The following is a 115,343-nucleotide window of genomic DNA, read 5'->3' as shown; positions in this document are numbered from 1 at the left end:
GAAATTATCCAGCTGTTCGCGCACCGAGCGGCGCATCACTTTCCCCAATTGGGACGTGGGAAGCGCGTCAAAAAGAGCGATGGAGGAGGGCATCGCGTAATGGGCGAGCCTACCCTCCGCCCAGCGGCGCACCGCTGCCAGATCAACCGTTGATCCCGGCTCTAAAACAAGAGCCGCCACCACCGATTCGCCACGCTCCGCAGCGGGAATCCCCACAACGGCCACATCGCGCACCTCCGGCATCCCGCGCAGAACCTCTTCCACCTCGGAAGGGTAAATATTGAAACCGGAAGAATTAATCATTTCCTTTGCGCGATCCGCCATAACAACGAAAGGCCCATCCCAGCGCCCCAGGTCACCGGTGCGCAGCCAATCCTCGAACATCGCCTGCGCCGTTTCCTCCGGCTCGCCCAGGTAACCAGCGAAAACCTGCGGGCCGCGCACCAAAATCTCACCCACATCCACGGCGTCCTCCGCCAAATTATCGGGATTGGCGATACGCACCTCGGTGCCGGGGAAAGGAACGCCCAAAGTGGACGGGCGCCGATCCGGACTCATCGGAGACCCGGAAACCACCGGAGAAGATTCGGTCATCCCGTATCCCTCAATGAGGAAGCCTCCGGTGCGTTCCTCCCAGCGGCGCGCCACCTCATCCGGCAGCGCCATTGCGCCGGACACCCCGAAACGAATCGAGGACAGGTCAATAGTTTCCCCGGCGGCTTCCCGCCTCTCCACCTCGGCAAGGATACGAGAAAACATGGGAGTCACCCCGGGCAGTACCGTTATGGGGCGGCGCTTCTGAGCAGCCAAGAGAGACGGAATATCAAAATTCGGCAAGAAAATAGCGGTAGCCGCCAGATCCAGGGCGCACATCATCATGAGGGTGAAACCGAAGGCATGGAAGAGGGGAAGCACCCCGGCAATCACCTCGTGATGATCAGCCTCAAAAGGCACCCAAGCAATAATCTGCTTACGATTAGACACCAAATTCCGGTGGGTGAGCATAACCGCTTTCGGCTTTCCCGTTGTACCCCCGGTGAACATATAGACAGCGACGTCGTCCGCTTGCGGTTTACGGAACGTTGCAAGATCCATCGGGGCCGCCTTCCGCCACTCCCGATCAAAAGAAGCGACATGAGGGGGAACCTCCCCGCGCAAACGAGCGCGCTGGGTGCGGGCCTGGGCCACCGGAAGCTTGAGAAGCATCCGCGATGTCAGTGGCAAATCACGGGAAAGATCAACCGCGAAATAATGGCGCGGGTCATCGGCGGCCGGTGCCATCGTGGCAATGGTCTTCTCCCACGCGATAACAACCCGCGCATCAACCATCGCGATCTGGCGGTGCAATTCGGGTTGCGGGGCCAGCGGATTCATCTCCGCCACGGTTGCCCCCGTCAGGATCGCACCCCACAGGGCATACATATGTTGCGGGCAATTCGGCAAAGCCAGGGCTACGGTATCCCCGCGCTGCACCCCTAAATTACGCAGCAGCGTAGCAACCTTGCGGGCACGCTCAACGAGTTCGCGATAACTCGTCGTCGCACCGAGGAAATCCAAGGCCACCCGATGGGGGTACCGGTCAGCAGCGCGCAGGAGCGACTCTTCTAAAGTCTCCTCATCCACCGTGATATCGGAAGGCACCCACTCCGGGTAAATATCCAGCCAAGGTTTCACGGTCATTCCTACTCCTTCACCCACCCGAACGGCAGCCTCACAGCATTGACTAATCAATCATAGTGGTAACAATTGGGAGCTGCGGTTCACGTCCGGCAAACCGCAGCCTACGAACCCACGCGCGGCGAACCCCGTCCGGCGAACCTAAGCCCGCCAGCGCTCCACGGTGCAGCTAGACACCTGTATCCGCCGCGCTCGCGGTGAGTCCGGCGGGGAGCTCCCCTTCGAAAACCACAGAAAGAAGCTGGGTGGGGCGCGTCATCGCCACGTAAATATTGCCCGGCCCTTCGGCTAAAATCTCAGCCGGTTCCAGCAGAACAACAGCGTCAAATTCCAAGCCCTTGGATTGGACCGCCGTGAGAACCTGGATACGCGCCGTGACATCGCGCCCCGTTACATCCACAGTCCATTCACCCAGCTCCGGAGCCGCGCCGATAGCCGCCGCCACCTGCGCGACCCGAGCTTCCGGCACAATAACCCCGAGGGTACCGGCTTGCCCGTAGCGGGTATCCAAGCGCTGGCACACCTGCGCCGTCGCCGCAATAGCGCCCGCCCCAAGGGTTCCCGGCGCGCAACGTTCAGCAATCTCCACGGCACCGCCCTCGGTGCGCGCCGCACGCACGGGGCGCACCGCCACCCCGGCGGCGCGCTGCACCGCACCGGCAGTATCCAAAATAACGGCCGGTGTTCGGTAGGAAACCGTGAGTTCTTCTACCCGTACCCGATCAGCCAGGCGGCCCAGCAGCCCTTCCCAGCCGGCGTGCGGGGAACCGTCGGGGCGTTGGTCCAGGTCACCGACCACCGTCATGGAACGCGAGGGATTGCGCCGAATGAGCATCTCCCACTGCATGGGGGAGAGCTCCTGCGCCTCATCAACCACCACGTGCCCGTACGTCCAGGTACGATCCGCGGCGGCCCGCTCGGCCAGCGAACTTCCGTCCCCGCGCCCGCCCATGCGTTCGGCTAGCAGCTCCGCGCTCACTATCCCGCCGCCCACGCCCAGGGCCTCCATCGTTTCCCCGGCGTAGCTAAGCCGATTGCGCTCGGCCGCATCGCGAGCCGCCCGCGCATGGCGCTCCGCATCGGTGGCAAAAGGCCCGAGGACCTCAGCGAATTCATCAATGAGGGCAATATCCGCGATAGTAATACCGTGCCCGGCCGGACGAGCGAGCGCGGCTCGCTCGGCAGCGCTCAGCTCGGGGGCTACCTCGGCAAGTAGATGCGGCTTGGTGAGCAGGCGCTCGAGCAGCGCCACCGCGGAGGACGGCATCCAACGCAAATTAATCTCCCGGCGCGCGTCAATACTTTCCGCCACGTCCGCAATAATCCACGGGTTTTCCGAAAGATCAACGTCCTGGCCCTCGGCCACCTGGCGGGCTAATACATCCACGAGGTATTTCGCGTAGGTATCGCGGGCCTCATTATGGCGCTTACCGGTGCGGCGGGCCCGCCGCTGCGCATTCTCCACATCCTGCGGGGTCAACCGCACATCAACCCCGCTGATGCGCATCCGCACGGGGCGGCGTAGCGGGCGCTCCAGGAGGGTGCGCACCGCCCGCGGGGCAATGGTGCGCCACACCAGGCGCCCTTTGATCTCCGCGGCCGGGGCAGTGTCGACGGCGCTGACCGTCACGCCGGGCACCAGCCCGGCAATCGTCGTCGACACCACATCTGATTCGCCCAGCGAAGGCAACACCTGATCGATATAGCGCAAAAAGACCGGCGAGGGGCCCACAATGAGCACGCCGGAACGCGCCAGGCGCTCGCGGTGGGTGTAGAGAAGATAGGCCGCGCGGTGGAGGGCCACCGCCGTTTTCCCGGTGCCCGGCCCGCCCTGAACCACGAGCACATTATTGGAATCGGCGCGAATAATACGGTCCTGTTCGGCCTGAATCGTCGCGACGATATCGTTCATTTTCCCGTCGCGCGCCGCATTCATCGCCGCCATGAGCGCGCCCTCACCCGTCAAATTGAGATCCGAGGAGGCCTGCGAAGAATCAAGAAGTTCATCTTCCACGCCGGTCACGGTGCGCAGGCGCGTCTGAATATGGCGCCGGCGCCGCACCTTCCCCGGATGGGCCGCCGTGGCCCGATAAAACGGTTCGGATTGCGGGGCGCGCCAATCCAGAAGCAGGATATCCCCGGCCTCGTCCTTCAAGCCGATACGCCCGATGTGATCCGTTTCGCCTTCGCGGGTGTCGAGCCGCCCAAGAACCAAGCGGTTTTCCACCCGCCGCAATCGGGTGAGATTATCTTCGTAATGGGTGGCGAAGGAATCGCGCTCGGTCATTTCACCGGCGCTTTCCTGACCGCTCTGACTGCGAACCGCGGCCAGGCGCTGGGCGTAAGCCTCGCGCTGGCGGTCAAGGGCACGGTACGCAGTGTCCACGAAAAGCTGTTCTTCCCGTATCGCGTCCTCGCGCGCACTGTGAGGATCGTTAACCACGAGCGGCTCCTCCTGATGACCGAAAATTATCGGGTGGCGTCCTGCAAAAAAGTAACAATCAATTATTACGGAAAACACCGGGGCGCGCTATAGTGCGGTGACGGGAACGACAGTGATCAGCCGGTGGCGAATACCGGAACCGTGTGTGCTTGCGTCTCGTTGTAGAGATTGCCGTTATGGAGGTACGACGGCGCCCAGCGTACTTGGCCAGGCCGGTAGTCTAGGCTGGAGGGGAAGCTAGCGAGCTGGAGAGGGAGGAGGATCACGGTGAACTATTTCGTTTACCCCTGCGAGGGGAAACATGAAGATTCCTGGGCAAACGGGGAACGTTTCGAGAGCGTCGTCGTTCATCTCACCGATCCCATCAATGACATCGGTTCGGTTTCTGAACTTATTGCCTCCCAGCTCTACACCCTGGATCTCAGCCCGGTGGCCGATATTAATGTGGACGGGCTGGTCGATTACCGGGCGCAGCGCCCGCGGGTGCACTACCTCAACGGTGCGCTGGAAGATATTGCTATCCCCGCGCTCGGGCTCTTCCACGCCAAGGATATTGAAGGTACCTCTTTTTTGCTGCTGCTCGGTACTGAACCTGATTTTTGCTGGCAGGGTCTCAATTCGGAGCTCATGGCGGTATTCGCGCAACTGGGGGTGAAACGGCTCTACCGGGCCGGATCGGTTGCCGGTGCGCTGCCCCATACCCGCCAGCCGGATATGCTCATCCGTACGCGCAATGCCGATCCGGTGGCTCCCGCACTGGAAGCCGATGTGTGGTACCCGGCTTCTTTCTCTGATTTTTTGGAATACAGCCTCGGGCAAATGGGCGTGGCGACCTTCTCGGTGACGGTGCGGGTGCCCATGTATATTGCCGGGCACCATTACGCGGCCGGGGCGGCCAGCGCGCTGTCCATGCTCGCAAAAACGGCCGGGCTGAGCTTGCCCCTGGGAGATCTGGAAGCCAGTGCTGCCGAAGAATCGGAGCAGCTCGCCCAGCTCACCGAGCATAATGAGCAGCTCGCGGAGATCGTGGCGGCCTTGGAACACGAATATGATCGCGCGGAAGGGCACCCCGGGCTTATCCAGGCTCCGCAGCATACCCTTACCGTTCCTAGCGCTGATGAAATCGGGCGCGCCGCGGAAAGTTTCCTCGCCCGAGTGGATGCCTCGATGGTCAAGCGTAAGGAGCACGCGGATAACGAGCAGGCGCAGCTGACGGAGCGCCTGGAAAATATGCGGGCCGCCTGGCAGCACGCTAGCAGTGGGCACCAGCCCGGCAGTGAGGCGTATACCGGAGGCGAGGCTCAAACAGGAGCTGAGGCGCAGACTGAGGGTGAGACGCGCAGCGGAGCCGAGCCGGACGCCCACGGTGAGGACGGCGGGGAGCAGGCGCCGCAGCGCCCGCGCGGCCGGCACGCCGCGGATTAGGCATTCGCGGGCACGTAGCCAATATCGGCATCGCTCTCGAGGATGGCGCCGCGAGCCCGGCGCCGTAAATCCGCCCGACCCACCATGCGCGCGGGGAGCGGGAGACGACGCACCAGTCTCTCGATCTGCGCGAAAGCAAATTCCCGCTGGGAGGCAGCCAGCACAATATTGCCGAAACGGCGCCCGCGTAGCACCGCCGGATCCATAATTGCCAGCACGTGCTCGAAATTCTCGAGGAGAGCCCGTGACTCATTCGCGAAGCGGGTCAGGCCGGTGGAGGCCACCGAGTTGAGGAGATACACGCCCTCCGGTTGCAAAACCTGGGCGACCCGCGCAGCGGCGTCGCCGGTACGTAAATGGGACGGGACGTCGCGGTCAGCGAAAGCATCCCGCACCACCACATCCCACCGCGCCGCCGTGGTATCCAAGGTGACACGCGCATCCTGCACCCGGATACGCAAACGCGGAGACGGGGGCAGATCGAACCATTCACGCACGTAGGTGGCAAGTTTGCCGTCAATTTCCGCAGCGAGCTGGCGCGAACCGGGGCGGGCAGCATCCAGGGCACGCGGGAAAGCACATCCGGCCGCACCCAGGTGGAGCACGCGCAGCGGCTCGCGCTTGGGGTACATGGCCTCGAGAATGCACCTAAACTGTTGCATATACTCGAATTCCAGATAGGTGGGATCGTCAAGATCCAGGGCGGAAGATTCCACCCCGTCCAGGTAGAGCGTCACGAGGGAGGGGCGATCCGAGCGCCGATCCAGTTCGGCGAGGGCATAATCAGTTCGCACGGGTTCTGTAGGCACACTCACAGTTCCAGCCTAATGGAGAGCGCGCCTTCGCGAGGGGAACTCAGAAAACGAAACCACGCGCAAAATTGGAGCGAGAGGGAACGGAGGGCTCATGTCACGCGCACCGCGATCCCGCGCCGCCCGCCATTCCTGGGGCGATGACGATTCGGGCACACCCATCCTCCATATTGATATGGATGCCTTTTTCGTATCCGTGGAGCTCCTCGACCACCCGGAGCTGCGCGGGCGCCCCGTCGCGGTGGGTGGTCAGGAACGGGGCGTCGTGGCGGCGGCGTCCTACGAGGCGCGCGCCTTCGGGGTGAATTCCGCGATGCCGGTGGGGCAGGCGCGGCGGCGCTGCCCGAATCTCATTATGCTCACCCCGCGCCTGGAGCTTTACCGGGATGTTTCAGAAAAAATCATGGCGATTTTGCGGGAGGTCACCCCGCTGGTGGAGCAGCTTTCCGTGGACGAAGCTTTTCTGGACGTCGGGGGAGCGCGCCGGCTCTTTGGCTCACCTGTGCATATCGGCCAGCAGCTGCGCGCTCGCATCCGCGCCGAGGTTGGCGTGCCGGCCTCCGTGGGGATCGCGGCGACCAAACACGTAGCCAAAATTGCCTCCGCGCACGCCAAACCGGATGGGCTTCTCCTCATTCCCGCCGCGGCCACCCTCGAATTTTTGCACGACTTACCCGCCGGAGCGCTTTGGGGCGTGGGCGGGCGCACCGAAGAACGGTTGCGTTTGCACGGGATCGAAACGGTGGGCGACGTCGCCGCTGCCGGCCCGGACCAGCTCCGCCGCCTCCTTGGCACCGCTGCGGGAGATCACCTCTTCCAGCTGGCCAGCGGCGTCGACCCGCGCCCCGTCACCCCGAACCGCGAGGAAAAATCCATCGGACGCGAAGAAACTTTTTTCGATCCTCTGGCTGACCGGGACGAATTGCACCGTATTCTGCTTTTCCAGGCGCATGACACCGCCGCCCGGCTGCGTGCAAAAGGCCTGGTGGGGCGCACCGTCGCCCTTAAGGTGCGCTTCCCTGATTTCACCACCATCACCCGCTCGGCAACACTGCCGCAAGCCACCCAGGTTGCCGCCGAGATCTACGAACGCGCTCGCGAGCTTCTGGACGGGGTGGAGATTACCGCCGCCGGCTTGCGGCTCCTGGGCTTGCGCGTGGAGAACCTGAGCGAGCAAGGCGGCTACCAGCAGCTCGCTTTCGATGACGATCCACGCCGCGGGGAAGCTGAGAGCGCCATGGATGCGGTGCGCTCGCGATTCGGAGCCGGGGCGCTCGGCCCGGCAAGTCTCTTGCAGTCCCCGGGAACGGGGCACCGGGACGGTGCGCGACGGCGGGGCTGAACGTGCCGGAACGGTGCGCGGCGGCGCGGCGCCGGGAAGCTCCGCTCCGGGCGGACGCACGGGGCACCGGGACGGTGTATCGTGACACAACATATCGTGACGCTGGCGCGCCGCGCACGGTAGACTGGCAGCAGTACATTAACAAGGAGGCACAGTGGCCCTATCGGACTACGAGAAGAAGATGCTCGCGGAGCTGGAAGCGCAGCTCACCAACGAGGATCCCAGCTTCGCACGTAATATGAAGCCCGCTGCGCCGGAAGTGGAAGCCATCAGTCGGCAACTGTCCGTGCGCAATCTCGTACTGGGGATTCTCGGGCTGGTCGCCGGCATCGCCATTCTTATCGGGGGAATTTCCGCACCGAAGATGTGGTGGCTCGGTTTGCTCGGCGTCATTATTATGTTCGCCTCGGTGTGGTACGCGCTCGCGGGCGTGCACACAGAGAAAGTGGCGGTGCCCGCAGGAGGCGGCGGGGCGCCAACGTCGTCCGGGCCGGGCGGTGTATCGTCCTTTATGCGGCGCCAGCAAGAAATCTGGGAAAAGCGCCGCCGCGGTGAGCACTAGAATCTCTGTGGTTTCGGCCTAGCCGGCCGGTAACTCAAACTCAGCACCCATAACGGTGAGAGGATAGCGATCCTCTCACCGTTTTTCTTTTTCTTTTTAGGTACGACGGCGCCGCCGGGCAGGGGCGCGCCGGGCCATCCACGGTGCTCCACGAAGCGAGCCAACCGCCCCACGCACTCCAGGCGCCACCGTTCCTGCGCCCTACACCACGGATTACTCACCACTGATCACCCCACCACACTCCACCAGCGCTCCACTCGTTTTTCCGTGTTCTGGCGCGCTTTTCTAGAAATCACTAGCGCGACATACCCCCGCCGTGGCAAACTGGTGGAGGAAAGTGGAGTAAAGTGGAGGCAAGCGCCACGAGAGGGGGTGCGGTAGATGTTCCTCGGCACGTATGAGCCCAAATTGGACGACAAAGGCCGAATCATCCTGCCCGCCAAATTTCGTGACCAGCTCCAGGGCGGGCTGGTGATGACGCGCGGTCAGGAACACTGCATCTACGTTTTTCCGCTCGCGGATTTTGTGGAATTGCAGCAAACCCTGGCTAAAGCCCCCTTGACGTCCAAAGAGGCGCGGTCGTACACCCGCGTGCTGCTCTCCGGCGCCGTGGATGACATCCCTGATAAGCAGGGGCGGATCACCATCCCGGCAATGCTGCGCAGCTACGCGAGTCTGGATCGCAACCTCGCGGTTATCGGCACGGGCAACCGGGTCGAAATCTGGGATAGCGCCGCGTGGGCGGCCTACCTGGAGGATCAAGAATCGGCTTTTGCCGATAGGGAGGAAGAGGTCATTCCCGGCCTCTTCTAGGAATCGCGTGATCGCGGTGGCGGTCTTTCGCGAGAGCTCTGAGGCACTTCCCCAGCTTCAGATCGCTCGCGGGGGATCACTATCGCGGGCGCCGCAATGAGAAGGGCACAGGATGGAGACAGCACGCACCCCGGGCGCGCCGCGCGCCGCTGGGAACGCGCTGCATGCACCGGTGCTCGTGGACACCTGCATCGAACTCCTCGCACCCGCCTTCCAGGTTCCCGCTCCCGTCCTCATTGACTGCACCCTCGGGATGGGTGGGCACACCGAAGCTTTCCTCGAGCGTTTCGAGAACCTCACCGTCATCGGAATCGACCGCGACCCGGCGGCCATCGCCTTGGCGGGGGAGCGCCTGGCCCGTTTCGGTAAGCGGTTCCGCCCCGTCCAAACCACGTACGACGACGTGGCCACGGCAGCGGGTAATCGCCCCGTGGATGGAATCCTCATGGATTTGGGAGTGTCCTCCCTGCAATTGGACGAAACCGAGCGCGGGTTCTCCTACGCCCATGATGCCCCGCTCGATATGCGTATGAACGCCCAGGTCGGGCGCACCGCCGCGGATATCCTCGCGAGCGCATCGGTGCGGGAGCTCACTCGGATTCTGCGCGAGTACGGGGAGGAAAAATTCGCCCACCGTATCGCCACCGCCATTGTGGAACGGCGCGCCAGTGCCCCGCTCGCCCGTACCGGAGAACTGGTGGAGATCGTGCGCTCCTCGATTCCCGCCCCGGCGCGGCGCACCGGTGGGAATCCCGCCAAGCGCACCTTCCAAGCGCTACGCATCGCGGTGAATGACGAACTCGGAACGCTCGAACGGGCCCTGCCGGCAGCCCTCGCCACGTTGCGGGTGGGTGGGCGCATCGTCGTCGAAGCGTACCAGTCCCTCGAGGACCGCTTGGTGAAACGGGCCTTCGCCGCCGGCGCCACCTCCCGAGCCCCCAGGGGCTTGCCCGTTGAACTTGAAGAACATAAACCCTGGCTGGAACTCCTCACCCGAGGAGCTATTCAAGCCGATGAAGAAGAAATCACCCGCAATTCTCGTTCCGCCTCCGTTCGCTTACGCGCGGCCGAGAAAATTCGCCCCGGAGGTCAGCTATGAGCGCACAGCCCCACGTTGTTGCAGCGCCGCGTACCCGTCCCGTCATCTCGGGGCGTCCCGAGCTGACACTCATCCCCACTCCTGCGGCACACCGTGGCTTCCTCGGCACCGTGATCATCTGCCTAGCGCTCTTCTTCGGCGCGTTTGCCACAGTTTTCGCGCTTAATACGCGTATGGTAGGCACGGCGTACGAAATCCGCTCCGTCAAGCAGGAGCTGGCGGTCGCGCAATCGGTGGAGTCCACCCTCACGGATGAAGTGGTGGGGGCATCCACTCCGCAAGGCCTTAAGGAACGCGCGCAGGCCCTCGGCCTCGTCCCCGCCACGGACGTTCAGCATATGGACCTGGGGTCCGCTACAATTCTTGCTCCGATTCCGGGGGAGTGACACGAAGGACAAGCGCATGAAGGAACTAGCTCGCCGCTGGAAGGCCGCGCAGCCGCACGTACGGCGCGTGCGCACCATGGCGATTATCTTCTTCTTCGCGCTGGGGATCCTTGGGGTACGGCTCATCGACCTGCAATTTATTCGCGCCGATGCCCTGGCTGCCTCGGCGGATGCTTTCCGCACCCGTACCTACACCCTGCAGGCCAAACGGGGCGATATTGTGGATGCCAACGGGGCGGTTCTCGCCACCTCCGTGGAGCGCTATAACGTGGGCGTCAATCAGAATCTCATCGGCTCCTATCGGCACTACCAAACCGATGACAACGGCGACTACGTCCTGGATGCCAATGACCAGCTCATCGTGGAGGGCACCGGGGCGGCAGAAGCAGCGAAAGTGCTCGCCCCCCTGCTCGGCGTAGATCGCGCGGAACTGGGAGGCACCCTCCTAGGCGGTGAGAAAAAATCCACCTTCGTGTATATTGCCCGGGATATTTCCCCCGAAAAATGGCGGGAAATCAACGCGTTGGGAATTCCGGGGATCGAACCCGAGCAGTTCATGAAACGCGAGTACCCCAATGGTTCGGTGGCCGGAAATGTGCTCGGTTACGTGGGGGAGACCGCGGATAATCCGGTGCCCACCGGCCAGGCGGGGATTGAGCGCACCTTCAATGACGCGCTTTCTGGCACCGATGGGCGCCTGACGGTGCAAACCGCCGGAGGCGGCGCCGTCGTACCGAATGGGAAAACCGAACGCGTGGATCCGGTCAATGGTGCGAGTGTGAAACTCACCATCGACCGCGATCTGCAAAACGCCCTCATGGAGTCTCTCGATGCTTCAGTGGATGCCAATGCCGCGGATTGGGGTGCCGCCGTTGTTATCGAAGTGGGGACGGGGCGGGTGCTAGCCCTGGCCGATTCCCACGCACCTGATCCTTCGCGTCTCCAGGAAGCGAATCCGGATTCCTGGGGTTCGCGCGCCGTGCAGGCGCCGGTCGAGCCGGGCTCCTCCGGTAAGCTCCCCACCTTCACGGCGGCTATCGATACCGGCACCGTCACCCCGCTCACTCAGTTCACGGTGCCGGACACCATCACCATGCCCAATGGCGAAAGCATTTCCGATAACGACCCGCATCCCACCCAGGGGATGACGGTGGCGGGGATTCTGGCCCAGTCCTATAACACCGGGCTCGTCCAGATCGGTGACACCGTGGACGATAACGTGCGCTATGACTATATGCGCAGCTACGGGCTGGGAAGCCCCACGGGGATTGAATTACCGGCCGAATCGAGCGGCATTCTGCGCCCGCCGGAGCAGTGGGGCCAGCGCGACCGCTACACCACTATGTTCGGGCAGGGCTGGGCGGCCACTACCGTGCAACTCGCGCAGATCGGGGCCACCATCGCCAACGGGGGAGTCTATATCCCGCTCCATGTGGTGGACTCCACCACCGATGCCAGCGGGCGCACCACTCCCACCGTTCCCGGGGAAAGCCACCGCGTCATGAGCGAGGAATCCTCACGCACCATGATGAATATGATGCAGGCGGTCACCAATAACCAATCCACCGGATGGCGCGGGAAAGTCCCCGGCTACAACGTGGCCGGAAAAACTGGCACCGCCCAGGTTCCGGACGCCAACGGAAACCTCACCCGCCGCGTGGGTACCTTTATTGCGGCCATCCCGGCCGAAGACCCGCAGATCGCGGTGGCGATAGCGGTCTACGGCGGGGCCGGGGCCGGGTACGGTGGGGATACGGCGGTGCCCGTTTTCGCGAACTTCGCGCCCTTCGCGATGCGGCACCTGGGTGTCCCGCCCAGCACGGTCCCCCTCTTCAAATATCCGTGGTTCTCATCGGAGGTAGGCAACTAGTGAGTGACGAATTCCCTCTTCCGCAGGTGCGTCCGGTGGCGCTGCGCGAGGTTTCCGAACTTCCCGAGGTGGATGGTGCCGGTTGCGAGGCCTCGCAGACCACCGTGACTTCCGTGACCGCCGATTCGCGCGCGGTGCATGAGGGGGCGCTTTTCGCGGCGCTGCCCGGCGCTCACGCCCACGGGGCGCGCTTTGCCCCCCAGGCGGCGCAACGGGGCGCACGCGCCATCCTCACCGACGCCGCCGGGGCTGCTCTTATCGCGCAGGCCGGGGTGGAGCTTCCGCTCCTCGTGGTGGAGGACCCGGCCGCGCACCTGGGTGCCATTGCGGCCCGCGTCTACGGGGAACCCGCCGAATGCTTGCGCAGTTTCGCGGTGACCGGCACCAATGGAAAAACGACGACGACGTACCTCCTGGACGGCCTGCTTACCGCGCTGGATCGCACCACCGGGCTGGTGGGAACCGTGGAAACAAAAATTGCGGACCTGTGCGCCCCGGCGCATCTGACCACGCCCATGCCCGCGGATCTGCAAGCGCTGCTCGCCCTCCTGGTGGAACGGGGCGGGACGGATGTATCCATGGAAGTATCCTCCCACGCGCTGGCGCAGCACCGTACCAGCCCCGTGGTCTTCAGCGTGGCTGGATTTACTAATCTCACCCGGGACCACCTCGATTACCACCGCACCATGGAGAACTACTACCAGGCCAAGCGCAGCCTTTTCACCCCGGAGTGCTCACGGCGGGCGGTTATTACCGTTGATGATGAGTGGGGCAGGCGCCTGGCTGGGGAAACCGAGGTGCCCACCGTAGCCCTCGCCGTGTTCTCTCAGCTTGGGGGGAGGAGTGGGTATCAGGTGCGGAATATCGAGCACGGCCCCGTCACCTCCTTCATCCTGGCTCATAGCGACGGCTGGGAGACGACGGTGCGCACCGGCCTGCCCGGAGATTTCAATATTGCCAATACGGCGCTCGCCGTGGCCATGGTGCTGGAAAGCGGGGCGGACCGCGGTGCGGTTGGCGCCGTAGTAGGCGCCGGGCTCACACCGCAAGTCCCCGGTCGTATGGAAGTGGTGGGTAGCGCGCCGCGCGTCGTCGTTGATTTTGCGCATAATACCGCGGCACTGCGCCTGGCGATCAATGCGCTGCGCCCCACCACCAGCGGTCAGCTCATCGTGGTGACCGGAAGCGCCGGGGAGCGCGATGTGGACAAGCGCCCCGAGATGGGGCGGGCGGTCGCCGAACTGGCCGACGTCGTCTACATCACGGACGACGATCCGCACGAAGAAGATCCCGCACCGATTCGCGCCGCACTCCTGGACGGGGCCCGCAGCGCGCACAGCCCCGCCCGCATCGTGGACATCGCTGATCGCGCCACCGCTATGCGCACCGCCATCCGGGAGGCGGCACCGGAGGATACCGTGCTGCTGGCCGGGCGTGGGCACGAAACTTATCAACCGGTGGCCGGGGGGCGTAACATTCCGCTGGACGACCGCGAGGTAGCGCGGGCGGCGCTCGCTGAGCGCGCTAGCTCCGTTGGCCAGGGCGATTGTTCCGGCCGCACTAACCGGGTTGCCCTCGACAAAGACACGCAAGAAGAGAAAGACACGCAATGATTTCCATGTCCTCCGCGGAGGTTATCGCCGCCGTCGGCGGGACCGCGCTCGCACCGTTGTGCGATACCGAGGTCACCGCGGCGGTTATCGATACCCGCGCCATCACGCCCGGCGCGCTTTTTGCCGCCGTGAAAGGCGCGCGCGTGGACGCGAATACCCTGAGCGGCCAGGCGCGCGCAGCAGGGGCCAGCCTCATTCTCACCGAAGATGGCCAGGCCGCCCGCGCCGGCGGCGCCGAAGCTGAGCGCATTATCGTGGTCGATGATATTCCCGCTGCGCTCGGACGCCTGGCCCGGCACAACCTTGAGCTGGCCCGCCACCTCAACCCCGACTTGCGGGTTATTGCGGTGACCGGGAGCGTTGGGAAAACCACCACCAAGGATCTTCTCGCCGCCATATGCCGGGAACGGGGGGATGTGGTTGCTCCGCCCGGATCGCTCAATAACGAAATCGGCTTACCGCTCACGGTGCTCCGTGTGGGCGAGAACACCGCCACCCTGGTGGCGGAAATGGGCGCCGACCATATCGGCAACCTCGCCTACCTCACCTCTATCGCACCCCCGGATATCGCCGTGGTGCTGGTGGTGGCCCGCGCGCACCTGGGCGAATTTGGCGGCATCGAGAACGTGGCGCGCGCCAAGGCAGAACTCGTGGAAGGCCTGCGCGAGGACGGCATCGCCATCCTCAACGCCGATGATCCGCGAGTGGCGGCCATGGCCGGGCAGGTCGCCAGCGGCCGGGTACGCACTTTCGGGCGCGTGAACCCGGCGGACGTGACGGCAAGCGACATCACCCTCGGAAGCGACGGTCGGGCCAGTTTCACGCTCCATATGAACGACGGCGCAGCTAGCCCCGCGCCATCCGCCCCGTACACGTTGCCCGCGCCGTCCGCACCGTCGGAACTGTCTGCGCCGTCCGCACCGTGCACCTCAACTATCAACCTCGGACTCGTGGGAGAACACCAGGTCATGAACGCGCTCGCGGCGGCCACCGCCGCGGCCGCCGCCGGGGTCAGCCTGCCCGCCATCGTGGCGGGGCTATCCAGCGGGCCCGCCAGCGCCCACCGTATGGATGTATTCCGCCGCGGCTCCACCCTCATCATCGACGACTCCTACAATGCCAACCCGGACTCTATGCGCGCCGGCATCACCGCGCTCGGGCAACTCGGAAGCGGGCGCAAAGCCGCAATTCTCGGCGATATGCTCGAACTCGGCGATGCTTCACGGGAAGAACACCTCGCCCTCCTCCCGGCCCTGGAAGCCGCCGGGGTGAGCCTCCTCATCGCGGTGGGCCCCCAGATGGCGGCACTCGCGGAGGCAGCCCGTGATGCCGGTATCACCGCCCGCGCGGTCGGCGCGTGGGAAGAAGCCGAGGCGGCGCTCTCCGATATGCTCAATGAGGATGGGGCACTCCTCATCAAAGGTTCGCACGGTTCGGGCGTGTGGCATATCGCCACCCGTCTCAAGGGGGAATAGTGCTCGCGCTTATTATCGCTTTTGCGGTCTCGCTTCTCGTCACGCTATTCGGGACCCCTCTTCTCATCCGCTTCCTCGTGCGCAAACAATTCGGCCAATTCATCCGCCAGGACGGCCCCACCTCGCACCTCGTCAAGCGCGGCACCCCCACCATGGGAGGCCTGGCCATCGTGGCGGCGGTTGTTATCGGTTACCTGGTGGGCAATATCGGAGCGGGGCGCAGCCCGGGAATGTCCGGAATCCTCCTCCTCGGCCTCATGATCGGCATGGCGGGCGTAGGCTTCGCCGATGATTTCACCAAGATTTCCCGCAAACAAAGCCTGGGGCTCACCCCCTGGGCGAAAATCGCGGGCCTGGGGATTGTCGGCGTGGCCTTCGCGGTGCTTTCCCTCATGTTCGCGGATGAAAACAACCGAACCCCGGCATCGATGCGCATTTCCCACGTGCGCGATACCGGCCTGAGTCTCGCCTTCGCCGGTACCGCCGTCGGCATTATCCTCTTCATTATCTGGGCGAATTTCCTTATCACCGCCTGGTCCAATGCCGTCAATCTCACCGATGGCCTGGACGGCCTATCCACCGGTGCCTCCATCATCGCTTTCGGGGTCTACACCCTCATCACCATGTGGCAAAGCAACCACCCCTGCTACGGGCTCGTGGACGCCGCCCCCGGGTGCTACCCCATCCGCGACCCGCGCGATCTCAATATCATCGCGGTGGCCCTCGTCGGAGCGCTTATCGGATTCCTCTGGTGGAACACTTCACCGGCCCAAATTTTCATGGGGGATACCGGTTCCCTCGCCCTGGGCGGTGTCTTCGCGGGAATGTCCATCTACACCCACACCGAATTCCTCGCCGTGCTCATTGGTGGGCTCTACCTGCTAGAAGTCATCTCCGACGTAGTCCAAGTGGGCGTCTTCAAAATGACACGAAAACGGGTATTCCGCATGGCACCCATCCACCACCATTTCGAACTCAAAGGGTGGAACGAAGTCACGGTTGTGGTGCGCTTCTGGGTGATCCAAGCCCTGTGCGGCTTTATCGCCCTGGGTATTTTTTACGCTGAGTGGTTGATGCAAAGATGAGTGAGTGGCAACATCCGGGCGCGGCGGAACTGGCAGGGCGCCGTATCGCCGTCGTCGGTTTAGGGAAATCAGGGCGGGCCTGCGCGCGGGCACTGACCGAGCTCACCGAGGCGCGTGTGAGCGTATGGGACGCCGATATTACTAAGCTCGGGGCGGTCACCGCGCTCCCCGTGGATACCGGCGGGAGCGACCCGACCCCGGCCGAACTGGCGCGCAAAGTGCTGGCGTGGCGGCCCGACGTCATTATCCCCGCCCCCGCCATACCCGAAATCGGCCCGCTTTTTACTACGTCCGCCGACCACGGCATCGAATTGTGGTCTGAAATTGAACTAGCCTGGCGCCTGCGCACCCATGACGGTGCGGGGCACGCCGCCCCGTGGCTCGCCGTCACCGGTACCAATGGCAAAACCACCACGGTAACCATGGCGGCCCATATTTTGCGCGCCGCGCACCTAGGGGCCGAACCCATCGGGAACGTCGGCAATCCCGCTGTCGCAGCCGTGAGCGCCACCGGCCCGGATACTCCGCGTGCCTTCGCGCTGGAGCTTTCTTCCTTCCAGCTGCGCACCACCCACACCATGGAGCCGGCCGCCAGCATCTGCCTCAATATCGCCGACGACCATCTCGAATGGCACGGCAGCCGCGCCGCCTACGCCGCCGCGAAAGCCCGTATTTACGAACATGTGCGCACCGCCGCGGTCTACCCGGTGGGCGATAGCACCGTCCAGAGCATGGTCGATGGCGCGGACGTGCGCGAAGGTGCGCGCGCCATTGGCATCACCACCGGCATTCCCGCCGTCGGGCAGATCGGCATCGTGGACGGCCTCATCGTGGACCGTGCCTACGGAAAGCAACGGTGGACTAGCGCCGTGGAGATCGCTTCGTTGAACGACGTCGCCCAGCTGGCTCCCACCACCGCGGCGCTGCCGCGCCACCTCATCTGGGACGCCCTGGCCGCCGTGGCCCTCACCCGGGCCATTGATATTCCCGCGGAGGTGGTGCGCGCCGGCCTCCAGCATATGCGCCCGGGCCACCACCGCATTGAGACGGTGAGCGAACGCGCCGGGGTGCGCTACGTGGACGATTCCAAAGCCACCAATGCCCACGCCGCCCTCGCCTCCGTCTCCGCGCTGGCGGAGGGTACCTGCGTGTGGATTGTGGGTGGGCAACCCAAGGGTGCCCGCTTTGAATCCCTTGTGGCACAGGTCCGGGACAGGCTGCGCGCCGTCGTTGTTATTGGCGTGAATCAAGAACCTTGGCACGCGGCCCTGGACGGCGCTAACCTCCCCGTCACGTATATCGATCCGGCGGCCTCCGAACCTATGGCGCGCGCGGTGCTGGCTGCCTCGCGCTACGCACAGACGGGGGATACCGTCATGCTGGCTCCCGCCAGTGCCTCCATGGACCAATTCACCTCCTACGCGGATCGCGGTGATCGTTTCGCCGCCGCGGTGCGCGCCCTGCCCGCACCGTCGGAAGGCAGTGCTGTAACGGGGGACGGTGCCCCGGCAGCGGGCAGCACTTCGGCGGGGGACGGTGCCCCGACGGAGGAGACGGTGCAGGATAACGGTGCAGCGGATAGCGCCACGGAGGCGCGTCATGCGTGAGCGAACTGAGAAGCCGCAGGCACCGAGCGTCCCGGAGGAACGCGTGCGCAACGTCATGCACCGTTCCATCCTCCTCCTCGTGGTGGCCACCGCGATTCTCACTCTCCTCGGGCTCCTCATGGTGTTTTCCGCCATCACCCCCGGGGCGGTACGCGCCGAATACGAAGACGGCCCCAACCTGTTCCGCTCCGCTTACCTCCAGATGGCCTACGCCGCCATCGGCACCGTTTTGGCGGTGATCTGCGCGCGTATTCCCCTCGCTGTTTTCCAGCGCCTGTGGGGCCTGGCCCTCGGCTTCGGGATCCTTTTGCAGCTCCTCGTGCTCAGCCCGCTGGGTGCCTCTGTTGCCGGTAACCGCAACTGGATTGCCTTCGGCCCCATCCGGCTCCAGCCCTCCGAATTCCTCAAACTCGCCATGGTGGTGGCCCTGGCCGCGGTGCTCGGGCGCATGGTGCAAGGCGCCCACTTCCAGCTCTCCGATTGGAGTGGCCCCATTGGCATCACCGGCGCGTCTATCGGTGCGGTGCTCGTGGGTGGCGATATGGGAACCGCCCTCATTTTCCTTCTCATCGGCGTGGGAATGTTCTGGATGGCCGGCTTCCCGGGGCGCTATTTCCTTATCAGCGGGGCGCTGGGCTTCTTCCTCGTCGTCGTGCTTATTTTCTCTAGCCGGTCGCGCATCACCCGCATCCAAGACTTCTTCCAAAATCTCTTCACGCTTCCCACCGGGCAAACACCCTCCCAGGCTGATTACGCGCTCTGGGCTTTCGGCTCCGGGGGGCCGGGCGGCTCCGGTCTGGGCACCGGAATTGAAAAATGGCCTGGGAACCTCGCCGAAGCACATACTGACTTCATCTTCGCGGTGGTGGGAGAAGAACTCGGTTTCTTCGGATGCGCCGTCGTCATTGTGTTGCTCGGCACCATCGGCTACGCCCTTCTCACCATCTGCATGTACCACCCGCACCGTTTCGGCCGTTTCGTGGCCGGAGGAGCCACCCTATGGCTATGCGGACAGGCTGTGGCAAATATGTTCGTCGTTACCGGCCTGCTGCCCGTTTTCGGAGTGCCGCTGCCCTTCATGAGCCAGGGCGGCTCCTCCGTGATCTCCTGCCTCATGGCGGTGGGAGTTTGCGTGGCGGCAGCTCTGGCGGTCCCGGGAGTGAAAGAATCATTCCGGCGCTCCAGCTCACTCGCGGGCCGGGTGCGCGCAGTTATCAGGAGGACTTCGTGACACTAGTGCTCGCCGGCGGAGGAACCGCCGGGCACGTCAATCCGCTACTGGCCACCGCCCACGAACTCGCCGGGCGCGGGCACCGTATCCTCGTGGTCGGCACCGCCACCGGCATGGAAAAGGACCTCGTTCCCGCCAGCGGCTTCGATTTCGCCACCGTGGAACGCGCACCGTTCCCGCGCCGTCCCGATAAGGACGCGCTACGTTTCCCCGTGGCTTTCCCGCGGGCGATACGTCAAGCTCGCCGTATCCTCACCGCGGCCGGAGCCGAGCTGGCAGTTGGTTTCGGAGGTTTCGCCTCCACCCCCGTCTACGCCGCGGCCCGCCGGGCCGGCATCCCGGTAGTGGTGCACGAACAAAATGCGCTACCGGGCCTGGCCAACAAACTCGGGGCACGGGGCGCGGCCGCTGTCGCCCTCACCTTCCCCTCCACGCCGCTGCGCGCCGCGCGCGGCATCACCCGCACCGTCGGGCTGCCGCTACGCCCCGCCATCGCAGCCCTGGCCAGTGCCGATAGGGCAGCAGCACGCACCGCCGCCGCGGCGCGCCTCGGCCTGGATCCGGGGCTACCCACCCTCGTTGTCACCGGGGGTTCCCTGGGCGCCGCGCACCTCAATGACGTGATGACCGCCGCCGCGCCCCGCTTTGCTGCCGCCGGCGTGCAGGTACTCCACCTCACCGGGCGGGGTAAAGCCGCAGCGGCCCAGCGCACCGCAGCCACCATCCCCAGCTACCACGTGCTCGACTACCTGGAAGAAATGGAACTCGCCTACGCGGTGGCCGATACCGTGGTGTGCCGCGCCGGGGCCGGCACCGTCGCGGAAGTCTCCGCCTTGGGTATCCCCGCCGTCTTCGTTCCGCTCCCCATCGGCAACGGGGAACAGGCGCGCAACGCCGCGGATGTCGTAGCTGCCGGCGGGGCGCTGCTCATCCCGAATGCCCAGTTCACTGCCGATTCGGTGAGCACCGTGCTGGACATCGTCACCGATGCATCCACCCGCACCCGCATGGCCCAGGCCTCGCGCGCCATCTGTCCGGCCGACGGCGCAGCCCGGCTCGCCGATCTTATCGAGGAGGTTCTCAGGTGACCCATATCCATCTCATCGGCATCGGCGGGGCAGGCATGAGCGTGATCGCCGATCTGCTCCACGCCGAAGGCTGGACCGTGACCGGGTCCGATGCCCGCGCCTCGGCCACCACGCAGCGCCTGGCGGATTCCGGCATCACCCTGTGGATCGGAACGGAACCGGAGCGCCTCAGCGCCGATACCCTCGTGGCGATCTCTTCCGCCATCCGGGAAGATAACCCCGAGCTCGCCCGGGCCCGCCAGCTCGGTGCCCGCGTCATCCACCGCTCCCAAGCTCTCGCCCTCGCGAGCGGGGATCGCGATTTTGTGGCGGTGGCCGGTGCGCACGGGAAAACCACCACGTCGGCGATGCTCGCGGTGGCACTGGAGGAGGCCGGCCAGGCGCCGTCCTGGGCGATTGGCGGGAGCGTGCGCGGGCACGGCTCCGGAGGCCACCTGGGCACCGGGAAGGTCCTCGTTGCCGAAGCCGATGAATCCGATGCTTCCTTCCTCAACTACCAGCCCCGTATCGCCCTGGTCACCAACGTCGAACCCGATCACCTCGACCATTACGGCAGCCGGGAAGCTTTCGAAGAAGCCTTCGCGGAATTCGCGCGTTGCATCGTCCCCGGCGGGCTCCTCATCGTGTGCGGCGACGACGCCGGTGCGCACCGCTTAGGCGCTCAAGCGGTAAGCGAAGGTATCCGGGTGGTCAGCTACGGGCGTGGCGCCGCGCTCCCTGGCGTGGAAGCTCACGTGGCCCTCGAGGACGGGGCGTTACGGTGCGGGGAAAGCTGCGCGCCGCTCTCCCTCCAGGTTCCCGGATCCCATAACGAACTCAACGCGGCCGGAGCGGCCGCCGCCGGTATAGAACTGGGCGTGAGCCTGGCGGATATGGCCCGCGGGCTGGCGGCTTTTACCGGAACGGGGCGGCGTTTTGAGCTGCGTGGCGAGGCTGGGGGAGTGCGCCTCTTTGATGACTACGCCCACCATCCCACCGAAGTGGAAGCCACCTTACGCGCCGCCCGCGCCGAGGCCGGGCAGGGCAGCGTGCGAGTTCTTTTCCAACCGCACCTGTATTCACGCACCCGCAATTTCGCGGATCGTTTCGCTACCGCTCTCGAACTGGCGGATACCGCCATTGTTACCGCCGTATACGGGGCCCGTGAAACGCCTTTCGACGGCATCGAGGGCGATATGATCACTTCCCGCATGGGAGGCGCCGGGCATTTTATTGCCGATAAACATGAGGCCGCGCGGGCGCTCGCAGCGAGCGCGAAGCCGGGGGATCTGCTCCTCACCATGGGTGCTGGCGATGTCACCGCACTGGGGCCCGAGATCCTGGCGGCACTGGAGGAGGGGACGGCGCGGTGAAAGAACCATCCCGGCGCCGCTCCGCGCGCGATATCAATCCGCACGCGGAGATCACCTACGTTCCCACCGCCGCCACCGCCCCGGTGGTGTACGACGACGGCGACGCCCCGCTAGCCGACCTAGGGAGCACCACCACGGTATCCCTGGACGAGCGCCTCGAAGAAAAAGCTTCAGAGAAACGCCGGGTACGCTGGCGGCGCCTCGGGGTGGTTGGTGCGGTACTCGCCGCGCTTGCCGCCCTGGCCTGGGTGATTTTCTTTAGCCCGCTGCTGGCCTTGCGGGCCAGCGATATTACCGTTTCGGGTATCCCCGCGAACGCGGCGGTGACGGCGGAAGACGTCACCGCCGCCCTCGCCGAACGCTCGGGAATCCCGCTTCCACGCCTGGATACCGAAGCTCTCGCCACTGACCTGAGCACCCAATTCCCACCCATTAAAGAAGCGCAGCTGCGCCGCAGCTACCTCCACGGACTCGAGGTCACCCTCACCGTGCGTGAACCGGTGGCCTGCCTGGTGGGCAAAGGAGGATGCTCCGCCATGGATCGGGACGGCGTGAGCTTCCCGGTTCTCCCCGAGGTGGAAGCCAGTCTCCCGCGCGTGAGCCTGAGTCCCGGGCCGGCCACTCGCTCCGAGGATGGTAGTGACGGCCCTGGTATCCGCATCGCCCTTGATGTGCTGGCCAGTCTCAAGGACGATGTGAGGGCTCAGGTAGCCGGGGTATCGGTGAGCGATAGCGGGCGGGTCGGACTCGATCTCAACTCCGGGCAGAAAGTGATCTGGGGGGATGCTCAGCGCTTCGATCTGAAAGCGGCAGCACTGGCCACCGTGATTACCGTTCCTGGCCAGGTGTACGACGTGTCAGAGCCCACCGCCGTCGTCGTTCATTAATCCTGAACCACTCGGCTACCGCACCGTTCCACGGCGCCATCGCACCGTTCCATACGAATCGCGCACCGTTCCAGGCTATTCCCGCACCGTAGTGCCCCACTGCAGTATCGTTCCACCCGATTTCGACCCAGCAGAGCAAACCACTTCGCAACACACCAGCGCGGGGAATTGCACCGTTGTCATTCACCTACTATCTTTTCCGCGAAGTCAGGAACGAAAAACCTCAAGTTTTACTTGAGGTTCGGGAGGAAAACTCATGGCCGTAGTCAATAACGCCGCCAATATCAAAGTCATCGGGGTCGGCGGGGGCGGTGTCAACGCTGTTGACCGTATGATTCAAGACGGACTTGCCGGTGTGGAATTTATTGCCGTTAACACCGACGGGCAGTCCCTGGTGAAATCCGAAGCGGAAACCAAACTCGATATTGGTCGCGAGGTTTCTAAGGGCCTGGGAGCGGGTGCGGATCCCTCGGTGGGTAAGCGCGCCGCGGAAGAAAACGTGGAAGTTATCCAAAGCGCCCTCGAAGGCGCGGATATGGTGTTCGTCACTGCTGGTGAAGGCGGAGGGACCGGCACCGGTGCCGCCCCCGTGGTTGCCAAGGTGGCTCGGGATTTGGGAGCGCTGACTGTCGGCGTCGTGACCCGTCCCTTTGAATTTGAAGGTGCCCAGCGTGCCAATAACGCCTCCATGGGTATTGCGGAACTGCGTCAAGCGGTGGATACCCTCATTGTTATCCCCAATGATCGCCTCCTGGAGATCGCCGAAGAAGACCTCACCATTATTGAGGCCTACCACCTCGCCGATGAGGTGCTGCGCTCGGGCGTCAAGGGAATTTCGGATCTTATTACCATTCCGGGTCTGGTTAACCTCGACTTCGCGGACGTCAAGGCCATTATGAAGGACGCGGGCACCGCCCTCATGGGTATTGGCTCGGCCTCCGGGGAAGATCGGGCGGTGCGCGCCACCGAAAGCGCCATCTCCTCCCCGTTGCTGGAAGCCTCCATCGACGGTGCACACGGCGTACTTATTTCCTTCCTGGCCGGTGCGGACTTCGGTATGAAGGAGCTTGCCTCCGCTTCCAAGATGGTCAAGGAAGCGGTGGATCCGAACGCGAATATTATCGTTGGCCAGATTATCGATGAATCCCTTGGCGACGAGGTGCGCGTGACGGTGATTGCCGCGGGCTTCGACGAGGCACGTGACCACCTTTTGCAGATGGATGGCGTGCCCGCCGGGCACGATACCGTGGAACCCATCGAAGATCTGGCCCCGGTCGAACCCGAACCAGAAGTCGAAGCCGTGGCGAGCCCGGCCCACCCGGTGGCCAGCCCCACCTATACGCCGGCCCAGCCCGAAGCGCAGCCGGCTGCGCAGCGCCCGGGAACTCACCGCGCCATCCCGCCGCGGGTGGAAGAACCCCAGCGCTCCGATCTGGATATCCCCTCCTTCCTCTTCGAGGAAAACTAGGAAAACCGCGGAAAATCAAGGGAAACCCCGGAAAAGCTCGAAAACTCAGGGAAACATAGGACATAGGAAACTCAGGCATCAATGACTCGTAGCGCGCTGGTGGAGTGGGTAGCGGATATCTCCGTGCCCGGTGGCCGCATCCGGGCGGGATTCACATCCCGCGCCGGTGGGGTATCCCGCGCTCCTTTTGCGGGCCTCAATGTGGCCCACCACGTCGGGGATGACCCCGCCACCGTGGAGCGTAACCGAGCTCTGCTCGCAGCGCAGATCGGGCAGCGCCCCGTCTATATGGACCAGGTGCACGGGGACCACCTTGAAGATGCCGGCGTTCTGACTTCCGCCGGCACCTTCGTGGCCCCCGACACCGACGGCCTCCTCATTGACATCCCGCTTAGCTCGGGCGCCGCACCGGTACCGAGGGGTGCTGCCGCGGTGGTCATGGTGGCCGATTGCCTCCCGCTGCTCCTAGTGGCGCAGGATCGCCGGGCCGGGGCGGCCGTTCACGTGGGCCGGCGCGGGTTGGAGGCCGGTATCGGGCCGGCTGCGGCACGTGCCCTGGGGCCGGAGCACCTCATCGCCTACCTTGGCCCGTCCATCTGCGGGCGCTGCTACGAAGTGCCCGAGGAGCTCCGGGCTAGCGTCGCGGCGCGCATCCCCGAGGCTGCCGGGCGCACCGCCTGGGGCACGCCCTCCCTCGATATTGCGGCCGGGCTCACCGCTCAGCTGCGCGCCGTCGGTGTGTCTGAGATCCACGTCAGTCCTCGGTGCACCCGCGAAGATCCAGATTTTTATTCTTACCGACGTGCATCGCGCACCGGCCGCTTCGCCGGCGTGCTCGCGGTGGACTGCAACGCCCCAGCGGCGCGCCGTGCTGACAAGGCCGGGCGCGTCGCCTAACGTAAAACGAGAACAGCGAGAAGGGTTGGCTGCTATGGGAATGTTCCAGCGTTTTGTCTCCAAGGCAACGCTTAACGACGACGAGTACCTGGATTACCAGGACGATGCCGATTACTACGAAGATGATTACGAGGCCGAAGCGGAAAGCCCCGTCAGCGAAATTCACGCTGTGGAGCAGCCGGTCGATATCGCCCGCATCATCACCGCTAAGCCGCGTTCCTTCACCGAGGTGCGGGGCTTCGCCGAACAATTCCGCGACGGCCTGCCCGTCATTATCAACCTGGCGGAAGCCGACGACGTTGCACGCAATCGCATTGTCGATTTCGCCACCGGGATCTGCTTCGGGCTACACGGGGATCTCAATAAGATTTCCGCGGACGTGCTGCTCATGACCCCGCGCACCGTCCGCATGGAAAACCAGCGCCCGGAGTCGCGTGATTCGTTCTAATGGCAGTACTTGGAATCATTCTTTCCACCCTCATCAGCATCTATCTTCTGGTGCTGCTCGCGCGGGTGATTATTGATCTGGTGACCATTGCGGCGCGTGATTGGCGCCCCAGTGGCGCCCTTCTCGTTATCGTTAATATCGTCTACGCACTCACGGACCCGATTCTCAATATGGTGCGCAAAATCATCCCGCCCCTGCGGCTGGGAGGCATCGCGATTGACATCGGTTTCATCGTTGTTTTTATCGTGCTTCAAATCCTCAATGGGATAATTTTACGTATCTTTGTCTCGTAGTTCGCCCAGATGAGGTAGGCTTTATCCGAGAGCCGTGTGCTCATAACACAGCCACGTGCTCTTAACACAGTTTCGTTACACTACTTGAGGTGAGAAATGGCAATGCTCACGGCACAGGATGTCATGGATGTCCGCTTTAAGCGCCCGGAAACCGCGGAGACCGGTTACGACGAGGTACAGGTCGACGAATTCCTTGACGCGATCTACGAAACCATCGTCGATTTGTCGAAGCAGCTCCAGGAAGCGGAGAATCGCGCCACCGTCGCCGAAGCGCGCGTGACCGAACTCCAGAACGGTTCGGGTGAAGAACCCGCAGCGCCGGACCAGGCCACAACCACCGCGTCCTTCGCTCAACCCACCGGCACCGTTGGGGAACAGGCCGCCGCCGTGCTTCAGATGGCGCAGCAGACCTACGAAGAACTCGTGGCCCGCGGTGAAACCGAGAAGGCTCAGAAGATCCAGGATGCGGAAACCCGCAGTGCCAAGATCATCGAGGATGCCGAAGCTCAGTCCAACCGCACCCTGGCCCAGCTGGAGCAGGAACGCGGCCTGGTGGAGCGCAAGATCTCCGAGCTGCGTGACTTCGAGCGTGATTACCGCACGCGCCTGCACAGCTACCTGGAGACGCTGCTCGCCAACGTCGATTCTGGCGCGCAGGAACCCGAAGCTCGTAACTAGTGCGTATGGTGAGGCGAAGCACCTCGTGGTTCCTCATCCTCGTGGGGGCGCTGGCCGTGGTGGCCATCGACCAACTCACGAAGCAGTGGGCCATCGCTAACCTCAGCCAAACGGAGCGCATCGCCATTGTGGGGGATGCCCTCGGGCTGCACCTGGTCTTCAACCCGGGTGCAGCATTCTCACTGGGGGCAAATTCCACCCGCGCCATTACCTCCATCGCGCTTGTCGTGGTGCTCGCGGTTTTCCCCGTCCTCGCGGCACGGGTACGCCACCGCTGGATCGGCGTGGGCCTGGCTCTCATGTGGGGCGGCGCGGCCGGCAACCTCATCGACCGGATCTTCTTTGAGCCGGGTGGTTTCGCCGGGCACGTGGTCGATTTCATCGCCTACTTCGACTGGTTCGTGGGAAACGTGGCCGATATTGCGCTGGTGGCCGGGGCCGTGATCATGATCGCTGTCGCGTTTTTTATGAACGACGGCGCAGCTCGGGCCAGCGCGGACTCCGGCTCCGTATCCGCATCAGCCTCCATGCCAGCACCTGGCAAGTCGGAGCGAGGCGAGTAGCATGTGGCGGACCTACCCGGTCACGGAAGAATTTAATGAGGCCCGTATCGACGCGGCGATCGCGCGCCTGACCGGCCTCTCGCGCGCGGAAGTGCAACGCCTTATCGATGCCGGGGATGTTCTTCTGGACGGCAACCCGGTAGCGAAATCCGTCCGGCTGCGCGCGCCGAGCATCCTGGAAATCAATATTCCTACCCCGCGCACCGTTGCCCCGCGCGGGGGAGATGTCACCATCCCCATCCTCTACGAAGATGCCGATCTGGTGGTGGTGGATAAACCGGCCGGCCTGGCGGCCCATCCCTCCCTCAATTTCACCGGCCCGGATGTGCTGGGCGCCCTCATGAACGCCGGGGTGCAGCTCTCCGCCTACGGACCGGCCGAACGCAAGGGTATTGTGCATCGCCTAGATGTGGGCACCTCAGGGTGCATGGTGGTGGCGAAATCAGAACGCGCCTATGTGCTGCTCAAGGATGAGTTCCGCAACCGCGTTCCCGAAAAGATCTATCACGCCCTCGTGCAGGGGCATCCCGACCCGCTCTCCGGCACCGTGGATGCCCCCATCGGGCGCGATCCGCGCCACCAGTGGAAAATGGGGGTGCGGGCGGATGGGCGCCATTCCATCACCCACTATGACACCCTCGAAGCGATGGCCGGCGGCAGTCTTCTCCAGGTTCACTTGGAAACCGGACGCACCCACCAGATCCGGGTGCACATGTCCGCCCTCGGCCACCCCTGCGTGGGGGACGCCACCTACGGGGCTGACCCGGGCCTGAGTGAAACCCTGGGGCTCACCCGCCAGTGGCTGCACGCCACCCGCCTCGGCTTTGAGCACCCCGATGGCAGCTGGCGCGAATTCGAGGCACCCTACCCGGAGGACCTCGCCACCGCTCTCGAGCGCATGCGCGCGGGAGTTTTTTCATGACGACGGCGCACGACGGCGCACCGCTGGACGGTGCGCCGCGCCCCACCACCCCGCCGCCTGCCGCGCCAGATACCACCGCGCCGCACCGCGGCGCCACCCAGCTGCGTTGGCTCGAGGGAGACCTGGAGCGGGCTCGCGCCCTCCGTATTGAGGTTTTCTGCGGGGAACAAGGCGTACTGCTGGAAGAAGAACTCGACGATATCGACGAACGCGCCCACCACGTCGTCGTCGAAAATAATGCTGGTGAAGCATTAGGTGCCGCGCGGGTCTACGCAACCACCGAAGGTGTCGTACACCTGGGGCGCGTCTGCGTGCGCCGTTCCGCCCGCGGGCTAGGCGTGGGGCGCTTCCTGTGCGAGGCCGCAGCCGAGGTAGCGCTGCGCGAATTTGGACACGCCGGGCAGGTGCGGATCATCCTCGACGCCCAGGAGGACAAAATCGGCTTCTACCGGGCCCTCGGCTACGAACTCACCGCTCGCGCACCCTTCCTGGACGCGCGCATCTGGCACCGGGAAATGGCGCGGGTAGTGAGCGCTGGATAGACTAGGCCCCATGGCCGCTCCCTCAGATTTCGTTCACCTCCACACCCATACCGAATACTCCCTGCTGGACGGGGCGGCGAAAATTAAGCCGCTGGTGGCGCAGGCCGTCGCCCAAAAGCAAAGCGCCCTGGCCATCACCGACCACGGCTACTGCTTCGGCGCCTACGAGTTTTACCGGGCCTGCAAGGACGCCGGCATCAAACCGATTATCGGGGTGGAAGCCTATATGACCCCGGGGACCTCGCGATACTCGAGCAACCGGGTGCTGTGGGGGGATGAATCACAGCGCAGCGATGACGTCTCGGCGCGCGGGGCCTATACCCATATGACTTTGCTCGCCACCAATAACACCGGGATGCATAACCTCTTCCGGCTCGATTCGCGCGCCTCGCTGGAAGGCCAGATGGGCAAATGGCCCCGCATGGATATCGAGCTCCTTGAGGAACTGCACGAAGGCCTTATCGGCACCGCCGGCTGCCCCTCCGGGGAGGTACAAACCCGGTTGCGGCTGGGCCAGCACGCCGAAGCCCTCGAGGCCGCCGGGCGCATGCAGGAGATCTTCGGTAAAGAGAACTACTTCGTGGAAATCATGGACCACGATAATGAGATCGAGCGGCGCACCCGCAATGACCTGCTTGACCTCGCCAAGAAAATCAATGCGCCGCTGCTGGCCACCAATGATTCGCATTACGTGCGCGCGGAGGACCATTCCGTCCAGGACGCCATGCTCTGCATTAATTCCGGTTCCACCCTCCAGGATCCCAACCGTTTCAAATTCGACGGGCACGGCTACCACCTGCGTTCCACCGAGGAAATGTACAAGCTCTTCGGGGATCTGCCCGGGGCGATGGAAAACACCCTGCTGGTGGCCGAACGCTGCAATATTTCCTTCACTACCGCCGCTGAAGGCGCCAATTACATGCCGGTCTTCCCGGTGCCCGACGGGGAGGACATCACCTCCTGGTTCATTAAGGAAGTCGAACGCGGCCTGCATTCGCGCTACGGGGAATATATTCCCGATCACGTGCGCCAGCGTGCCAATTACGAAGTGGAAGTCATTGTGCAGATGGGCTTCCCCGGTTACTTCCTGGTGGTTTCCGATTACATTCTGTGGGCCAAACGCAATGGCATCCGGGTGGGGCCGGGGCGTGGCTCCGGGGCCGGCTCCATGGTGGCCTACGCGCTGCATATCACCGAACTTGACCCCATCGAACACGGCCTCCTCTTTGAACGTTTCCTCAACCCGGAACGCGTATCCATGCCCGATATTGACGTGGACTTCGATGAACGCCGCCGCGGGGAAGTTATCGCCTACGTGGAAGATAAATACGGGCATGACAAAGTCTCCCAGGTGGTCACATTCGGCACTATTAAAACGAAGCAGGCCCTCAAGGATGCGTCCCGGGTGCTTGGCTACCCCTTCGAAATGGGCGAACGCCTCACCAAGGCCCTCCCGCCCTCGGTCATGGGCAAGGACATCCCGCTTTCTGGCGTGTTCGATGAGAAGAATTCCCGCTATATGGAAGCCGGGGAATTCCGCGATATGGTCTCCACCGACGTGGATGCCAAACGCGTTTTCGACCTGGCCCAGGGCATCGAAGGCCTCACCCGCCAGTGGGGCGTGCATGCCTGCGCCATCCTCATGTCCTCCGTGCCCCTCACGGACGTGATCCCGGTGATGAAACGCCCGGCCGACGGCGCGGTCATCACCCAATTCGAATACCCCGAATGCGAGGACCTCGGCATCCTCAAAATGGACTTCCTGGGGCTCTCCAACCTCACCACCATTGAGGACGCCCTGGAAAATATCGTGGCGAATAATAAAGATCCCCTCGATATTGATAATGTTCCCCTCGATGATGAGCGCACCTTCGAGTTGCTCCAGCATGCCGATACCCTCGGTATTTTCCAGCTGGATGGTTCGGGCATGCGCACCCTGCTCAAGCAGATGAAACCCACCAACTTCGAGGACATTTCCGCCGTGTCCGCGCTCTATCGCCCCGGCCCCATGGGGATGAATTCCCACACCAATTACGCGCTGCGGAAGAACGGGCTGCAGAAAATCGAGGCGATCCACCCCGAGCTGGAGGAGATCCTCGAACCGATTCTGGCCCCCACCTACGGCCTGATCGTCTATCAGGAACAGATCATGCAGATCGCCCGGACGGTGGCCGGCTTCACCATGGGCCAGGCAGATTCGCTGCGTAAAGCCATGGGCAAGAAGAAAAAAGACGTCATGGATAAGATGTACGTCGATTTCGAATCCGGGATGGTGGCCCAGGGCTTTAGCAAGGACGCGGTGAAAACCCTGTGGGGCACCATGGAGCCCTTCGCGTCCTACGCCTTCAATAAGTCCCATTCGGCCTGCTACGGCGTGATTTCCTACTGGACGGCCTACCTGAAAGCCCACTACCCGGTGGAATACATGGCGGCCCTCCTCACCTCCCGCAAAGACAATAAAGACAAAATGGCGGTCTACCTCGGGGAAGCCCGCCGCATGGGCATCAAGGTTTTGGTGCCCGACGTGAACGAATCCCTGGCGAATTTCTCCGCAGTGGGGGAGGAGATCCGCTTTGGCCTGTCCGCGGTGCGTAACGTTGGCGCGAAAGTCGTGGACGGCATTATTAGCGCCCGTGAAGAGAAGGGCGCTTTCACCTCCTTCCAGGACTTCCTCGATAAGGTCCCCCTCGAGGTCCTCAATAAGCGCAGCGTGGAATGCCTCGTGCGTGCCGGGGCTTTCGACTCGATGGGCTACACCCGCCGCGCCTTGCTCTCCAAAGTCGCCGAGGCGGTAGACGCCGTCGTCGCCCTAAAGAAAAATGAAGCGGTGGGGCAATTCGATTTGTTCGGCGGTTCGGAAATCGCCGGCGGGGTAGAGGTCGATATCCCCGAGCTGCCCGAATGGGATAAACGCGAAAAGCTCAACCTCGAGCGCGATATGCTCGGCCTGTATGTATCCGACCACCCGCTTTCGGGCATGGAACATATTCTGGACCGTGCGGCAGATACCACGGTGGTGCGTCTTTTGGACGACGACGCCGCAACGGACGGGCGGACTGTGACATTAGCCGGACTCGTCACAGCTGTCCAGCCGCGCATCTCCAAGAAAAACGGGAAGATGTGGGCGACGATCGTCCTGGAAGATATGACGGGCAGTACCGAAATTAACTTCTTCCCGGCCACCTACCAGACCGTGGCTGGGCTGCTCGCCCCGGACCAGGTAGCGATTATTACGGCGCGCGTCTCGGATCGGGATGGCAATATTCAGCTCTCCGCCCAGGATATGAAAATCCCCAGCGGTGACCTGCTCCCGGATTCGCCCGTGGATGTGCAGCTTGCTGAACGTATCTGCACTCGCGATCTGCTCGGGCAGCTGAGCGATTTGCTGCGCACCTACCCGGGTAGCGCCCCGGTGCGGCTCCATATCCAGCGCCCCGGGCGTACCTCGGTGGTGCAGGTGGGCCAGGAATTTTACGTCAAACCCGAAGCGCGTTTCTTCTCTGATCTCAAGGTGCTCCTTGGGCGCAACTGCGTGGTGTCGTAGCGTCGCGGCGGCGTTGCGAGGCGGGGTGCAGCGGCTACGCGCGGTCGGCGGGCCCGGCCGCCGCGACGCGCCACCGGGCGCGTTGGGTAGACTGGGCGGGTGAAGAAAACTTTGACTCGTATGGCGGCGCTGCTTAGCTGCACGGCGCTGCTGGGATCCACCGCCCTGCTGGCCGGGTGCCAGTCCTCCTCTACTTCGCCCGCGGATAGTGCTTCAAGCTCCGGGGCCGCATCGAGCGCGGATACCGCGCGCATTGGCGTGACGGCATCCTTCACCCCGATCCGGTGGCTTGCCGAACAGATCGGCGGGGACTACGTGACGGTCACCTCCGCCACCCCCACCAATGTGGAACCCCATGATTACGAGTTTTCCCCCAAGCAGGTCGCGGAGCTGGAAAGCACGGATGTTATCTTCTACGTCTCCGGATTCCAGCCCTCTCTCGACGCGGCTATTTCCACCATCGGGGCCGGTAACGCCGTGAACCTGGCCGATGCCGCGAAGCTGGTCCACCACCGCGGTCTGGCCGATAATCACGGGGATGAAGCTACCGAAGCCGGGCGCGTCCTCGACCCGCATTTCTGGCTTGATCCGGTGCGTATGCAAGATGTAGCCGAAGCGATCACCGCTTCGCTCTCCTCTATGGATCCGGAACATCGCGGTGATTTCGAGGCGAATTTCGCGCGCCTCAAGCAAGAGCTCACCGATCTGAATTCGCGCTACACTACCGGCCTGGCCCAGTGCGCCACCACCACGGTGGTGTCCTCCCACGCGGCTTTCGGTTACCTGACCGACCGTTACAACCTGGTCCAGGTGGGGATCGCCGGGATTGACCCCGATCAAGATCCCTCCCCGCTCGATATCTCCGAAGTGAAACGCATTATGGCAGAAACCGGGACCCGCACCATCTTCGCGGAAGCCAATAGCCCGGCGAAAACCGCGGAGGCTATCGCGGCGGAAACCGGTGCGCAGCTTTCCTCGCTGAGCACCGCGGAAGCCGATCCGGAGGGCGCGGGCTACCTGGCCATTATGGATAGCAACCTCGCCCACCTGCGTGAGGGATTGCAGTGCCAGTAAGCCCGGCCCCGGCACCGGGTACGGGCGCAGCACCCGGAACGTCTCCGGCACCGGCTAGGGGCGCGATACCGGCGCAGCCCGCGGTTTCCCCGGCCCTCCTCGCCCGCGATTTGTGCATTACCCTGGGCGGGCGCGAAATCGTGCATTCGGCTCACCTGGAGATCGCGGCCGGGGAGTCGGTGGGGATTTTCGGGCCCAACGGCTCGGGCAAATCCACCCTTGTCAAAGGGCTTCTCGGCGTCGTACCCCATACCGGAACCGCGCAGATTTTCGGGGTGGATACCGCGCGCCCCCGCCAGGTGCCCTGGCACCGAGTGGGCTACGTGCCCCAGTCGATGGTGCATGCCGGCAACCTGCCTGCCACCGCCCTGGAAGTGGTGCGCTCCGGTTTGCTTTCCGGGCGCCACCTCTTCGCGGATAAAGGGAAAGCGGCCCGCGCCGCCGCCTACGAGGCCCTCGCGGCGGTGGGTTTGGAAAGCCGTGCCCAGGACCCGGTGCGGGTCTTTTCCGGTGGACAGCAGCACCGCGTCATGATTGCCCGCGCGCTGGTGCGCCGCCCCGATCTGCTGGTTCTTGACGAACCGCTAGCCGGGATCGATGCCCGCGCCCGTGCCGATCTGGCCGAAATCCTCACCCGCCTGCACGGCTCGGGCCTCACCCTCGTCATGGTGCTCCACGAACGCGGGGAACTCGCCCACCTGGTGGGTCGCGATATTCAAGTATCCGATGGCTACGTGCACGGGGGAGTGGCGCAATGATCGCAGATATTCTTTCCTCGCCCCTCATGATGCGCTCGCTGCTGGTGGCGGTGCTCGTGGGGCTGGCCGCGCCGATCGTGGGCAGCTACCTCGTCCAACGCGGCATGGCCCTCATGGGCGACGGCATCGGCCACGTGGCCCTCACCGGGGTGGCGCTCGGCTGGCTGACGGGCACCTGGTTGCACGGGCAACCCGAACGTTTCGCGGTACCCGGCGCCCTTATTATTGCGGTGCTCGGCGCGCTCATTATCGAATGGGTGCGTTCCTCGGGAATCACCTCGGGAGATACCGCGCTCGCGATTCTGTTTTACGGCGGCATTGCGTGCGGGGTACTGCTTATTTCCCTCGCGGGTGGTACGACGGCGAACCTCAACTACTACCTCTTTGGCTCGGTTACCACGGTCACGGGGCAGGACGTGTGGTACACCGTGGCCCTCACCGTGGTTATCCTCGCGGTGGGTATCGGGCTGCGCGGCCCGCTCTTCTCCGTGACGAACGATGAAGACTTCGCGCGGGCCTCGGGCCTGCCGGTACGGGCTTTTAACATCCTCATCGCGGTCACGGCGGCCCTCACGGTGGCGGTCTCCATGCGGGTGGTGGGCATTCTGCTGGTCTCGGCCATGATGATCGTGCCGGTGGCCACCGCCCAGCTGGTGTGCTCCTCCCTGGCGCACACCCAGCGCCTGGCCATGGGGCTCGGATGCGGGGCCGCACTTGTCGGATTGGTCATTACCCGCTATGTTTCTGCCTCTCCCGGGGCTATGATCGCGGTGATTCTCATTGCCGGGTACGCAGTTGTGGCAATCATGTCCACACTGGTACGGCGCAACCACAGGAGGGTTCATGAACGCGTCTAAACCGCGAGTAACTGCCCAGCGGATCGCCATTTCGAAGATGGTGGAGACGATCCCGGAATTCGTTTCCGCCCAGGAGCTCCACGAAAAACTTTCCCGGGAAGGCCGGCGCATCGGCCTGGCCACCGTGTACCGCACCTTGCAGGCGATGGCGGACGAAGGGATTCTCGACACCATGCAGGAGGGCACCGAAACCCTCTACCGCTATTGCGAAACCGAAGAACACCACCATCACCTCATGTGCCGGCGCTGCGGGAAAACCGTGGAAATCGCCCTGGAAGGGGCCGAAGATTGGGTGCGTTCCATCGCCACCGCGAACGGCTTCTCGGATGTGGATCACACCCTTGAACTCATCGGGGTCTGCGCCGATTGCGCCGGGCAGCATAACGGCCGGAACCGGGAAGGAATGGGCCGCTAAGCATGGATTCCTTCTCATTCCTGGCCGGGCGCTCCTTCGCCTTTGTTTACCTTTTCCTTTTCCTCGTGGTGTCCTTGCGTTCCAGCGCTACTTTCTGGCTGGGGCGCTATGCCGCTTACCTGGTGGCCCGGCAGCGCGAACCGCGCAATCGCCTCGCCCACCGGGCCTGGGCCTGGGCGCATGACGAGCGCGTGATCGCGGCCTCGCAGCGGGTGGCACGGCGCGGCTGGCCCCTCGTTACTCTCTGCTTCTTCACCATCGGGGTGCAAACCGTCATCCTTATCGGTGCTGGGCTCACCCGCATGAGCGGCTGGCGTTTCACCCTGGCCGCGCTGCCCGGCTGGCTGGGCTGGGCGGCGATCTACTCGACGGTTGGCATGCTCGCCCTGCGAGCGGTCTGGGCCGCTATTTTCGGTAACCCGTGGGGAATTGCCGCAGTGGTGGTACTGGGCGTCGTCGTCGCATATTTCCTTTTCGTTTTCCGCACCGGCCGGGACCGCGCGGAAACGGGCGCGGCGGTAGACTAGACGGGCCACGCATCATCCGGATGCGCGCAATAGAAAGGAACAACGTTGGCTAAGCCTGCTCCCTCCCGTCTCGATAACGTTATTTCTTTGGCCAAGCGCCGCGGTTTCGTCTTCCCCGCCGGGGAAATATACGGCGGTACCCGTTCGGCCTGGGATTACGGCCCGCTGGGAACCGAGCTGAAAGAAAATATTAAGCGCCAGTGGTGGCGTTACATGGTGCAAAGTCGCGATAACGTTGTGGGTATCGACTCCTCCATTATTTTGCCGCGGGAGGTGTGGGTTGCTTCCGGGCACGTCGGCGTGTTCAACGATCCGCTTATCGAATGCCTCAACTGCCACAAGCGCCTGCGCATGGACCAGCTCCAGGAAGCGCTGGCCGCCAAGAAGCATATTGACGACCCGGATTCCATTCCCACCGCGGAGCTGGGTTGCCCGCATTGCGGCGTGAAGGGCCAATGGACCGAGCCGCGCGATTTTAATATGATGCTGAAAACCACCCTCGGCCCGGTGGAAGACGAATCCGGCCTGCACTACCTGCGCCCGGAAACCGCCCAGGGTATTTTCGTGAATTTCGCGAATGTGCAAACCACCTCGCGCAAGAAGCCGCCCTTCGGCATCGGCCAGATCGGCAAGTCGTTCCGCAACGAAATCACCCCCGGAAACTTCATTTTCCGCACCCGCGAATTCGAGCAGATGGAACTGGAGTTCTTCGTCAAGCCGGGGGAGGATGAAGAATGGCACCAGTACTGGATTGACCAGCGCCTGGACTGGTACAAGGACCTGGGCATCAACCCGGAGCACCTGCGCCTGTACGAACATCCCAAGGAAAAGCTGTCCCACTACTCTAAGCGCACCGTGGATATCGAGTACAAATTCGGTTTCCAGGGTTCGGATTGGGGCGAACTGGAAGGCATCGCCAACCGTACCGATTTCGACCTCACCACCCATATCAAGCATTCGGGCAAGGACCTGTCCTACTTCGACCAGGCCAGCGGGGAGCGCTACGTTCCCTACGTGATTGAGCCCTCGGCCGGGCTGACCCGCTCGCTCATGGCATTCCTCGTGGATGCTTACGTGGAGGATGAAGCCCCCAATACCAAGGGCGGGGTGGATAAGCGCACCGTGCTGCGCTTGGATCCGCGCCTGGCACCCGTCAAGGCCGCGGTGCTCCCGCTCTCGCGTAACGAGAAGCTCACGCCCCTGGCGGCGGATCTTGCCGCGCGCTTGCGGGCCTCGTGGAATGTTGATTTCGACGACGCAGGAGCGGTCGGGCGCCGCTACCGCCGCCAGGATGAAATTGGCACCCCGTACTGCGTGACCGTGGACTTCGACACCCTCGAAGATCAGGCGGTGACGGTCCGCGACCGCGACACCATGGAGCAGGTCCGGATCCCGCTGGAGAAAGTGGAGGGCTTCCTGGCCCAGAAACTGGTGGGCTGCTAGGACTGTGAGTGCGGCCCGCGGCTGGCGTTTCGCTGTGCGCGGCCGCCGGCTGCCGAGTTGCTAGAGGCTCGCTACCCGCACGCGCAAGGCACCGCGCGGCTGGGCGAGGGCAACCACATCGCCGTCGCTCAGCGCGCTGCCGCGCCGGGTTTCTACCTGGCCGTTCACGCTAATATCGCCCGCTTCAATAAGCTCGCGGGCTTCGGCACCGGAGGCGGCCAGCGATGCTAATTTCACAAACTGGCCGAGCTTAATCGGCAAACGAACCTCAATGCTGGGGATATCGGCTTCGGTCACGATGGTCCTTTCACGGGGGCGGAGTGCTGCCTTCTACTTTAGCGCGGCGCTGCTAGCATAATAACCATGCCCGCGGCCGGGCGCGGAGGGAGAACACGTATGGATGCACTGCCGGTGATCTTCGGTAATGAGGTGGAAGCCTATAGTTTCGCGCGGCTGTTCCACGAGACCTACGGGGTGACCTCGCTCGTCGTCGCCGAATACCCGCGGGGGCATATTAATAATTCCTCCATTCTCTCGGTGCGCTACTGCGAACGCCATATTATGGAGGACGAAGAAAAATTCGTGGCGCTGCTCAATTCCCTGGCCGCGGAGTTCGCGGATCGCCGCCTCATCTGCCTGGTCAATGTTGATGAGGGCGTGGATGTTATTGTGCGCAACCGGCACCGCCTCGCCTCCAACTGGTTCTTCCCTTTCGCCGCGCCGGATGTCGTGGACCTCGCGAATTCGAAAGAGGCGATGGCGCAGGTGTACGAAAAGGTGGGGGAGGCGGCCCCGCGGCGCGCCGTCGTACATCTTTCCCAACCCGAGACCTGGGACGCGGCGCTCGCCACGCTGCCCTTCCCCATTGTCGTCAAACCCGCGCGCGCGGATAACCCCACCTCGCTGTACGCGACGGGCCTGAAAAAGGTGGAGGTATTCGACGACGCCGCAGCGGCCCGCGCGAAATTTGCCACGCTTGCCGGCCGCCAGGTCGATATTGACCTTATCGCCCAGGAACTCATTCCGGGGGATGATACTACCCAGTGGGTTGTCAATGGGTATATCGATTCGCGCGGGCACCTGAGCGCTATTGGCTCGGGGAGGGTGCTGCTCGGGCTGCATGAGCCTTCGCTCATCGGCAATGCCGGGATTATCCTCACCGATCCGGAGGGGTTCCTCACCGACCGCGCCGAGCGGATCGTGCGCGAGGTGGGCCTGCGGGGCTTCTTCTCCATGGACGTGAAAATTGATCCGCGTACCGGCCGGGCCTATTGGCTGGATCTCAATCCGCGGGCCGGGCGCGGGCACTACTACCTCAAGGTGGGCGGGGTGAATCTGGCGCGCGCCCTGGTTGCGGATATGGCCGGGGAAACCGCACCGCTTCAGCGGGTCAATCGCGCCGGCATTTTCGCGATTATTCCCGCCTGGCTGGCGGGGCGCCGCTACTTGCGCGATCCGCAGCTGGCCGAGCAGGTGCGGCGGGTGCGGAGGCGCGGCCCGGTGGTCAACCCGATCGCCTATAGCAAGGACCGCCACCCCAAGCGCACCCTGTTCCGGATGCTCTCCGATATTCGTGCGGTGCAGAAAATGCGGCGCTTCTATCCGCATCCCACCGAATCTGGATTCTAAGGCTAAGCTCGAAGCATGCGTTTCTTCCCCCCGCGCCGCCCTAGCGGACGGCATTTTGTGGCCGACGACCGTGCGGATGCCCTCCCGGATCTAGCGGAATCCGCCGGCGCAGGCCCCGAGCCCGAAACCTTCGCCAGCTCGAGTGAAAAAAGCGCGAGCGAGAATACCGCGAGCGAAAAAAGCGCGAGCGCCGCGCGGGCCTCCATCATTATGTTCTTCGGCACGCTCGTCTCGCGTATCCTCGGCCTGGTGCGCTCCCCGATTCTCCTCGGCGCGGTGGTGGGCCTGACCTCGCCGGCCGGCAACGCTTTCGGGATCGCCAATAAACTCCCCAATCTTATTTACATGATTATTGTGGGAGGCCTGGTCAATGCGGTGCTGGTGCCGGCCATTGTGCGGGCCACCAAACGGGGGGAAAAAGAAGGCGCCGCCTTTATTAACAAGCTCCTCACCGTGGCGATTGTGGGCCTGGGCGCGGTGACCGTGCTCATTACCCTGGCCGCGCCCGCCGTGGTCAAGGTCATGGCCGCCACCATGTCCGAGGACTGGTATCGCCTCACGGTGGCCTGGGCCTACTGGTGCCTGCCCCAAATTTTCTTCTACGGCATGTACACCGTGATCGGGCAGATCCTCAACGCCCGCGAAAACTTCGGGCCCTATATGTGGGCGCCGGCTCTCAATAACGTGGTGGCGGTGCTCGGGATGCTCGCCATCCTCGCTCTTTTCGGCTCGGCCACCCCGGAAGACGCCCTGGAAGCGGGGCGCTGGACGGCCTCGCGGGTGGGCTGGCTCGGCGGTATTTCCACCCTGGGGATCGTCGCCCAAGCCCTCATCCTCATCTGGCCGCTGCGCCGCCTGGGCATTCATTTCCGTTTCGATTTCCGGTGGCGCAATTCCGGGTTGGGGGCGGCCGGCCGGGCTTCCTGGTGGATGCTCCTCATGATGATCACCTCCATTATTCCGACGGCGCTCATCTCCAATGCCGCCGCCGGGGCCTCTGACCGGGCCATTCGCATGGGGATGAACTCCGAGTACGTGGCGGGCAATTTCGCCTACGATACCGCCTACACGATCTACTCCCTACCCACCTCACTCTTCGTGGTTTCCATTGCCACCGCGGTCTTCACCCGCATCTCGCGGGCCGCGGCAGACGGCGACCGGGACCGGATGCGCCGCGACGTGTCCCGCACCCTGCGCATCGTCTCCACCATCATGTTCCTGGCCGCCATCGGCCTCATGGTTTTCGCGGTCCCCGTTTCCCGCCTCTTCGCCATCACGTCGAGCGCGGAACAGGCCGTCACCCTCGGGAAAGTGGTGGCCTCCATGGCCCTCGGGCTCTTCGGCATCGGTGCGGTGAGCGTGCTCGACCGCGTCTACTACGCCTTCGAGGACACCCGCGGCGCCTTCCTCATCAGTTTGCCGTTCCAGGGAGCCTCCTGCGTGCTCACGGTTTTCTGCGCGCTACTCCCGCCCCAGCACGTGGTGTGGGCGGTGGGTATTGTGGGCTCACTCGCCAATATTTTTGCGGTCATCGTGATGCTGTGGCACCTCTCGCCGCGGATGGGTGGGGTCGACGGCGCAGTCCTGGCTTCCTTCCATATCAAACTCTTGGGGATTTCCGGCTTGGCAGCCGCGGCCGGCTACGGGGCGGCCCGCCTGGTGGGCCCCGTCTTTAGCCCCATGAGCCCCGTGCAAGCACTCCTGGCCCTCATCGTGGGGGGAAGCGTCATGGTGCTGGTGTACGTGGGTGGCATGAAGCTGGCAAAAATGGAAGAAATCGACGTGCTTTTCCGCCCCGTGGGTAGGATCCTGGCCCGCCTACGCCGCCGCTAATCGGCTTGGTGGCAGCTAGCCGGGCTGCGCCGGCGGCGCAGCCCCGTCGTCGTACCCGGTGCGGCGCGGTAGCGTGCCGAAACCGCTAGATCAAAGCTCCCGTGAGCTTGGCTTCTAGGCGCAAGGCCAGCGCGAAAGTGCCGATGAATTCCTCCACGTTCCCGTTGAGCTTGCGTTTGTACTCGAGGACCGGGTAATCGGGGCCGGTGGCGTCGAAAATACCGGAAATCCCGAGGGTGTTGTAGGTGGAAATATCGTGGGCGGCCGCCCAGCGCAGCAGGGTCGATTCCACCGGGTAATCACGGTTATAGGTGGTGAAATCCTTGTTGAAGCCGCGGAGCAGCTGCACCAGCTCATCACCCCAGCGGAGAGCCAGAACCCCGGCAAAAGGCACATTATTGCCGTAACGCTGCGCCAAATCGCGGGCCTCGGTTTCCTGCTTGAGGAGGGAAGCACGCTGGCTGCCGAGCTCTTTGAGGGCGCCCTCCTTTTTGCGGGTGCGCGGCTCGGTGGAATTCTGCGCGATCTGCTCATCGAGGCGGGCGATATTCACGGTGATCTCCTCCAGGTAGGTGGCCGGATGCGCGTAGGCAATCGCGAGGAAAGCGCGCTCGGGGCCCAGCTTCTCCATCATCCCGGTATACAGCTGCGCGGAATAATCAGAGATTTCAGCCATCTCGGTGCGTTCGCGCGAGGATTCGTAAAGCTGGTGGAAGGTATCCCACAGTTCAACACCGCCAGTATGTACCTCCACGCCGTAGCGCCCCACGTGCTTGACCTGGCGGCGCATTGTTTTCGTGAGGGAATCAGCGATCTCCTCGAAACTCTTCCCGGCAATATCTTTCGTATAAATAAAATGAATATCGGCCGGGTCATTGGGGTCCACGGGAATATGCTGGAACCCGGCCGCGCGCAGCTGCTCGGTCACCCGCGCCCCCAGGGGCGAATCCGCAACTTTTTCGATGTCCGCATAGAAAGCGGCGGGCACATTAGGGGTGATGCGTAGCGCAATCACCCGCTTCTTGGTGGCAAGATACGCGGCGAGCTGCGCGAAAAAGAACTCCACCAGCTCGCCGTCCTCCCAATCCAGGGTAGGGCCATTGGTAATAATGGCACGAGTAAAAAGCTTTTTCCACGGCTGGTAGGTAATAAGGGCGACGCCGCGCACCTGCGCGCCATCACGCACCCCCACATAATCAACGGCATCGCCCTGCTCGGTGCGCCACTGGCCGTATTCGGGAAGCTGGGCGAGGAAAAGCCGCGGGCTGTGGCGGGTTGCGGAAACGTATTCCTCGGCGGTCAAGGTGGTGAAATGCATGCATACAGTCTAGCGAGTGCGTATCGCGGCGGCGGGAGGAAACACCTGTTCCCAGGTGTGGTGGTACGGCGCGGGCGCCCCGTCCCGCCGCGCTGTCTACCGCCGTGCGCACCGTACCCGCGCCGCCACGCCTCGTGGCACCAGGGCGCGCGCTTCTCCCGCGGGCGGCGGCGGGCCGGTAGCCTGAAGGCGTGCATCATCATTCAGATATTGAGGTCCCGGCGCGAGTGCGCCGCAAGGTCGGGCGCCTACTTGCCGCTATTGTTGTTCCCCTCGCGCTTCTCACCGCGATTGCGCTGGTGGTGCTGTGGCCGCGCGGGGAGTCCCCGGTGGGCTCTATCCCGCTGAATTCCCCGGGCGTGCAGATGGTGAGCGGGCCGATTACCTCGGTCGGGCAGACGGATGCCCAGGGTCAGACCCCGGTGGAGATGGAGGTTGAGGGCGTGCCGGTTCCTGTGCATGTCCCCGCCGAGGTGGTGGCCTCCGGGCTGGAAGTGGGCGACGTAATCGAAGCCCGTTTCAACCCGGCTATGGTCACCTCGGGCACCGCCCATATTTTTGTTGATTTTGAACGTGGGATGCCCCTGGCGCTGCTCGCCGGGCTGTACGTGCTGGTCATTGTGGCGGTGGCACGCTGGAAGGGGCTGGCGGCGCTCGCGGGCCTGGGGGTGTCCCTCCTGGTGGTTGGCTTCTTTATTATTCCGGCGCTGGCCGGCGGCGGGAATGCTTTCGCGGTGGTGCTCACCGGGGCTTCGGCGATGATGTTCGCCTCGATTTATCTGGCTCACGGTATTTCTATCCGCACCACCACCGCGATTATCGGCACTTTCCTCGGGCTTCTTATTACCACGGCGGTGGCGGTGTGGGCGGTGGGCGCCCAAAACTTGAGCGGCACGGGCGGGGAACAAACCGCGATGCTGTCCTGGAGTCTGGGTGGTATCAATATGCGCACGCTGCTGCTGGCGGGGATTATTCTGGCCGGGCTGGGGGCCCTCAATGATGTCACTATTACTCAGGTTTCCACCATTTGGGAGTTGCATGCCGAATCGCCGAGCACGCCGCGCCGCCGCCTCATCAGCCGCGGGATGGCCATCGGGCGCGACCATATTGCCTCAACCGTTTACACGCTGGCTTTTGCCTACGTAGGGGCCTCGCTGCCCCTTCTTATTCTTGCCTCGATTTACCAGCGGTCGTTCCTTGACCTCATGCAGGTGGAGCAGATCGCGGAGGAGATCACCCGCACCCTGGCCGCTTCTGTTGGTTTGGTCTTGGCGATTCCTTTGACGACGGCGGTAGCCGCGCTCCTCGCCCCCGTGGCACCGGGGCGGGATCGGGTGAGCGCCTAGCTTGTGATTCCCCGGGGCGGCTAAACAGCAGGCGATACGTTAGTGACCGGGTTCCCGTGGAGATCTGGTGCCTAAGCGTTAGTAGCGTGCTCCTTGCCGTCGGCAATATCGGTGAGGGCGAAATGTTCGTAAATACGCTGCTGTTGGTCCTCGGTCAGGCCGTCCTCCACCGACCAGGCCGGAGCGCTGGCCACCGCTTCTGCGGAAACCGAGAGGATGAGTTTGCCTTCCACCAGGCGCGAACCGCGCAGCGGAACCAGGGCGGAGCGAAGATTGAATAATCCCCGCCCGACGAGGGCAAAGGTGGGTTGCCCGCTGGCATCATCGAGAAAAACCTCGCGCACCGGCCCAATCTCCGCCTCGGAGCGGTCATAAGCGGTGGCATCCATAATGTCGCGGACGGTTACCTCAGCCATTCTTCCTCTTTCCCTAGCTTCGCTGCGCGGCTGACGTGCCTGCGTGGCTCACGTTCCTGCCTGGCTGTGCCTAGCAGGCCAGGTTTCTCACGAGCCTACTACTTGGTAGAGCGGCCCGTTTCATCTTCGATTTCGATCTGTTCCTTGGCTACATCTTCGGAGACCGTTTCGGTATCCTGCACGACATCCTTATGGAGAGATACCCGCTCAACGGGTACGGTTTCCTTCTCTACATTGACCCGCTCTTCATGAAGGGTGACAGCGGCGCCCCCTTCAGAAATCTCACCAACGTACTCTTCACCTTCCTTGATAGGGGTGCGTTCCACCCGCACTTCTTCGCGGGTCACGGGCACCTCCACCGTTTCGGTGTCATGCACAACGTACTTGTGCAGCCGCACGGTACCGGTCGCCACATTGTCCTTAGAAACATTGAGGCGCTCCTCAGAACGAACCACGGAATTATCATCCGCGTCAGTTACCGGGGCGGGATGCTCGGCCGCAGTGCGGGGCTCACCGGCACCTACCGGCGGAACCTCGGTAGCGTAGCGGTCACCTTCGTGCGCATCCGTGAGGTGGTAGTGGGCGAGCAGGCGGTCCTGCTCTTCGGGGGTGATGCCCTGTTCCACATCGAAATCAGGGGCATCCTTAATTGCATCCTTGACGAAAGCCAGGTGGAGTTCTTCACCCTCGAGGTGCGAACCGCGCAGCGGAACGAGGCTGGAGGACATACCGAAGAGCCCGTGGCTCACTTCCACGAAGAAGGGCTGGCCCGTCTCGGCGTCAAGGAATACCTCCTTAACCCCGCCGAGCTTATCGTTATGGGAATCAAATGCGGTGGCGTTCAGGAGATCCTGAACATTCTTGTTCTCGGCCATATGTGGTGTGCCTTCCTGATAGAAAATGTAGAACCGAGGCCAGGTAGCCGAAACTAACTGCTCACGTGTGGTGGTGACACCTACTTCCCAGCCACGGCGGAAGAGCCTGGGCTCCACGCGGCGTGGGCGGTGCGGGAAGAACGCAATCTGCCTGGGAACTCTGGTGAGTTCACTTGTAGCCTACCGTGATGCAGGTCATATAGCTGGGTGTTTAGCTCACGGAATAACTCTCGCTGCTGGCCGTGCGGTACCCTCATCCATGACGCAGGAAGGGAAGAAGGGAAGCATATGGCGGAGAATGCCGCATGGCCGGCGATTCAGCTGGGCGATCTGACTCTGGCCACGCCGGTCATGCTCGCGCCGATGGCCGGGGTGACCAACCCGCCTTTCCGCCAGCTCTGCCGTGAAGAAGCCGAAGCGGGAATTCAGCGCGCGATGGCCAGCAGTGCACCGGATACGCCCTCCCCAGAAGCCCACGCACGCGGCTCCTACACCCCAGCCGGGCTGTGGGTGTGCGAAATGATTACCTCCCGGGCGCTGCTGGAACGCACCCCGGAAACCATGACTATGATCCAGCCCGATCCGAGCGATCCGGTGCGGTCCATCCAGCTCTACGGGGTGGAACCCAAGGTGGTGGCCGCGGCGGTGCGGCTCCTCATCGAGGAAAACCGTGCGGACCACATCGATATTAACTTCGGCTGCCCGGCCCCCAAAGTCACCCGCAAAGGGGGCGGTTCGGCCCTGCCGTGGAAACTGGATTTGTACGAGGACCTGGTGCGCCAGGCCACCGCAGCAGCGAGCGCCGCGAACCGCGGGCGCGATCACGCCGTGCCCATCACCGTGAAGTTCCGGATCGGGATTGACGCCGCCCACGAAACTTTCCGGGACGTGGCCCGCATCTCCGAAGATTACGGAGTGGCCGGGCTCACCTTGCACGCGCGCACCACCGCGCAGCATTACGCCGGCCACGCGAACTGGGATTTTATTGCGGAGCTCGTAGACTCCACGGACCTGCCCGTCTTTGGTAACGGTGATGTTTTCGACGCCGCAGATGCCGCCGCGCTGCGCGCCCATACCGGCTGCGCCGGGGTGGCTGTCGGGCGCGGCTGCCAGGGCCGGCCCTGGATTTTCTATGATCTGGCTGCTCTCATGCACGGGGCCAGTGCCCAGCGCCGCCCCACGCTGCGTGAAGTTGCCGCGATAATCGAGCGCCACGCCCGCCTCTCGGTGGAGCATTTCGGAAGTGAAAATAAAGCCATGCGGGAGCTGCGCAAGCACATCACCTGGTATCTCAAAGGCTTCGCGGTGGGTGGGGAAACCCGCCACTCGCTGGGGCTGGTCTCCACCTTGGAGGAACTCCACGAACGCCTCCAGGCCCTGGACTTGGATCAGCCTTATCCGGCGGCCGCGGAAGGTAAACGCGGGCGCGCAGGCGGGGAAAAACGCCCGCATCTGCCCGATGGCTGGCTCGATTCGCGCGAGCTTACCCCGGAGCAAGCTGCCCGGATCCACGAAGCCGAACTCGATATTTCCGGCGGCTAAACCAGCCACGCCGCGGCGCTTGCCTCAGGCCCGGTGCCCCGCCCGTCACGACCGCACCGCTCGCCGCCACCGCACCGCCCGCGGGCTTGGTACCCTCTAGCTGTGACGGATTTATTTGGGGCGGCCGAAGTTTACGGGCCGGATGACCGCGAACGCTGGGTGCATGAACCACCCAAATCCCGTTCGCGTACCGATTTTGAACGCGACCGCGCGCGGGTGCTGCATTCCTCGGCGCTGCGCCGCCTGGGCGCGAAAACCCAGGTGCTTGGGCCCGAATCGGATGATTTTGTGCGCACCCGCCTCACCCATTCCCTCGAAGTGGCCCAAATCGGGCGCTCGCTGGCGAAAAACTTCGGATGCGACCCGGATATCGTGGAAACCGCGTGTTTGTGCCATGATCTCGGGCACCCGCCCTTCGGGCATAACGGGGAGCGGGCCCTCGCGGAAGTGGGGGAGGAAATCGGCGGCTTCGAAGGCAATGCCCAAACCCTGCGCATCCTCACCCGCCTGGAACCGAAACGCACCACTCGCACCGGGCGCCCGGCCGGCCTCAACCTCACCCGCGCCACCTTGGATGCGGTCATCAAATACCCCTGGGGTAATAACGAAGGCCCGGGCGGAACCCCGAAATTCAATTACTATCGCGATGATGCTGATATTTTCGAGTGGATTCACGGCGAACACGGGCACAACCGCTGCGTCGAAGCCCAAATCATGGATCTGGCCGATGATATTGCCTATAGCGTCCACGATGTTGAAGATGCGATCGCCCGCGGATTCTTCGACCCGTCCTGCCTGACCGACCCGGGGGAGCGCCAGAAAGTCGTGGAGGATACCCTGGCCTGGTATGGCGAACCGAGCACGGGGGAGCTGTCCGATGCGCTTGACCGCCTGCTGCGCGAAGAAGCCTGGCCGGTGCACTTCGGTGGCAACTACCGTGATTTTGCCCGCATGAAGGACCTCACCTCCGACCTCATCGGCCGTTTTGTTTCCGCCGTATGCCAGGCAACCTGGGCGCAGTCCGGGCATGGCAAATTGGTGCGCTACAACGGTAACGTCGTCGTACCACCAGAAACTTTCGCCGAAATCACGGTCCTGAAAGGGATCGCGGTGGCCTATGTTATGGCTCCGCGCGAACACGAACCGCATTACGTGGAGCAGCGCGCCATTATTTTCGACCTCGTCGAGGCGCTCTTGGAGCATCCGGATGAGTTGGAGCCGCACCTAGCGGAATTGTGGGCGAGTAGCGATAAGGACGCGCGGCTGCGTTTGGTTATTGACCAGGTTGCTTCGCTCACCGATCTTTCGGCGCGGCAGTGGCACGCGCACCTGTGCGGGATGCTGCGGCACTGATCTTCCGGCGCCCGCGGCCTCGGCGTACGCTGCGCGCGCCGCGGTTCGCGCGTACGGAACATGTTGAGTGCGTGAAACGGTTCGAGCGTGCGCTGCGCGGCGGGCTCGCTTAGACTAGGCGGCATGGCCGGGCTCATCAAAAGGGAAGACATCGATCGGGTGCGCGCCGCGGTGCGGATCGACGACGTCGCCTCCCAGTACGTGGCCCTGCGCCCCGGTGGGGTGGACTCCCTCAAAGGCCTGTGCCCCTTCCATGATGAGAAAACTCCGTCGTTTCACGTGCGCCCGAACCTGGGGCGCTGGCATTGCTTCGGCTGCGGGGAAGGCGGCGACGTTTTCGCTTTCGTGCAGCGGGCCGAAAGTATTGACTTTGTGGAGGCGGTCGAGCTGCTGGCGCGGCGCGCCGGAATCGAGCTGCATTACGAAGGTGCACGCGAGCGGCGGCCGGGGGAGCCTTCCAAGCGGCGGCTCATCGATGCGCACCGTGTTGCCGTGCAGTTCTATCGCGCCCAATTCGATACCCCGGCGGCGGCCCCGGCCCGCACGCTCCTGGCCGAACGCGGTTTTGAGCGGGCGGCCATTGACCATTTTGAATGCGGTTACGCTCCGGACTCCTGGGACGCGCTCTATACGCACCTGCGCAGCCACGGCTTTTCCGACCGGGAAATCGAAACGGCGGGCCTGGCCACCCGGGGCAACCGCGGGCTCTACGACCGTTTCCGCGGGCGGCTCATGTGGCCGATTTTCTCCATTACCGGCGAACCTATCGGTTTCGGGGCGCGCCGCCTCGGCGAGGATGATCGCGGCCCGAAATACCTCAATACCCCCGAAACACCTATCTACAAGAAATCGCAGGTGCTGTACGGCCTCAACCTCGCGAAGAAGGAGATCGCGACCTCGCGTTCTGTGGTGATCGTGGAGGGCTATACGGACGTCATGGCCGCGCACCTGGCCGGAATCACCACGGCGGTAGCAACGTGTGGTACAGCTTTCGGCGCCGAGCACGTCAAAATTGTGCGGCGGCTTTTGGGCGACGGCGCCAATCCGGCCGCCGGGGTGGTGCTCTCCTCCGGGAAGGCTTACGGCGGCGAGGTTATTTTTACGTTCGACGGCGATAGCGCCGGCCAGAAGGCAGCTTTGCGCGCTTTCGGGGAAGATCAGGCTTTCGCCACCCAAACCTATGTGGCTATTGCGCCGGATAACCTGGATCCCTGCGATGTGCGGCTCCAGCGCGGGGATGAAGCGCTGCGCGAGGTGATCGCCGGGCGGCGCCCCCTTTTCGAATTCGCTATTCGCTCCCTGATTGAGGATCTTCCGCTCACCACCGCGGAGGGTCGCAGTGCCGGACTGCGGGTGAGCGCGCCGATTGTGGCGGGGATTAGGGACCGGGTACTGCGCGGGGAATACACCCGGAATCTGGCCGGCTGGCTCGGTATGGATGAGCATGTGGTGCGCCAGGCGGTGGCAGAAGCCGGGCGCCAGGGGCGAGCCCAGGCACGCGCCGTGCTGGAGGCAGCCAGCGAGCACGCCCCGGGAGCGCTAGCGGCCGGAGGACCGCAGCAGGTGGGAGTCGCGGTGCAGCCGGGGAATGCGCCGTCGTACCAGGCGGCAGCGCAAACGACGGGTACGGTGCAGCCGGGAGGAGCAGCGTGGGGGAGTGGCGCCGATGCCGGTACCCACCGGGCGGCGACCTTGCCGCCGGTGTCGCAGCTGCGTGACCCTACCGAAAAAGTGGAGCGGGCCGCGCTGGAGATTTATCTTCAGCTTCCGGCTTTTGCGGCGCGGGCGGAGATGGATAATCTACCTCCGCATACGTTCACTCATCCGGTGCACCACGCCATTCATACGGCGATTCGGGCGGCGGGGGGAACCCGGGTCTTCGCCGAGCGCTTCGCGCAGCTGACCGGCGCGGGTATGGACGCGGAACACGCCGAACCCCAAGCGAGCGCCGCTTACGTGGAGGCGGTGATCGCGGCCGGGGGCCCGGAGCTATCCGGGGTGATTTCCCAGCTCGCCGCCGAGCCGCTTCCCGAGACCGATGTGCAGCGCCTCCCGCATTATGTGTGGGGGATTGCCCTCGCGCTCATTCGGCTAGGTGTGCTGCGCCAAATCGAGGATGTGCGCTCCGCGCTTCAGCGCACCAACCCGGAGGATGCCGCCTACCAGCAGCACTTCGCCCGCCTCATGGAACTCGAGGCGCAGCGCCGCACATGTGAGGAGCGCATGGAGTTGGGGTAGTTCACTCCCGCAGGCTTGCAGCTAAGCTCCTGCTGCGAAGTAAGTCCTTGCCGCGCAGTTAATCCCTGCCACGCAGTTAATTCCTGTCGCGGAGTTAATCCCAGTAGCCCAGCGAGCGGGAAATCTTTCCGGCTGTCTCCACCACGAAAGGAACCAGCTCAATGACTTCGTCCATGGTTTTTTCCAAGGCGAGCGTAGTAATCGACATGGCGTGATCCACTCGGCCCATATGGTTGCGGATGGGAACCGCGACGCAGCGGATACCGGGCACGTTTTCTTCGTCGTCAACCGCGTAACCGCAATCGCGCACCTGGTAGAGCTCTGCGAAAAGGGCATTGGCCGTGGAGATCGTGCGCGGAGTTTTACGGGGCAATCCCACATCGGCAATATATTTCCGCACGGTGTCATCACTTTGCGCGGCGAGCAAGCACTTCCCAATCGAGGTGCAATGTAGGGGAAGTCTATCCCCGATATCAGAGGGAATACGGTAGGGCATCTCCGATTCTTCGATGGCCACATATACCGCTTCATTGCGAGTACGGGCCCCCACGTGTACCTGGCATTTCACCTTGCGGGCCAATTCGCGCATAAAAGGCTGAGCACGCTCGGAAATATCAATATTTTTAAAAGCGTGGCTGGCCAGGGCCATCGCAGCCGGTCCCGCTAAATAATTACCCTCCTCATTGACCGTCACAAACTCGTAGTCAACAAGGCTTTGCAAGAGTCGATGCACGCTGGATTTCGCCAGCCCGGAGGCCTCCACGATATCGGTAAAACGCGAATGCTCCAGAGTGGCCCGCAAAACAATAAGTGTTTTATCCGCCGCTCCGGGATTCTTAGGACTTTTGGAAGGCTGCGCCACAGGGAACCTCTTTTCTCATCGACTGTTCGCGACGCCGCGCACGGTCGTAACGATGCCATATTTTAGCGCGCAGGCCTGGGGAAAGGAACAATCTCAAGAATCTTAAGGAACCGTGTTCCAGTATGTGGAATTATTTCGATGTTCTTCAACGATAACCGCCGCGGTGGTAACTTTCGTCTCGCGACCCATAATCGTCCGTAGTGAAGCTCACGAAGAAAATCCAGCTAGGTCCTAGCATCTTTCGCCTAGAGAGGAGTAGGGCGCCGGTGCGTACACGAAAAATCAAATATGGAACTCAAGTCCATAGGGTGGAACAAATGAAAAAATGGGGTTATGCTAAGTCACAGCGACGGTGGTGTGAAGGTCTGAGCCGATCTTGACATTGCCGAGCAGCTACGCGAAAGCGGCAGGTGCTTGCGCGTATCGATGGATCTGAGGCTCGATGGGAGGCTGATTTACCCTCGCTAGCGCGGAAATACGATGGCACATTCACGCAGGGTACGGCGGCGGTGAAGCTGGCGAATCCCGGAAGGGCCGGAGTGCTACCGAGCTAGCGTTCCTTGCCGGGGGAGAAAGGAACCCCCACTTCCCATGACTTTCAATGATGAAAATGTCGTTCGTGTAAAGAAAGTAACATCTATGTCTAATCAGGATTCGGTTGCGGTCCCTTCGGCTCACGGTGAAGTGGCTGCCGGAACGAAAAAGAAAGCGCCATTTGTGTGGCCGGGAATGTTGGTTCCCTTCGTGCTCCTCGTCTCGTGCTTCGCGGCCTGGGGTATTTCCACGGACTTGACCGCACCGCTGGTCAACGTATTCTCCTCGGTGTTCCACATGTCGGCGTTCCAGTCCTCGCTGGTGCAATTCGCCTACTACGGAGCCTACTTCCTCCTCGCCATTCCCGCGGCGTACATTAACTCGAAGTTGGGATACAAGGGCGGCGTCGTTATTGGCCTGAGCCTAGCGGCCGCCGGTGCACTCCTCTTCTTCCCGGCTTCTAAGCTCATGACCTTCGGAGCCTTCATCGCTGCCCTCTTCATCCTGGCGGGCGGCCTGTCCATCGTGGAAACCTCCGCGAACCCCTTCGTCATGGCGATGGGGCCGGAAAAGACGGCTACCCGCCGTCTCAACCTGGCCCAGGCGTTCAACCCGATCGGATCCAATCTTGGTGTGCTGGCTGCCACCCTCTTCATCCTGCCAAATATCCACGTGGCAACCGCTGAAGAACGTGCGAGCATGCCGGAAGCTGAGCTCCTGGCTACCCGTTCCGATGAGCTCCAGGCTGTTATGGCTCCCTACATCGCCCTCGGCTGCCTCTATGCTTTCCTGGCGATCAGCATCGCTTTCGTGAAGATTCAGAAGCGCCGCACGATGGTCTCCGATTCGGCTGCCGGCGTGAAGCGCCGCAAGGGTACCTTCATGCGTCTCATGCGCAATAAGCTCTACAGCTTCGGTGTGGTTGCCCAGTTCTGCAATATCGCCGCTCAGACCTGCATCTGGACCTACATCATCTTCTACGTCATGGAAACCCTCGGGGTGGATCGCACCACCGCGGGCTGGTGGCTGCAAGGCTCGCTTATTTGCTTCCTCATCATGCGCTTCCTCATGGTGTGGATCATGGGTCGTGTTGATGCACGTGTCCTCATGACCGTCATGGCCTCCCTCGGCATCATCTGCACTGGGCTGGGAATTGTTTCCGGAAATATCGTGGGCGCCGTGAGTATTGCTTTCCTCTCCGCTTGCATTTCCCTCATGTTCCCGACCATCTACGGCCTGGCACTGACCGGCCTGGGTGATGACACCAAGTTCGGTTCGGCCGGCCTGGTCATGGCTATTATCGGTGGCGCGGTTGTGCCTCCGCTCCAGGGTCTTATCCTCGACCACACCAGCGCCCAGTTCTCCTTCATCGTGGTTCTGGTGTGCTTCGCGGTTATGCTCGGCTACGCGCTCTACGCTCGCCGGCAGGATCTGGACGCGCTCGCTGAAGCCGATGATGCCAACGCGCAAATCATCGCCGACTAATTATTCCCTTTCTAACGCACGGGTGCCGGGTCGCATGGACGCGGCCCGGCACCCGGAAGTGAGAACACCATGCTCAAGAATATTTCTCCGGTTATCAGCCCGGAACTCCTCTACACGCTGGCCAGTATGGGACACGGCGATGAGATCGTGCTCGCCGATGCAAACTTCCCCTCTGAGTCCACCAATGACACCGTGATTCGCGCCGATGGCATCACCATCCCGGTGCTGCTGGATGCAATTTTGAACCTTATTCCTCTGGATCGTTACAACGAGTGGCAGATCGCCCTCATGGAACCGGTTCCCGGCGATGAAGCTCCCGAGGTCTGGAACGAATACGCTCGGATTATCTCCGCTCATGAGGGGGATTACCAGCAGCATCTCTTCGAGCGCTTTGATTTTTACGAGCACGCTCGCACAACTTTCGCCGTCGTCGCAACCGGTGAAACCGCATCCTACGGAAATATCATCCTCAAGAAGGGCGTCCTGTAAAACGGGCGTCCAGAAAAACGGACGGAACGGGCCGTCCGCGGGTAGTACGGGTAGTACGGCTCATAGCAGCGCTACCCACCACACAATGGAAGTGAGAAAATAATGGATCTGCATCTGCAAGGCAAAGTTATTATCGTGACCGGTGGCATGCGCGGGATCGGTAAGGGAATCGTTGTGGAACTCGCCAAGGAAGGCGCCATCCCGGTTGTTATCAACCGTTCCCAGATTCTCGACGAGTACCGCGATGAAATGAATTCGCTGACCGATACCTGGGACTTCTACTCCCTCGACCTCAACGAAACCGACGGCATCGCGCCCATCGTGGAGGAAACCTACAAGAAGTACGGGCATATCGACGGCATCGTTAATAACGCCGGCGCCAATGACAACCTCGACCTGGAATCCACCGGCTGGCGTGAATTTGAGAAGTCCCTGCACGGCAATCTCACCCACTATTACGAGCTCGTCCACCAGGCGGTTCCCTACCTCAAGGAATCCCAGGGCGCCGTGGTCAATATCGGTTCCAAGACGGCCATCACCGGCCAGGGCAAGACCAGCGCCTACGCCGCGGCCAAGGGCGCAATCCTGGGCCTGACCCGCGAATGGGCCGCCGCGCTCGCCAAGGACAATGTGCGCGTCAATACCATCGTGGTGGCCGAAGCCTGGACCCCGCTCTACGCCAAGTGGATCAAGACCTTCGGCGACGAAGAAGCCCAGAAGGCCCGCTTGGCCCTCATCGAGGACAAGATTCCGCTCGGCAAGCGCATGACCCGCGTGGAAGAAATCGGTGCGCTCGCGGCCTTCCTGCTCTCGGATCGCTCCAGCCACACCACCGGCCAGTGGCTCTTCCCGGATGGCGGCTACGTCCACCTCGACCGGGCCCTGAGCTAAATTCGCCGCGCATCAACGGAACGCTGACAGGAAGAGAGGAAGGTCAGGACCGTGCTAGAACTCATTGATACCCATTTCCACGTTTGGGATCTGGACACCCAAGATCTGCCGTGGTTGGCCACAACGGATGGGAGCATCACCCGCACGTGGACATTCGATCAACTCCTGGAGGCGTACCGGCAGCAGGAAGATATCAACTTCCGGGGTGCCGTTGTTGTCGAAGCAGATACGGCCGATGCCGCCCAAGAAGTTGAGCTCACCAAAGAGCGCCGGGCCGCCCATCCCGAGATTCTCGGGGCGGTGCTGCGCACCGATTTGACGGAGAATACCCAGATCCCCGAAGGGATTGTGGGAATTCGCGAACCTCTCCATATCGATTCGCAGCCCCGCGGGCGTTGCCTGGAGGAGGGCTTCTTGGCCGGGCTCGCTCAGCTTGCCCAGCACGGACTCACCTTCGATGCGTGCATCCGCGTAGGCGAGCTCGGTGATCTGTACCGGGCAGCCGCGCAGGTGCCCGAAGCCCGTATCGTCATCGACCACCTGGGGAATGTCGAAAGTCTCGACACCCCCTACCGGGATGCGATGACGCAACTCGCTTCGCTGCCCAATGTGTTCTGCAAGGTCTCCGGGCTGCCGAATACTGATAACACGGCTAACGAGGGCATTTTGAGTTTCGTCACCGAGCTGTTCGGAACGCAGCGCCTCATGTACGCCTCGAATTGGCCGGTAGTTTCGCTGTACTCCAGTTTTGTGGAGAACCTCGCGCTCCTGCGTGGTTTTTATGGCGACGACGCCGACATCTTCCACCGCACCGCCCAACGCTGTTACGGACTTTAAGGACGGTGTGACAACGAAATAAACAATTTGCTGTTAACCGCTGTTCTCAAGGGTAGGAGCTGGCACGCGGCGCTGTTATGATAAAGCAGTTGCCCCCGTAGCTCAGCAGGTTAGAGCAGTGGACTCATAATCCATCGGTCGCGGGTTCAAGTCCTGCCGGGGGCACCGTTCGTCTGCGGCGCCGCCGCCGTTCCTACCTCCCTGTTTCAACGTATAGGTTTATCCACCGCGCTTGGCCCACAGGCCGGCACGTCAAGGAGCTTTCATGTCAAAAATTACCGGCGTAACAACGCATGATTTCCGTTTCCCCACCTCGAATACTCTCTCCGGTTCGGATGCCATGAACCCGGATCCGGATTACTCCTCGGCATATGTGGAAGTGAATACCGATGCCGATGACGGAATCATCGGTGTGGGCTTTGTTTTCACCATTGGCCGCGGCAATGACGTGGTGTGCAAGGCTATTGATTCCATGGCTCAGGCCCTCATCGGGCGCAATGTTGAGGAACTTCTCGATAATATGCGCCTGGCCTGGGACCTGTTCGTCCACGATTCCCAGCTGCGCTGGCTCGGCCCGGAAAAGGGCGTGGAGCATATGGCCATCGGTGCCCTGCTCTCCGCGCTCTGGGATATTAAGGCCAAGCGCGCGGGCAAGCCGCTATGGCGCCTCCTGGGTGAGATGGAACCCGAAGAACTCGTCTCTACCCTCGACTTCCGCTACATGACGGATGCGCTGCGCCCCGAAGAAGCTATCGAGATCCTGCGCGCCGGCCAGCGCGGCAAGGAAGAACGCATCGCCAACCTCATCGCTAATGGATACCCCGGGTACTCCACTGCGCCGGGCTGGTTGGGCTACTCCGATGAGAAGATGGTGGCCCTGGCCAAGGAAGAAACCGAGGTCAAGGGCTTCAAGCAGATCAAGCTCAAGGTGGGGCGCGACGTTGCCGAAGATATCCGCCGCCTCGGTTTGGCTCGCGATGCTATCGGCCCGGATGTCAAGCTTGCCGTGGACGCCAACCAGGTCTGGGATGTACCCCAGGCGATCTCCTGGATCAACGAATTCCACGAATTCGATTTGGCGTGGGTGGAAGAACCGACCTCGCCGGACGATGTCCTCGGGCATGCCACCATCGCGCGGGCAATCAACCCGATTCCGGTGGCGACCGGCGAACAAATGCAGAGCCGTATTCTCTACAAGCAGTACTTGCAGATGAACGCCTTCGGTATTATGCAGATCGACGCGACGCGCGTGGCTGGCCCGCAGGAAATCGTTCTCGAATACTTGCTGGCGAAGAAGTTCAACAAGCCGGTGTGCCCGCACGCCGGTGGGGTGGGCCTGTGCGAAGCCGTGGCCCACTTCGCGATGTTCGACTACGTGGCCGTCTCGGGTACCACTGAGAACCGCGTTATTGAATACGTGGATAACCAGCACGAGCACTTCGTTCACCCGACCGTCATCAAGAACGGCAATTACATGCCGCAGATGGCGCCGGGTAACGGCACCGAAATGACGCTCGAAACTGCCCAGAAGTACACCTATCGCGGCTAGTATCGCAGCTAGGTTCTCAGCAGAATAAGGAAGCGGGGCGCGCCATCATTATGGCCGCCCCGCTTTCGCGACACCTGCAGCTTGAGCAATCATCGTGGACGCCTCTTTTCTTCGTGGAGCCGCGGCATTAAGGTGAATTCATGATCGATGACAATGCTCCACTTCCGCAATCTGATCGTCCCACCGCCACCGCCGCCGGGCACTGGGTGCTCGCCCGCGCCGGCAAACGGGTATTGCGCCCCGGCGGTCTGCATTTGACGAAGGCCATGCTTGAGCACGCCCAGCTGGCCAGCGCGGACGTCGTGGAATTCGCCCCCGGCCTGGGCCGAACCGCGGAACTCATTATCTCCGAGCCCATCCACTCCTACACCGGAGTCGATCAAGACAAGAATGCGGTGACCCGCGTCAAGGGGATCGTGGAGAAAGTGGGCGGCGTCGTCGTTAATTCCACCGCGCAAAAATCTGGACTACCCGATGCCGGTGCTGATGTGGTCGTGGGCGAAGCGATGCTCACCATGCAGGGAGCGAGCTCCAAGGCCGCGATTGTGGGCGAGGCCTTCCGGCTGCTGCGCCCGGGCGGGCGCTACGCCATCCACGAACTCAGCCTCACCCCGGATAGTATCGACCCGGCCATTGCCGATACCCTGCGCAAAGGCCTGGCGCAGACGATTCGCGTCAACGCGCGCCCGCTCACCCAGGCCGAATGGCGGCAGGTGCTCACCGATGCCGGTTTCGAGGTGGAATGGGTGGGGGATGCCCCCATGGCCCTGCTTTCCCTGCGGCGTAACCTGGCCGACGAAGGCCTGCGCGGGGTGGCGCGTATCCTCCGCAACGTGCTGCGCGATAAAGAGCTGCGGGCGCGGGTGCTGGCCATGCGTGCGCTCTTCCGCAAGTACCGCCACCACCTGGCCGGCGTGGCCATGGTGGCCCGCAAGCCCGCTGAATCTGCCGGTGCTGCTGGCGCTACTGGCACTGCCGGCTCCACCGACGCCGGCACTTCCGCTACCACCGCTAACTGAAAGGACAACCGATGAGTGAGAACACCCCGCAACTTTCCTACCTGGAGGATCTGGGCGCCACGGTGGACTACGCCGCCGCCTCGACCGTTTCCACCACCGCGCTGCGCGTTGAAGGCGCGAATGTGGTGGTCTTCTCCTTCGATACCGGCGAGGAGCTCTCCGAGCACACTGCCGCCGTGCCCGTGCTCATCCAGGTGCTGGAAGGGGAAGTGGAGATGCGTACGGAGGGACGCACGGTGCAGCTGCGCCCCGGCGGGCTCGTGCACCTGCCCACCCGCCTCCCGCACGCGGTGCGCGCCCTGGCTCCCACCAAGATGGTGCTGTTCATGCTCACCGGGCAGAGCGTGGGCTAGAGTAGCCCCATGTCACAACCCGAGAAACCGGAGCTGCCTGAAGAGCCTGAGGCGCAAGAATCCCGCGCCCTGGACGCGGCCCAGGCGGAGGAGATTCAACGCATCGCGCGCCGGCGCATGATCGCCGCCGCGATTGTGGGAGTCATCCTGCTCATTGTCATGTTCTTCGCCGGGCGCGCCCTGCGCCAGCACCTGGCCGCGCCTGATCTTGGCGCGGGGGAGCAGGTAGCTGCGGTGGTGGTGGCGAACTGCGGTGGTAGTGAGCAGTCCTGGCACGTGTAGCAACGTCTGAGGCACGTGTAGCAACGGCTCAGGTATGGCTAAAGCCCGGCGATAGCAGCGCTTTGAGGTGAGGGTGGTAGAGCGCACACCTCTCAAGTTGCTTCACGGCCCGCCATTGACTATTATCTTTTCTGTTGCAAATTCCCGCATAGCTCAATGGCAGAGCATTCGACTGTTAATCGAACGGTTGCTGGTTCGAGTCCAGCTGCGGGAGCGAACGAACGGCGGTGAGCGTAGGCTTGCCGCCGTTCTGCTCTGTCCGGCACCCGCGGCGGCCCTGTAAGCCATAGGCCTAAGCCGCGGCGCCTGGGCAGCCCTAATGTGAGAAATCTTACCAAAGGAGTTCGCGATGGCATTCCGGGAGATTCGCGTGGTGGGGGACCCGGTCCTGCGCACCCCCTGCGATCCGATTCGGGAGATCACCCCGGGCATCGTGCGCCTGGTCGAAGACCTCCTCGAAAACGTGAACGACGACGCCCGGGCGGGCCTAGCAGCCAACCAAATCGGGGTCTCCCTGCGCGCCTTCTCCTGGCATATCGACGGCGAGATCGATTACATCCTCAACCCCGTGATCGTGGCCCTCTCCGAAGATGAATACCAGGACGGCGAGGAAGGCTGCCTATCCGTCCCGGACCTGTACTACCCGACCAAGCGCGCCTGGTACGCCCGCGCGGAAGGTATCGACCTGGACGGCAAGAAGAAAATCGTGGAAGGGGAGGGGCTCCTCGGGCGCTGCATCCAGCACGAATGCGATCACCTGGACGGCCACCTCTACCTCGACCGCCTGGAGCGGGAGGTCCGTAAACAAGCGATGCGCGATATTCGCCAGCTGCGCGTCTCTTCTGCGCTACAATCGCTCTAGTAGCTCCTCCGCGTGGGTAGCACGGGGAAAGCCACCCAAGCGCAGGAGGAATGCTATGGCACACAAATACGCCACTCGCGGCGTCATATTCATTCACTCTGTTATGCCGGCCGTTCAACCCCACGTTGAATGGGCGGTTACAAGCGTGCTCGGATATGAACCGCATTTTGAGTGGACGAAACAACCCGCCGCCCCGCATATGAATCGGGCAGAGGCCTCGTGGACGGGGGAAGTGGGAACCGGAGCCATGCTCGCCTCCGCGCTCAACGGCTGGGAGCATTTGCGTTTTGAGATCACCGAGGATGCCAGCCCGGTATCCGAAGGAGGCCGCTGGTCCGCCACCCCCGGCCTCGGTATTTTCTACGCCCAAACAGATCTGACCGGCAATGTGGTGATTCCGGAAAACCGGGTGCGGGCCGCCCTGGAAAACGCGGGGAACGACGCCGCAGAAATGCGCCGGCTCCTCGATATTGCCCTCGGTCAAGCCTGGGATGATGAGCTTGAGCCCTTCCGCTATGCCGGCGCGGGCGCACCGGTACGCTGGCTGCACCGGGTGGGCTAAAGCTCGGGAAATAGCGGGCTAAAGCCCGAGGGCAGCCCGCAAATCCTCCGCGGACAGCGGGACATTTTCATCCTGCCCCTCCGGCTTCTCAGGACTTGCCCCCGTATCATCCGCGCTTGTGGCAGCGGGAGTGGGGCGGGTCGCGGCTGCGCCGTCGTGCTGAGAAGAAGAAGTGGTGATACTGAGGTCCGCGCCCGGGCAGCTGAGCCGCACTAGATCCCCGAGGGTGCGCGCCGCGCAGATCTCGCTATCGGGCACCACCACGCCGCTGGCGTCTTCCAGGGTGACCGCAATTGCCCAGCGTGTCACGTTATCCACGCGGCTCAGCTCGAAAGTCTCGGTGGCATCCGGGTAGCCTTCGCGCTCCAGAACATCCGCGCCCAGCGACATGAGTTGCGCTACCTCCATCGCACGACCTCCCTATTTTCGGTACGCTCGCATCATGGCATTCCTCGATTTGATGCAGCAACTCTTCCAGCATACCCGGGCTCCGGAAGCCGGTACCGCCACCGCGCAGGCGCTGCGTGATCGGCTTGCTGAGGACCCGAACGACGTCGAGGCTTTTACCCAGCTCGTCGCCCTGGCACGCGAGGCCGAAGGTGAACTCCCGCCCGCAGATCCGCTCACCGCGGAGCTCACCGGAACCGGAAGCATCCTTTCTGCGGACCTGGCGATTTATGCCCTGGCCGAAGAACTATCCAGCTCACCGGCCTCCTGGTATCCGCAGCTGCATATGGCGCGCCTCGCGGTGGAGTCCGATCCCGAGCGGGCCCTGCGGCTCCTCACCACCGCCACGGATCGCAATCCGGATGGGCACATCCTCGCCCGGGCCATGGCAATTCTGCGCGATGCCGGGCACCCGGATCAGGCCCTCAGTTTGGGGCTGGCCCATTGGGATCCGGCCACCCACAGTTTCGAGGCCGGGGAAGCGTTGGTTCGCACCGCACTGGCGGCCGGGCGCACCAATGAAGCCCGCGCCTACCTGCGGGAAATGGAACCCTATGCGAAGGCGGATGAGCTCGCGGAGCTGCGGGAGGCGGTGAGCACGGTGGAGTAGAGCCGCGCTGCTGAGTGAACGGGCGCCGCGGCTACGTGGCCCATACCGCGCCCGCGCACACAACCGCAGCTTCTCCGTGTCGCAGCCTCGACTAGACTAGGGGCTATGGCTACCTTCATTGATATTCATCCTGAGGATCCGCAACCGCGGCTCGTCACCAAAGTGGTGGATCGGCTGCGCCGCGGTGAGGTGGTGGCCCTGCCCACCGATTCCGGTTACGCCATTGTGTGCCAGATGGGCAATAAGGAGGGCCTGGAGCGGATTCGCAGCATCCGGCAGGTCGGTGATAAACACCATTTCACGCTGCTGTGCCACGATTTCGCGCAGCTCGGGCAGCTTGTGATCGTGGATAATCCCGATTTTCGGCTCATCAAAAGCCTCACGCCCGGGCCCTACACCTTTATTCTCAAGGGCACTAAAGAAGTGCCGCGCATGACCCTCAACCCGAAGAAACACACGGTGGGCGTGCGCATCCCGGATCATCGCATCACCCAGGCGGTGGTCACGGAGATGGGCGAACCGCTGCTCTCCTCCACGCTTATTCTTCCCGGCGCGGAAGAACCCCTCGAAGAAGGCTGGATTGTGGAAGATGAACTGGGGCATGCCCTGGATGTGGTGGTGAACGGGCCCGTGGGGTGCGGCCCCACCACCGTACTTGACCTAGTAACCAACGAAATTGCGAGACAAGGAGCAGGCGATACCGCCGGACTTAACCTGTGAACCCCATCCTTATTGATCTGGACGGAACTTTCCACGATTCCGCCGCCATCGTCAAAAAAACTTTCCGGGCTACCCTGCGCGAAGAAATGGGGGAGGACCACCCCGAAGAGTTCTTCGTGCAGTTCATCGGCCCGCCGCTCATCGATACCTTCACGAAGCTCGGCGCAGCCGACCCGGTGGAGATGGTGCGTCGCTACCGGGTGCGTTACGAGCAGCGCATGCTTGACACCCCGATTTTCCCGGGGATGCGTGAACTGGTGGAGGAACTGGACGCGGCCGGGGTGCCTCTGGCCATTGCGACGTCGAAAAACGAAAAGAATGCCCGCGCGATTCTGGAACACCAGGGCGTGGCGCAGCATTTCCGCTATATTGCCGGGGATCCCGAAGATATACCCGGGTATGGGAAAGCTGAGGTGGTGGGGGCGGCGCTGCGCGAATTGCGGGCGCAGGGCATCGATACCTCGCGGGCCCTCATGGTGGGGGATCGTATTCACGATGTCGAGGGCGCAAGCCAGCATGGCCTTCCCACGGTGCTCGTGGAGTGGGGGACCGCCCCGCGTTCCGAGTGGGAGCTGGCCTGGCGGCACGTGGGAACTGCCCGCGATCTCGGTGAGATCCTGTGGGATTTTGCCGGGGTGGAGCGGTCACATTCCCATTAACACCAGCCACGGGCATATTAACAAGGGTTACAGTTACATCACCACGGGATACAGTTTGGTTAAGATGTGACGAGGACGGTTCGCGGCCGTAGATATCCATGTGAAGCGTCGTTAGCCTCAAAAATAAGATCGTCACCGCGGCGGTTGATTATATGACTCAACGGAGGGATCTTATATGAACGCGTATAAGGCTGGAAAGATCGCGGCGGGAGCCGCGGTTCTGGGTGGTTTTCTTGGCTATCCGCTTCTCTATATCAATGCCTTGGATATCTTACAATGGGCCCCGGAATTTAGCCTTGCTATCTGGACCTGTACCTGTTTTGGGATGCTCTGGGTTGCGCTCGGCCAGGTTTATTTCCTGGGAGTCTACCAGTGGTTTGGATTGCTGGAACAACCCCGGCGCTCGGCACCGGCGTGGCTGCGCCCCACCATGCAGGCCATCCCGGTGACGGCAGCCGTCCTCGGAGTAATCCTCCTGGTCTTCCTCATTATTAAGGATGCCGGGCATCCGAGCATTCTGATTCTTATGGCTGCCCTGTGGGTGCTCAGCCTGGGCGCCAGCGCGGTAGCGCGGCTCATGGCCGGGTATCTTGCCGGCCGGGAAATCCCGGCGGAGGAGAAGCTCGCGGTCCCGGTCGCTTAGGCCCGCAGGTCTCAGGCTCGCGGTTAGCTTGGCGCACCACCGCCAGCATAGGCTCACACCGCCGCCAGCTTAGGCCCACTGGCTTTCGTAGAGGCGGGCATAGGCACCGCCGGCTGCCAGCAATTCCTTATGGGTGCCGCTTTCTACCACGTCCCCAGCTTCCATAACCAGGATCGTGGTGGCATTGCGGACGGTGGAGAGCCGGTGCGCAATAATGAAGGAGGTGCGCCCTTCGCGTAGCCGCTCCATGGCATCCTGGATAAGCGCTTCGGTGCGGGTATCCACCGAACTGGTGGCCTCATCCAAAATCAGCACATCGGGATTGGCGAGGTACGCCCGCGCGATGGTGATGAGCTGTTTCTCCCCGGCGGAAACATTCTCGCCCTCATCCCCAATATGGGTATCAAAACCGTGGGGGAGGGTCTCAAGAAGATCAGCAATGCCCAGGGCGGCCGCGGCGGCAATGGCGTCGTCGCGCGTAGCACCGTCCTTCCCGAAAGCGATATTTTCCCAGACCGTGCCGTCAAACAGCCAGGTGTCTTGCAAGACCATCCCGAAATGCTCCCGCAGGGATTCCTTGGTGAAAGAATCGATGGGTGCGCCGTCCACGGTAATCGCCCCGCCGTCTACCTCGTAAAAACGCATAAGCAAATTGACGAGCGTGGTTTTCCCCGCGCCGGTGGGCCCCACAATCGCCACCGAATGGCCCGGCTCCACTCGCAGTGAGAGATCGCGGATCACCGGGGTTTCCGGCTCGTAGGAAAAACGCACGTGCGAAAACTCGATGGTGCCGCTCCGTGCTTCGGGGGCCACCACCTCGCGATAGCTCGAATGTGCATCCGGGGCCATCTCCTCCTGGGCGAGGTAATCGAAAATTCGCTCCGCGGAGGCCGCCGCGGATTGGATGAGATTCGCGGTGGAGGCCAGGGATTGGAGCGGGTGGGACAGCTGGCGAGTATATTGCATCATCGCTTGCAGCCCGCCAATCGTCATGGTGCCGGCCATCGCCTGGATACTGCCCAGGAGGGTGACGATAGCGAAGGAACCGTTCTGCACCAGCATCATAAGCGGCTGGGACATCTGCGCAATGGCCTGGGCGCGGAAGGAAGCGTCGTAAAGATCGCCATTCGCGGCATCAAACTGGCCCTGGAATTCATCTTCCAGCCCGTAGGCAGCTACCACATCCAGCCCGGTGAAGCTCTCCTCGACCACGGCGGAGACATCACCCGTGAGCCGCCATTGGTCCCGGAAATAGGGGCGGGAGCGGCGCAGTAGCAGCAGGATCCCAATAATCCCCACCGGGATGACCACCAGCGAGGCAAGGGCCACCGACCAGGACAGATAGACCATGACCGCCACGATCCCGATAATCTGGTAGATCGCGGAGAGCACTTCGGAAAGGGTTTGCAGCAGGGACTGGGTGACATTATCGACGTCGTTCGTAACCCGCGAGAGCACATCCCCGCGCTGCTGTTTGTCCAGCACGGATAGCGGCATCCGATCAATTTTCTGCTGGCAATCCCTCCGCATCTCATAGCCGAGATCCTGAATAATGAGGCGAATAATATAGCCGAACCAGAAACGCAGCAGCGCTGAGAGAATATAGCATCCGGCAGCCAGGCTCAGCACCCGCGCCAGCTCCGGGAAATCCACGCCGCCGGAGCGGATTCCATCAACCACCACATTGGTGCCCTGTCCGAGCAGGAAGGGCGCGGCCACCACCGCCGCGGTGGAGATAAGTGAAAGCAGCAGCACTGCCACAATGCGTCCCACGTAATGGCGTAGGTAGTGGCGAATAAGGGTGAGGAGCGCCCCGCGGATATCGCGGGCTTCGTCAATATTTCCGGCACCTCTCATGCCCGCACCTCCTCACTCGTTGCGGTCGCTGTGCCGCTTGGTTCCGTATCGCTTGCCGCCGTTCCGCGTTCCGTACCGTTCGCTTCCGTTCCACGTTCCGCACCACCTTCCGGCCCGCGCTCCTGGGAACGCACAATGGAGCGGTACATCTCATTGGTTTCCATGAGTTCGGCGTGCGTCCCGCAGCCCACCACCTCGCCGCAATCCAGAACGACGACGCAATCGGCGCTGCGCGTGGTCGAAATACGTTGGGCGATAATAACCACCGCCGCATCCCGGATCCGCTCCTTGAGGTTGGCCCGCACCCGGGCATCGGTGGCGTAATCGAGGGCGGAGAAAGAATCATCAAAGACCACCAGGTCAGCACCGGCTCGCCCGGAGCTATCAGGGAGGGCGCGGTACAGAGCCCGCGCGATGGTCAGGCGCTGGCGTTGCCCGCCGGAAAGATTGCTTCCCCCGGTTTCCACCGGCATCTCCAGCCCGCCCCCGGCCTGCACAAAATCCCAGGCCTGGGCGCAGTGCAGCGCATTAATCACCCGTTCCTGGTCAATATCGCGGGTGGAGCCGGCAACATTACTGGCTACCGTGCCGCTAAACAGGAACGCACGCTGGGGTACCAGGGCCACCCGGCGGCGGAAATCAGCGAGTCGAATATCGCGCACATCCACTTCGCTCGCTCCGGCGCCGCGTGCTGCGGTACCGCTCGTTTCCGTTTCGCCGGTCTCGCCATCTGCGCCAGCCCCGGCGCTGCCTTCCACGGTGAAGCGGCCCGTGCTCACATCCACGAGGCGCGGCAGTATTTTGACCAGCGATGATTTGCCCGAGCCCGAGGCGCCAATAATCGCCGTCGTCGTTCCAGGTCGGAAACACAAAGAAATGCCGCGCAATGCTGGCTCGTCCGCATCCGCGTAGGTGAGGGAAATATCGCGCAAGCGGAAGGTGACCGGGCCGGGCGGCATCTCCCGCGCATCCGGTGCGTCCGCGATGGAGGGAACGGTGGTGTTCACCTCGATCACGCGCTCGGCGGAGACGTTCCCGCGCGGAACCACCATAATAATCATGCCGAGCATCATGACCGCACCCAGAATCATCATGAGGTAGGTGATAAAAGCGGCCAGCGCTCCCACCGGCATGGAACCCCCGGCAATCCGATGCCCGCCAATCCACACGATCAGCGCGGAGGCCAGCCCGATGACCGCACTCATGGCCGGTAGCAACGCGGACCAAATCGTGCCGATCTGGAGCATAATCGAACGGAAATTGCGGTTATGGACCTCGAATTCCCCGGCCATCGCCTCCTCGCGGCGGAAGGCTCGAATCACCCGCACTCCAGAAAGTTGGGAACGTAGCGCATCGTTAATCGCATCCACGCGCCGCTGGAGGGTTTCGTAGCGTGTGGCGAGCATCGCGGTACATACCAGAATAATTGCGGTGAGTACCGGAATAATCACGAGGAGCGTGAGGGAGAGCACGACGTCCTGCCCGATGGCCATGAGCACCCCGCCCACTCCCATAATCGGGGCCGTCACCATAATGGTGAGGGACATGAGGGTGACCATTTGGATTTGATTGACGTCGTTTGTGGTACGGGTGACGAGGGTGGAAGCCCCGAAGCGCTGCTGATCCGCGGGGGAGAAGCGTTGCACATGCGCGAAAGTTTCGCGGCGCAGTTCCCGGCCTAGATGGGTGGATACCAGCGCCCCGTAATAGATCGCCCCGATGGCGCAGAGTACTTGCGCGAGAGTGAAGAGTCCCATGAGTAGCCCGCGCGACCAAATATAGGAGCTATTGCGTTCCAAAATGCCGTAATCGATAACGTTCGCGCCCAGCGCGGGGAGGGTGAGCCCGAGGAGCACCTGCGCGATCTGTAGCACAGCAATCGCGAAGAGCTGGAATTTGCGGTCGCGTAGATGCCTCCACGCCAATCGATAAACGGTCAATCACTCGCCTCCATATAGGTGTGGCGGTCCGAAAGCTCGCGTGCGAGAAATAGCTCGCCGCGTGAGGAAGGACCGCCACACTATGCTACGTGTGAGAGCACGGATGCTCAAACACTATTCAATTAGTTACGGCGACGCCGGGCCTGCGCCGCTGCCGGTGCAGCGCCCGAGCGTCGTAGCCTGGGCGTGCCGGGAATCCCGGTGATGCCGGGAGAGCCGGCGTGGCCCGGGCCGCTTTACTCCGGGTCGTTATCGGGAACCGGTTCGGCGGCTGCCGGGTTATGCAGATCGTACTTCTCGATTGCCTGGCGGACAACCGAGCGGTCGATCTTGCCGGCCTTGGCCAGCGCGTACAGGGCCCGCACCACCATGGTGGCGTCGTCGATCTTGAAGTAGCGCCGGGCGGCCGGGCGGGTATCGGAAATACCAATGCCCTTGGCGCCGAGCGTCTCATAATCACCGGGGATCCATTCGCGGATGGAATCCTGGACCTGGTGCTCAAAATCGGAGGTGGCGATGAAGGGACCTTCTTCGCCTTCCAGCTTCGCGGTCACGTAGGCCTTACGCGGTTCTTCCTCCGGGTGGAGGTAGTTGTATTCGTTGGTGGCCAAGCCGTCTTTACGCAGCTCATACCAGGAGGTCACCGAGTAGACGGTGGCATCCACGCCCCAGTCATCGCGCAGCATGCGCTTGGCTTCGCGGGCCCAGCGCACCCCCACGCCCGAGGAGAGCAGATTGACGCGCGGGCCGCCCAGGCCATCGGCCTCATCGAGCTTGTAGATACCGCGGATAATGCCATCCACGTCCACATTCTCCGGTTCGGCGGGCTGGTGGATGGGCTCGTTGTAGACCGTGAGGTAGTACATGACGTTCTGCTCACGCCCGTCAGATCCATCCCCGTACATACGCTTCAGGCCATCCTTGAAGATATGGCCGAGTTCATAAGCGTAGGCCGCATCGTAAATAATCATGCCCGGGTTGGTGGAGGCCAGCACGGGGGAATGCCCGTCCATATGCTGGGAGCCTTCACCCGTGAGGGTGGTGCGCCCGGCGGTGCCACCGATAATGAAGCCGCGTGCCAGCTGGTCGTAGGCCGCCCAGAACTGATCCCCGGTGCGCTGGAACCCGAACATCGAGTAGAAGATGTAGAAAGGCACCATCGGGGTGTTATGGGTGGCATACGAGGTTCCGGCCGCCACGAAAGCGGAGAGGGAACCGGCTTCGGTAATACCGGTGTGGAGCAGCTGGCCCTGAGTGGATTCCTTGTAGGACAGCAGCATATCGTGGTCCACCGCGGTGTACTGCTGGCCCTGGGTATTGAAGATCTTGGCGGAGGGGAACATGGAATCCATGCCGAAGGTACGCGCTTCGTCCGGAACGATCGGCACCATGCGGAAGCCGAATTCCTTATCGCGCATAATGTCCTTGAGCAGGCGAACCAGGGCCATCGTGGTGGCCACCTTTTGCTTGCCCGAACCCTTCTTCATGGACTGGAAGGGCTTATCGGCCGGCAGTGCGATCCCACCCTGGTGGGTGCGGCGCTGGGGGAGGTAGCCGCCGAGTGCTTCGCGCCGCTCGCGCATATGCTTCATGGCCGGGTGATCTTCAGCCGGCTTGTAGTAGGGCGCGTTATAGGGATCTTCCAGCTCGGAATCATCAATGGGGATACGCAGGGTATCGCGCAGCAATTTGAGATCATTGCTATTGAGCTTCTTCATCTGGTGGGTGGCATTACGCCCGGCGAAGTTCGAGCCGAGGTCATAACCCTTGACCGTCTGCGCCAGAATCACGGTGGGCTGGCCCTTATGGGCCAGGGCTGCCCGGTAGGCAGCGTAGATCTTGTGGTGATCGTGGCCGCCGCGGCGCAGCGCCCAAATCTCATCATCGGACCAATCTTCCACCATGGCCTTCGTGCGCGGATCGCGCCCGAAGAAGTTATTGCGCACGTAGGAACCGTCATTCGCCTTGAAGCCCTGGTAGTCACCGTCCGGGGTAGAGGTCATGAGATCCACGAGGGCGTGGTCCTTATCCTGGGCGAGGAGCTTATCCCAACCCGAACCCCACAGCACCTTGATGACATTCCAGCCCGCGCCCTTAAAGAAGGATTCGAGTTCCTGCACGATATTGCCGTTGCCGCGCACCGGGCCGTCCAGGCGCTGGAGGTTGCAATTGACTACCCAGGTGAGGTTATCCAACTTTTGGGAGGCGGCCAGCTGAAGCATACCGCGCGATTCGGGTTCGTCCATTTCGCCATCGCCCAGGAAGGCCCATACGTGCGAATCCGAGGTGTCCTTAATGCCGCGTTCGCTCAGGTAGCGATTGAACCAAGCCTGGTAGATGGAGTTCGTGGCGCCCAGCCCGAGGGACACGGTGGGGAACTGCCAGAAGTCCGGCATCTGGTGGGGATGCGGGTAGGAGGGCAGGCCGCGCCCGCCGGAAATACGGGAGGCTTCCTGGCGGAAGGAATCCAGATCGGCTTCCGTCAGGCGCCCTTCCAGGTAGGCACGCGCGTAATTACCGGGGGAGGAGTGGCCCTGGAAGAAGATTTGGTCCCCGCCACCGGGAGCATCCGGGCCGCGGAAGAAGTGGTTGAAGCCCACTTCGTAAAGGGTAGCCTGGGCGGCGTAGGAGGAAATATGGCCGCCTACCCCCACGCCGGGGCGCTGGGCGCGCGTGACCATCACGGCCGCATTCCACCGGGTCCAGCTGCGGAATTGGTGTTCGAGTTCCTCTTCTTCCGGGGTGCCCGGGTACGGAGGTTCTTCTTCCGCCGGAATCGTATTGATATAGGGCGTGACGAGATCAGGGGAGACCGAAACTCCCTTGGCGCGCGCGTGTTCATCCACGCTGGCGAGGATAAACCGCGCCCGATCCGCACCATTTGTTTCAATCAGATCATCCACGGACGCGAGCCATTCGCGGGTTTCTTCCGGATCAACATCCGGGATCTGGCTGAGCTGGCCGGACACCATGCGATCATCAGAATCTTGTGAAGCCACGGAATCTCCTCCATTGCTTGAGTGGTTGTAGTTCTTAGGGACGTGTCAAGGCTACCCGTTCGCGGCTTTGGTCCCAGAACGGCTGTGGTACCTCTTACACATACACTCGTATATTACCGCGTTGTTGAGAGCCATCGCACAGGCATGAGCGGAATTAAGCTAAGCGGTGGACGGGGCGCATGGCCGGTGCCTTTCGCGGCGCCCGGGAAGCGGGCGCCGTGCGTTGTCGTACGGTAATGATCACCAAAATCACGGGCGACGCGGCTGAGATTAACTTGAAAAAATGCCGGCGATCAGATGAGCTTAAGCCATGAGTTCGTTTGGTTTCCAGAAAGGGAACATCATCCAAGAATTTGGCTACGACGACGACGTAGCCGCCCAGGTCCGCGCGCAGATCGAAGAAACTATCGGAAGCGCGCTGGTGGACGAAGATTCGCGCGATATCGTGGACGGCGCCATCGCTTGGTGGCGCGCGGACGACGGAGACGTCGATGACCTCACCGATTTGCTCCTGGATATCAAGGCTAATTTCGATGACGAAAATGCTATCTGCTGGCTCTTCGTGCCCACCGGGCGAGTGTCGAATGCGGTGCCGCATAACGATATTGAAGAGGCTGCTGATACCGCGGGCATGCAACCAACCACATCCGTGGCCCTCGGGGAGTCCTGGACGGGCGTGCGCCTAACCAATAAGGGCCTGCGCTACTAGAGCCGGCGGGAGCTGCGCGCGGAGCCGGGCGGTAAGCCGGGCCGGTAGCGCCGGCGGACAGTCGCAACGGAAGCGCTGCCGGTATTTTCGGCGCGAAGGTGCGCGCGGGCCGCGCATCGGGTAGGATCATCCGAGTGCGCAGCGCGCGGGCCCGTAGCTCAGTTGGTCAGAGCACCTGGTTTACACCCAGGGTGTCATCGGTTCGAATCCGGTCGGGCCCACTTTTTATTCCGTGGGCGCCGCGAAATTCCGCTACCACTCTTCGTGCGTGCGCGCATCCCACACGTGCAGGTCCCCGGTGTCTAAGGCGGCCAGATCGCGCATATCCGAGTCATCCAGGGTGAAGTTGAACAGATCGGCATTTGCCCGCCAGCGCTCGCGTTGGGACGACGACGGAATCACCACAATGCCCTGCTGGACACACCAGCGCAGCACAATCTGCCCGGCACTCACCCCGTGCTTGGCCGCCAGGCGCTTCACCACGATTTGATCCAGCAGCTTTTCCGGCCCGCCGAGCGGCCGCCACGCCTGGGTGACAATACCGTGGCGCTCGTGGAAAGCGCGCAGATCGATGCGCGGAAGAGCGACTGAGAGCTGGATCTGGTTGAGTACCGGCCAAACTCCGGTGGCCTTATAAAGGTGTGTGAGATGCTCGGGCAAGAAATTCGAGACCCCTACGTCGCGCACCAGGCCCTCTGCCTGCGCCGCGAGCATCTCCTCCCAGGTTTCCACGTATAGGCCACGGGAAGGATTGGGCCAGTGGATAAGGAGGGCGTCGAGGTAATCGGTATCTAGGCGACGCAGCGAATCCTCAATACTGCGCCGGGTGTACCGCTTCCCCTGTTCCCCGCCGGCCACCTTCGAGGTGATGAATACCTCCGCGCGGGGAACCCCGGAGCGTTTCACCGCCTCGCCGACGGCCGTTTCATTGGCGTACTGCTGGGCGGTATCGATAAGGCGGTAGCCATCGGCAATGATCTGGCCGAGCGTGGTGGCAAGCTCGTTACCTTTGGCCAGTAGGGATCCGATCCCAACCAGGGGAATCTGGCCGCCATCGGCAAGGGGAATGGTGGGAATATCGCATGTGGTCATGCCCCACAGCCTATCAATGTGACCGATGTCATGTCTATTCGAGTTTTTCCTACGGGCTCAGGGCTTGCGGCGGGTGGGCGGTAGGGCGAAAACGATAAAAAAGTACTCAAATAGCGGTTATGTCGGAGGTGCTTGTTACCCTGGAAAACGGATAGCAGGGCCGAAAAGTGCCCCTGCTGTGCTTGGAAAAGCCGGGGATGCGCGCCCGTCGCGCTGCCCCGGAAGGACGCACGCGCGCGCCTAGAGAAAGGAGGAAGCGGCCGCGATAGCGGGGTCAGACGGTCCCGTTTTTCGAGAAGGAGTACCACGTGACTGACCTACCCACCCACGCGCAGATTGCCGCGCAGGTCCCCGATAACGTCGAGAATCCCAAAAAGTACATTAAGGAACATAAGGAAGCCCTGCGCCGCGACCGGCGCGCCCGCGCCACCCGCTCCTTTATGGGCCAACCCACCGGCCTGTATTCCCTTTTCGGCCTGGAACTCTGGGAGCGTTTCTCCTACCTGGGCTTCCAAGCCATTCTGGTCCTCTACTTCACCGATGCCATCGCCAGCGGCGGGCTCGGCTACGCGGAGGACGTGGGATCTTCCATCGTGGCCGCCTACGGTGCCCTCGTCTACCTGCTTTCCATCGCGGGCGCCTGGATCGCGGATCGGATTTCCGGCACCTACCGCACGGTGCTCTGGGGCGGCATTGTTATTGCCGCGGGCCATATCGCCATGGGTATCCCCACCGAATTCTTCACCTGGGTGGGCCTGGGCCTCATCGTGGTGGGAACCGGGCTCCTCAAACCCAATGTTTCCACCATGGTGGGTGAACTCTACGCACCCGGGGATAGCCGCCGCGATGCCGGCTTCTCCATCTACTACGCCGGTATTAATATCGGGGCGTTCCTCGGGCCGCTGGTGGCCGGGTTCCTCGGCCAACGGGTGCACTGGCACGCCGGTTTCGCCTCCGCCGCGGTGGGAATGATCCTCGGCCTCATCGCCTACGTGGCAACCGGGAAAAATCTATCCGGGCGCGCCAAAGCACATCGCATCCGCGCCAGTTTCGTGGCGGACCGTTCCTTCTGGATGCTCGTGGGACTGGTTGGAGCAGTGGTGGCGGTAGCCACGCTTTTCGCCACCTTCTCCTCCGCCACACTCAGCGACGTCGTCAATGGCATCTCCGTGATCACCTGGATCGTGCCGGTGTTCTTCTTCCTGTGGATGTACCGCTCCCCGAAGGTCACCCCGGTAGAACGGCGCAATCTCATCCCCTACGCGCTGCTGCTCATCGCCCTCATCCTCTACAACCTGCTCTATTTCCAAACCGGAAATACCCTCAACCTCGTGGCCCTCAACGCCACCGATAACACCATCGGCTCCCTGAGTTACCCCTCCTCCTATTACATTTCCCTCACCGCCATCGTGGAAATCATCATGGGGCCGGTGCTCGCCTGGATCTGGCTGAAAATGGGCAAACGCCAACCGCACGTGGCCGCGAAAGTGGGGCTGGGCGCGGTGCTCGGCGGGATCGCCTTCGTCATCGTGGCACTCGCGGGCATCCTCACCCCGCGCGGGGCCCTCCTCATGCCACTGTGGCTGGTGGGATGCTATATCTTCCTCGGCCTGGGGGACCTGGTGCTGCAAACCTCGGGGATGTCGGCCACCACCAAACTCGCCCCGCGGGCTTTCGCCTCCCAAACCATGGCCCTGTGGTTCGCGGCCATGGCCTGCGCCCAGGGCATCCAAGCCCAGGTGGTGAAATTCTTCGATTACGAAAATATGGCCGCCTCCATCCCTGCCTACTTCGGAGTGCAGGGAGCGGTGGTTATCGGTTACGGCGTGCTGCTCATGGCGCTTACTCCGTGGATGCGCTCACGTATGAAAGTCGTCGCGTAAAGCTGGCGGCGTCGTCGTTCCTCAACGCGCCCCACGAAAACCGCAGCACACGCATAAAAACAACACGGCACAGACGCCTAGGAAGGAGAACAATGGAGTACATCACAGATTTTCCCTACGAGACTGAGATTCGCGAGGGGTGGATTCCGCTCTCGGACGGCACCCGGCTGTGGATGAAAGCCTGGATGCCGCGCACGGAGGAAAAAGTGCCGGCGATCCTGGAGTATCTGCCCTACCGCAGCGGAGACTGGACCGCGCCGCGCGATCACGAACGCCACCCGTATTACGCCGGGCACGGCTACGACTCCATCCGGGTCGATATCCGCGGGCACGGCAATTCCGAGGGCATCCCGGGCGATGAATACGATGCGCAGGAACATAAAGACGGCCTGGAAGTCATCGAGTGGATTGCCGCGCAGGAGTGGTGCACGGGGAGCGTGGGCATGTTCGGGATTTCCTGGGGCGGTTTCAATTCGCTCCAGCTCGCCTCCTACCAGCCGGAAGCCCTCAAAGCGATTGTCACCACCTGCTCCACCGACGATCGCTACGACAATGACGTGCATTATTTCGGCGGCTCGATGCTCGCGGTGGATATGCACGCCTGGGGAGCCACCATGCTCGCCTTCGAATCCCGGCCGCCGGACCCGCGCGCCGTGGGGGAGAAGTGGAAGTCCATGTGGCTGAAGCGCCTCAATAATATGGAGCCCTACGTAGATACCTGGATGAGTCACCAAACCCGCGATGCCTACTGGAAACACGGCTCGGTGTGTGAGGATTATTCGAAACTCGATGCAGCGGTGCTCGCGGTGGGTGGCTGGTTTGATCCGTACCGCGATACCGTGCTGCGCCTGGTGGAGAATCTCTCCGCACTGGGGAAGAACGTGCGCGGGCTGCTCGGGCCGTGGAGCCACCAGTACCCGGATCGCGATCTGCGCCCGGGCCCGCATATTGATTTCCTCGGGGAAACGCTGCGCTGGTGGGATAGGTGGCTCAAGGGCGTGGATAACGGCGCGATGGATGAGCCGCTGCTGCGCACCTGGATCAGTGACCCCATGCGCCCAGCCTCGGTATACGAGGAAATTGAGGGCCGCTGGGTGGCGGAACGCGCCTGGCCCTCCCCGGATATTGAGTCGCTTCGTTTTGAATTGGGGCGGGCGAGCGTATCGCCGGGTGCGGTGCGTGGTGGCACGATTCTTGTGAAGTCGCCGCAAGACATCGGCTCGGATGCCGGGCGGTACTTCCCGTACGGGAACGACGCCGATTTGCCGGTCGATCAGCGCGCCGACGATGGCCGCGCGGTGACCTGCGATTTTTACCTGGGGGAATCGGTCGAGATTCTCGGTAATGCCAGGGCGTTGCTGCGCTTGCGTAACGGCGGGGAGCGCGGGCATATGTATGTGCGCCTGGAAGATGTGGCCCTGGACGGTGCCTCCACGCTCATCACTCGCGGGAACCTCAACCTGAGCGCCCGCGAGGGGCGCGAGCGGATCGTGGAGATGCCCGCGGGGCAGTGGGTGGATGTGGAGATTCCACTCACCGGTATTGGCTACCATTTCGCGGCCGGGCACACATTGCGGGTGGCGCTTTCCAGTGCTTACTGGCCGTGGATTTGGCCGGCGCGGGAAAACGCCGGGGTGGAAGTGGATCTGGGGGCCTCCGCGCTGGTGGTGCCCGCCCGCCCGATTCGCCCCGGGGGAGAGCGCGATGCGCTCGATGATGCGGTGCGTTTCGCCGGGCCGGTCCAGCCCGTTGGTTTGGACGTGAAGTACCCGGAAGCTGGGGCTGCCGGAGCCCGCCGTCCCGAACGCCTTATCACCCGCGACGTGGTGAAGAAAGAGACGTTCATCCAGGTAGATCCGGCCTACGGAGGCACCCGGGTTTACCCGGACGGCCTCCACTATGACGAAGATTCCGTGGAACGCTACTGGATTTCCTGGGATGACCCGCTTTCGGCCCGCACCGAAGCCGAATGGAAAATCGGGTTGGCCCGCCCGGATATCGGTTGGGAGGTCCGCCTGGAAGCAGATACTCGCATTCGCTGCGATGCGGAGAACTTCTACGTGCAATCGGTGGTCACTGCTTTCGATCACGAGGAGGAAATTTTCCACAAGGAATGGGAGAGCACCGTGGAGCGCACGGCGTCCTAGGGTAGGGTGAGTCCATGACGTATACAGTGGCGGATATCACCGCGGCCATGGACGAATTCTTCCCACCCGCATGCGCGGAAAGCTGGGACCGGGTCGGCCTGGTGGCCGGCCTGCCCAGCGACGAGGTGCGCAGCGTCGGTTTCGCCGTCGACCCGTGTGAAGCAACCGTGCAAGAAGCCTGCGAACGCGGGGCCGACCTCCTCATCACCCACCACCCGCTCTTTTTGCGGGGAACCTCGACCGTGGCGGGAACGTTCGCCAAGGGAAGGTGGATCACGCAGCTGGTGCGCGGGCGGGTTGCGCTTTTTAGTGCGCACACCAATGCGGACGTGGTGGCCTCCACCGCCGCGCTCGCGCGGCTGCTGGACGTGGAGATTGAAGCGCCGCTGGATCCCGAATCCGGAATAGGCGGGGTGGGCAGCATCGCAGCCGTGCCTTTCGGGCAGCTGGTCGAGCGGGTCGCGCAGGTGCTGCCGCATACCCCGGCCGGCGTGCTCGGAGCTGGCGATCCGCAGCGAGTGGTGCGGCGGCTAGCCATCTGCTCCGGGTCGGGGGATTCGCTATTGGCAGCCGCGAAAGCCGCGGGCGCGGATGCTTATCTCACCGCGGATCTGCGCCACCACCCGGCCACCGACCATATTTGGGACGGCGGCTGCGCCCTCATCTGCGCCACCCACTGGGCTAGCGAATGGCCGGTACTGAGCGAGATGGAGCAGCGTTTGCTCGCACGCTTCCCGCAGCTGGATACGTATATTTCCGAGATTCCCACGGATGCTTGGAATATTGCGCTGCGCGGTTAAAGTACGACGGCGCAGTGGTGCCGGCCGGGCTACGTCATGCTTGCCGGGCCATCGGTGCTGCGCGGGTGAGCTCGCTGCGCGGGGCCGGTTCTCCCACATAGAATAGGGGAAGGCGCGCCGTGCGCCTTTCGTGCGAGTCGAAGGAGATCCACCCGATGAAAGCACCCCGTGCCGATCAACTTATCCTGCTTCAGGTTGCAGACTTGGACGCGCAGCTCAATCGCCTCGAGCGGGAAAATACCCAGCATCCGCTGCGAGCCTCTTTGGGTAAACTCCTCAACGCGATTGCCGCGCGCGGGCGGGAAAAAACCGCGGCGGAGACGCAGTTGGAGCAGGCGCGGGCGGAGTTAGCGAGTGTGGAGAAGACCAGCGCGGATTTGGCTCGCCAGGTAGCGGACAAAGAAGAAAAATATAATGCCGGCACCGGGCTGACCTCCCGCGATCTGCTCGTGCTGGAAGACGAAATGGCGGCGCTGCGCACCACCCTGGAAGAAACGTCGGAAAAGGAGTTCGCTGCGCTCGAAGCTGTTGAAGGTGGCGAAGAGCGAGTGCGGGAATTGGGTGCAGCTATCGATTCACTCCAAGAAAAAGTACTGGCCCAGCGTTCCGAACTGGAGGACGTGGTCGCGGACATCACCGCTTCCCAAGAAAAAATCCGCGCTCAGCGCGAGGAACTCTATGCACCGCTGGCAGAATCGCTCAAAAAAGTGTACGAACACTCGGTTGCTACCGGCGGCTACGCGGTTATGACCATGACGCCTAACGGTGCTACCGGGGCGGGAATCACACTTTCCCCGGTGGAAGTGGCGCAAATCAAGGCCACCCCGGAAGATGAGATTTATCTTTCTGAGGACTACGACTGCATTATCGTGCCGGTTGATTACGACGAAGCCTAGGCCGGCTCTCTTTTTCACGCCTGTACTTCGCATATACGACAGATGTAGTACAGCTCGGAAAAACAACCCGTCCCCGCCAGAGCAATTGCCAGGCGGGGACGTGCGGAGTGCGCATTCGAAACTATGAGAGACACAGAGTGCGCATAAGAAACACGAAATCAGCTGAAAATGGTGTTCTTATGCGCACTCTATGTTGTGCGGCTTTAGCGCGTGGTGCGCTTACGGGAGGCGTACGCCACCGCGCCCGTTCCGGCAAGCATCAGCAGCAGAGCTGAACCCGCGATGCCGCTGCTCTCCGCGCCGGTGCTCGGCAGCTGCGCCGCGGGTGCCGCGTGCTTGGCAACCGACTGCTGACCGCGGGCGAGCGGTGCAGAAGGATCGGCATGCTTGCCGCCCTGCGCTGAAGGATTCTGCGCAGAAGCTCCCGGTGCCGGCGTGCTCGGTGCCGGCGTGCTCGGAGCCGCGGTTCCGGTTCCGGGCTGCTCTGGATTAGCCGGTTGTTCCGGTTGTGCCGGAGTTTCAGGAGCGCCCGGGGTACCCGGCTGTTCGCCCGCGCCCGGCCGCTCCGCTTCCTCAGCAGCGCACTTGTCCAGGAAAGTCCGCAGCGCCGCGATACGCGTATCAAGCGCGGCAAGATCATCCGTGGAACGCTTTACCGCCGCATCGGCCTCCGCGGCCTTCGCCGTCGCGTCCGCAAGTGCCGTGCCAGCGGCCGCATCCTGCTCACGGGCCGCAGCAGCATCCGCCTCCGGCTGGGTAGCAGCCGCGGCCAACGTGTCGTATTCGGCCTGCAAACCGTCCAGCTTCGCGCCGGCCGCTTCCAGCTCCGCTACCTTCTGGCGCGTCGCGTCACGCTCAGCTTCAGCGGACGTAACCGCCGCAGCGCTCTTCTGCGCCGCAGTTTTCGCCTTCTCAAGCTCCTGATCCGCAGCGCCCTTCGCGGCCTCTGCCTCCGCGAGCGCACCGGCCGCTTGGGTCTGCTCCTGCTGTGCATCTTCACGCTTGAGGCGCAGATCATTCCACTTGGGTACGTGCACGGTCATGATCTGCTCGGAAAGTGCGGCGTGCTCGGTGGCTAGCTGCGTGGCTTTCTCCTGCGCGGCGGCGGTTTCCCGCTGGGCCGCGGCCAGGGCCTCATCCACCGGGCGGGTCGCTTCCGCGGCGGCCGCTTCCGCTGCAGCGAGAGCCGCCTTCGTCGTTTCTACCTGCTGCTGGGCCGCGGTGAGCGCCGCGTCCTTCTCCGCAAGAGCAGCGCGCTTGGCCTTCTCGGTTTCCACCGCGGCGGTCAGCTTCGCGGCGCTGTCCTGCGCGGCCTGCTGATTCGCAGCGTGAGCTGTCTCCAGCCCGGTCTTCTCGGTCTGCGCGGCATCGCGCTCGGCTTCCTTCGCCGGAACCTGGGTGGCCAGCTGATCCTTTTCCGCAACCTTAGCGGTATAGGCATCATTAGCCTGCGTGAAAGCCGCCTTCTTCGGTGCGGTTTCGGCCTTCTTCGCCTCCCATTCCTGCCGGTACTGCTCTACGTCCGCGTCGGTGAAATTCTTCTTATCTCCGGCAGCCGCCTCGTACCAATCCCTGGCTTCATCCTCGGCCGCCTGGGCTTCGTTGTAGGCGGCCTCAGCGTCATTCTTCGCCTGTTCGAGCGCGGGCAGCGCGGCCTCCACCTCGGCCTGGCGGTTCTTCAGGTCGGTCACGGCGTTCTCAAGATCACCGAGCTTCTGCGTGGCCTGCGCCAGCTTCGCTTCCGAATCCTTGGCCTTCGCCTGGGCAGCTTCGTCCTCGCCACGCTTGGCGGTCACGTCGTTAGCGGCTGCGGCTGCCGCCTGCTGGGCTTCCTCCTTCGCGGCCTGAGCGGCGGGAAGGGCGGCAACAGCGTCGTCGTACCCGCGCTGCGCGGCGGCGACCTTTTCCTCCTCCCGCGCAACCACCTCGGAACGGGTATCCTGCGCCGCGCGTTCCTTCGCCTGCGCCGCGGTCACATCCGCATCCGCCTGCGCCTTCTTCTCGGTCACCTCACGCAACTGCGCGGCGAGCTTCTCGCGTTCGGCATTGCCTGCGGCCTCGGCGGCCTGCGCCGCCTCCAGCTTCGCGCGTGCATCCTTCTCGGCCTGCGTCTTTGCGGCGAGATCCGCGTTCTTTTCCTCAAGAACGCGCTGCGCTTCCGTTACCGCCGCGCTGTCCTTGTCTTTTTGCGACGACGCCGCGCCTACCCGGCCCTCCGCCTCCTCGAGGGCGGTGCGGGCCGCGGGAAGCGCATCTTTCGCGGCCTGACCTTCCGCCTGGAAAGCATCGAGTGCGGTCTTGGCACTGTCGCGTGCCTCCGCGGCGGCCTGAGCGGCCTTATCCGCCTCGCTCAGTTTCGCGGCTGCTGCATCCTTGGCGGCCTGCGCCGCCGTTGCCGCTTCCTGAGCGGCGGCGAGCTCCTGCTGCGCCGTTTCCGTTTTCTTGACCAGTGCCTCGCGTTCGGCCTTTGCTTCATCCACCGCGGCCTTCGCTTTGGGGGAATCCGTGCAGGAGGTAAAGGAGGCTCCCGGGGTGGGGGAGTCGGCGGCCGGCTGGGCATGGGCGGCAACGGTGCTCGCCATGCTGAGGGCGAGGGTGGTCACGGTAAGAGTACTGGCGAGTCGGGAGATGCGCTGTGTCATGGGGATCCTTCGCGAAGACGTGCAGTACTACCCGGAGCGGCTAATCTGCAACTTTTGAGCGTTTATAAAACAGCTAAAGTCTACGAGCCAGACTGTATATTCGTACATGACCTTTGGTTAAATGTGGTGAGCGTCTACGGTGGTGGGTAGCGGTGGCGCGTGGCAGGTATTCGCGGTGTTGCGCAGCGTGTGGAGCATTCACGCAACGTTGCGGAGAGAGGTGCGGGAGCCGACCCTCACGCAAAGTCGGCCCCCGCAGCCATTACCTACTAACAGAGAAAACGCGCGAAACGTCGCTGTTTTGCCTGTTGTCTGGATTCTAAGCAGGTTTAATATTTACGGGCAAGGGATCCTCAAAGACTTGACAATCGCTGCTGCGGGGGTGAGAACGGCTTGCCTTACTTTCCCGCGCATTCGGACTTTCGTATGTGAGTAAGGAAACAGTATTGCATAATTACTCGTGGTAATCGATGGGGGAGATACATTCAGAAACGGCATTCTTAGATGCTGCTGAAACCCCGATTAGAATCCTGATCGGAATCCAGGGGTGACCGCCGCGCACTGTATAGCGGCACCCGCGCCCCGCAGGGTTGCCCACCGCGCGCCCGTAGGTCTGCTACCCACGTGCCAGTAGGTCTGCGCCCGCGCGCCCGCCAGGCTGGTAGCATAAACGGGTCATGTTGGCCGGGCGGCCGCGCGGCGCGTATGCGCCTCGAGGAACGTCCGGGCTCCGTAGAGGACGGTGGTGGGTAACGCCCACCCGGGGTGACCCGCGGGAAAGCGCAACAGAAAGTAAACCGCCGCAAGGTAAGGGTGAAAGGGTGGTGTAAGAGACCACCGCGTGCCGGGTGACCGGCATGGCACGGCAAGCCCCACCGGGAGCAAGATCAGACAGTGCCCCGCAAGGCTCCTCGTCTAGGGCACGGGTGGATTGCTAGAGTGCGTCAGCAATGGCGCACGTAGATGGATGGTCGCCGCCGCGCAAGCGGTACAGAACCCGGCGTATAGGCCAAGATGACAGCGGGGGCGGATTTTCGGATCCGCCCCCGCGTTGTACATCAGCTCGTGTCTACCCGCCTAGAGCCGCAGCCCGAGATTCGGATCGGAGGGCAGCGTAAGGATTTCGGGCCCGCTTTCCCGCACCACGATGGTGTGCTCGAATTGGGCGGTGCGCCCGCGATCCTTGGTCACAACGGTCCAGTCATCATCCCAGATCTCATAGTCGATTGTTCCCAGGGTCACCATGGGCTCGACCGTAAAGACCATATTCTCTTCAATAGTTTCCCCGTGCAAAGGTGCGGCGTCGTAATGAGGAATAATAAGGCCGGAGTGGAAAGCTTCGCCTACACCGTGCCCGGTGAAATCGCGGACGTCCCCGTAATCGAAACGCTTGGTGTAAGACTCGATGACCCGCCCGATCACATTGACCTGGCGCCCGGGGCGTGCCGCTTTAATACCGCGCAGGGTAGCGGTGGCGGTGCGTTCGATGAGGAGGCGGGATTCTTCGTCGATCTCGCCCACGCCGAAGGTGGCATTGGTATCCCCGTGCACGCCGTCCTTATAGGCCGTGACATCCAGATTAATAATGTCGCCCTCGCGTAGTACCTGGTCATCGGGGATGCCGTGGCAGATAACCTCGTTCACGGAGGTGCAGATCGACTTGGGGAAGCCCATATAGCCCAGGCAAGAAGGGTAGGCCCCGTTATCGATCATGTACTCGTGCGCGATGCGATCCAATTCATCGGTGCTGACGCCCGGGCGGATCGCTTTGGCGGCCTCGTACATGGCATCCGCGGCAATGGTTCCCGCCACCCGAATCCGCTCAATCGTTTCCTCGGTTTTCACATCCGAGGCGGTGATCACTTCCGGCCCGTCATGGAACATGTATTCGGGGCGTTCAATGGAAGCCGGAACTTTACGGCGCGGAGAAATCTTTCCGGGACGCGCCGTACCGAGCGGCGCACGTGCTGCAAGACTCATAGCCACCATTGTAATGGCTTAGAAACTGTGCTCCTTATCGGGGAATTCCCGGCCCTTGACGGCCGTGCGGAAAGCGGTGACCGCGTTGCTCAGCGCCGCACCCACCTCGCCGAAACGCTTGGCGTAGGAGGGCTGCCATTCGGTCATCCCGGCCATATCCGGCCAGACCAGCAACTGCCCGGAGGTGCGATACCCGGCCCCGATTCCGAGGGTGGGAACCGAAAGAATCTCGGTAATTTTTGCTCCGAGTTTCCCGGGTACCATTTCGACGACGACGGCAATAGCTCCGGCCTTCTCCAGCGAGACCGCGTCATCAATAATGGCCTCGCTTTCTTCTTCATCCCGGCCCTGGACCCGCGGGCCACCCAGGGCGGCATCCGCGTGGGGGCGATAACCCACGTGGGCCACCACGTTAATCCCGGCTTTGGTGAGGGCTTCGACGGTGGGGGCGAAAGCTTCCCCGCCTTCCAGTTTCACCGCGTCCGCCCCGGCCCGCACCAGGCGGATAGCGGTGCGGATAGCCTGCGCGGGGCTTTCTTCGTAAGTGCCCATGGGCATATCGGCAATAATAAAAGCCCGGGTGGTGCCGCGCATGACGGCGCTGGTGGCTCGCTCAATATCTTCCAGGGTGACCTGGATCGTGGAGGAGAATCCCAGGGCGGTATTGCCAATGGAATCACCCACCACCAAAATATCGATTCCGGCCGCGTCCAAGATCCGCGCTGTTAGAGCGTCATAGCAGGTGAGTGCCGTGAGCACCTCTCCGTTAGCGACCATCTCATTCAGGTGCTGCACCCGAATTCGTGCCGGTGAGAACTCCGTCATGATTACCTCCCGATATCTATGGCTTAGAGTACTAGGTCACGCGCGCCGGTGCATCATCGCGCCCGCGGTGGAACATGGACGGTACGCTAGGTGCGAGGAGGTGACTGTGGAACCCTTGCTTGAGCTGGTGTCCATGAACGCACTGGAATTCTGGTTGGCCTTAGGGATCGGGGTGACCGCCCTGGTCATTATGTGCTTGGCGCTCATCCCCAGTCGGGAATACGCCGATCTGCCGCGCGGGGTATATCCGCGTGAACCTGCCGGGGTGACCGGCCATAATTACCGGCGGCGCCGCCCGCATACCCGCCCGCCGGTACGCACCATTCCACCGGAGATGCCCGCCGCCCTCGGGGCTTTTATGCACCGCCACTACGCCGCGGACGATGCCGCCATCACCACTCTCCTCGACCTGGCCGCCCGTGGATTCCTCACTATTGACTTCTTCCGGGATCCGGCCCTGCGCGGGCAGATGATCACCATCTCCCTCACCGAGGCCGATACCTCCACCCTCGAACCTTTTGAGGCGCGCTTCCTGGCCGCCCTGGCCTCCCCGGAAAGTGCTGAATCAGCAGCATTCCGGGAATCCGAGCCCTTTGATGATCGCTCGTATCGCACCGCGATGGAAAACGCCGGGCTGCCGGCCGCCTCCCGCCCGGTGCTGCGGGTGCAGGGATTCTCCACCCGCCTCGCCCTCGCCATCGCGCGCGATAGCAAAGCGGAAGTGGTCTCCCGGCGCGGCTGGTACCACCACGGGCGCGAATTGGTGGGCTCGCTGGCCGCCGTGCTCTTCTTCGGAGGTATCGCGCTCACGGGCCTGGCTTTTATCGGGGCCCTGGCTTTCCAGCTGTCTTGGTACTGGCTCATCGTGGGTGGCTGGCTGGTGTTCTGCGGATTCGTCGGTCTCCTCAACTTTTCTTCCCTCACCCCGAACGGGGTGGTGGCCTCCGACCAGGTAGAAGGCTTCCGGCGCTTCCTCACCGCGGCGCCCCGCTTCGCCGGGGTGAGCGCGGAGGTCCTCGCCTCCTACGTGGGCTGGGCCTACGGCCTGGAATGTGCCGATGAATGGGTTCGTTCTCTCGAGCGAATTAACTCGCGGGATATGCGCGACGTCGGCGCTGCTCTCCCGTGGCTGCACCTTGCCGGAGAAGACATCACAAACTGGTACCAGCTACGCGAAGCCCTCAGCGTTTTGGAAACCCGTTTCCGTTCCCACCCGCTCGCCCACGATCTTCCGCACGCGCGGCGGCGCCACCTGCGGCGCTTCGTACGCGGATTACTCCCCGTTTCCACTCGCACGCACACATAACGGGCATCGCCCGGACATAACGGACCGCGCCCGAACGCATAACCGAATTCGCCGGAACTAACGGACCCTCCCCGAAAAAACACGGAAAGATGAAGCGCCATGGATGACCAGCAAGAACACGTCCTTCGCACCATAAGCGACCGCGGTATCCGCTACGTGCGGCTGTGGTTCACCGATATCGTCGGCACCCTCAAATCCGTGGCGGTGGCTCCCGTGGAGCTCGATAATGCTTTTGCGGAGGGCGTCGGCTTCGACGGCTCGGCTATCCAAGGCCTCACGCGCGTGTATGAATCCGATATGATTGCGCGCCCGGATGCCTCGACCTTTGCGGTCTTGCGTGGCGTGGATGGGAACGACGACGCCGCCTTCATGTTCTGCGACATCCTCACCCGCGAAGGTGAACCGGCCCGCTCCGACCCGCGGGCTATCCTCCAGCGCACCCTACGCCGCTGCGAGGACCTGGGCTTCACCGCCTACGCCCACCCGGAAGTGGAGTTCTACCTCTTCCAGCCGGGAGCCAGCGACGATGAAGAACCCACCCCGATTGATTCGGCCTCTTATTTCGATTACGTGACCCGCTCGGTGGCTCATAATTTCCGGCGGGATGTGATCCTTTCCCTGGAAGACGTGGGCATCAGCGTGGAATTTTCCCACCACGAAATCGGCCCGGGCCAGCAGGAAGTGGATCTGCGCTACGCCGACTGCCTCACGATGGCCGATAGCATTATGGCCGCCCGCGTCATTATTAAAGAAGTGGCGCTGCGCCACGGGGTGGAAGCATCCTTCATGCCCAAGCCCCTGGCGCACTGGCCCGGTTCTGCCATGCACACCCACTTCTCACTTTTCGAAGGCGAAACGAATGCTTTCCACGACCCGCGCGGGCAATTCGGGATGTCGGTAACAGCGCGGCGCTTCCTGGCCGGGCTCATGCGTCACGCCCGCGAAATCACCGCGGTGACCAACCAGCATGTTAATTCCTATAAGCGGCTGTGGGGCGGCGGGGAAGCCCCGCCCTACGTGTGCTGGGGGCCGCGCAACCAATCGGCCCTCGTGCGGGTACCCGAATATAAACCCACCAAACCGCAATCCGCGCGCCTGGAATACCGCGCCCTGGATACCGCCGCCAATCCCTACCTGGCTTTCGCGGCCGTGCTGGGCGCGGGCCTGGCCGGAATCGAAGGAAAATACGATCTTTCCGACCCGGCCGATACGGATGTCCTCCTCCTCACCGATATGGAACGCTCCGTGCTCGGTATCGAATCCCTGCCCGGGAGCCTGGATAGCGCGCTCAAACTCATGGAAAGCTCCGACCTGGTTGCCGAGATCCTGGGCGAGGATGCCTTCGATTACTTCCTGCGTGATAAACGCGCCGAATGGGCCGAATACCGCGCCCAGGTCACCCCGCTGGAACGCGCGCGTTTCCGGGCTGACCGCTAGGGCCGCGGGGAGCGGGTATGCGACGTCTCACCCTCGCCCAGCGGGCCCGGCGCTGCGGATTCACGGCCCCCGAACGCGCCGCCGCGGAGCTGGAGGCCGGCGCCTGGCAGCCGGAGGATTTCGCGCACGTCGCGGATCCGGACCGGGCGCTTGCGGCCTGCGCGCGGCTCGGCTTAAACCGGCGGGAGGGTGTAGGGAACGACGACGCAGCCCGGCCACGCCTGCTCGCCGTGCTCGGGCTCTCCACCGCGCTGGCCGATCACCTGGCGCGCCACCCCCAAGCCGCCCGGGAACTATGCGGGACCGCCGAAGAAGCCGAAGCACGCGCCCTGCTGAGCGAGGCGGATGAACGGGCGGCCATGTGCGCCGCCCTGGCCCCTTGGCTCGCGGGTGCCGTGGAAGGTACCGGGACGAGTCCTGTGACCGGTGCCGGGCCGGAGGCTGGAATGGCGGCTGGAAGCGACTCGCGGGAGAACCGCAGTGACCTCCAGGATGCTATTGCCGCGCTGCGCGCCCACTACTACACCCGCATCCTCACCCTGGCCGGCTGGGACCTCACCCTGCCTGATCCCGCTGCTCGCCTGCCCGAAGTGGCCGCCACTCTCTCCAACCTGGCCTGCGCCACCCTGGAAGGTGCCCTCCAGCTCGCCCGCACCCGGGTACCCGATGCTCACGATGTTGATTTCACGATTATCGCGCTCGGGAAAACCGGGGGAGGGGAACTCAATTACGCCTCCGATGTGGACGTCGTTTATATCACCGAACCACGCCCGGGAGTCAGCGAAGCACGAGCCCTGGAGATCGGCACCGCGCTGGCGACTACACTCGCCGGATATATCAGCGCACCCGGCCCCGAAAGCGCCCTGTGGACCATCGACACCGCGCTGCGCCCCGAAGGCGGAACCGGCCCCCTGGTGCGTACCCTCGCCTCCCACCTGGACTACTACGCCACCTGGGCACAAAGCTGGGAATTCCAAGCCCTCCTCAAAGCCCGCGTGGCCGCCGGCAACCGCGAACTCGGCGATAACTACCTGCGCGCCACCGCCCCGCTCGTCTGGAATGCCGCCTCCCGGGACAACTTCGTGACCGACGCCCGGGCCATGCGCGCCCGCGTGGAAGCCCATATCCCCACCGCCCAACGCGAACGCCATATCAAATTAGGGGCAGGCGGCCTGCGTGACGTGGAATTCACCGTCCAGCTCCTCCAGCTCGTGCATGGGCGCGTAGACACCACCATCCGCTCGGCCACCACCACCACGGCGCTCGCGAGCCTCTCGGAAGGCGGATATATCTCCCGCCCCGATGCCGCTCGCCTCGACCACCACTACCGCTGGTTGCGCTGCCTGGAACACCGCGCCCAACTGGTGCGGCTGCGCCGGGCCGCCGTGCTTCCCACCCGCGAAGACGACCTGCGCCGCCTATCCCGCTCCCTCGGCCTGCCCGACGCCGCGGCCCTCACCGACACCTTCGCGCAGGTACGCCGGGAGGTGCGCGAACTCCACCAAGATATTTTCTACCGGCCCCTCCTTCCCGCCGCCGCGCAGCTAGCCGCCGACGATATTTCCCTGGCCCCCGAAGCCGCCCGCATCCGCCTGGCCAGTATCGGCTACCGCGACCCGGCCGGCGCACTACGCCATATCAGCGCCCTCACGGAAGGCACCAGCCGGCGCGCGGCCATCGCCCGCCAGCTCCTGCCCGTCATGCTCGGGTGGTTCGCCGAAGGCCCCGAACCGGATGCCGGGCTGCTCGCTTTCCGGGTGCTCTCCGAAAAAATGGGGACCACCTCCTGGTATATGCGCACCCTGCGCGACGGCGGGCCCGTCGCCCACCGCCTCGCCCTCATTCTGTCCCGTTCGCGTTTCCTGGCCCGCGATATCCCCGAACTACCCGAATCCATTGCGTGGTTGGGCGACGACGCCGAGCTGGCCCCGCGCAGCGCCGGGGCGCTGCGCGGGGAGCTGGACGCGCTCCTCGAGCGACGCAGCCGGCCGGAGGAGATCGCCGGGGCGGGCCGGTGGTTGCGCTGGCGGGAAGTGCTGCGCACCGCCATGGCCCAGGCTCTCGGACTGCTCGGGCCCGAAGATGTGGCGGGCGCGGTGAGTAACGCCGTGGAATGCGCGGTGGAAGCGGGGGTACGCGCCGCCAGGTGCGCCGTCGTCGCCGAAAAAAACGAGGTGGATAGCCCGCATCCCGATTTTTCTTTTGCGGTGATCGGGCTGGGAAGCTTGGGCGGGCGCGAATGCGGCTATACCTCCGATGCGGATGTGATGTTCGTGTGGGACGGGCCGGAGGAAGCTGCCGGGGATGCCGATGCACTGGCGCGTGCTTTTATGCGCCTGGAGCAGGAGGTGGGCGGGGCGCCGCCGCTGGCCGTGGATGCTGATATGCGCCCCGAGGGCCGCAGCGGGGTGCTCGCGCGCAGCCTGGATTCCTACGGGGAGTATTACCGCAACTGGGCCGAGCCCTGGGAATTCCAGGCGCTGCTGCGGGCCCGCGCGGTGGGCGGGGACCGCGAACTCGGGGAGCGTTTCCTTGAGCTCATCGCCCCGCTGCGCTACCCGGCGCACTGGGATGAGGCGCGGTGCACCGCCATCCGGCTCATGAAAATCCGGGTGGAAAAAGAGCGGATTCCCGGGGGAGTGGCCCCGGCCTCCCACCTCAAGCTCGGGCCGGGCGGAAGCGCGGATGTGGAGTGGACCGCGCAGCTCCTCCAGCTCGAGCACGCCGCGGCCTACCCGCAACTCCGGGTCACCGGAACGGGGGAGGCACTGCGGGCGGCCGGCGCTGCCGGGCTGATCACCGCGGATGAGGAACACGCCCTCGTGGAGGGCTGGCAGGCTGCCAGCGCGCTGCGCCAGGCCGCTTTTGTGGCGACGGGCCGCACCGGGAGCGCCGCCCAGGTCATTCCGCGTGATCCACGCGAGCGCGAACGCATGGCCGCGATCCTGGGCGCCGAGCACGCCAGCGATATCCTCGACCGGCGCGCCCGGGCCGCGCGGCATGCCCGCGCCGCCGTGGAGCATGTTTTTTACGGGCGCGACTAGCCCGCGCCTCGCGCCTGGTTAGAGCGTGTAGTACAGCTCGAATTCGTACGGGTGGGGGCGGGCCCGCAGCGGGGTCACTTCCGCATCCATCTTGTATTTAATCCAGGTGGCGATGAAGTCCTCGGTGAACACATCCCCCTCGAGGAGGAAATCGTGATCGGCTTCCAGCTCGGCCAAAGCCGCATCGAGGGAGGCCGGAATCGTCTCGATATCCGCGTATTCTTCCGGCGGCAGCTCGTAAATATCCTTATCGATGGGGGCCGGCGGCTCAATCCGGTTGCGGATGCCGTCCAGGCCCGCCATGAGCTCCGCGGAGAAAGCCAGGTAGGGATTGGCGGTCGGGTCGGGAACCCGGAATTCAATACGTTTGGCCGCCGGGGAATTCCCGCTCAGCGGAATCCGGATCGCGGCCGAACGGTTACGCGCCGAATACACTAAATTGATCGGCGCCTCAAAACCGGGAACCAGGCGGCGGTAGGAATTCACGGACGGATTAGTGAAGGCCGCGAGCGCCTTCCCGTGGGCCAGCAAACCGCCCACGTACCAGCGCGCCAGGTCCGATAGCTGCCCGTAGCCGCGCGGATCGTGGAAAAGCGGCTGGCCATCCTTCCACAGCGACATATGGCAGTGCATCCCCGAGCCGGCCGAATTGAAAAGCGGCTTGGGCATAAAAGTGGCAGTTTTCCCGCACACATCGGCAGCTCGGCGAATGACGTACTTGAATTTCATGAGGTCGTCCGCCGCGGCGCGCAAAGAATTGAAGCGATAATTGATTTCTTGCTGGCCGCCCGAGCCCACTTCGTGGTGGGCACGTTCTACATCCAGACCCACCTGCGCCAAATACTGGCACATGAGGTCACGCACATCCTCGTTCGCGTCCACCGGCGCCACCGGGAAATAGCCCTGCTGGTGGGGAATCTTGTAGCCGGTATTCCCGCCCGGCTCCAAGCGGCTCGAATTCCACGAGCCCTCATTGGAATCAATCACGTACATGGAATGATTGACCGTGGTGTCATAGCGCACGTCGTCGAATAAATAAAACTCGGCTTCCGCACCCACCGAAATCGTGTCCGCAATACCCGTGGAACGCAAGTACGCCTCGGCGCGTTCGGCAACGTTGCGCGGATCGCGCGCGAAAGGCTCATCGGTATACGGATCCACCACATTGAAATTCATGACGAGGGTGGGTTCGGAACGGAACGGATCCACAAAAGCGGTGGAAACATCCGGAAGCAGTTTCATATCCGATTCATGAATCGAGGTAAAACCGCGGATCGAGGAGCCATCAAACATATAGCCCTCGTTCATTTTTTCGGCGGTTGCCTGGGTGGCGGGTACCGTGAAATGCTGCATCACGCCAGGCAGGTCACAGAAGCGAATATCAAGAAATTCGATCTCGTTTTCCGCGATAAACTCGGCAGCTTCGGCGACACTTGTGAACATGCGGACTCCTCCCGGCGCGCGGCGCGGCTAGCGGTGCGGTTACCCCATGTAGTTTAGCGTGCTGCCCCGGCTCCAAAAACCTCCGGGCGTGCCTCCGCCCGGAGAACTCACGTGGAATTCCCCGGGCGGATACGAAATATATACGACGACGGCGCGGCCTACTGGCCGCCCAGGGCCCGCCGATTAGCGCGAATATTAGTGGGATCAATTCCCTTGGGGATATTGAGTGCCTTATTCCCCAAAGCTTCGAGGCGCTGGGCCAGGGCAGAAACTTCCTGGGCGGAAATTTCCTTCTTCAGCTTCTTAATAGCCTTTTCAATCTTGGCCAGCGGAACCTGGCCTTCGCCATTGCCCATGAAAATGGCGTGCACCGGGGCATTCGGGGCTACCCGGCGGATAGCCCGGCGCTCATCATCAACGAGCTTGCGGGTACGTGAGATGGGGCCTTCGGCAACCAGAACCACGCCGGGGCGCCCGATGAGGCGGAAAACGAAATCCTGGTGGCGGGCGTTGAAACGCACCGGTTCAGTTTGCTTGACCCACGAGCCGCGCAGCGAATCGAGAATCGCGGAGGTGGCTCCCGGCATGCCATCCAGCTGCGCGTAGCTAGCCGAGCGCACCGCCCGGGTGAGAAGCAGCATGGGAAGCAGGAGCATGAGGAGGATCCCGAAAACGGTCCACGCGATCCAGCTCTTGGTGAGGAAACCGAGGAGAATGCCAATTCCCAGGCCCGCGAGCCCGGCCAGGGCAAGCCACCAGCCCAGATGCTTGTAGGTGCGCTTCGCGATGGTGAATGCGTCACGTAGAGTCTTGAAAAAGCCCGGCTTCTTCTTCGCGCCCTTGTTCTTATCCTGTGCCATCTGATTCCTTTTAGATCCTTCTCGATAGTCCCCGTCGATTCTAGACGATAGCGCCGGTTTTGTTGAGCGCCTGGCCCAATCTCACGCTGGCGGACCGTTCGGGGTGGAGGTATGGATCCTGCGGTGACCTCGGCATCAAGGGCAAGCGTGGTGATGTGCTCGAGAACTCTGCGGGAGGCGGGAGGTGGGAGGCGTGCGGCTGCGGCGTGCGGCGTCAGGTGTGCGGCGCGAGCGGCTTGTGGATAACGACGCAGTGGCGGGCCTTCCTGTGGATGGCTTCTGGACGAGATGGGCCGGCGGTGGTGAAGTACGCCTATGGCAGGCACAGTGATGAATCGGCGCGGGGCACGCGGGGCATGTGGCGTAGGCGGGGTAAGCGGAGCTAGCGACGGGCGGGTGGCTATGTTGGTGCGCCTGTGCGTCCTCGGGATGGTGGCAGGTGTACTGGTAGGAATGGCGCTGGGCGCGCTGGTACCCACGGTGAACAAGGCCCCCGCGGATCCGGTGCGGGGAGAAGACTCGGGGTATGGCGATGGCGCGGTGCCTGGCGAGGGCCCGGGGTACGGTGACAGCCCGGGGCCTGGCGACCGTTCGGTACCCGGCCAGAGCCCGGTGTCAGGCGCTGGTGCAGATCTCGCGTCGGAGCCGGATGCTGTGGCGGTGGCTCGCCAGCTGGTGGCGGCGCGCGATGCCGCTATTAGCGCGGGTGATATAGCAGCGCTGAGCGCCTTGAGCGTGCCGGAAGGTGAAGCAGCGGCAGCCGATGCGAAGTTGCGTAGCGTGCTGGAGAACACTCCGGTAGCGCATGTGGAAACCGAGGTGCGGGAAGCTTTCTGGGTGGGGGAGAACCTTCTTGAAGTTGTCACGGTGCAGCGCAGTCTCGTTCTCGCCAGCGGGGAAACTATCGGGCCGCAACCGGAGCGGTGTGCGCGCTGGCAGCTGAGCCCGCAGCCGTGGAGGATCGTGGCGGTTCATCCGTGCCCGTAACGGCGGCCGCCGGCGAGGGCCCATCAACCGAGGTTCCATCAACCGAACCTCAGGAGTCACACCAGCACCTGGGGAGGGGCTATATGTTTTCCGGGATGTACTTCGCATGTACGACATCGGCAGTACATCCCGGAAAAACACCCTGCCCCGCCGGCCACGGGGCAGCGATGCTCCAGCGAGGCAACAAAACGGGCATTCTGGACACTGCGTCCCACAGAATGGGCATAAGGAACATAAAACCGGCTGAAAACGGTGCTCTCACACCCACTTTGTTTTCCGGGCCAAGCGGGCGGCCTAAGCAGGGCGCAAACCGTAACCATTATATCTCTACATGTTATAGTAGCTATATTTTTCACAACTACTTGACACCGACCGCCTGACAATAAAGCAGGGAAAAACTGTCACCCACGTACACTCTGTTGGCCCACGCAATTCCTACTTGCCCCCAGGGGTATACAAGCATAGACCGGTCCGCGAAGGTGCTCGCAAAATGCAACCTCCCGGTGTTGGCACCGGCAAATAGCAACACCACAACGCCAGGGTTCACAGAATGTAACCTCTCGGCGCGGAAGCTCTCAAAAAGCAACGCCTCGACACGGAGGAGCGACAGGATGCAACGCCCAGAGCCAGGAGCGCACAAAAAGCAACACCAGTGCACGATTCGGAAAAGTTAATGTAGCTGTGGTTGCTTTTTGTGGACAGTACGCGCCGAAGCCCACCGCGCCGGTCGCCCGTACACTCTGTTTTCGGGTCCGGTTCGTTGCGGTACCGGGTCGGACCCGCGCCACCGGCACGCCGTCATTAGCAACTATTTTTGGCTATTACCCCGGCTATTAACCCGAAAACTCCCCGGTATCCGGAATGCCAGATAGCACTACCGGAACCGGGGAGCTTCCCGTTCGCGCGATCACGCGCGCGACTGAGGTTGTGTCACCGAGTTACGTAGCATCCTAGGTGTACTGCGTAACCCAGAGGAACCAAGGTTCTTAGTTCTTTAGTTCCTTAGAACGCACCCTCGAAATCGGCTTCTTCCAGGCGGGCCTTGAATTCCTTGAGGAACCGGCCAGCATCTGCGCCGTCGACCAAACGGTGATCGTAGGTGATCGCCGGGTAGAGATAGGAACGAATACCGATGGATTCATTGCCGTCCGCGTCCTTGACGATGCCGGGTTCGCGCATAATCGCGCCGATACCCAGGATGGCTACCTCGGGCTGGTTGATGACCGGGGTGTCAAACATGACGCCGTTCGAGCCGGTATTTGTAATGGTGAAGGTACCGCCGGTGAGGTCATCGACAGCTGCTTCGCCATTGCGTACCTTGGCCGCGCCGGTGTTGATCGCCCGGGCCAGGCCGGCGATATTGAGATCGCCCGCGTTCTTGATAACCGGAACGAACAGGCCCTTCGGGGTATCCACCGCGATGCCGATATTCTCGTAATCGAAGTACTTCACCTCATTGTCCTTGATGGTGGCATTGAGCTTCGGGTGGTTCTTCAGGGTATCGATGGCGGCCTTGACGAAGAAGGGCAGGTAGGTCAGCTTGGTGCCTTCACGTTCGGCGAAAGCAGCCTTATTGGCTTCCCGGAGCTTGACGATCTTCGTGACATCCACCTTGATCACGGTGGTCAGCTGCGCCGAAATCTGGAGGGATTCCACCATGCGCTTGGCGATCGTCTGGCGCAGGCGCGTCATCTTCGCGGTGGTACCGCGCAGCTGAGCTGCCTCAGCGGACGGTGCGCTCGGCACGGACTTCTTCGCCGCGGCGGGCGCGGGTGCAGCTGCCGGGGCCGGCTGGGAAGCAGCGGCCTGGGCACGCGCGGCTTCTTCCGCAGCCTTCTTCGCGGCCGCGGCTGCCGCTTCCACATCCTGGCGGCGAATACGCCCGCCCACGCCGGAGCCCTTGACTCCGGACAGGTCCACATCCAAGTCCTTGGCGAGCTTGCGCACAATCGGAGTGATATAAGCATCCGGTTCGGAGAACCCGGTACCGGCATCAGCCGTATCCAGATTCGGCGTGTTCGCCTGGTTTTCCTGCTGGGCCGGGGTGCCGTGCTGCGGGGTCCCGGAAGCCGGTTCCTGGACCGCTGCCACACTGGCCGGTGCTTCAGCCGAGGCCGCACCGGCGGCGGGAGCCGCGGGGGCGGGCGCGGCTGCGCCGTCGCCGATATAAGCGATGACGGTGCCCACCGCAACCGTTTCATCTTCCTGGACCACAATCTTCTGGATGATGCCGGCGGCCGGGGCTGGGACTTCCGAATCGACCTTGTCCGTGGAGACCTCCACGATGGGCTGGTCGGCTTCGACTTCGTCGCCTTCGGCTATCAGCCAGGAGGTAACAGTTCCCTCATTGACCGATTCGCCCAGAGCGGGCATCTTCACTTCCACACCGGTGGCAGCCGAGCCACCCTGCTGCGGAGCCGGCGCGGCGGGTGCGGCAGGTGCGGCAGCTGCAGCCGGAGCCGCTTCTTCGGCGTGCGCCGCATTGCTGGCGGGAGCTGCCGGAGCAGCCACGCCGGAGCCATCACCGATATAGGCGAGGATGGCACCCACCTCAACTTCTTCATCTTCCTGGACGAGGATCTGTTCGATCACGCCTTCCGCGGGGGAGGGGACTTCCGAATCGACCTTGTCTGTGGAGACTTCCACAATCGGCTCGTCGAGCGAAACAGTATCGCCCACCTGCTTGAGCCAGGCGGTCACGGTACCGGTGGTGACGGATTCGCCCAGGGCGGGCATCTTCAACGGTTCAGACATAGAGTTATCTCCCTCGATTTAGTGGTTGTGGAGCGGCTTGCCCGCGAGGACCAGTGCCGCTTCGCCGATTGCTTCGTTCTGGGTGGGGTGGGCGTGGATAAGACCATCGAAGTCCTGCGCGTAGGCTTCCCAGGCCACCATGAGTTCACCTTCGCCAATCTGTTCGGACATGCGCGCCCCGATGGCGTGGAAGCCCACAATGGGGCCATCCTTGACCGCAACCAGCTTGACGAAACCGGCCGCGCCCAGCATCTGGGACTTGCCGTTCCCGGTGAGGTTGAAGGTGGCAGTGGTGATATTTTCCTTGCCGTATTCTTCCTCAGCCTTATCCTGATTGAGGCCCACGGAGGCGATTTCCGGGGTGCAGAACGTGACGCGCGGGATCTTCGTTTCGTCAATCACCTTGGGGTTGAGGCCCGCAATATCTTCAGCAACGAAAATACCCTGGAGGAAACCACGGTGTGCCAGCTGGAGGCCGGGCACAATATCGCCCACCGCGTAGATTCCATCAACGTTCGTGCGCAGGCGCTCATCGGTGAGCACGAAACCGCGATCCATCTTCACCCCGACTTCTTCGTAGCCGAGGTTCGCGGTCGCCGGACCGCGCCCGATAGCGATGAGCAGGTAATCCGCCTCGAATTCCTTGCCGTCCTGGGTGAAAACCTTGACGGAATGATCAGTTTGTTCGAGGTGATCAAACATGGTTCCGGTGGCGAATTTAATACCGCGCTTGCGGAACTGGCGTTCCAGATTCTTGGACACTTCCGCATCCTCATTGGGGACCAGGCGCGGCAGGCCCTCAATAATCTGGACTTCCGCACCGTAGGAGCGCCACGCGGAGGCGAATTCCACCCCGATGACCCCGCCGCCCAGCACGATCACGGATCCGGGGGCCTCACCCAGCTCCAGCGCTTCGGTGGAGGTGAGGACGCGGCCGGTGATCTCCTGGCCGATGGTCTTCGAGTAGGAACCGGAGGCCAGCACAACGTGCTTGCCGCGGTAGTGCACGCCATTAGCTTCGATGGTGTCCTTCGCGACGAGCTTGCCCCAGCCCTGCACAATTTCTACTCCACGCGAGGAGACCAGGCCGGTCAGGCCCTTGAACATCTTCTCGATCACGCCGTTTTTGTAGGCCTGCAAGGTGGGCATATCAATGCCCTCAAAGGAACCCTTCACGCCGATGGACGGGCCTTCGCGCATTTCATCAGCAACATCAGCGGCGTGCAGCAATGCTTTGGTGGGGATGCACCCGCGGTGCAAACAGGTACCGCCGAGCTTGTCAGCCTCAATAAGAGCAACGGTCAGGCCGAGCTGACCGGCACGAAGCGCGGCCGCGTAGCCGCCGCTGCCGCCACCGAGGATGACGACGTCGTACTCTTTCGTTTCTGCCACAGGATTTCCCTTCGCAATACAACATTTTGGAATGCGGTACAAGAGCCGCTATACCTATATTCTGCCATGCCGAGGTGTTATCTGGGACGCATCACGCTCCCAGCGAGGGTCGCTAAAATCACCGTATGGGTCTTTTTTCGCGTCGCTCCCGTTCCCGTGCTGCTCACGGCGGTGCTCGCCGTTCGGCGACGGCGAAACACTTCGCCGATTTCATCGAGACTCGCGCGGGGGTGGAAGCTTATTTTGAGGTGGAAACTCCGCGTGAGTCGGCGGCTCTTCTTCTCGTTGCTCGCAGCGGGGAGTGGACCCGCCGGCGGGTGCCCGATCTGGCAGCCGGAGCACAACTTGCCCGTGAACTGGGCATACCTTTCTACGAAATTAATCGCACCGGCTATCCCGAGTCGGTGCGCCGTTGGAACGCGGAGCACCGGCGCGCTTAAAGGTTTATGATGGTACGTCGTCTCCGCGGTCAGCTCCGCGAGGGGGGCGCGCAGCCAGTGCAGGATTCTGGGAGGAGCCAGGTGAATAGTGAAATGATCCGAGACGAGAGGCGCACCGCCGTGGGCTGGCCTCTCTTCCTCCTCATTGCGCTGAGCCTGGGGGCCGCCATTTTTGTGTGGCGGGCCATTGTTGCGGGCACCGAAGATTTTCAGCTGGGCTATCCCGGGCGCATGACCACCACCCTGGTGGCGGCGCTTGTGTGGGTGCTGGCCTGCGCCGGTTCGCTCCATAATGGGCGGCGGATGCGCTGGGTGGCCACCACCTGCTGGAGCGCCAATATTGTGATGGCCGTGGTGGGCGTGGTCATCCCTGATCTTTTCCACCAGGTGAGTCCCTGGTATCAGGCCGGAGCCACCTATTATTACCTTCCCACCCTCGGGGCCATTGCCGGGCTGGCCTGGATTATGTGGTCCCGGCCAGCTAGCATCGCCCAGCGCAATCTGTAATCTCGCTAGCCCTTCGCTTTAGCCCTTTGCGGCCCGCTTCATTTCTTTCTTCGCTTCCCGCGCCTTCTTGAGATCCGCGGGAGTGCCGCCCTCGGGGTACTCACCGAATTTCACCATGGGGCGGGGCATGCGCCAGCGCCGCGGGGTGAAACCGCGCGACATCATCTGCCCGACCAGGCGATCCGGAGTCTTATCCTCCCCGTATTTGTATTCGACCAGGGTGCGCACCTGGCGGGCCCGCCACCACGATTCCAGGGCCATGAGCACCAGGATCGCGTAGCAGGTAATAACAAACACATTGAAGACCAACGGGAAGCGGGTGAGAGTGAAAACACCCGCGATCATAATGACGGCCAGGAAAAGCATGAGCGAGGAGAACTGGAAGCGCGAATCAAGAGCATCGCGCGCGAAAGCCCGCTGCACACCCGCGTGAGCGAGGGGCATATTCCGAATATCCCCCGTTTTCATCGCGGTTTGTTCGCGTTCCCAACGCTCGGAAGAACGGGCGCGTTCCTCGGCCTTGCGGGCCTTCTTTTCCTCGCGGGTCATCGAGGATTTATCAGAAATAATCGGCCGGCGGTGGCGCGCTTCCACGTCCTTACGCTTCGGGGTAGGGGCTCCCTTGCCCGGGGTATATCCCTTGGGATGAGTGGGGGCGGGGGCTGCCTGTTCTTGCGCCTTTTCTAATGCCTCTTTCTTGCGGCCGAATGCCATCTCAACTCCTGCGTCGTCGCCAACTATGCCTTGAACGAGAATAGTCTAACCGTTCGCGCGCGGCCGCCCTGTCCATTACCCGCGCACACTACCGCAGCTCTTCACGTAAAGCCGGCCACCCGCGGCCTGTGCCGTCGTTGTTCAGCACCCGCCGCGCCCGCGGGCGAACCCGGTACCCTAGGACGTATGAGTAGTGATCTTGTTGCGCGCGTGGATGAGGCCCTGCCCGTCCATCGTGCTTTGCTTGAGGACCTTGTCCGTATTCCTTCCGTTTCCGCCGATGCATTTGACCAGGCGAAAGTGCGTGAATCCGCAGAATTCGTGGCGCGCATGGCCCGCGAACGCGGTTTCGACGTCGATATTATTGAATTGGAAACGCCCCAGGGGAAGGGCCGCCCGGCGATTCTCGCCCATAAGCACGTCGGCGATGATAAGCCCACCATTCTTCTTTACGCGCATCACGATGTGCAGCCGCAGGGCACCCTGGACGGCTGGGAATCCGATCCTTTCGAGCCGGTGGAAAAGAACGGGCGCCTGTACGGGCGCGGCACCGCCGATGATAAGGCGGGCGTGCTCGTCCATATGGCCGCGATCTCGGCCCTCGGCGATGACCTGGCCGTGAACGTCACCCTCTTCATCGAAGGCGAAGAAGAAATCGGTTCGCCTACCTTCCACGCTTTCCTGGAAACCTACCGGGATCGCCTCGAGGCTGATGCCATCGTGGTGGCTGATTCGGGTAACTGGAAGGTGGGGGTGCCCTCCTTGACCACGTCGCTGCGCGGCGTTGTGCGCCTGGGGGTGGAAGTGTCCACTCTCACCCACGGCGTGCATTCGGGCCAGTACGGTGGGCCCACTCTCGATGCGGTGACCGCCCTAGCGCGGATTATCGCCACCTTGCACGACGAGAACGGTGACGTTGCGGTTCCCGGCCTGGATGCGTGGGATGATGCCGACGTCGATTACGAAGAAGAGCACCTGCGCCGCGATGCCGCGATTTTGCCCGGCATGCAGCTCCTGGGCACCGGCTCCTTCAATTCGCGCATGTGGACGAAACCCTCCATCGCCGTGATCGGCATGGACGTGACCTCCACCGCGGAAGCTTCCAATACCGTGATTCCCTCCGCGCGGGCTTTCCTCTCCATGCGGGTGGCTCCCGGTCAGGATCCCCAGCGCGCCGGCGAACTGCTGGCCGAATACATTGAGGCGCAGGCGCCGTTCGGGGCCACCGTGGTTACCGAAGTTGCGGAAGCGGGTTCCGGTTTCAAGGCCGGGGAGGATACCCCCATCATGCATCTGGCTCGCGAGGCCCTCAGCGAAGCCTTCGGTCACGAATCGGTAGACATCGGCACCGGCGGGTCCATTCCCTTCATTTCCGACCTCGCGGAAGTCTTCCCGGAGGCGGAGATTCTGGTGACCGGCGTGGAAGATCCGGACGCCCGCGCTCACGCTCATAACGAATCCCTGCACCTGGGCGATTGGCGTAACGCTATTCTGGCGGAGGCGCTGCTCCTGGAGAAACTGGGCGCGGGCGAAAGCCGCTAAAGCGCGGATACGCGAAGGCCGCGGCGCACTCGCGCGGCGTGAACGGGATGAAGAAAGTGACATTGATGGGAAAGAAAATTCTTGCGGGCTGCACGGCGGCCTTGCTTGCGTGCAGCCTCGCGGCATGTTCGGGTGGGAACGACGGCGCAGCTAGCTCAACACCAGCTGCTTCCGAATCCGCAAGTGCTGAGGCAAGCGGCGCGGTGGAAAGCCCCGCCCCCGGGGAAGTCCCCGAAATCGTGTACTCGGAGGAGGGCATGCCGTCCCTGGGTGGCACGGCGCAGGCACCGCTGCTGGAGTTCCCGAAGGGGGATGCTCCCGCGGATGTGCGGGTGCGGGTGCTCGAACAGGGCAGCGGCGCGGAACTTGGCGCCGATGCGGTGGCCAAGGTCAATTACGTGGGCCAAGTGTGGGGGAAGAACGAGCCTTTCGATTCTTCCTATTCGCGTAATGCTCCGGCCACATTCCCGCTCGCCCAGGTGATCCCGGGCTGGAGCCACACCCTGGCCAAGGCCCACGTGGGGGACAAGTTGATTTTGTCCATCCCGGCGAAGTGGGGGTACGGACCTTCGGGCGGTACCCAGGATGGCTCCATCGGGGCCACGGATACCATCGCGTTCTACGTGGAAATTCTGGATGCCTGGAACGCGAAGAGCGCGGGTGAGGCCGGTGCCACGGTGGAAACCGCGGCTGATGCGCTCCCGGTGGACTACAAGGGGGACTTGGGTCAGCCCATTACCGAGATCCGGGTGAAAGAGGGCGCGGAAGCTCCCGCGGAGCTCAAGGCCACGGTGATTGCCCGCGGCAGCGGGGCTCCCCTCCCGGAGAAGGGCACCTATGTGCTCCAGTTCGCGGCCGCGCAGTGGGATAACGCCCACGCGGAAAACACCTGGGTTCCCACAACCGCGAATTACCCGGCCGGGCCGCGTTCGGTTCCGTCCACCCAGCAGATTTTCGCGCCCCTGGCCGGGGTGCCGGTGGGCTCCCGGGTTTTGCTGAGCGTGCCCAGTAAGGATAATCCGGCCCAGGCCATCGCCGTGGTGGTTGATATTCTCTCCGCGGTGTAGTTGCCAGGTAGTTACTGGGTAGCTACCGGGTAGCTTCCGGCGGTTTCGGATAGGGCCAAAATTGGCCAGGATAACGTGAAGGGCGAGGTGCCTCTGCGAGGAGCCTCGCCCTTCGTGCTATCACTGAATAGCGCTAAATCGATTCGCGCCCGACTTATTTGCGAATGAGGAGGCCGGCGGCCTGCTCCTGGGCGGTGGCCAAACGCCGCCCGGCTTCTTCCCAATTGACGATATTCCAGATCGCCTTGACGTAATCGGCCTTGACGTTGAGGTAGTCAAGATAGAAGGCGTGCTCCCACATATCGAGCTGGAAAACGGGCAGCACCCCGGCGGGCACATTATTGGCCTGGTCATACATCTGGTAGATCACCAGTTTGCCGGCCACGGAATCGTAGCCGAGCACCGCCCAGCCCGAGCCTTGAATGCCGGTGGCCACAGCCGTGAACTGCTTCTGGAAGGTAGCGAAATCACCGAAGGAATCCTTGATGGCTTCGGCAAGTTCGCCTTCCGGCTGCCCTCCGCCGTTGGGGGAGAGCAGGGTCCAGAAAATCGAGTGGTTAATATGACCGCCCAGATTGAAAGAAAAATCCTTCGTGTACTGGTTCACCGCCGCGAAATCACCCTTCTCGCGAGCCTCGCTAAGGTTCTCCAGGGCTTTATTGGCGCCGTCTACATAGGTCTTGTGGTGTTTATCGTGGTGGAGCTCCATGATCTTTCCGGAAATATGCGGTTCGAGTGCCGCGTAATCGTAGGGAAGATCGGGGAGGGTGTAGGTTGCCATTCTCATACTCCAATTCTGGGCGGTATCGCGGTGCCGCCCTGTTGAGATATGTTCGGAATCTCCGAACAGTAATTGAATGCGAACACCATCAGTATATGTGGTGTCCGGCACATAGGTGGCGAGAATGGGGGAGGTTTAGCGCTCAGCCAAGCCGGGCGATTCTTCGGCGCCCGGGAAGGAAGCGGCGAAGCGGTGGGCGGAGGCGAGGGGGACCGCGAGGGGAACCTCGCCCTCAATGGCGAGTACTCGCGAACGTGGATCAGCTAGCCATGCGGCCAGGAGTTGGGTTTCCTCCGGGTGGGCGTGCTCGGCGGCGCGGGCGGGAGCCGCGAGCAGGGGAGTTGCGTGGCGGAGCGTTGCGGCATGTTCGGGAACATCGCGGGCTTCGCTGACCGTCGCGGTAGCAAGCAGCCTGCCGTAACTTGCGAGGATGATTTCCCAGTGGTCCTCTCGTTTAGATGCGGCGACGACGCAGCTTGCTTGCCACAGCGGAATCAGCAATTCCCGCCGGTGTGCGGCGGTGAGGAGTGCCGAAAGCCGGTCGCGTTCCACTCCGGCTTCTTCGAAACGCTCCGCACCGGCCAGGCGAGCAATGCGGGCCATCTGGTGATCCCATACTTCGGCAAGGGAGCCGGCCAGCAGCCGCCGGGCGCGGGAGATCGCCACCGGGGCGGTGTTCACGGTGCCGCGCGGGGGAAGATAGCAGGGCGCGTGGGAAGCAAAATGGCACGGGCAATCGCTCAGATCCGCCTGGCGGGGCACGTTGAGGCCGGCGGGGTTGAGCCCGGCTTCATCCCCGATGAGTTCAGCGGCACGCCGGGCAGCGGTGCGGGAACCGAAAGGCCCGAGGGAGTTCGCGACCTCCATTGCTGAACAGCTGCGTGTAATTTTCAGGCGCGCCACGGGCGTGGTGTCCAAGCTGATCCAGGTGCGAGTTTGCGGGCGGCGCGAGCGGCGATTATAGGGCGGGTCGAAGCGGGTAATATCGCGCAGCTCCACCACCCGTGCCTCCAGCAGAGTGGCGGTGGGCGTGGTTTCTACCCGGGTGGCCAGCTCTACCATTTCTGCCATGCGGCGGCGTTTTTCCGCGGCGGTGAAATATTGGCGCACCCTTCGGTACATATTCCCGGAGCTGCCCACGTAGAGTACCTCATCATTCGGGCCGATAAAACGGTAGCTACCCGGGCCGTGTGGCACGTGGTCGGCGAGCACGGCGCGGCGGCGCCGGCGGGCCGGAACCGGATTGGATGCGGTGAGCAGGTCCTCAATATGGGTGACTCCCAGCGGACCGAGCCGCCCGATCATTGCGTGGAGCACATCTACGGTGGCCCGCGCATCATCGAGGGCACGATGGCTTGGCTGCACCGCGGCGCGGCAGTAGCCAGCCAGGGTGCTCAATTTATGGTTGGGGACTTCATCGCGGGTGAAAATACGCCGCGCCAGCCCGAGGGTATCGAGGACACGCAGCCGCGGCCACGCCACATCTATCGCTTCGCACGCCCCGCGCAAATGGGACATATCAAAGCGGGCGTTATGAGCCACGAGCACCGGTGGCTCCGCTGCCCGGTTTCGGGCCGGCACTCTACTGCTTGGAACGGGAGTCCCACCGCCGGGAACAGGTGCGCCACCGTCAAGCGCTGGGGCATTAGGCTCTAGAAAATTGAGAAAAGCAGGGAGAACCTCGCTGAGCGGGGGAGCGCCCATCGCCATCGCGGTGGTGATTCCGGTGAGCACGGTGATCTGGGCCGGGATGGGCACCCCGGGATTAATGAGAGAAGAGAACTCCTGCACCACTTCCCCGCCGCACACTTTCACCGCCCCTATTTCGGTAAGTGAATGCGCCCCGGGCCTCCCTCCGGTGGTTTCCACGTCGACCACCACGAAGGTCACTTCCTCCAGGGGAGTACCGAGATCCGCGAATTCCAGTTGGCGGGGCAGCAACGGGCGGCCGGATCGATACACCTCAATAGGTTCAGTATCGATCCGGGTGCCGGGCCGCGGAATATGCCGTGCTGTCATGCTTTTTACCCTAGCGCGGAGCTACGACATAAATTCGCGCGGAAGTAGCGTGCTACAGGCGGGCGCCGTCGTCGTACGGATCGGTATCTTCGCGGGCGGGTGCCGTCAAAATAATGGCGACCACCACGCCCACCAGCGCCCCACCGGCCAGGATCCAGGCTGTTAGGCGCGGCGCGGGCAGCAGCCCGATAAACATGAGCGCGCTGATGAGGACCAGCACCCCGGTGGCCACCCAGGCGAGACTGGCGTAGCGGTGGGCGGGGGCTTGGGGAACGTAGTATTCTTCGCGAGAGGCCGGGTCAAAAGTGGCGTCGTCGTCAGAAAAATCTGAATCTTCCGGGGCTGGGGACCAATCGCGCGGGCCGGCCGCGCGCCCACCACTCAGCGCCCACGCGGCATCGGTGTAACGCGGGGAAGTATCCACCGGAGGTAGCGCCACCCCGCCACCGCGGGCGCTATCGATATTCGCGCCCACGCCTTCGGCTTCTAGTTCGCGCGCGATCTTGTCCCACTGCGCATCGAAGCTATTATCGGGGCGCTCGCCCGTAGGTCCTTCTCCCATGAAAGACACTATAGCGGCGGGTATAATCAACAGCGGAATAATCCCCCAATCAGAAACGGAAGGTTAACGATGACTGTCCGCCGCGTTGCGCTCTTGACCGCCGGAGGTTTCGCCCCGTGTTTGTCCTCGGCCGTGGGTGGCCTCATTGAGCGCTATACGGAAATTGCGCCCGATGTGGAAATTATTGCCTACCAGCATGGCTACCACGGGCTGCTCACCGGGAATTACATCACCATCGATAAGGAAGGGCGCGAACAGGCCCATATCCTGCACCGTTTCGGCGGTTCGCCCATCGGTAACTCCCGCGTCAAGCTGACCAATACCGCGGATCTGGTCAAGCGTGGCCTCGTGGAAGAAGGCGTGAATCCGCTGGAATTCGCTGCCCAGCGCCTCGTGGAAGATGGCGTGGATGTGCTCCACACCATCGGCGGTGATGATACGAATACCACCGCCGCGGATCTGGCTGCCTACCTGGAAGAAAACGGGCATCACCTCGTGGTGGTGGGCCTGCCCAAGACCATCGATAATGACATTATTCCGGTGCGCCAGTCCCTGGGTGCCTGGACCGCCGCGGAAGAAGCCTCGCTTTACGCCCAGCATATTATTGGCGAGCATCGCTCCAACCCGCGCATGCTCATCGTGCACGAAGTGATGGGGCGCAATTGCGGGTACCTCACCGCGCAGGCCTCCAAGTACTACCACGATTGGGTTCAGGAGCAGGAATGGGCTCCGGCGCTGGGCCTGACCAAGGAACGCTGGGATGTACACGCCGTGTTCCTGCCCGAAATGGCGCTGGATATCAACGGCGAAGCCGAGCGCCTGAAGAAGATTATGGATGAGATTGGCAACGTCAATATCTTCCTTTCCGAAGGTGCGGGCGTGGATGAAATCGTGGCCGAAATGGAAGCCGCCGGCCAGGAAGTGCCGCGCGATCCCTTCGGGCACGTCCAGCTCGATAAGGTCAATCCGGGCCGTTGGTTCGCGGAGCAATTCGCGCAGAAGCTCGGCGCGGAAAAGGTCATGGTGCAGAAGTCCGGATACTTCTCACGCGCCTGGCACGCCAATGCTGAGGACCTGCGCCTCATCAAGGGCATGGTGGATCTGGCTGTGCAGTGCGCCCTGGAAGGCAAGCCCGGCCTCATCGGCCACGATGAGGAAAACGGTAACGTCCTCACCAATATTGCTTTCCCGCGGGTGAAGGGCCACAAGGCTTTCGATATCACCCAGGATTGGTTCGTGGAGACCATGAAGGCCATCGGCCAGGAGGTCCGCCCGCACGCCTAAGCGGTGGGTAAGCCGCGGCTCTTGCTAGCTAGGCTGTACACCTGATTGCTCGCCCCGTACCGGTTGACCTGGTGCGGGGCGAGTTTTTTGTGCGGGGCGAGTTTTCGTGCCGCGCGCGTCTCATTGCATCGACGCAATTCCGCCCGCGCGCTCGTTCCGGGCTAAAATTTCGATTATGTTTGAGGACGATACTCATAAAATTGCCGCGCTGGCCCACACCTGGCGCGAGAAGCCCGCTCTGCACCAACCTCATTACGAGGATGAAGCAGAGCTCGCTGCGGTTATGCAGCGCTTGGCGAAAATGCCGCCCCTGGTTTTTGCGGGCGAATGCGATCGGCTGCGCGAAAGTATCGCGGCCGCGCAACGCGGCGAAGCTTTTGTCCTCATGGGTGGGGATTGCGCCGAATCTTTCGAGCAAATCACCGCGGATCGCATCCGTGCCAAGGTGCGCACCCTCCTGCAAATGTCGGTTATTTTGACGTACGGGGCTTCGGTGCCGGTGGTGAAAATCGGGCGGATGGCCGGCCAGTACTCCAAGCCGCGCTCCCAAGCCACCGAAACTATTGGGGACACCACCCTGCCCTCCTACCTGGGCGATTCCATCAACGGGCACGAATTCACGGCCGCGGCGCGCCGCCACGATCCGCACCGTTTGGAGGAGGCCTACCTGTACTCGGTGGCCACTCTCAACCTCATGCGGGCTTTCACGCGCGGCGGTTTCGCCGACCTGCGTTCCGTGCACGATTGGAACCGCGGTTTTATTGCCAACCCGGCCTACGTGCGGTACGAAAAAACCGCGAGCGAAATTGATCGCGCCATGCGTTTCGTGACCGCGGCCGGGGTCGACGGCGCCCAGCTGGCAGAAACACAACTGTATTCCTCCCACGAGGGCCTGGTGCTGCCCTTCGAGGAAATTATGATGCGCATCGACTCGCGCACTCACGAGCCCTACCTCACCTCCGCCCACTTCCTGTGGATCGGGGAACGCACCCGTGATGTTAATGGCGCCCACGTGGAAATGTTCTCCCACGCACGTAACCCGATCGGGGTGAAATTAGGTCCGACGACGACGCCAGATACCGCTCTCGCCCTTATCGATAAGCTCAATCCGGAAGGTGAACCGGGCCGACTCACCTTCATTACCCGCATGGGAGCCGGGCGGGTGGAAGAAGCCCTGCCGCCCCTGGTGGAAGCGGTGCAGCGTGATGGCCGCCCGGTTACCTGGGTCTCGGATCCCATGCACGGAAATACCATCAAGGCTTCCAATGGAATTAAGACCCGCCGGCTGAGCGATATTATGGCGGAAATCCGCGGGTTCTTTGCGGTTCATGAAGCTCTCGGTAGCCACCCGGGCGGTATTCACGTGGAACTGACCGGGGATGACGTGACGGAGGTGCTGGGCGGCTCCGAAGAAATCTTCGAAGAGACCCTCACCGAACGTTACGAATCGCTGGTCGATCCGCGCCTGAACCACCAGCAGTCCCTCGAGCTGGCCTATCAGCTGGCCGAAATGCTGCGCGACGTGCACCTGTAAAACGAGGGCTGGGCGCGCGGCCTGGCGTTGCCGCGGCCCTGCTTGGGTGCGTTCGCGGCCGGGTGCCGGGGCGAGCGTGCCCGGGCGAGTGTGGCCTGGCTACCGCGCCGCAATAATAAGGGTGACCTTCTGCCCGGGTGCAGTGCTGATGCTGGGGCCAGGATCCTGGCGCAGCACGGTGCCCGGCGCGGCAGCCCGGGTTTCCCGATAGCGCACCTGCACCTGGAAGCCCGCTTTTTCAAGCACGGCGCGTGCCTCCGCTTCCGCCATATCCGCCACATCGGGAACGGTACAGTCCAGGGCCGCTCCGGCAATGAGAAGCTCAACCGTGCTCCCCGGGCGCACCCGGCTCCCCGCCTCCGGATCGCTGCCCAGCACGGTGCCCGGTGCCGCACCGTTCCCGCTGCGCACTTCCGTTTCCACAGTGAGCCCGAGCGCCTCCATCTGGCTGCGTGCCTGGGTGAGACCGGTGGCAAGTTCAGGCACCGTTACCCGCGCCCACGGGCCGGCCGTGAGGGCCCACGTGGCACCGCCTGCTCCAGCAAGCAGCGCAATTGCGCATACCCAGGCGGCAATCCGCCACGCGCGGGCGCGCCGCCGCCCAGCGGTGTGCTGCCCCGATGTTCCCGCACCGCGCTGCGAGCGCGCCGTATCTTGCTGCGAGCTTGCCGGTCGCGCCGTAAGTTTCCGGGTGGGGCGGAGGACGGACGGGGCACGGTGCGCCGGGGCGCGCACCGGAACTGTCGCATCCGCTCCAGCATTGAGCGTGGTGGCGTGCTCCGTTCTTGCTCCAGCCGCGGTCTCCAGCTCGGCGCCGCCATTACCGCCCGACACATCTTCACGGTGCACCGGCTGCGGGCGGCGCGGCGTGACCGGAATACGCCGCAGCGCGGCATCATCAGCGACGCTAGCCCGCAGCGGGCGCAGCAACTCACGGGCCTCCACGGCACTCGCCGGGCGATCCGCCGGATTTTTCGCGGTGAGCACCCCAATAAAAGAATCGACCTGCGCCGGCAGCCACGGATTTTCCCCGGCCAGGCGCGGCAGATCTTCCCGGGCCTGGGCCGCCGCGAGCTGCGCGGCTGAATACCCGGCCCAGGGCAGGCGCCCGGCAAGTAACTCAAAAAGCACCAGGCCGGTGGCATAAATATCACAGGCCGGGCTCACCGCTCGCTGCTCCAAAACTTCCGGAGCGGTATAGGCAAGAGTTCCCCAACGCGGTAGCGCCCCCGAGGAAGCACTTACCGCGTGGGCCAAGCCGAAATCGGTCACCGTCACCGCGAGCTGTGGAAGGCGGACGGGGGAGGGAGGCGGGCAGGCGTCGTCGAATAAAATATTTTCCGGCTTGATATCCCGGTGAATAATGCCGGCCCGGTGGGCAGCGGCCAGGCCCTGGAGTACCTGGTCGCAGATGTTGAGTGCGGTGCCGAGCTGGAAAGAACCCAGGCGCTCCAGCTCGTGGCGTAGCGTGGGGCCGGGCACGTATTCCATGACGAGGTACGCGCGCTCAGCTGCGCCGTCGTTCCACACCCCGCGGTCATAAATAGTGACGATATGCGGGCTGCTCAGCGCGGCAACCGCCCGCGCCTCCCGCTGAAAAAGCCGCGTGAAATCATCGAGGGCGGCCAAATCGGGGTGCATAATTTTGATCGCCACCACGCGATCCAGCTTCGTATCGTAGCCGCGGTACACCGTGGCCATCCCGCCGCGCGCCACCGGGGCGTCGAGACGGTAGCGGCCCTCAAGCCACCCGGCCGGCAGGGAAGGAATAGTCACACACCTAGGGTAGCGCGCCGCTTCGCAACGCCGCGTTTAGAAACTCTTGGCCGCGCGCAAGACCCGCAGCACATATTTTTGGGTAGAGGGATACGGCCCCGCCTCCCGCAGTCGCGCCAGGCCCTGATAGTAGGCGGCAATCGCCTCGTGAGTACTGGAGGTGTGGCGCTGCAAATAGCGGATAATCGCGATGCCCGCGGTGATATTATCCGCGGGAATGAGCCAGTCCAGATCCCGACCGACCATCCGCCCCGCCCACCGCGAAGCCGCGGGAATCAGCTGCATCACACCCGCCGCCCCGCTGGGGGAAAGCGCCCGGGAATTGAAACCGGATTCAATATAGGCATGCGCCATTGCAAGCCGAGGATTGACGCCCATAAGCGCCGCCGTATCACGCACCATCTTCTGCGTTTCCGCCCGGCTCGGGGCGATAATCGCATTCAAACGCGCCGCGATTTCCGCGTGCGAAAGCTCGTAGCGCGGGGCCGGTGCCTGCGCCCGCAAACGCGCCAGATTCGCCTTCGATCCCACCGTTTCTCACTTCCTGGCCGGTGCGGGGGACATCTCAATTGCGCCCCGGCCGCTGTTCCACTTGTGACAATAGTGCACTGTTGTGAAAATGTCACCAGATTGTGACGATTTTGTAATGGCGACGACGCCGCGCCCTTGCCCACCTGCGCGCCTGAGCGGGCGCGGCATTAAGATGGGAAGCGTGGAAAAAGAGAATACAACTGTGACGTGGTTGAGCCTTCCGGAGCTGGCCGATTACCTCGAGATCGATCTGCGTACGGTACGCTCCCAGCTGCGCGACGCCCGTTTCCTGGCGGTGCGGCGCGGGGAAAATAACGCGCTCTATGCAGATGCGGGGCAATTCGTGGTGAAAGATGGGCGGCGCGTACCCCTGCCCTCGCTGCGCGGCACCATTATCTCCTTGCGTGATGCCGGATATAACGACGACGAAGCCCAGGAATGGCTACGCCGCTTCGAACCGGAACTACGTGACACCCCATTGGGCGCACTGATTGGCGGGCACACCCACGCGGTCCGGCGCGTTATCGCCGGCCTGGCTTTTTAGTGGGTGCGCGAACGCAGGCGCTGGAGGAGCTCCCCTAAGCTCTCGCGGGCGGCCTCGTTCAGGCGCGGCAAGATAGCCCGCGCACTATCTTCACGTTGGCGAATCATCTTTTCCACGTGAGCCCGCGCTCCGGAGTCCTCCATGAGGGCCTGAGCGCGAACGACGTCGTCGCCCTTCAGGCGCTTCCCACGCAAAGACCGCAGCCATCGGGCATCCACCTCGCTGACCCGCTCCAAAGTTTCGAGGAAGAGGAAGGTGTTTTTCCCTTCGGTGAGGTCATCACCGGCGGGTTTGCCGGTGACGGCCGGGTCGCCAAAAATCCCGAGGATATCGTCGCGCAATTGGAAGGCCTCACCGAAAGGCGTGGCGAAAGCCCGCAAATCTGCGATTGTTTCCGGGGCGGGCTGGGTGGCGAGCGCCGCTCCGATAAGCAGGGGGAAGAGCGCGGAATACGAGACCGTTTTATGGGTGATAATCGCGCTGATATCTTCCCGGGTAGCCGCGCGGGTGTATTCGCAGCGGATATCGAGGAACTGGCCGATACCAACGTCCTCACACATGGTGAAAAACGGCTCGAGGGGGGCACTGCGCCCGGCGCTCACCGCTTCCTGGGAAGCCAGTGCTAGCACGGCATCACCCACAATCAAACCGGCACGGAAACCGTAGCGTTCTGGGGAACCATCCCAGCCCGATGCGCGGTGATAATTCGCCAGCTCGGCATGCACCGTGGGGACCCCGCGGCGCGTGGCAGAGGCGTCAATAATATCGTCGTGAATAAGGGCCGCGAGCTGGAAAAGCTCCACGGCCGCGCCCAAACGTACCGCCGCCACCATATCCGCGCAGGTAGGATCCGGGAGAGTAGCGAGCATCCCAGCCCGCACCAGCCGCGCCCGGGTCCGCTTACCACCGGACGCCAGCGCGGTAACCGTATCGATGAAATCCTCCACCTCGGGCTGATTCCAACGGCGCAGCGAATCCAAACGCGCCTCAATACGGCTATCAACCCCGTTGGTGAAATCGCGAGTGCTCCACTCCATTGCTCGTGCTCCGCTTCTTTTATCCACAGATTCGTGAGGTGCGCGCCCCATCCACAGGGTACCGGCACTCGCGAGCACGCGCTTGCCGAAGCTGGTTATCTAGCCCTATGGACACAATCACACTTCATCATCCGCGCGATGCCCTCGCTGTTATTCCCCATCTGCTGGGCTATTACCCGCGCCACCACTTCGTACTCTTCGGGGGAAGCCCGGAAATACACCGGGCTTTGGGCCCGGATGGGGAGGAACTACCGCAATGGCTCGGTTCTCTGGAATCTTCCGAGCCGCCGGAAGTTGCCGTGGCCGGGGGTGAAACGCCGCTTATCCGGGTGGATCTGCGTGCCGGCCCTATCTCACCCTATGTTGCGCGGCAGATAACAGACGCGGTAGCTGCCTGCCGCATGTTCAGCTGCGTGGCGGTGGTGTACTGCCCAAGTTTTGTTCGCTTCGCGCACACCCGCGAATTTGCTTCGGTCCTGGCCCTCCTGGAGCTGCTCTGCGCCGCTCTTTCCCGGCTCTGGGATGGCGACCCGGGCACTCGCGATGCGTGGAGTTGTGATTTTTTCATTGCCGATAACGAAGGATTTATGGATATGGGAGAAGAAACATTTTGCCGCTGGGAAGAATTGGAATCCACCGAGGCGGCGGCTGCTCTTGTATATAAGGGTTCGGCTCCGCTGGATCAAGAACCGAGCCGCAATATCGTCAAAGCCAGCCCCACCCGGATGCGTAATACCGCGGCGGCGATGGAGGAAGCACGCGGGGAGGAGGTTACGGCCCTGGAAGAGCATTGGGATATGCTCCTTTCCCGGGTGGTGCGCCGCCGCAAAGCCGGCCCGCCGCGCATCACCACCCGCGAAGCGGGGCGGGCCCTGGCCGGGCTCACGCATATTCCTATTCGGGATAAAATCTTGCAGGTTTCCCTCGAACACGATCCGCTGCTACCGATGTCTTCCGTTGATCCCGCGGTGGGCTTCGCCACCGGGGTGGGGGAGCGCCCCAATATCGTGCGGGCTTTGGGGATGATGGCACTGCTGGATGAATTAGCTCGGCTGGCTCCGGAAGGAGTGGAGGTTCCCTATGCCTGCTCAGCGTATTTAGCCTGGTGGGTGGGGCAAAACTCCATGACCGCGCTGCGTGCTCAAGAAGCGCTGGAGATCAATTCCGGCTCACGCCTGGCGCGCATGCTCAAAGACGCTGCCGAATGGAACGCGCTGCCACCCTGGCTGCTCGGCCCGAACGGGGGTGGCAGGTGCTCGCGCGCCAAAGCTGGTAGTGGCGGTGAAGGGGACGCGGATAGCGACGGGCCTGGCAACGTGGATGGTGAAGGCCCTGCCAACGCGGATGGCGACGGGCCTGGTGACGCGGCCACATCGAGTGGTTCGGTGGATATTGAGCCGAAAGCTGTGGGCCAAGAGCCGGAAACTATGGATCGCTACGGACCTGGTAGGCAAGCAGCCTAAGTAGCTGCGTGCGTGAAAGAGGCACGTGCGCCGGCGGGGAAGTTCGCGCTCGCGGAGGTTCGCGCGGGCACGGAATTTCGCGGCGGCAGAAGTTCACGGCGAAGGGAAAGTTCGCGCTCGCGGAAGTGGGAGAACTATAGTCGCCGAGGATAAGAATGCTATGTGAGGATCGGCACGTTGGGGAGGCTGGGGAACAAAAAGCGGGTCGGGCGCGTTCCGCTAAGTAGCTCTTTGGGGTGGATACCCCGTGCCGGTTCTCGGCATTCGTTGATAACACTAGGGAAAGGTCTCACGTGGCCACAAAGTCTGCCAGTGCACAAGAAACCGCTGCCGTGGAAAAGGACACCGCGGTCTCCGCATCCGCTTCGGGTACGAAGAAGAAGGCGGCTTCTCGCTCCTCCAGTCGCACGGCATCGGCCACCTCGGCAGCTACCGCTTCCGAAAGCACAACGGCTGCGAAGAAGCCGGCCGCTAAGAAGGCCACTGCCACCAAGGCCACCACTACCAAGAAGACTGCCACCAAGAAGACCACCTCCAAGGCAAGCGAATCGAAGGCGGCTGAATCTAAAGCGGCCGAATCCAAGGCAGCTTCTTCGGCATCTTCCACCAAGAAGGCCACCACCGCGAAGTCCACCGCTTCAAAGTCCACCGCGGCTAAGAAGGCTTCCACCAAGAAGGCAGCCACTGAAGCCGAAGCTCCGGAAACTGCGGCGGCCGCTAAGGATGCGACCGCGGCCGCAGCGGAAGCCAAGGAGGAGAAGCCGGCCGCTAAGAAGTCGGCCACCCGCAAGACTGCCGCGAAGAAGACCACGTCCAAGGCGGCCGAATCCAAGGCGGCTTCCACCTCGAAGAAGGCTACCTCGAAGCGTGCTACCGCTAAGCAGGAAGAACCGGAAGATCCTGAAGAACATGAGGATCTCGAGGATGAAGATTTCGACGTCGATGCTGAGGATGTTGATGCCGAAGATCTCGACGACGATCTCGAGGATGACGAAGACGATTCTGAGGACTCCGAAGAGGAGCCCGAGGAAGAAGAGGACGAAGCCGATAAGGAAACGGATAGTGCCGCCAAAACGGAAACAACCGGGCGTAATTCCCGGGGTGGTTTCACCGTCAAGGATTCCGATGATTCGGATGAACCGGCGGTGCGCGTTCACGTTGCCGGTGCCACCGCGGATCCGGTTAAGGACTACCTCAAGCAGATCGGTAAAGTGCCTCTGCTCAACGCAGCGGAAGAAGTGGAACTCGCCAAGCGAATCGAGGCCGGGCTATACGCCCAGCATCTGCTGGACCAGGGCAATCTTGATAAGGAGAAAGACCACGCCTATATCCGTGAACTGCGGATTATTTCCCGCGATGGCAAGCACGCCAAGAACCACCTGCTCGAAGCGAATCTTCGCCTGGTAGTTTCCTTGGCTAAGCGCTACACGGGCCGCGGCATGCTCTTCCTTGATCTTATTCAGGAAGGGAATTTGGGGCTGGTGCGCGCCGTCGAAAAGTTTGACTACGCCAAGGGCTATAAGTTCTCCACCTACGCCACCTGGTGGATTCGCCAGGCCATTACCCGAGCGATGGCAGACCAGGCCCGTACCATCCGCATCCCGGTGCATATGGTCGAAGTCATCAATAAGCTCGCGCGGGTCCAGCGCCAAATGCTCCAGGAACTCGGGCGGGAACCAACCACCGAGGAACTGGCGAAAGAACTGGATATGACCGAAGAAAAGGTCGTCGAAGTTCAAAAGTACGGTCGTGAACCCATTTCCCTGCATACCCCGCTCGGTGAAGATGGCGATTCCGAATTCGGTGACCTCATTGAGGATTCCGAAGCGGTGGTCCCGGCGGACGCCGTGGGCTTCACCCTGCTCCAAGAGCAGCTCCATCGCGTTCTCGATACCCTATCCGAACGCGAAGCCGGGGTGGTTTCCATGCGCTTTGGCCTCACCGACGGCCAGCCGAAAACCCTGGACGAAATCGGAAAGGTTTACGGGGTCACCCGTGAACGCATTCGCCAGATCGAATCCAAGACCATGTCTAAGCTGCGCCACCCGAGCCGTTCGCAGGTGCTGCGTGACTACCTGGAGTAAAACCAGGCGTGGCAGGTTCCCGAGGCGCGCGGCGCACACCCGGGAACTCCACCTCGAATAGCGGGGTGGGCCAAATAATCTCAGCGGCGTGGCGGCGAGCATCGTCCCACGCCGCTGCTGTTATTTCCCGCCCGTCTCTGCTGTGCGCGCGGGTGGCGTAGCGTTCCCCGCGCGCCTCCCGGCGCAGATATTCCGCCAGGAGCCGCCCGCACATACGCGCATCCGTGATGGCGCGGTGGTGTTCTTCTATCTCAATGCCGGCCCGACGCGCCACGGCCATGAGGGAATGGCGCCCCTCAGGAACGTAAATGCGCGAGAGATCCATCGTGCACACGGCGGCGCTGAGCGGGATACGTAGCGGGCTTCCGGCCCGGCGGAAAGCCTCGTTGAGAAAACCCAGGTCAAAGCGGGCATTATGCGCCACGAGGATACGCCCGTGTAGCAACCGTTCCACGTGGGGGAGCAGTTGTGAGAACGACGGCGCCTGTGCCACTTCCGCAGCGTGTACCCCGTGAATTTCCGTAGCTCCCATGGGCCGCAGCGGGTTCACCAGGCTGTCCCATTCGCGCTCCGGGTTGCCCTGCTCATCCAGAAGCACCACCCCGATCTCCACAATCCGGTCAGTGCGCGCATCTAAACCGGTGGTTTCCAAATCGAGGGCAGCGTAGCCAGAAGAAATACCGTGCGCCTGAGAAACACCCATGCGTTCAGCTTACCGAGAGCACGGGCCCGGGGTGATCTTCTCCTCAGGAATAAGCGCGCCCTTTTATGCTTTGATAGGTATGTGAGTACTACATTGACTGAATTAGCTCCCTTGACCGCGCAGGATCGTTGCGATGCCTGCGGAGCCCAGGCTTACGTTCGGGTACGCCTGCCTTATGGAGAACTTTTCTTCTGCGGCCATCATGCTTCCCAGCACCTCGATAAGCTGCGTGAAGATGCCCTTGAGATTCAAGACGAACGCGAAAATATCGCCTAGCTTCTCTTCGATCTCACCACCAGCGGCCCACCCGGGCCGCTTTTGAGTTAATGTGCCCCGCTGGGACTGGTGTGAACCGTGGAATTCACGCACTTTCACACACCTTCACGCGCGCCGCGGCGGCTCGCGAACAGCCGTTCGCGTAAACTACCGGTGTGTCAACTTCCGAAGAATACTCAGCTCGTCATCTCCAAGTCCTCGAAGGCCTGGAAGCCGTGCGCAAACGCCCCGGCATGTACATCGGCTCCACGGATTCACGCGGACTCATGCACTGCCTCTGGGAAATCATCGACAACGGCATCGACGAAGCCCTGGAAGGATTCGCCACCCATATCACCGTCACCCTCTACGCCGACGGATCGGTTGAGGTAACCGACGACGGCCGCGGCGTCCCCGTGGATACTGTCCCCGGGGTGGGACTTTCCGGCGTGGAAGTTGTGTACACCCGCCTGCACGCCGGCGGGAAATTCGGCGGCGGATCCTATTCCGCTTCCGGCGGCCTCCACGGCGTGGGCGCTTCGGTCGTCAATGCCCTCTCCGCGCGCATGGACGTGAAAGTCCGGCGCGGCGGCAAGGTTTACCAGATGCAATTCAAACGCGGCGAACCCGGGCGTTTCCAGGACGGTGCCCAGCCCTCCCCGGAGGCACCTTTCGAAGCTTTCACCCACGGAAGCGAACTTGACACAGTCGGGAAAGTAGCGAAGAAAAACACCGGAACATCCGTGCGCTACTGGGCTGACCCCCAGATTTTCCTGGCCGAAGCAGAATTCTCCTATGACCTGCTCACCGAGCGGGTACGCCAATCCGCCTTCCTGGTGCCCGGCCTGACCATCACCATCCGCGATGAACGCGGCCTGGCGGGTACCCCGGGGGAGAACGGTCCCCATGAGGAAGTGTTCCACTACGAGGGCGGCGTCGTCGATTTTGCGGACTACC

At 62.9% G+C, this 115,343-nt stretch carries 98 protein-coding genes, 3 tRNA genes and 1 other RNA gene (2 of these 102 cut by a window edge); 74 read left to right on the top strand and 28 right to left on the bottom strand.

Annotated elements, in window-relative coordinates; all coding sequences use genetic code 11:
* Together ACRQDJ_RS00775 and ACRQDJ_RS00770 are read right to left on the bottom strand one after the other, a co-directional pair.
* A protein-coding gene (locus ACRQDJ_RS00775) for an AMP-binding protein (protein WP_284904177.1) crosses the window boundary here: on the bottom strand, positions 1-1,680 show its 5' portion. The gene continues 423 nt to the left of window position 1, outside the view; only the first 1,680 of its 2,103 coding nucleotides appear in the window; its start codon is at positions 1,678-1,680; the stop codon falls past the left edge of the window.
* Positions 1,681-1,846: 166 nt separating this feature from the next.
* Positions 1,847-4,120: a HelD family protein gene (locus tag ACRQDJ_RS00770; protein ID WP_284904176.1), complete on the bottom strand. Its 2,274-nt coding sequence runs from the start codon at positions 4,118-4,120 to the stop codon at positions 1,847-1,849.
* Positions 4,121-4,387: 267 nt separating this feature from the next.
* Here ACRQDJ_RS00770 and ACRQDJ_RS00765 point away from each other — a divergent pair, with 267 nt between their 5' ends.
* Entirely contained in the window at positions 4,388-5,545 is a 1,158-nt protein-coding gene (locus ACRQDJ_RS00765) for a PAC2 family protein (protein ID WP_284904175.1), read from the top strand.
* Here the strand turns inward: ACRQDJ_RS00765 and ACRQDJ_RS00760 are convergent.
* Positions 5,542-6,360: a spermidine synthase gene (locus tag ACRQDJ_RS00760; protein ID WP_311370822.1), complete on the bottom strand. Its 819-nt coding sequence runs from the start codon at positions 6,358-6,360 to the stop codon at positions 5,542-5,544. The genes ACRQDJ_RS00765 and ACRQDJ_RS00760 overlap by 4 nt on opposite strands.
* A gap of 91 nt (positions 6,361-6,451) precedes the next feature.
* On the opposite strand from ACRQDJ_RS00760, the gene ACRQDJ_RS00755 reads away from it, so the two are divergent.
* The 29 genes from ACRQDJ_RS00755 (at position 6,452) to ACRQDJ_RS00615 (ending at position 37,196) form a co-directional block, all read left to right on the top strand.
* Entirely contained in the window at positions 6,452-7,699 is a 1,248-nt protein-coding gene (locus ACRQDJ_RS00755) for a DNA polymerase IV (protein ID WP_284904174.1), read from the top strand.
* Between the two features lie 154 nt (positions 7,700-7,853).
* Positions 7,854-8,261: a DUF3040 domain-containing protein gene (locus tag ACRQDJ_RS00750; protein ID WP_087070950.1), complete on the top strand. Its 408-nt coding sequence runs from the start codon at positions 7,854-7,856 to the stop codon at positions 8,259-8,261.
* A 381-nt stretch (positions 8,262-8,642) separates the two neighbouring features.
* Complete coding sequence (mraZ, locus tag ACRQDJ_RS00745; protein ID WP_087070949.1) at positions 8,643-9,074, top strand: division/cell wall cluster transcriptional repressor MraZ; 432 nt, start codon at positions 8,643-8,645, stop codon at positions 9,072-9,074.
* Positions 9,075-9,186: 112 nt separating this feature from the next.
* Positions 9,187-10,173, top strand: coding sequence for a 16S rRNA (cytosine(1402)-N(4))-methyltransferase RsmH (gene rsmH / locus ACRQDJ_RS00740; RefSeq protein WP_284904173.1), 987 nt, complete (start codon positions 9,187-9,189; stop codon positions 10,171-10,173).
* On the top strand, positions 10,170-10,559 hold the full coding sequence (gene ftsL, locus ACRQDJ_RS00735; protein WP_026428577.1) for a cell division protein FtsL: 390 nt from the start codon (positions 10,170-10,172) through the stop codon (positions 10,557-10,559). The genes rsmH and ftsL overlap by 4 nt, the downstream gene beginning before the upstream one ends.
* 16 nt (positions 10,560-10,575) lie before the next feature.
* Positions 10,576-12,429 carry a peptidoglycan D,D-transpeptidase FtsI family protein gene (locus tag ACRQDJ_RS00730; protein ID WP_284896760.1) on the top strand — a complete coding sequence of 618 codons (1,854 nt, stop codon included), beginning with the start codon at positions 10,576-10,578 and terminating at the stop codon, positions 12,427-12,429.
* A complete protein-coding gene (locus ACRQDJ_RS00725; protein ID WP_284904172.1) occupies positions 12,429-14,042 on the top strand; it encodes a UDP-N-acetylmuramoyl-L-alanyl-D-glutamate--2,6-diaminopimelate ligase in 1,614 nt (537 codons plus the stop codon). Before ACRQDJ_RS00730 ends, ACRQDJ_RS00725 begins: the two co-directional genes overlap by 1 nt.
* Positions 14,039-15,517 carry a UDP-N-acetylmuramoyl-tripeptide--D-alanyl-D-alanine ligase gene (locus tag ACRQDJ_RS00720; protein WP_284904171.1) on the top strand — a complete coding sequence of 493 codons (1,479 nt, stop codon included), beginning with the start codon at positions 14,039-14,041 and terminating at the stop codon, positions 15,515-15,517. Before ACRQDJ_RS00725 ends, ACRQDJ_RS00720 begins: the two co-directional genes overlap by 4 nt.
* Entirely contained in the window at positions 15,517-16,602 is a 1,086-nt protein-coding gene (gene mraY, locus ACRQDJ_RS00715; RefSeq protein WP_016442544.1) for a phospho-N-acetylmuramoyl-pentapeptide-transferase, read from the top strand. The genes ACRQDJ_RS00720 and mraY overlap by 1 nt, the downstream gene beginning before the upstream one ends.
* The gene (murD, locus tag ACRQDJ_RS00710) at positions 16,599-18,209 is read left to right on the top strand and encodes a UDP-N-acetylmuramoyl-L-alanine--D-glutamate ligase (RefSeq protein WP_284904170.1); all 1,611 of its coding nucleotides are present in this window, start codon (positions 16,599-16,601) and stop codon (positions 18,207-18,209) included. The genes mraY and murD overlap by 4 nt, the downstream gene beginning before the upstream one ends.
* A complete protein-coding gene (locus tag ACRQDJ_RS00705) occupies positions 18,202-19,440 on the top strand; it encodes an FtsW/RodA/SpoVE family cell cycle protein (protein ID WP_284904169.1) in 1,239 nt (412 codons plus the stop codon). The genes murD and ACRQDJ_RS00705 overlap by 8 nt, the downstream gene beginning before the upstream one ends.
* On the top strand, positions 19,437-20,528 hold the full coding sequence (murG, locus tag ACRQDJ_RS00700) for an undecaprenyldiphospho-muramoylpentapeptide beta-N-acetylglucosaminyltransferase (protein ID WP_284904167.1): 1,092 nt from the start codon (positions 19,437-19,439) through the stop codon (positions 20,526-20,528). The genes ACRQDJ_RS00705 and murG overlap by 4 nt, the downstream gene beginning before the upstream one ends.
* Positions 20,525-21,880 (top strand): UDP-N-acetylmuramate--L-alanine ligase, encoded by a 1,356-nt coding sequence (gene murC, locus ACRQDJ_RS00695; protein WP_284904166.1) that lies wholly within the window; start codon positions 20,525-20,527, stop codon positions 21,878-21,880. The genes murG and murC overlap by 4 nt, the downstream gene beginning before the upstream one ends.
* Entirely contained in the window at positions 21,877-22,767 is an 891-nt protein-coding gene (locus tag ACRQDJ_RS00690; protein WP_284904165.1) for a cell division protein FtsQ/DivIB, read from the top strand. Before murC ends, ACRQDJ_RS00690 begins: the two co-directional genes overlap by 4 nt.
* Positions 22,768-23,023: 256 nt before the next feature.
* Positions 23,024-24,235, top strand: a complete 1,212-nt coding sequence (gene ftsZ / locus ACRQDJ_RS00685; RefSeq protein WP_284904164.1) for a cell division protein FtsZ — start codon at positions 23,024-23,026, stop codon at positions 24,233-24,235.
* Positions 24,236-24,316: 81 nt separating this feature from the next.
* Positions 24,317-25,132 carry a purine nucleoside phosphorylase YfiH/LACC1 family protein gene (locus ACRQDJ_RS00680; protein WP_284904163.1) on the top strand — a complete coding sequence of 272 codons (816 nt, stop codon included), beginning with the start codon at positions 24,317-24,319 and terminating at the stop codon, positions 25,130-25,132.
* 40 nt (positions 25,133-25,172) lie between these two features.
* A complete protein-coding gene (locus ACRQDJ_RS00675) occupies positions 25,173-25,580 on the top strand; it encodes a cell division protein SepF (RefSeq protein ID WP_284889610.1) in 408 nt (135 codons plus the stop codon).
* A complete protein-coding gene (locus ACRQDJ_RS00670; protein ID WP_284904162.1) occupies positions 25,580-25,873 on the top strand; it encodes a YggT family protein in 294 nt (97 codons plus the stop codon). The genes ACRQDJ_RS00675 and ACRQDJ_RS00670 overlap by 1 nt, the downstream gene beginning before the upstream one ends.
* A gap of 96 nt (positions 25,874-25,969) precedes the next feature.
* Positions 25,970-26,551: a DivIVA domain-containing protein gene (locus tag ACRQDJ_RS00665; protein WP_016442554.1), complete on the top strand. Its 582-nt coding sequence runs from the start codon at positions 25,970-25,972 to the stop codon at positions 26,549-26,551.
* A gap of 5 nt (positions 26,552-26,556) precedes the next feature.
* A complete protein-coding gene (lspA, locus tag ACRQDJ_RS00660) occupies positions 26,557-27,114 on the top strand; it encodes a signal peptidase II (RefSeq protein ID WP_284904161.1) in 558 nt (185 codons plus the stop codon).
* A 1-nt stretch (position 27,115) separates the two neighbouring features.
* A complete protein-coding gene (locus tag ACRQDJ_RS00655; protein WP_284904159.1) occupies positions 27,116-28,036 on the top strand; it encodes an RluA family pseudouridine synthase in 921 nt (306 codons plus the stop codon).
* Positions 28,033-28,578 carry a GNAT family N-acetyltransferase gene (locus ACRQDJ_RS00650; RefSeq protein WP_284904158.1) on the top strand — a complete coding sequence of 182 codons (546 nt, stop codon included), beginning with the start codon at positions 28,033-28,035 and terminating at the stop codon, positions 28,576-28,578. Before ACRQDJ_RS00655 ends, ACRQDJ_RS00650 begins: the two co-directional genes overlap by 4 nt.
* A 10-nt stretch (positions 28,579-28,588) precedes the next feature.
* On the top strand, positions 28,589-32,122 hold the full coding sequence (gene dnaE, locus ACRQDJ_RS00645) for a DNA polymerase III subunit alpha (protein ID WP_284904157.1): 3,534 nt from the start codon (positions 28,589-28,591) through the stop codon (positions 32,120-32,122).
* Positions 32,123-32,221: 99 nt separating this feature from the next.
* A complete protein-coding gene (locus tag ACRQDJ_RS00640) occupies positions 32,222-33,196 on the top strand; it encodes a metal ABC transporter substrate-binding protein (protein WP_284904155.1) in 975 nt (324 codons plus the stop codon).
* Complete coding sequence (locus tag ACRQDJ_RS00635) at positions 33,187-33,954, top strand: metal ABC transporter ATP-binding protein (protein WP_284904153.1); 768 nt, start codon at positions 33,187-33,189, stop codon at positions 33,952-33,954. Before ACRQDJ_RS00640 ends, ACRQDJ_RS00635 begins: the two co-directional genes overlap by 10 nt.
* Entirely contained in the window at positions 33,951-34,811 is an 861-nt protein-coding gene (locus tag ACRQDJ_RS00630) for a metal ABC transporter permease (protein WP_087070932.1), read from the top strand. The genes ACRQDJ_RS00635 and ACRQDJ_RS00630 overlap by 4 nt, the downstream gene beginning before the upstream one ends.
* A complete protein-coding gene (locus tag ACRQDJ_RS00625) occupies positions 34,798-35,226 on the top strand; it encodes a Fur family transcriptional regulator (protein ID WP_087070931.1) in 429 nt (142 codons plus the stop codon). The genes ACRQDJ_RS00630 and ACRQDJ_RS00625 overlap by 14 nt, the downstream gene beginning before the upstream one ends.
* Before the next feature lie 2 nt (positions 35,227-35,228).
* Complete coding sequence (locus ACRQDJ_RS00620; RefSeq protein WP_035276647.1) at positions 35,229-35,753, top strand: VTT domain-containing protein; 525 nt, start codon at positions 35,229-35,231, stop codon at positions 35,751-35,753.
* A 45-nt stretch (positions 35,754-35,798) separates the two neighbouring features.
* The gene (locus ACRQDJ_RS00615; RefSeq protein ID WP_087070930.1) at positions 35,799-37,196 is read left to right on the top strand and encodes a glycine--tRNA ligase; all 1,398 of its coding nucleotides are present in this window, start codon (positions 35,799-35,801) and stop codon (positions 37,194-37,196) included.
* 60 nt (positions 37,197-37,256) lie between these two features.
* Here the strand turns inward: ACRQDJ_RS00615 and ACRQDJ_RS00610 are convergent, their stop codons facing one another.
* Complete coding sequence (locus ACRQDJ_RS00610; RefSeq protein WP_087070929.1) at positions 37,257-37,493, bottom strand: RNA-binding S4 domain-containing protein; 237 nt, start codon at positions 37,491-37,493, stop codon at positions 37,257-37,259.
* 99 nt (positions 37,494-37,592) lie between these two features.
* Between ACRQDJ_RS00610 and ACRQDJ_RS00605 the strand changes: the two genes are divergently transcribed.
* On the top strand, positions 37,593-38,825 hold the full coding sequence (locus ACRQDJ_RS00605) for a carboxylate--amine ligase (RefSeq protein ID WP_284904151.1): 1,233 nt from the start codon (positions 37,593-37,595) through the stop codon (positions 38,823-38,825).
* A 15-nt stretch (positions 38,826-38,840) separates the two neighbouring features.
* Complete coding sequence (gene murJ / locus ACRQDJ_RS00600; RefSeq protein ID WP_284904149.1) at positions 38,841-40,658, top strand: murein biosynthesis integral membrane protein MurJ; 1,818 nt, start codon at positions 38,841-38,843, stop codon at positions 40,656-40,658.
* Positions 40,659-40,743: 85 nt separating this feature from the next.
* On the opposite strand, the gene ACRQDJ_RS00595 is transcribed toward murJ, so the two are convergent.
* Entirely contained in the window at positions 40,744-41,976 is a 1,233-nt protein-coding gene (locus ACRQDJ_RS00595; RefSeq protein WP_284904148.1) for a lipid II:glycine glycyltransferase FemX, read from the bottom strand.
* 191 nt (positions 41,977-42,167) lie between these two features.
* On the opposite strand from ACRQDJ_RS00595, the gene ACRQDJ_RS00590 reads away from it, so the two are divergent.
* The gene (locus ACRQDJ_RS00590) at positions 42,168-43,322 is read left to right on the top strand and encodes a YibE/F family protein (RefSeq protein WP_284904147.1); all 1,155 of its coding nucleotides are present in this window, start codon (positions 42,168-42,170) and stop codon (positions 43,320-43,322) included.
* A gap of 71 nt (positions 43,323-43,393) precedes the next feature.
* Here the strand turns inward: ACRQDJ_RS00590 and ACRQDJ_RS00585 are convergent, their stop codons facing one another.
* Together ACRQDJ_RS00585 and ACRQDJ_RS00580 are read right to left on the bottom strand one after the other, a co-directional pair.
* Positions 43,394-43,738 (bottom strand): PRC-barrel domain-containing protein, encoded by a 345-nt coding sequence (locus tag ACRQDJ_RS00585; RefSeq protein ID WP_284904146.1) that lies wholly within the window; start codon positions 43,736-43,738, stop codon positions 43,394-43,396.
* 98 nt (positions 43,739-43,836) lie between these two features.
* Positions 43,837-44,613 carry a DUF2382 domain-containing protein gene (locus tag ACRQDJ_RS00580; RefSeq protein WP_284904145.1) on the bottom strand — a complete coding sequence of 259 codons (777 nt, stop codon included), beginning with the start codon at positions 44,611-44,613 and terminating at the stop codon, positions 43,837-43,839.
* A 288-nt stretch (positions 44,614-44,901) separates the two neighbouring features.
* Here ACRQDJ_RS00580 and dusB point away from each other — a divergent pair, with 288 nt between their 5' ends.
* From dusB to dnaG, 3 genes are all read left to right on the top strand, one after another.
* The gene (gene dusB / locus ACRQDJ_RS00575; RefSeq protein WP_284904144.1) at positions 44,902-46,155 is read left to right on the top strand and encodes a tRNA dihydrouridine synthase DusB; all 1,254 of its coding nucleotides are present in this window, start codon (positions 44,902-44,904) and stop codon (positions 46,153-46,155) included.
* Positions 46,156-46,257: 102 nt separating this feature from the next.
* The gene (locus tag ACRQDJ_RS00570) at positions 46,258-47,508 is read left to right on the top strand and encodes a deoxyguanosinetriphosphate triphosphohydrolase (protein WP_284904142.1); all 1,251 of its coding nucleotides are present in this window, start codon (positions 46,258-46,260) and stop codon (positions 47,506-47,508) included.
* A gap of 123 nt (positions 47,509-47,631) precedes the next feature.
* Positions 47,632-49,746 (top strand): DNA primase, encoded by a 2,115-nt coding sequence (gene dnaG, locus ACRQDJ_RS00565; RefSeq protein ID WP_284904140.1) that lies wholly within the window; start codon positions 47,632-47,634, stop codon positions 49,744-49,746.
* 94 nt (positions 49,747-49,840) lie between these two features.
* Here the strand turns inward: dnaG and ACRQDJ_RS00560 are convergent, their stop codons facing one another.
* Entirely contained in the window at positions 49,841-50,608 is a 768-nt protein-coding gene (locus ACRQDJ_RS00560) for an IclR family transcriptional regulator (protein WP_284889592.1), read from the bottom strand.
* A gap of 639 nt (positions 50,609-51,247) precedes the next feature.
* Between ACRQDJ_RS00560 and fucP the strand changes: the two genes are divergently transcribed.
* The 12 genes from fucP to ACRQDJ_RS00500 all read left to right on the top strand — a co-directional run bounded on the left by fucP (position 51,248) and on the right by ACRQDJ_RS00500 (position 59,471).
* Entirely contained in the window at positions 51,248-52,627 is a 1,380-nt protein-coding gene (gene fucP / locus ACRQDJ_RS00555; RefSeq protein WP_284904139.1) for an L-fucose:H+ symporter permease, read from the top strand.
* Between the two features lie 69 nt (positions 52,628-52,696).
* Complete coding sequence (fucU, locus tag ACRQDJ_RS00550; protein ID WP_274734593.1) at positions 52,697-53,116, top strand: L-fucose mutarotase; 420 nt, start codon at positions 52,697-52,699, stop codon at positions 53,114-53,116.
* Between the two features lie 102 nt (positions 53,117-53,218).
* Positions 53,219-54,007 (top strand): SDR family oxidoreductase, encoded by a 789-nt coding sequence (locus ACRQDJ_RS00545; protein ID WP_284889589.1) that lies wholly within the window; start codon positions 53,219-53,221, stop codon positions 54,005-54,007.
* Positions 54,008-54,058: 51 nt separating this feature from the next.
* Entirely contained in the window at positions 54,059-54,844 is a 786-nt protein-coding gene (locus ACRQDJ_RS00540; protein ID WP_284904138.1) for an amidohydrolase family protein, read from the top strand.
* 91 nt (positions 54,845-54,935) lie between these two features.
* Positions 54,936-55,009: transfer RNA gene (locus tag ACRQDJ_RS00535), tRNA-Ile, on the top strand.
* Positions 55,010-55,109: 100 nt separating this feature from the next.
* Complete coding sequence (locus ACRQDJ_RS00530; RefSeq protein ID WP_284904137.1) at positions 55,110-56,393, top strand: enolase C-terminal domain-like protein; 1,284 nt, start codon at positions 55,110-55,112, stop codon at positions 56,391-56,393.
* A gap of 140 nt (positions 56,394-56,533) precedes the next feature.
* Entirely contained in the window at positions 56,534-57,412 is an 879-nt protein-coding gene (locus tag ACRQDJ_RS00525) for a methyltransferase domain-containing protein (protein WP_434736386.1), read from the top strand.
* Positions 57,413-57,423: 11 nt separating this feature from the next.
* Entirely contained in the window at positions 57,424-57,765 is a 342-nt protein-coding gene (locus ACRQDJ_RS00520) for a cupin domain-containing protein (RefSeq protein ID WP_087070647.1), read from the top strand.
* A gap of 9 nt (positions 57,766-57,774) precedes the next feature.
* A complete protein-coding gene (locus tag ACRQDJ_RS00515; protein WP_284904135.1) occupies positions 57,775-58,047 on the top strand; it encodes a hypothetical protein in 273 nt (90 codons plus the stop codon).
* 142 nt (positions 58,048-58,189) lie between these two features.
* Positions 58,190-58,261 (top strand) — tRNA-Asn (locus tag ACRQDJ_RS00510).
* A 135-nt stretch (positions 58,262-58,396) separates the two neighbouring features.
* Positions 58,397-58,909: a peptide deformylase gene (def, locus tag ACRQDJ_RS00505; protein ID WP_284896535.1), complete on the top strand. Its 513-nt coding sequence runs from the start codon at positions 58,397-58,399 to the stop codon at positions 58,907-58,909.
* Between the two features lie 55 nt (positions 58,910-58,964).
* A complete protein-coding gene (locus ACRQDJ_RS00500) occupies positions 58,965-59,471 on the top strand; it encodes a DUF3145 domain-containing protein (RefSeq protein WP_026428785.1) in 507 nt (168 codons plus the stop codon).
* Positions 59,472-59,489: 18 nt separating this feature from the next.
* Here ACRQDJ_RS00500 and ACRQDJ_RS00495 read toward each other — a convergent pair whose 3' ends face one another.
* Positions 59,490-59,879 carry a hypothetical protein gene (locus ACRQDJ_RS00495; protein WP_284904915.1) on the bottom strand — a complete coding sequence of 130 codons (390 nt, stop codon included), beginning with the start codon at positions 59,877-59,879 and terminating at the stop codon, positions 59,490-59,492.
* 34 nt (positions 59,880-59,913) lie between these two features.
* On the opposite strand from ACRQDJ_RS00495, the gene ACRQDJ_RS00490 reads away from it, so the two are divergent.
* The 4 genes from ACRQDJ_RS00490 to ACRQDJ_RS00475 all read left to right on the top strand — a co-directional run bounded on the left by ACRQDJ_RS00490 (position 59,914) and on the right by ACRQDJ_RS00475 (position 62,550).
* Positions 59,914-60,528 (top strand): hypothetical protein, encoded by a 615-nt coding sequence (locus ACRQDJ_RS00490; protein WP_284904914.1) that lies wholly within the window; start codon positions 59,914-59,916, stop codon positions 60,526-60,528.
* A gap of 105 nt (positions 60,529-60,633) precedes the next feature.
* Positions 60,634-61,248 (top strand): L-threonylcarbamoyladenylate synthase, encoded by a 615-nt coding sequence (locus tag ACRQDJ_RS00485; RefSeq protein WP_435717714.1) that lies wholly within the window; start codon positions 60,634-60,636, stop codon positions 61,246-61,248.
* Positions 61,245-61,907 (top strand): HAD hydrolase-like protein, encoded by a 663-nt coding sequence (locus ACRQDJ_RS00480; protein ID WP_320757690.1) that lies wholly within the window; start codon positions 61,245-61,247, stop codon positions 61,905-61,907. The genes ACRQDJ_RS00485 and ACRQDJ_RS00480 overlap by 4 nt, the downstream gene beginning before the upstream one ends.
* A gap of 175 nt (positions 61,908-62,082) precedes the next feature.
* Positions 62,083-62,550, top strand: a complete 468-nt coding sequence (locus tag ACRQDJ_RS00475; RefSeq protein WP_320757691.1) for a hypothetical protein — start codon at positions 62,083-62,085, stop codon at positions 62,548-62,550.
* A gap of 69 nt (positions 62,551-62,619) precedes the next feature.
* Here the strand turns inward: ACRQDJ_RS00475 and ACRQDJ_RS00470 are convergent, their stop codons facing one another.
* From ACRQDJ_RS00470 to aceE, 3 genes are all read right to left on the bottom strand, one after another.
* On the bottom strand, positions 62,620-64,407 hold the full coding sequence (locus ACRQDJ_RS00470) for an ABC transporter ATP-binding protein (protein WP_320757692.1): 1,788 nt from the start codon (positions 64,405-64,407) through the stop codon (positions 62,620-62,622).
* Positions 64,404-66,347: an ABC transporter ATP-binding protein gene (locus ACRQDJ_RS00465; protein ID WP_320757693.1), complete on the bottom strand. Its 1,944-nt coding sequence runs from the start codon at positions 66,345-66,347 to the stop codon at positions 64,404-64,406. Before ACRQDJ_RS00465 ends, ACRQDJ_RS00470 begins: the two co-directional genes overlap by 4 nt.
* Positions 66,348-66,583: 236 nt before the next feature.
* Positions 66,584-69,319 carry a pyruvate dehydrogenase (acetyl-transferring), homodimeric type gene (gene aceE / locus ACRQDJ_RS00460; protein WP_284904916.1) on the bottom strand — a complete coding sequence of 912 codons (2,736 nt, stop codon included), beginning with the start codon at positions 69,317-69,319 and terminating at the stop codon, positions 66,584-66,586.
* 337 nt (positions 69,320-69,656) lie between these two features.
* On the opposite strand from aceE, the gene ACRQDJ_RS00455 reads away from it, so the two are divergent.
* A complete protein-coding gene (locus ACRQDJ_RS00455) occupies positions 69,657-70,055 on the top strand; it encodes a DUF3052 family protein (protein ID WP_026428793.1) in 399 nt (132 codons plus the stop codon).
* Positions 70,056-70,202: 147 nt separating this feature from the next.
* Positions 70,203-70,276 (top strand) — tRNA-Val (locus ACRQDJ_RS00450).
* A 31-nt stretch (positions 70,277-70,307) separates the two neighbouring features.
* On the opposite strand, the gene ACRQDJ_RS00445 is transcribed toward ACRQDJ_RS00450, so the two are convergent.
* Positions 70,308-71,147, bottom strand: coding sequence for an aldo/keto reductase (locus tag ACRQDJ_RS00445; protein WP_435717713.1), 840 nt, complete (start codon positions 71,145-71,147; stop codon positions 70,308-70,310).
* Between the two features lie 308 nt (positions 71,148-71,455).
* Between ACRQDJ_RS00445 and ACRQDJ_RS00440 the strand changes: the two genes are divergently transcribed.
* From ACRQDJ_RS00440 to ACRQDJ_RS00425, 4 genes are all read left to right on the top strand, one after another.
* Positions 71,456-73,030, top strand: coding sequence for a peptide MFS transporter (locus ACRQDJ_RS00440; RefSeq protein ID WP_284904820.1), 1,575 nt, complete (start codon positions 71,456-71,458; stop codon positions 73,028-73,030).
* Positions 73,031-73,122: 92 nt separating this feature from the next.
* Complete coding sequence (locus tag ACRQDJ_RS00435; protein WP_435717712.1) at positions 73,123-75,177, top strand: CocE/NonD family hydrolase; 2,055 nt, start codon at positions 73,123-73,125, stop codon at positions 75,175-75,177.
* Positions 75,178-75,191: 14 nt separating this feature from the next.
* Positions 75,192-75,977 carry a Nif3-like dinuclear metal center hexameric protein gene (locus ACRQDJ_RS00430; RefSeq protein ID WP_284904818.1) on the top strand — a complete coding sequence of 262 codons (786 nt, stop codon included), beginning with the start codon at positions 75,192-75,194 and terminating at the stop codon, positions 75,975-75,977.
* 155 nt (positions 75,978-76,132) lie between these two features.
* Positions 76,133-76,873, top strand: a complete 741-nt coding sequence (locus ACRQDJ_RS00425; RefSeq protein ID WP_284904817.1) for a zinc ribbon domain-containing protein — start codon at positions 76,133-76,135, stop codon at positions 76,871-76,873.
* A gap of 203 nt (positions 76,874-77,076) precedes the next feature.
* On the opposite strand, the gene ACRQDJ_RS00420 is transcribed toward ACRQDJ_RS00425, so the two are convergent.
* Positions 77,077-79,515, bottom strand: coding sequence for a coiled-coil domain-containing protein (locus tag ACRQDJ_RS00420; protein WP_284904816.1), 2,439 nt, complete (start codon positions 79,513-79,515; stop codon positions 77,077-77,079).
* Positions 79,516-80,191: 676 nt separating this feature from the next.
* Between ACRQDJ_RS00420 and rnpB the strand changes: the two genes are divergently transcribed.
* An RNA gene (rnpB, locus tag ACRQDJ_RS00415) (RNase P RNA component class A) lies at positions 80,192-80,536 on the top strand.
* A gap of 56 nt (positions 80,537-80,592) precedes the next feature.
* Here rnpB and map read toward each other — a convergent pair.
* Positions 80,593-81,504 carry a type I methionyl aminopeptidase gene (map, locus tag ACRQDJ_RS00410; protein WP_087070663.1) on the bottom strand — a complete coding sequence of 304 codons (912 nt, stop codon included), beginning with the start codon at positions 81,502-81,504 and terminating at the stop codon, positions 80,593-80,595.
* A gap of 9 nt (positions 81,505-81,513) precedes the next feature.
* On the bottom strand, positions 81,514-82,320 hold the full coding sequence (gene panB / locus ACRQDJ_RS00405; RefSeq protein WP_026428802.1) for a 3-methyl-2-oxobutanoate hydroxymethyltransferase: 807 nt from the start codon (positions 82,318-82,320) through the stop codon (positions 81,514-81,516).
* Between the two features lie 106 nt (positions 82,321-82,426).
* On the opposite strand from panB, the gene ACRQDJ_RS00400 reads away from it, so the two are divergent.
* The 3 genes from ACRQDJ_RS00400 to ACRQDJ_RS00390 all read left to right on the top strand — a co-directional run bounded on the left by ACRQDJ_RS00400 (position 82,427) and on the right by ACRQDJ_RS00390 (position 88,107).
* The gene (locus ACRQDJ_RS00400; RefSeq protein ID WP_026428803.1) at positions 82,427-83,626 is read left to right on the top strand and encodes a DUF2207 family protein; all 1,200 of its coding nucleotides are present in this window, start codon (positions 82,427-82,429) and stop codon (positions 83,624-83,626) included.
* A gap of 99 nt (positions 83,627-83,725) precedes the next feature.
* The gene (locus ACRQDJ_RS00395; protein WP_284889568.1) at positions 83,726-85,063 is read left to right on the top strand and encodes a glutamine synthetase family protein; all 1,338 of its coding nucleotides are present in this window, start codon (positions 83,726-83,728) and stop codon (positions 85,061-85,063) included.
* 17 nt (positions 85,064-85,080) lie between these two features.
* Positions 85,081-88,107: a bifunctional [glutamine synthetase] adenylyltransferase/[glutamine synthetase]-adenylyl-L-tyrosine phosphorylase gene (locus ACRQDJ_RS00390; protein WP_284889567.1), complete on the top strand. Its 3,027-nt coding sequence runs from the start codon at positions 85,081-85,083 to the stop codon at positions 88,105-88,107.
* Between the two features lie 18 nt (positions 88,108-88,125).
* Here the strand turns inward: ACRQDJ_RS00390 and glnA are convergent, their stop codons facing one another.
* Both glnA and ACRQDJ_RS00380 read right to left on the bottom strand, forming a co-directional pair.
* A complete protein-coding gene (glnA, locus tag ACRQDJ_RS00385) occupies positions 88,126-89,550 on the bottom strand; it encodes a type I glutamate--ammonia ligase (protein ID WP_284889566.1) in 1,425 nt (474 codons plus the stop codon).
* Between the two features lie 158 nt (positions 89,551-89,708).
* Complete coding sequence (locus ACRQDJ_RS00380; RefSeq protein ID WP_435710340.1) at positions 89,709-90,410, bottom strand: DUF4191 domain-containing protein; 702 nt, start codon at positions 90,408-90,410, stop codon at positions 89,709-89,711.
* Positions 90,411-90,725: 315 nt separating this feature from the next.
* On the opposite strand from ACRQDJ_RS00380, the gene ACRQDJ_RS00375 reads away from it, so the two are divergent.
* Positions 90,726-91,397: a hypothetical protein gene (locus ACRQDJ_RS00375; RefSeq protein ID WP_284889565.1), complete on the top strand. Its 672-nt coding sequence runs from the start codon at positions 90,726-90,728 to the stop codon at positions 91,395-91,397.
* Between the two features lie 1,002 nt (positions 91,398-92,399).
* On the opposite strand, the gene sucB is transcribed toward ACRQDJ_RS00375, so the two are convergent.
* Positions 92,400-94,151: a 2-oxoglutarate dehydrogenase, E2 component, dihydrolipoamide succinyltransferase gene (gene sucB / locus ACRQDJ_RS00370; protein WP_284889564.1), complete on the bottom strand. Its 1,752-nt coding sequence runs from the start codon at positions 94,149-94,151 to the stop codon at positions 92,400-92,402.
* A gap of 18 nt (positions 94,152-94,169) precedes the next feature.
* Positions 94,170-95,543: a dihydrolipoyl dehydrogenase gene (gene lpdA, locus ACRQDJ_RS00365; RefSeq protein ID WP_087070670.1), complete on the bottom strand. Its 1,374-nt coding sequence runs from the start codon at positions 95,541-95,543 to the stop codon at positions 94,170-94,172.
* 125 nt (positions 95,544-95,668) lie between these two features.
* Here lpdA and ACRQDJ_RS00360 point away from each other — a divergent pair, with 125 nt between their 5' ends.
* Both ACRQDJ_RS00360 and ACRQDJ_RS00355 read left to right on the top strand, forming a co-directional pair.
* Positions 95,669-95,983 carry a P-loop NTPase family protein gene (locus ACRQDJ_RS00360; protein WP_284889563.1) on the top strand — a complete coding sequence of 105 codons (315 nt, stop codon included), beginning with the start codon at positions 95,669-95,671 and terminating at the stop codon, positions 95,981-95,983.
* A 93-nt stretch (positions 95,984-96,076) separates the two neighbouring features.
* Entirely contained in the window at positions 96,077-96,490 is a 414-nt protein-coding gene (locus ACRQDJ_RS00355) for a hypothetical protein (RefSeq protein WP_234984493.1), read from the top strand.
* A gap of 18 nt (positions 96,491-96,508) precedes the next feature.
* Here the strand turns inward: ACRQDJ_RS00355 and ACRQDJ_RS00350 are convergent, their stop codons facing one another.
* The gene (locus tag ACRQDJ_RS00350) at positions 96,509-97,204 is read right to left on the bottom strand and encodes a DUF3043 domain-containing protein (protein ID WP_284889562.1); all 696 of its coding nucleotides are present in this window, start codon (positions 97,202-97,204) and stop codon (positions 96,509-96,511) included.
* Between the two features lie 186 nt (positions 97,205-97,390).
* On the opposite strand from ACRQDJ_RS00350, the gene ACRQDJ_RS00345 reads away from it, so the two are divergent.
* Together ACRQDJ_RS00345 and ACRQDJ_RS00340 are read left to right on the top strand one after the other, a co-directional pair.
* Positions 97,391-98,746 carry a dipeptidase gene (locus ACRQDJ_RS00345; protein ID WP_026428814.1) on the top strand — a complete coding sequence of 452 codons (1,356 nt, stop codon included), beginning with the start codon at positions 97,391-97,393 and terminating at the stop codon, positions 98,744-98,746.
* A 65-nt stretch (positions 98,747-98,811) separates the two neighbouring features.
* Positions 98,812-99,813, top strand: coding sequence for an FKBP-type peptidyl-prolyl cis-trans isomerase (locus ACRQDJ_RS00340; RefSeq protein ID WP_284889561.1), 1,002 nt, complete (start codon positions 98,812-98,814; stop codon positions 99,811-99,813).
* A gap of 154 nt (positions 99,814-99,967) precedes the next feature.
* Here the strand turns inward: ACRQDJ_RS00340 and ACRQDJ_RS00335 are convergent, their stop codons facing one another.
* From ACRQDJ_RS00335 to ACRQDJ_RS00325, 3 genes are all read right to left on the bottom strand, one after another.
* The gene (locus tag ACRQDJ_RS00335) at positions 99,968-100,594 is read right to left on the bottom strand and encodes a superoxide dismutase (RefSeq protein ID WP_284889747.1); all 627 of its coding nucleotides are present in this window, start codon (positions 100,592-100,594) and stop codon (positions 99,968-99,970) included.
* A gap of 135 nt (positions 100,595-100,729) precedes the next feature.
* On the bottom strand, positions 100,730-102,613 hold the full coding sequence (locus tag ACRQDJ_RS00330; protein ID WP_284889560.1) for a DEDD exonuclease domain-containing protein: 1,884 nt from the start codon (positions 102,611-102,613) through the stop codon (positions 100,730-100,732).
* A 52-nt stretch (positions 102,614-102,665) separates the two neighbouring features.
* Complete coding sequence (locus ACRQDJ_RS00325; protein ID WP_284889559.1) at positions 102,666-103,175, bottom strand: SdpI family protein; 510 nt, start codon at positions 103,173-103,175, stop codon at positions 102,666-102,668.
* Between the two features lie 69 nt (positions 103,176-103,244).
* On the opposite strand from ACRQDJ_RS00325, the gene ACRQDJ_RS00320 reads away from it, so the two are divergent.
* Positions 103,245-104,459 carry a pyrophosphate--fructose-6-phosphate 1-phosphotransferase gene (locus tag ACRQDJ_RS00320; RefSeq protein ID WP_284889558.1) on the top strand — a complete coding sequence of 405 codons (1,215 nt, stop codon included), beginning with the start codon at positions 103,245-103,247 and terminating at the stop codon, positions 104,457-104,459.
* A gap of 175 nt (positions 104,460-104,634) precedes the next feature.
* Positions 104,635-105,993 carry a class II 3-deoxy-7-phosphoheptulonate synthase gene (locus ACRQDJ_RS00315; RefSeq protein WP_026428820.1) on the top strand — a complete coding sequence of 453 codons (1,359 nt, stop codon included), beginning with the start codon at positions 104,635-104,637 and terminating at the stop codon, positions 105,991-105,993.
* 99 nt (positions 105,994-106,092) lie between these two features.
* Here the strand turns inward: ACRQDJ_RS00315 and ACRQDJ_RS00310 are convergent, their stop codons facing one another.
* Together ACRQDJ_RS00310 and ACRQDJ_RS00305 are read right to left on the bottom strand one after the other, a co-directional pair.
* A complete protein-coding gene (locus ACRQDJ_RS00310; protein WP_284889557.1) occupies positions 106,093-107,769 on the bottom strand; it encodes a protein kinase domain-containing protein in 1,677 nt (558 codons plus the stop codon).
* Positions 107,770-107,805: 36 nt separating this feature from the next.
* A complete protein-coding gene (locus ACRQDJ_RS00305; RefSeq protein ID WP_284889556.1) occupies positions 107,806-108,300 on the bottom strand; it encodes a lytic transglycosylase domain-containing protein in 495 nt (164 codons plus the stop codon).
* A 202-nt stretch (positions 108,301-108,502) separates the two neighbouring features.
* Here ACRQDJ_RS00305 and ACRQDJ_RS00300 point away from each other — a divergent pair, with 202 nt between their 5' ends.
* Positions 108,503-108,844, top strand: a complete 342-nt coding sequence (locus ACRQDJ_RS00300; protein WP_284889554.1) for an Rv2175c family DNA-binding protein — start codon at positions 108,503-108,505, stop codon at positions 108,842-108,844.
* On the opposite strand, the gene ACRQDJ_RS00295 is transcribed toward ACRQDJ_RS00300, so the two are convergent.
* Entirely contained in the window at positions 108,841-109,881 is a 1,041-nt protein-coding gene (locus ACRQDJ_RS00295) for a polyprenyl synthetase family protein (RefSeq protein WP_284889552.1), read from the bottom strand. The genes ACRQDJ_RS00300 and ACRQDJ_RS00295 overlap by 4 nt on opposite strands.
* A gap of 107 nt (positions 109,882-109,988) precedes the next feature.
* Between ACRQDJ_RS00295 and ACRQDJ_RS00290 the strand changes: the two genes are divergently transcribed.
* Positions 109,989-111,344: a hypothetical protein gene (locus tag ACRQDJ_RS00290; protein ID WP_284889551.1), complete on the top strand. Its 1,356-nt coding sequence runs from the start codon at positions 109,989-109,991 to the stop codon at positions 111,342-111,344.
* Between the two features lie 293 nt (positions 111,345-111,637).
* Entirely contained in the window at positions 111,638-113,428 is a 1,791-nt protein-coding gene (locus tag ACRQDJ_RS00285) for an RNA polymerase sigma factor (protein WP_435711546.1), read from the top strand.
* On the opposite strand, the gene ACRQDJ_RS00280 is transcribed toward ACRQDJ_RS00285, so the two are convergent.
* A complete protein-coding gene (locus ACRQDJ_RS00280) occupies positions 113,376-114,131 on the bottom strand; it encodes a 3'-5' exonuclease (RefSeq protein ID WP_284889550.1) in 756 nt (251 codons plus the stop codon). The genes ACRQDJ_RS00285 and ACRQDJ_RS00280 overlap by 53 nt on opposite strands.
* An 81-nt stretch (positions 114,132-114,212) precedes the next feature.
* On the opposite strand from ACRQDJ_RS00280, the gene ACRQDJ_RS00275 reads away from it, so the two are divergent.
* Entirely contained in the window at positions 114,213-114,407 is a 195-nt protein-coding gene (locus ACRQDJ_RS00275; RefSeq protein WP_026428827.1) for a DUF7455 domain-containing protein, read from the top strand.
* Positions 114,408-114,562: 155 nt separating this feature from the next.
* Positions 114,563-115,343, top strand: the start of a protein-coding gene (locus tag ACRQDJ_RS00270) for a DNA gyrase/topoisomerase IV subunit B (protein WP_026428828.1). The gene runs 1,343 nt beyond the window's last position; the window shows 781 of its 2,124 coding nt (coding positions 1-781); the start codon lies at positions 114,563-114,565; the stop codon falls past the right edge of the window.

The organism is Actinotignum urematis (assembly GCF_051264595.1).
Taxonomy (GTDB): Bacteria; Actinomycetota; Actinomycetes; order Actinomycetales; family Actinomycetaceae; genus Actinotignum; species Actinotignum timonense_A.
Note: the sequence above shows the minus strand (reverse complement) of the source record. Positions and strands in the feature narration are given on the sequence as shown.

Coding starts and splice junctions, on each gene's coding strand:
- ACRQDJ_RS00315 (WP_026428820.1), top strand. CDS start 104,635: ATGTTTGAGGACGATACTCATAAAATTGCCGCGCTGGCCCACACCTGG.
- def (WP_284896535.1), top strand. CDS start 58,397: ATGGCATTCCGGGAGATTCGCGTGGTGGGGGACCCGGTCCTGCGCACC.
- ACRQDJ_RS00585 (WP_284904146.1), bottom strand. CDS start 43,738: ATGGCTGAGGTAACCGTCCGCGACATTATGGATGCCACCGCTTATGAC.
- ACRQDJ_RS00515 (WP_284904135.1), top strand. CDS start 57,775: ATGTCACAACCCGAGAAACCGGAGCTGCCTGAAGAGCCTGAGGCGCAA.
- ACRQDJ_RS00490 (WP_284904914.1), top strand. CDS start 59,914: ATGGCATTCCTCGATTTGATGCAGCAACTCTTCCAGCATACCCGGGCT.
- ACRQDJ_RS00675 (WP_284889610.1), top strand. CDS start 25,173: ATGTTCCAGCGTTTTGTCTCCAAGGCAACGCTTAACGACGACGAGTAC.
- ACRQDJ_RS00340 (WP_284889561.1), top strand. CDS start 98,812: ATGGGAAAGAAAATTCTTGCGGGCTGCACGGCGGCCTTGCTTGCGTGC.
- ACRQDJ_RS00380 (WP_435710340.1), bottom strand. CDS start 90,410: ATGGCACAGGATAAGAACAAGGGCGCGAAGAAGAAGCCGGGCTTTTTC.
- ACRQDJ_RS00345 (WP_026428814.1), top strand. CDS start 97,391: ATGAGTAGTGATCTTGTTGCGCGCGTGGATGAGGCCCTGCCCGTCCAT.
- ACRQDJ_RS00435 (WP_435717712.1), top strand. CDS start 73,123: ATGGAGTACATCACAGATTTTCCCTACGAGACTGAGATTCGCGAGGGG.
- ACRQDJ_RS00485 (WP_435717714.1), top strand. CDS start 60,634: ATGGCTACCTTCATTGATATTCATCCTGAGGATCCGCAACCGCGGCTC.
- ACRQDJ_RS00530 (WP_284904137.1), top strand. CDS start 55,110: ATGTCAAAAATTACCGGCGTAACAACGCATGATTTCCGTTTCCCCACC.
- ACRQDJ_RS00705 (WP_284904169.1), top strand. CDS start 18,202: ATGCGTGAGCGAACTGAGAAGCCGCAGGCACCGAGCGTCCCGGAGGAA.
- ACRQDJ_RS00430 (WP_284904818.1), top strand. CDS start 75,192: ATGACGTATACAGTGGCGGATATCACCGCGGCCATGGACGAATTCTTC.
- glnA (WP_284889566.1), bottom strand. CDS start 89,550: ATGTTCACAAGTGTCGCCGAAGCTGCCGAGTTTATCGCGGAAAACGAG.
- ACRQDJ_RS00665 (WP_016442554.1), top strand. CDS start 25,970: ATGGCAATGCTCACGGCACAGGATGTCATGGATGTCCGCTTTAAGCGC.
- ACRQDJ_RS00525 (WP_434736386.1), top strand. CDS start 56,534: ATGATCGATGACAATGCTCCACTTCCGCAATCTGATCGTCCCACCGCC.
- ACRQDJ_RS00670 (WP_284904162.1), top strand. CDS start 25,580: ATGGCAGTACTTGGAATCATTCTTTCCACCCTCATCAGCATCTATCTT.
- ACRQDJ_RS00580 (WP_284904145.1), bottom strand. CDS start 44,613: ATGGCCGAGAACAAGAATGTTCAGGATCTCCTGAACGCCACCGCATTT.
- ACRQDJ_RS00680 (WP_284904163.1), top strand. CDS start 24,317: ATGACTCGTAGCGCGCTGGTGGAGTGGGTAGCGGATATCTCCGTGCCC.
- rsmH (WP_284904173.1), top strand. CDS start 9,187: ATGGAGACAGCACGCACCCCGGGCGCGCCGCGCGCCGCTGGGAACGCG.
- ACRQDJ_RS00605 (WP_284904151.1), top strand. CDS start 37,593: ATGGATGCACTGCCGGTGATCTTCGGTAATGAGGTGGAAGCCTATAGT.
- ACRQDJ_RS00630 (WP_087070932.1), top strand. CDS start 33,951: ATGATCGCAGATATTCTTTCCTCGCCCCTCATGATGCGCTCGCTGCTG.
- panB (WP_026428802.1), bottom strand. CDS start 82,320: ATGACGGAGTTCTCACCGGCACGAATTCGGGTGCAGCACCTGAATGAG.
- ACRQDJ_RS00320 (WP_284889558.1), top strand. CDS start 103,245: ATGACTGTCCGCCGCGTTGCGCTCTTGACCGCCGGAGGTTTCGCCCCG.
- ACRQDJ_RS00335 (WP_284889747.1), bottom strand. CDS start 100,594: ATGGCAACCTACACCCTCCCCGATCTTCCCTACGATTACGCGGCACTC.
- ACRQDJ_RS00470 (WP_320757692.1), bottom strand. CDS start 64,407: ATGAGAGGTGCCGGAAATATTGACGAAGCCCGCGATATCCGCGGGGCG.
- ACRQDJ_RS00325 (WP_284889559.1), bottom strand. CDS start 103,175: ATGGGAGAAGGACCTACGGGCGAGCGCCCCGATAATAGCTTCGATGCG.
- fucP (WP_284904139.1), top strand. CDS start 51,248: ATGTCTAATCAGGATTCGGTTGCGGTCCCTTCGGCTCACGGTGAAGTG.
- dnaG (WP_284904140.1), top strand. CDS start 47,632: ATGGCCGGGCTCATCAAAAGGGAAGACATCGATCGGGTGCGCGCCGCG.
- murJ (WP_284904149.1), top strand. CDS start 38,841: ATGCGTTTCTTCCCCCCGCGCCGCCCTAGCGGACGGCATTTTGTGGCC.
- ACRQDJ_RS00295 (WP_284889552.1), bottom strand. CDS start 109,881: ATGGAGTGGAGCACTCGCGATTTCACCAACGGGGTTGATAGCCGTATT.
- ACRQDJ_RS00375 (WP_284889565.1), top strand. CDS start 90,726: ATGGCAGGCACAGTGATGAATCGGCGCGGGGCACGCGGGGCATGTGGC.
- fucU (WP_274734593.1), top strand. CDS start 52,697: ATGCTCAAGAATATTTCTCCGGTTATCAGCCCGGAACTCCTCTACACG.
- ACRQDJ_RS00330 (WP_284889560.1), bottom strand. CDS start 102,613: ATGACAGCACGGCATATTCCGCGGCCCGGCACCCGGATCGATACTGAA.
- ACRQDJ_RS00500 (WP_026428785.1), top strand. CDS start 58,965: ATGGCACACAAATACGCCACTCGCGGCGTCATATTCATTCACTCTGTT.
- ACRQDJ_RS00495 (WP_284904915.1), bottom strand. CDS start 59,879: ATGGAGGTAGCGCAACTCATGTCGCTGGGCGCGGATGTTCTGGAGCGC.
- murD (WP_284904170.1), top strand. CDS start 16,599: ATGAGTGAGTGGCAACATCCGGGCGCGGCGGAACTGGCAGGGCGCCGT.
- ACRQDJ_RS00290 (WP_284889551.1), top strand. CDS start 109,989: ATGGACACAATCACACTTCATCATCCGCGCGATGCCCTCGCTGTTATT.
- lspA (WP_284904161.1), top strand. CDS start 26,557: ATGGTGAGGCGAAGCACCTCGTGGTTCCTCATCCTCGTGGGGGCGCTG.
- ACRQDJ_RS00425 (WP_284904817.1), top strand. CDS start 76,133: ATGAAAGCACCCCGTGCCGATCAACTTATCCTGCTTCAGGTTGCAGAC.
- dusB (WP_284904144.1), top strand. CDS start 44,902: ATGGCGGAGAATGCCGCATGGCCGGCGATTCAGCTGGGCGATCTGACT.
- ACRQDJ_RS00545 (WP_284889589.1), top strand. CDS start 53,219: ATGGATCTGCATCTGCAAGGCAAAGTTATTATCGTGACCGGTGGCATG.
- ftsZ (WP_284904164.1), top strand. CDS start 23,024: ATGGCCGTAGTCAATAACGCCGCCAATATCAAAGTCATCGGGGTCGGC.
- ACRQDJ_RS00520 (WP_087070647.1), top strand. CDS start 57,424: ATGAGTGAGAACACCCCGCAACTTTCCTACCTGGAGGATCTGGGCGCC.
- ACRQDJ_RS00655 (WP_284904159.1), top strand. CDS start 27,116: ATGTGGCGGACCTACCCGGTCACGGAAGAATTTAATGAGGCCCGTATC.
- ACRQDJ_RS00350 (WP_284889562.1), bottom strand. CDS start 97,204: ATGGCATTCGGCCGCAAGAAAGAGGCATTAGAAAAGGCGCAAGAACAG.
- ACRQDJ_RS00475 (WP_320757691.1), top strand. CDS start 62,083: ATGAACGCGTATAAGGCTGGAAAGATCGCGGCGGGAGCCGCGGTTCTG.
- ACRQDJ_RS00620 (WP_035276647.1), top strand. CDS start 35,229: ATGGATTCCTTCTCATTCCTGGCCGGGCGCTCCTTCGCCTTTGTTTAC.
- ACRQDJ_RS00455 (WP_026428793.1), top strand. CDS start 69,657: ATGAGTTCGTTTGGTTTCCAGAAAGGGAACATCATCCAAGAATTTGGC.
- ACRQDJ_RS00730 (WP_284896760.1), top strand. CDS start 10,576: ATGAAGGAACTAGCTCGCCGCTGGAAGGCCGCGCAGCCGCACGTACGG.
- ACRQDJ_RS00420 (WP_284904816.1), bottom strand. CDS start 79,515: ATGACACAGCGCATCTCCCGACTCGCCAGTACTCTTACCGTGACCACC.
- ACRQDJ_RS00355 (WP_234984493.1), top strand. CDS start 96,077: ATGATCCGAGACGAGAGGCGCACCGCCGTGGGCTGGCCTCTCTTCCTC.
- ACRQDJ_RS00395 (WP_284889568.1), top strand. CDS start 83,726: ATGGATGACCAGCAAGAACACGTCCTTCGCACCATAAGCGACCGCGGT.
- map (WP_087070663.1), bottom strand. CDS start 81,504: ATGGTGGCTATGAGTCTTGCAGCACGTGCGCCGCTCGGTACGGCGCGT.
- ACRQDJ_RS00650 (WP_284904158.1), top strand. CDS start 28,033: ATGACGACGGCGCACGACGGCGCACCGCTGGACGGTGCGCCGCGCCCC.
- sucB (WP_284889564.1), bottom strand. CDS start 94,151: ATGTCTGAACCGTTGAAGATGCCCGCCCTGGGCGAATCCGTCACCACC.
- ftsL (WP_026428577.1), top strand. CDS start 10,170: ATGAGCGCACAGCCCCACGTTGTTGCAGCGCCGCGTACCCGTCCCGTC.
- ACRQDJ_RS00720 (WP_284904171.1), top strand. CDS start 14,039: ATGATTTCCATGTCCTCCGCGGAGGTTATCGCCGCCGTCGGCGGGACC.
- ACRQDJ_RS00390 (WP_284889567.1), top strand. CDS start 85,081: ATGCGACGTCTCACCCTCGCCCAGCGGGCCCGGCGCTGCGGATTCACG.
- dnaE (WP_284904157.1), top strand. CDS start 28,589: ATGGCCGCTCCCTCAGATTTCGTTCACCTCCACACCCATACCGAATAC.
- ACRQDJ_RS00755 (WP_284904174.1), top strand. CDS start 6,452: ATGTCACGCGCACCGCGATCCCGCGCCGCCCGCCATTCCTGGGGCGAT.
- aceE (WP_284904916.1), bottom strand. CDS start 69,319: ATGGTGTCCGGCCAGCTCAGCCAGATCCCGGATGTTGATCCGGAAGAA.
- ACRQDJ_RS00360 (WP_284889563.1), top strand. CDS start 95,669: ATGGGTCTTTTTTCGCGTCGCTCCCGTTCCCGTGCTGCTCACGGCGGT.
- ACRQDJ_RS00625 (WP_087070931.1), top strand. CDS start 34,798: ATGAACGCGTCTAAACCGCGAGTAACTGCCCAGCGGATCGCCATTTCG.
- ACRQDJ_RS00445 (WP_435717713.1), bottom strand. CDS start 71,147: ATGACCACATGCGATATTCCCACCATTCCCCTTGCCGATGGCGGCCAG.
- ACRQDJ_RS00595 (WP_284904148.1), bottom strand. CDS start 41,976: ATGCATTTCACCACCTTGACCGCCGAGGAATACGTTTCCGCAACCCGC.
- mraZ (WP_087070949.1), top strand. CDS start 8,643: ATGTTCCTCGGCACGTATGAGCCCAAATTGGACGACAAAGGCCGAATC.
- ACRQDJ_RS00280 (WP_284889550.1), bottom strand. CDS start 114,131: ATGGGTGTTTCTCAGGCGCACGGTATTTCTTCTGGCTACGCTGCCCTC.